We start from the raw sequence: 112,183 nt of genomic DNA, 5'->3' as shown, positions 1-112,183 counted from the left end.
CCCGAGCGCGTTCTTGACGCCGGTGCCGCTGTCGAACTTGTGCACGACCAGCAGCACCTCGCCCTGCGGCGTGATGCGGACCCACGCGTTGGGCGCGAAGACCGTGCCATCGGCGGTGGCGCCCGACGCCGATGTCCCGGCGGCGGCAGCGCCCGCGGCACGCACGCCGCTGGCGCTCAACTCCAGCATCAGGCCACCGGCCAGCGCCGCCCCGCTCTTCAGGAAGTCGCGCCGCTTCATGCCGGCCTCCCGCTGCGCAGTTCGGCCGCGGCGCGATGGATCGCGCGCCGGATCCGGTCATAGGTGCCGCAGCGGCAGATATTGCCCGCCATCGCCGCGTCGATATCGCTGTCGCTGGGCGTTGGCTTCTGCGCCAGCAGCGCGGCGGCCGACATCAGTTGCCCCGACTGGCAGTAGCCGCATTGCGGCACGTCCTCGGCCTGCCACGCGCGCTGCAGCACGTGCAGCGCATCGGGCTTGCCCAGCCCTTCGATCGTCGTCACGCGCTTGCCGGCAACGCTGGACAACGGTGTCTGGCAGGCGCGCACGGCGTGCCCGTCGACATGGACCGTACAGGCGCCGCACAGGCCCATGCCGCAGCCGTACTTGGTGCCGGTCAGATCCAGCTGGTCGCGCAACACCCACAGCAGCGGCGTATCGGCGGGGGCGTCCACCCGTCGGCGGGCGCCATTGACATCGAGCTTGGTGGTCATCGTGGTCTCCTCGGCCGCCCCTCTGGCGTGGACGGATCAGGGAAAGCCTAGGTGCCGCACAACCATATGTGAAATATGATTTCGGAATCCAATCCATACGGATCGCATATGGATCTCCGCCAGCTGCGCTATTTCATCGCGGTTGCCGAGGAAGGCAACTACAGTCGCGCCGCCGAACGGCTGCATATCTCGCAGCCGCCGCTGAGCCAGCAGATCAAGTCGCTCGAGGGCACGCTGCGGGTCACGCTGTTCGAGCGAGGCCGGCACGGCGCGCGGCTGACGCGGGCCGGCGAGGCGCTGCTGACGCGCGCGCGCCGGATCGTCGACGACTGCGATTCGGTGGAGCGGCAGGTGCGGCGCGTGGCCGAAGGGCTCGAGGGCTATCTGCGCATCGGCATCATCAACTCGGTGATGTACGGCCCGTTGCCGCTGACGCTGCGCCAGTTCCAGCTGCGCAATCCGGGCGTCGAATGGACGCTGCACGAACTGCTTCCCGACCAGCAGTACGAGGCGCTGGCGCGCGGCCGCATCGACGTGGGGTTCTCGTGCAGCGCGGCCGCACGCAGCGACCTGCGCTCGATCCTGGTCTATGCGCAGCCGCTGGTGGTGGCGATGGCGTCCGACCATCCGCTGGCGCGCGCGCCGCGCGTGTCGCTGCGGCAGCTGTCCGGCGATGCCTTCGTGCTGCTGAACATGCAAAGCCCGATGATCCGCAACGTGCTGGCTGCCTGCCTGCGCGAGGGCTTCGAGCCGCGCGTGATGCACGAATCGGTCGATCCGGAGACGGTGCTGGGACTGGTCGGCGCGGGCGTCGGTGTCAGCGTGCTGCCTGCCTCGCTGTCGGCCACGCGGCGCGACGACGTCAGCTACGTACCGCTGGCCGCACGCCGGCTCGACGCCGACCTGCACGCCACGGTGCGGCGCGAGCATGCGCTGCCCGCGCTGGAGCGCTTTCTCGCACTGCTGGAGGACGTGACGCGCGCCTGGCACCGCGAGGTGTTCGGCGCCCGCCCGGCGCAGGGCGGCGCGGGCTGGGCGGTGGCGGCGGATCGGGAGGCGGAACGTGAAGCGGCTCGGGAAGCGAAGCGGAAGGGAGGACGCGAGGAGAAGCCGGACGGCCCGCGCAAGCCCGGCCGCAAGCTCAGGCAGGCGTCATCACCACCTTGATGCAGCCGTCGTGCTTGTCGCGGAAGGTCTCGTACATCGACGGGCCATCCGCCAGCTTGACGCGATGCGAGATCACGAAGGTCGGGTCGATCTGCCTGTCGATGATGCGCTGGAGCAGATCGTCGGTCCAGCGGTTGACGTGGGTCTGGCCGGTACGGATGGTCAGCCCCTTGTTCATCAGCGCGCCCATCGGGATCTTGTCGACCAGCCCGCCATAGACGCCGGGAATCGACAGGATGCCGCCGGGCCGGCAGACGTAGATCATCTCGCGCAGCACATGCGGGCGATCGGTCTCGAGCATCACGGCCTGCTTGACGCGGTCGTAGATCGAATCGAGCGAACGGGTCGCATGCGCTTCGAGGCCGACCGCGTCGAGGCACTTGTCGGGCCCCTTGCCATGCGTGATCTCGTTGAGCGCTTCCAGCACGCTCTGGTTCTCGAAATCGATCAACGTCACGCGGTCGGGGCCGAGCTGCTGCGCCATCTGCAGGCGCTCGGGCACGCGGTCGATCACCACCACCTGCTTCGCGCCCATCAGCAGCGCCGACAGGATGCAGAACTGGCCGACCGGTCCCGCGCCCCAGATCGCGACGATATCGTCGGGCTGGATGTCGCATTGCGCAGCGGCCTGCCAGCCGGTCGGCAGGATGTCGCCGAGAAACAGCACCTGTTCGTCGCTGAGTTCGGCGGGCACCTTGACCGGCGCCACGTCGGCATAGGGCACGCGCACGTATTCGGCCTGCCCGCCCGCATAGCCACCGGTCAGATGGGTGTAGCCGAACAGCCCGGCGGTGGTATGGCCGAACATCTTGTCGGCCGCTTCCTTGTTGCGGTTGGTGCGCTCGCACACCGAGAAGTTGCCGCGCCGGCATTGGTCGCATTCGCCGCAGACGATGGTAAACGGCACCACCACGCGGTCGCCGACGCGCAGCCGGCGGTTCTCCGCGCCGACCTCGACCACCTCGCCCATGAACTCGTGGCCCATGATGTCGCCGTGTTCCATGCCGGGGACGAAGCCGTCGTACAGATGCAGGTCCGAGCCGCAGATCGCGCAGCTGCTGACGCGGATGATGGCGTCGCGCGGGTGTTCGATCACCGGGTCGGGAACGGTGTCATAGCGGATATCGTGCTTGCCGTGCCAGCAAAGGGCTTTCATCGCGCGCTCCCTGGGAAGAGCGGCACGCCAGTCGTGCCGCATGAGGCGGGAATGCAAGCGCTGTTCCACCGCGATGGCGAGGCGCCGCGCGTCAATGAAGTCTCCCTTGCGTGGCACGGGCCGGCGCGAAACTTACATGTGGGGGTAGAAGTTTCAAGCCGGGCGGTACGGCACGCCCGCGCAGCGGGTTCTTCCTCTCCCGCTCGCGGGAGAGGGGTCGGGGCAGAGGCCAGCGGCATTTGCCGATGCCATCGCGGTTTGCGCGACCCGTTCCCTCTCCCGCCAGAGCAGAGCGTGTCGCGGCCGGGGCTTCAACCCGGCAACGTGATCACGAACGTCGTGCCGCGCCCGGGCGCGCTGTCGACGCCGACATGGCCGCCGTGCCGCTCGACCACGGTCTTGACGAACAGCAGCCCGAGACCGCTGCCCTCGCGCACCGGACGGCCCTCTTCCTGCAGCCGGCTGAACGGCTGGAACAGGCGCGCCTGTTCCTCGGGCGCGATGCCCGGCCCCTGGTCGGAGACCGACACCATCAGGCCGCCATCGCTGCCGTCGTCGTGCCGCACGCGGCCGGCGCGTACGGTCACGGTGCCGCCCGGCGGGCTGTACTTGACCGCGTTGTCGACCAGGTTCGAGATGGCGCGCATCAGCAGTGCTGCTTCGCCGTACAGCATCATCTCCTCGTTGCCAGCCTGCACCGCGACGGTCACGCGGCGGGTCTGCGCCAGCGCCCACAGCGAATCGGCGGCGTCCATCAATACCGTGGTCAGGTCGATCTCCGCAAAGCGCAGATGCTGCGATTCGGCGCGCGCCAGCTGGATGAAGTCGTCGGCCAGCGCCAGCGTGCGGCCGGCATGATGGCGGATCCGGTCGAGCAGCACCGGCGGCTCCAGCGCGCGCGCCGGGTCGGCCTGCAGTTCGACCAGCGCGAGGATCGACGCCTGCGGCGAGCGCATGTCGTGCGAGATGAAGCGCAGCGTTTCCTCGCGCTGGCGCTCGGCGAGCCGCACCTGCGTGATGTCGATGAAGCTGATGCTGAAGCCCGCGATCTCACCCGCGTTGCCGCGCAGCGGCGCACCGCGCAGCAGCATCGCGCGCTGGTCGTGGGTCTGCAGCTCGACCCCGGCCCGCTCGCCGCGCGTCGACGCCGCGCCATTGCCGGCCGAGCGCCGGAGCCGATCCCAGTAGTCGAGCCCGCCCTGCGGCGGCGCGAAGATGTCGGCGATCAGCGTATCGAGCAGCGGACGCGCGCCGCCTTCGGCATTGAGCGAGGACAGCAGCCGCGGCGACAACGCAACCGCGCCGGCATTGGCCAGCAGGATGCTGCCGTCCGCGTCGCAGATCACCGTCGCATCGGGCAGGTTCTCGAGCCCGTCGGACAGCAGCCGGCGCAGGTCGCGCTGCCGCCTGATCATCCGGTACAGCGCACTCATTCGTGTGTCCAGCGTGCCGCCGGCCAGCGGCGGCGCGCTCTTGCCGCCGGGCAGCGCCGGCTCGCGTTCGAGCCGCGCGACCTCGGCCGACAGGAAGGTCAGTGCCGATTCCTGCCGGCGCCAGCTCCACAGCGGATAGAACAGCAGGCAGGCGAGGATCGCCGGCACCGGCGAGAACCACAGCCGATCGAAATGCATCAGCGCGACGCTGGCGCCGAACAGCCCGACGATCACCGCCGCGCTGACCAGCAGCGCGTCCCGCGGCGACATCAGCAGCGCGGCCAGGCAGGCCAGCAGCACCGGCAGCAGCGTCAGCGACCAGTACCAGGCGCGCTGCACCGGCACGATGCCGTTGTTGTCGAGCAGCGCCTGCGCGGCATTGGCCAGCAGCTCGACGCCGCTGATGCCGGCGCCGTTCTTCGACAGCGGCGCGGAGAACATGTCGCCCAGACCGGTCGCGCCGGCGCCGACCAGCACCAGCTTGCCGCGGAACAGCTCGGGCGGAATGGCGCCGCTCAGCACGTCGATCGCCGACACCGTGCGGAAGGTGCCGATCGGCCCGGCGAACGGAATGCCGAGCCGATAGCGGCGATGCCACTCGCCGGACAGCGTCTCGTCGACCGGCACCTGCCGGTAGCTTGCCAGCGGCCGCTGCGGCTGCCCGAACTGCACCAGGCGCACGACGAAATGGTCCAGCATCTGGCCGGGCAGGCCTTCCTGCAGATAGATATGGCGGGCCAGCCCGTCGACATCGGTCGCGATATTGATATGCCCGACGTCGGCCCCGAGCGCCGGCAGCGGATAGCTGAGCCGGTAGCCATCGCGCACCGGCTCCGCCAGCGCGGGAATGATCACGTTGCCGGCGCGGGCCATGCTGACCGCCAGCGCCTCGTCGTCCTCGGGATGGCGCCAGTCCGGCTCGACCAGCAGCACGTCGAGCCCGATCGCGCGCGCGCCGCCGTCGGCCAGCCGATCGACCAGCCCGGCCAGCAGCGAACGGCGCCATGGCCAGCGGCCCACCGCGGACAGCGATTCATCGTCGATCGAGACGATCAGGATGTCGTCGCGCGGCGCGTGCTGCTGCGCGGCGATGCCGATGTCGTAGACCGCGAGGTCCAGGCGCTGGCTCGCGCCGAAGTCCGCGCGCACCGCGGCCAGCACCATCACCAGCATGGTCAGTGCCAGCCATTCGATCAGCGTGCGCCGATGAAAGCCGGCGATCAGGCCGCTGCCCGCGGCCGTGCGCAACTGGGGCAGGCGAAAACGGCTATCCGCCACGGCGCACACTGCCGCTGGCAGTACCGATCGGAGCCCCCGTGCCGTCGCGCAGATGCTCGTGGATCTCGATGCGCTGCGCCGCCGAGAACGGCGACTCGCTGCCATCGCGCTCGATGCGTGCGACCCGCACGTAGTAGACGCCGGCCGGCGGACGCGGCAGCGCCGCGGCGTCCGCCTCGATGCGCTGGTCCTGCAGCGGGCGGGCAAAACCCGGCTCCTCGGCCAGCTGCAGCCGATAGGCCTGCGGCGCGAATGCCTCCGGCTGTCCGGCCGCGCCCCAGCGCACGCGCAACGCGCCGCCGTTGTCCTCGACCACGGCGACGCCCGGCGCCGGCGGCAGGATACGGAACGGCACCGGCGCGCTCCACGGCCCGGGCTGCCCCTTGGCATCGATCGAACGCACGCGCCACCACCAGTCGCCCGGCGCCAGCGTCTGCTGCGTGCCCGCCTCGCGGGTGCTGCCCTGCGCGGCCGGCGTGCCGAATTTCTCGTCCGAGGCGATTTCGAAGCGGTACTCGGCGGCGTTGTCGACCGCCGCCCATTGCAGATGCACCGCTGCGCCATGCACCGTGCTGCGCGGCGCCGGCTCGACCGTATAGGGCGCCGGCGGGTTGAGCCGCACGGTCAGCGGCGCGATCGCGGCGTTGCCCGGAATGCGGTTGCGATCGATCGCGCGCACCTCGAGATAGGCGGCCCCATCGGGCAATCCGGTCAGCGCCGCGGCCGGCGGCGTGACGGTGCTGGCGAATACCGCTTCGGTACGCTCGGCATCGCGCGTGACACGGACCAGGTAGCCGATTGCGCCCTTGACCGGCTGCCAGCCCACTTCGGCGTGGCTGGCGTAGATCGGCTCGGCCGGCACCGCGCTCAACGTCGGCGCCGCCAGCAGCGTGTGCACCGCCGCGTCGCCCGTGCTGCCGATGGCGATGCCGTGGCCGGCGGTCACGGTCCGCTTGGCGCGCTGCGCCCGCACCGCCACGGTTCCCTCGAGCACCGCGCTGCTGTTGGCACGCCGGCCGGGTTCGGCGGGCTGGCCCGCATCGACCGCGTAGCGGGTGCCGCGCACGCCGGTGACCATCATCGGCGTGCGGATCTCGAAGCGGCCCACGCCGGTCCCACCCGGTGCGACGCGCGAGTCGATACCGCCTCGCTCGACTTCCATCACGGTGTCGCCCAGCCCCGTGCCCGCGAACACCCGCAGACGCTTGACCTGCAGCCGCGTGGCCGGCGGCATCGCGACGCGGGTGCCGTCGGTCAGCTCGAAGGTCACCAGGCCATCGGCGCCCGTCTGCAGCCAGGCCGCTCGTCGACGCGCATGCCCGGCCGCAGCGCCGCGCCGTTGGCATCGGCCTGTCCGACCACGGACACCACGCGCGCGCTGGTGACGGTCACCGGAATGCGCGCGAGCGGAATGCGGACCTGGGTACCGATCGGCAGCCGATACGGATCGGCGACGCGGTTCAGCGCCTGCAGCTCGCGCCAGACGTCGGCGCGGCCGGTATAGCGCTGCGCGACCCAGAACAGCGTATCGCCCGGTTCCACCTGATGCACGAAATATTCGCCGTCGGCGCCGGCCGGGCCCGCCTGCGCCGGCGCGAAGGCCAGCAGCGTGCACGCGGCAACGACCGCCCTGCCCGCAGCCGCTACAGCGGCGGCCGCGGCCCTGCCACCCTTACGCGCCATCGGCCTGCTCCGCGCAGCGCTCGAAACGATAGCCGTAGGAGTACACGGACGCGAGCCGCACGCCGTTCTCCGGCCGCAGGCCGAGCTTGATGCGCAGCCGCGACAGATGGGTATCGAGCGTGCGCGAACTCGCGCCGAGCGAACGCCCCCAGACCGCCTGCTCGACGACGTCGCGCGCCAGCAGCCGATCCATGTTGCGGAACAGATAGAGCGCGAGATCGAATTCGCGCGGCGCGATATCGACCTCGACGCCGTTCAGGCTGGCGGTGCGCGCCACCGGGTCGAGCCGGTAGGCGCCCACCACGATGGCCTCGTTGGCCTGGGCCGAAGGATAGGTCCGGCGCAGCAGCGCGCCCACGCGCGCCAGCAATTCGCCCCTGCGCACCGGCTTGATCATGTAGTCGTCGGCGCCGCCGGCCAGTCCCATCACGATGTCCTCTTCCAGCGACCGGCTGGTCAGGAACAGGATCGGCGGGTATTGCCCCGAATGCAGCCGGACGTGCGTCACCACGTCATAGCCGCTGATGTCGGGCAGCTGCCAGTCCATGACCAGAAGATCGTACGAGCGCTCGCGCATCGCGCGCAGAAACGCCTTGCCGCCCGAATAGCTGTCGCAGGTATGCCCGGCGCTGATCAGGATCTGCTGGATCAGCTCGGCCTGGCTCGGATCGTCTTCGACCGATGCGATGTTCATGTTCTTCCCGGTTACAGGTCCGTTCGCGTCCGGCCGCACGGCAACTCCGGCAAGCGCGACTTGATGGACTTCTCAATAGAATGTGTCGAATTGTAAAGGGTCGGTCACCATACTCGTCGGCGATCGCGCACTGGAAACCGCCCGATTCGCATTACTGCAACATAAAGGTTTCGTATTCCAGGCGCTCGAGCCGGCGGTCCAGCAGCACCAGCGCGATCGCCACCACGATCAGCACCGCGAATGCGAAACCGTAGCCGTACCAGGCCGGCCCGAGCGTCAGCGTCAGATGCGTCAGGCCCGCGTTCAACGCCAGCAGCGCCGCGCCCAGCAGCAACACCTCGCGGCGCCGGTCCAGATAGAAGTACAGGCTCAGCGTGGCAAGCAGCACCACCTGCAGGCCCGCGGCGACCATGTCGACATGCAGCAGCGGCAGGTACAGCTGCGTCATGCCGAACAGCGCCAGCAGCGGCCGGCCGAGCGCGAACAGCAGCAGCGCCGCGATCGCCAGCGCCTTGACGATCTCGTACAGCCCCATCCGCACGGCCCGCACCATCGCATTGCGCGACTCCTCGATACGCTGCAGCGAGCCGCCGCCGCGCACCGCCTCGGCGAAGGCATCGTAATGGGCGACGAAATCCCGCTCGATCCGCAGCAGGAACACGGACATGGCCGGCACCACGGCGAGGTGGGCCAGAAACACCGGAATGTCGTAGATCGCGGACGCATGCAGCGGACCGACGACGGGCTGGCCCGTGCCCGCGTGGTACCAGAACTGCAGCTTGTCGATCCAGACGGCGAGCGGATACAGCAGCCCGATCGCGATCAGGCTCGGATAGCGATGACGGCGCGCGAACACCGCGAAGGACAGCAGGCGCCGGCTGCGATGGTGCCGATGGATCGGCATCGCGGTGCCGGCCCACAGCACCAGCACGCCGATCGCGAAGCCGCCCAGCAATCCTTCCACGCCGAAGCCGCGCAACGCGAGCGCCGCGACGGACGCCGCCGCAATGCCGGCGACGAAGGCGCAGGCGATCGTGCCGTACTGTTTCATGCCCGCCAGGAAGGCCACCGCGATCCAGGCATGGCACATCAGCACGAAGCCGGCCAGCATCAGCGCGCGGTACAGCGCCGACTGTTGCGGAAAGGCCCACAGCAGGCACGCGAGGCCAGATATTCCCGCGAGCACGGTGACGACCAGCCCCACCGCACGCACGCCGGGGAGCACCAGTTCGCCGCGCCCTTCGGCCAGGCGCTCGGCGGCGAAGCGCACCAGATGAAGCTGCAGCGGTCCGGTCAGGATCAGGCTCGCGGCGATCAGGCAGGTCGCCGATACCTCGAACTGCACCGCCAGCGCGGACGGCAACGCTGCCGGCAGTCCGGCCGCCATTGCGCGCATGGCGATCTGCAACAGGCCGGCGATCGCCAGCGCCACGGCGCCGCAGGCCAGCACGCCGGCGAAGCCGTAGGCCTGCAGCGTGCCGCCGACACGGTTGCGGTCGCGAATGCCGCGGACGAAGAAGGACAGGTCCACCATCATGGCGCTCCGGCAAACGGGCAACGACCGGCCGGCTGCCGTTCGGCCGCCGGCGGCGTGGCCGGCAGCACCGGACGGCCGACGCCGCCTCGTGCGCCGGCATCGGCGTGCGGCTTCGCGGCCAGGTGCTGGTACAGCTGGCGGTAGCTGGCCAGCGTCGCATGCTGCGTGTAATAGCGCTCCGCGCGCACGATGGCCGCGCGCTGCGCGGCGCGCCAGCGCTGGCCATCGCCGAGCAGCGCGACCGCTTCGCGCGCCAGCGCGGCCGCGTCGCCGATCCGCACGACAGCGCCCGCGACGCCCAGCGCCATGTCCTCGTCGCCGACGCCGTCGATCAGTTCGCGGCACGCGCCGACGTCGGTGACCACGCACGGCACGCCGGCGGCGAAGGCTTCCAGCACCGGCAGCGGCAGCGCCTCGCTGATCGAGCTCAGCACCAGCACGCCAACCTGCGGCAGCAGTTCGCCGACGGGCCGAGCGCCGAAAAAATGCACGTTGCCGGCCAGCCCCAGGCTTTGCACGAGGGCGCGGCATTCGCGCGCATAGTCGGCGTCCTCGTCCTCGGGCCCGACGATCCAGCCCTGCGCATCGGGACAGTGCCTGACCACGGTCAGCATCGCGCGGATGAAGGTCTTGACGTCCTTGCGCGGCACCAGCCCGCCGGCCAGACACAGGACCTGCGGCACTTGCGGTGGACGCCGCGCGCGCAACGGCGCCAGCGCGGGCAGATCGATGCCGTCCGGGATCGTGCGCGTGCGGCTGGCCGGCGCGCCGTCCTGCACCTGGCGGCGGCGATTGCCCTCGTACAGCGCGACGATCTCGTCAGCGGCGTCGTAGCAGACGCGGCCCAGCGATGCGAAGAAGCGCAGCGACAGGTCGCGGCAATAACCGGAATCGATGCCATGTTCCCGCGTCCGCGCGGCATGCTGCGACACCAGCAGCGGACGGTCGTGCCGGTAGCGCAGCATCGCCCCGAGGAAGCCCGCGTAGCCGGTCGACGCCGCGTGGTAGACGCGCGCCGGCATCAGCGTGGCCGCGATCCGCGCCAGCCGCCACAGCGGCCGGTGGATCGAGCGCACGGTCCCGATGTAGTCGGAGAACGAGACGTCGGTACAGTAGCGGCGGTACTGCTCGACGATGGTGTCCCAGGCGGCTCGGCTGTGCAGGAAGGCGTGCTCCGACAGCCGGCCATCGTCGCCGAGCTCTTCGATCAGCGCACGCATCGCGGCACCGGCCTGCGCGTGGCCGCCCGCGTGGCCATGGCCTGCGCCGCCTCGGTTGCCGCCGTAGCCGCGCTGGCGCAGCAGATCGTGCCACCGCGCCACCTCGGCAAAGGCCTGTTCGTCGGCCCGATGCCGTGGCATCGCGTCGGCCGGATCCTCATCGTGCAGCAAATGCATCTGCAGATGACGCACGTTGTCCGGCAACGCATCCACCATCTCGCCGCTGCCCGCCGGACGGTCGGCGAGCAGCACGATGGCAAAGGTGGTCTGCGGAAACGCCCGGATCATCCGCTCGGCCCAGCCCGGTGCGCCGGTTCTCGCGAACGGATGGCCGCCCTCGAGCAGCAGCGCGACATCGACTGCCGCTGGCCGCGAGGTGTCGCGGGGGGCCGAGATGGAAGCCGGCAAGGCCGCGTTCGGCATGTGGGGCATGGTCGCGATCATGATGTCCAGTAGCGCAGCAAGGGCTGAAGCTGCGGCGCCGCGGGCAGCGCCGCGGCCTGGCGCAGGCTGCGCATCGCCGTTGCCACCGCGGCGAAATCGCCATCGAGGTAAGCGGCCTCGGCCAGCAGCGGCAGCGCACGCTGGCGCGGGAACCCCAGCGCGGTGGCGCGCTGCAGCGCCGCGCGCGCGGCGGCTGGATCGCGGCGCGCCAGCGCCAGCCGGCCGCGCAACTGCCACAGGCCGGCCGCGGGGCTTGCCACCCCGGAACCGTCGGCGGCCGGGACGTACAGGGCCGTCGCGCCCGGCGCCTCGGACAGCGCCTGCAGCGCGGCCTGCGCGTGAAGGTCGGCCTGCGCCAGCGTGTGGCTGCGCACGTCGCCCTGGACGAGGTCCTGATAGACCAGTTCCCAGTGCAGCTGCGCCAGCTGTTCGTGCGCGGCGGCGCGACCGGCCGCATCGCCGTCGCCGAGCGCGTTCAGGCGCTCGCGCGCCTGCAGGATCCGGCGCGTCAGCCGCTGCTCGGCCGCATCGAGCATGCCGTAGGCGAGCAGCCTGACGTCCTCGACGTCGTCGTCGAGCAATGCGCGCAGCAGCGGACTGACGTGGCGGGCCGGCATGTCCTGCAGCGCGGCCAGCGCGGTCAGCCGATGCACGTGCGCGGCGTCGGCGGTTCCGGGTCCGCGCCCGAGCGCGGCATCGGCGGATCGGTCGCTGTCGGTCCCCGGCGCAACGCGGGACATCGGGCCGGAGGCAAAGTCGGGCAGCGCCACCAGCGCCATGCCTTGCGCGGCGCGGGCACGAGACCGCCATGCGGACGGCGCCATGTCGGCCAGCATCGCCGGCAGCACGACATACAGGGCAACGAGCGCACCGCCGAACGGAACGAAGGCACCGGCTGCGAACAGATACGGCAGCGTCGCGCCCAGCGGCACGCGGACGCGACGCGACAGCAGACGCCGCAGCGGCAAGGCCATCAGCGCGGCGGCCAGCGTCTGCAAGGCCAGATACGCCAGCAGCGCGGCGCTGGCGCCGTCGCCTTGCAGCAGCGCCGCCAGCGCACCCAGCTGGACCGCGACGCCGGCCAGAACGAGCAGGCCCTCAAGCATCGCGGCCGTTCCCCGAGCGGCCGCCCGCGGGGCCGCCGCCGCAGCGTCCCAGCAGGCGCCGCAGCGCTTCGGGATCGCCATCGGCGGGCACCGGCAGCGTATGGACGCCGATCCGCCCCTGTTCGAAATCGATGCCGAACTGGGCCTGCAGCATCCGTTCGATCCGCAGCAGATAGCCGGAAGCCGCGTCGGTATCGGCCAGCGGCATCAGCGTCATCAGCGCGCGCTGCGTACCGCCGTCGCACGCCCACGCCAGGTCCAGCGCGCGATGGCTGCGTACGGCTTGCTCGAACCAGTCGGCGCTGTGCTCGTCGGTGCCGAAGGCCAGCGCGATCACGGTGCTCGGAATGCCGGCGTCGCGCCGCAGCCGTGCCAGCCGCGCATAGTCGAGCGCGAAATCGTGCGGGCAGCCGGGCAGCGCATCTTCGACCGCTCGGGCCGCCGCGGCATGCTCGACCCCGTCGGCGTAGTAGCCGAGCAGCGCCAGCAGCAGCGCGAGATTGTCGTGATGCAGCGCGAGGAACGGCATCCGTTCGACCACCAGCACGCCGAGCAGCCGGTCGGGGCCCGACAATACCGGCGCCACCGCCAGATAGCGGCTCGACATGCCGTCGCCCCCGTCGGTGCGGCGATGCACCAGCTGCCGGCTTTGCAGGCAGCGACGCAGCAGCGGATCGCGGTCATCGAGCCCGCAGCCGGGCCCGACGGTCGCCACGGCTTCCGACAGCACCCGCTCGCCGTCGCAGCGATACAGCGCGGCGGCCTCGAGCTGGCAGGCCTGCGCGGCCAGTTGCAGCATCGGCGCAGCGGCGGTCAGAGACCCCGCCGGCGAGCGCTCGCCGCGATGCGCCGATCCGTGCTGCGGCTCGGCACGCTCCGCTACCGCGGCCGCCTGTTCCGCGGTCGCCGCGCGCAGCTGGGCCAGCGTATCGCGCAATGTCGCCGGCTTTGCCAGCAGATCGTTTTCGAGACGGGCATGCGAGATCCGCAGCAGGTAGTGCTGCCTGGTCAGCGCGGTCAGCCGCTCGTCGAGATAGCGGTGAATCGAGCGCTGGCGCGCCAGCCGGCTCGCGCAGACATCGCCGAACTGGCCGGCCAGCAGCACCAGCAGCGTGCCGCCGATGAAGAACGGCCGCGGAAACGCGCCGGGCTGAGCGCCAATCTGGTGGAACAGCAACCAGCCGGCAAGCAGCATCAGCGCCGCGCCGATGCCTGCCAGCGTGCCGTAGCGCAGCGCCAGTACCAGCGGCAGCAGCCAAGCCCAGGGGAACCCCAGGTCGAGCAGCAGCGGGTTGCCGGGCATCGCCGCATAGCCGAGCGCCATCGCCGCGGTCATCAGCACGATCAGTTCCAGCATCGCGGTGCGGGTACCGGCCTTCCCCATCGCGGGCGCCAGCCATGCCGCACGGACGTCGTCCGCCCGGCGGGCCGCGGCGATGCTGCCCGCAGCCGCGCGCCGGTCGCCCATCGCCGTTGCAGTCATTCACTTCTCCAGATACAGCCCGGCCGGGCTGTCAGATTCGGCCGCATCAACCGCGCACCCGCGGCGGCGGCCGTGTATCCTCGCGCCACTCGGACCGCAGCGGAACCGCCCGCGCGCGATATCGGGCAATCGCGGCATGATCGGGCTGCGGGCACGCCAGCGCGCGGTAGAAGGCCAGTTCCAGGTCGTCGGCGCCGAGCGCGCGGGCTTGCGCGGCGAAAGCGATCAGGTCCGACGCAGGCGCCGGCATTCGCGCGGCCTGCCGCAGCAGCGTGCGCAGCTCGGACCGATAGCGCTCGCGCGCCGGCGGATCGGACGCGGCGGCATTGGCCCGCTGCCGCGCGATATCGAGCCGCGCGCGCAGCATCGGCAGCGCGGCCTCGCCGCTGGCGCCATGCATCCGTGCCAGCAGCGTCTGCGCGTCGTCCAGCCTGCCGTCGTGCGCAAACTGCTCCGCCAGCTCCGCGATCAGCGCGGCATCCGGCGGCGACACGCGCAGCCACGCTTCCATATAGGCGAGCGCCGGGCCATCCAGGGCACGGCCGCCTTGCCCGCCTTCGCCAAGCAGTCGTTCGCGCAGCGGCTCGCGCGGAAACATCAGCGCAAGGCAGAGCCCCATCGCGGCGGCAATGCCGATGGCGAACGCCGGAGGCAGCAGACGTTCGCGCGCGGGAGCGATTGCCCCTGACTTCAGCGGCGTGACGCGCGCCGCCTGTTGCTTCCCCATGACTTCCCCGTTTTCATTGCCTCGACGACGCGGCGTCGTCGCTCCTCCCGGCCCGGATATCAATTTGTAACTACGAGCCGAATCCTAGCGAACGGTACGAAAAGGGAATGTCAACAATTGTCAAACGTGGCATGCCGCACACGCGCCATTCGACGCAATCAGTAGAATCACCATCATGAAAAAAATCACAGGCCGTGCCTCGATGCGCGGCCCCGCTGCGCGATTGGAATCGGGATCGGGATCGGGATCGGGATCGGGATTGCGGTTGCAATCGCGGTCGCCACTGCAACTGGGATCAGGCTGCGCCTGCCGGCGTACCGGCAACACAGAGCCATACCAGGGACCGCAGCTTCGGGAATGTCGACGGCGTCATCCGGGTCAAGCTCTCTGACAAGTATTCGCGCCGCACCGGCCATGGCCGGGCGCGCATTGCCTTACACCAACGGTGTCGCGGTGCCGCCGCGCGCCCACAGGGAGACGATTGCATGTCGCCGGATTTACCCACTGCCTATCTGACCTTGCTGGTGCTGTTCGCCAGCACGCTGGGCATCTCGATCGGCCTTCGCTACGGCGCCGCGCAGGCCGGCCACCGTGCACGCTGGACCGACGCCCATGCCTTCGCCTCGCTGGGCGGCATGGCGCTCGCACTCGGCGCGATCGCCCCTGCCCCGCTGTGGGCGGTGCTGGCGCAGGCGCTGTGCCTGGGCGCGCAATTGATGCTGGTGCGCGGCCTGTCCGCGAGCGGCATGGCGATGGCCCCGCATCATCTGCGCGCGATGGTCGCCGGCGGCGTCGCTTCGGTGGCGCTGCTGGCGCTGATCGCCACGGTGCAGGATGCCGTGATGGCCGAGCGCGCAATCCGCACGCTCGGCCATGCGATCACCGCGCTGGTTGTCTGGCAGGCGCTGCGCCTGCTCAACCGCGAACGCCGCTCGCACACGATCGGCCATGTGCTGGTGTGGGTGGCCTGCTGCGCGCAACTGATCGCGCAGGGCCTGTGCCTTGCGCTGGCGCTGGCCGCCGGCGGCGCCGGCGCCTGGAGCCCGGTCGGGCCCGAAGAACCCGGCATGCTGGCGCAGGCGCCGCTGCTGCTGATGCTGATCGCGGTGCTGTCCGGCGTGGTCGGTTTCACGCTGCTGAGCGCGGAGCGCCAGCTGGCCGAACAGCGCGCGCGCGCTCGCCTCGATTCGCTGACCGGGCTGTTCCATCGGGGCGCGCTCGACGACGCCGCGATGACGCTGGCGGCGGAGGCCGGTCGTACCGGCAAGCCGCTATCCTGCCTGGTGATCGACGTCGATCGCTTCAAGCAGGTCAATGACCGCGCGGGCCACCAGGCGGGCGACCAGGTGCTCAAGCACATCGCCGAGACGCTGCGCCGCGCCTGCCGCTCCAGCGACGTCGCGGCACGCTTCGGCGGCGAGGAGTTCTGCCTGCTGTGCCCGAACACCGGCGAAGAGGAAGCGGTGCTGCTGGCCGAACGGATTCGGGCCCGGATCGCCGGCATCGCGCTGCCGGAGGAAATCGGCGGACATGCCAGCGTCAGCATCGGCATCGCGCAGGCCGAGGACGCCGGCGATGCGCGCCGCAGCTGGGAGCAGCTGTTCGACGCGGCCGACCGTGCGCTTTATCGCGCCAAGCGCGAAGGGCGCAACCGGGTGATTCGGGCGGGTGCAGGCGCGGGGGTTGGTGCGAATGCCGCAGCGAATGCCGCAGCGAATGGTTTGGCGAATGGTTCGGCGAATGGTTCGGCGAATGCACCGGCGAATGCCGCAACCCAGGCCGTCCATGCCGGCGGCGTGCCCGCGTCCGCCGCGGCAAAGGCCGCCAACGAGATCACCGAACCGGCGGCGTGGCGTGTGGCCTGCGGCGTGTCGGTCGGCGGCTGAGCGCGCCGCCCTGCTCGACGCCGGCGCATCGCCGCCGCATCGTTAGCGCGCCCCACCCTGCGCGTAGAAGCTCGCCAGCGCGCGCGCATCCGCCTCGCCCAGCCGCTGTGCGATGCCGCGCATCGCGCCATCGTCGTCGTTGTGGCGGCTGCCGGTGCGGAAGGCATCGAGCTGCCTGGCCAGATAGTCGGCCGGCTGCCCGGTCAGCCGCGGCAACAGGAATCCCTGCCCCTCGCCCTCGACGCCATGGCAGTTGGCGCAGGCCGGCAGGGCCCGGCCGTTGTCGCCGGCCGCGTGCAACGTCAGCGCGGCCGACTGGCCGGATTTGCCATCGCCGGCCAGCGTCGACGACGGCGCCGGCTGGCTCGCGTAGTAGCGGGCCACCGCGGCAACCTCGTCGTCCTTGAGCGCCTTGGCGATCGGCGCCATCACCGGATCGACCCGACGGCCGTCGCGATAATCGAACAGCTGCTTGGCCAGATATTCGGCGGGCATGCCGACCAGCGACGGAAAGGCGCCGGCGGGCACCGCGGCCCCCGCGGCTCCGGGCGTTCCGCCCGCCGCGTGGCACGACACGCAGGCCACCGCTCCCGCGCCATTGCCGCTGGCGGCGATCGTCGCGCCGCGCTTGTCGGCTTCCTGTCCGGACGCCCGCAACGCCTGCGACCACGCCGGTTCCTTCGGCAGGAAATCCGTCGCGCGCCGCACCACCGCCTCGCTGGCTGCGGCCACGGGTGCCGACGCCGCAGCGGGTGCCGGGGCCTGCCCCGCTCCACCGGCCGAGGCGGCCTGGCGCGGCCCAGGCTCCGGCGCGAACAGGTCGGGCCAGACCTGGAACAGCAGCGCATACAGCGGAAAGGCGCCGATGCCGAGCACCAGGGCACCGACCCACCAGGTCGCGCGATTGCGCCCGGCTTCCACTTCGTTCGGCGTGTTCATGCGATCAGCTTCCCTGGCGCCTTGACATAGTCGCGCTTGACCGCGTCGACGATCCAGTACGCGGTGGCGCCGACCGTGCCGGTCGGATTGAAGTTCGAGTTCTGCGGAAACAGGCAGGCCCCGGTGACGAACACATTGGGCACGTCCCAGCATTGGCCGAAGCGGTTGACCACGCTGTTGGAGGGATCGCTGCCCATCGCCGCGCCGCCGTTCAGGTGCGTCGACTGATAGCTGGTCGCGGTAAACGGCCGCTTGCGCGGGCCAGGCTCGGTGGCGACCACCCCGCGCATCGCCTTGCCGATCCGGTCGCCCTTCTCGGTCAGGAAGGCCGACAGCTTGATGTCGTTGTCCGGCAGATCGTAGGTGATGCGCAGCAGCGGTTGGCCCCAGGCATCGCGATAGGTCGGATCGAGCGACAGGTAGCCGCCGCGCGTCGGCATCGCCGAGCCGGTGATCGTGATCGACGCCGAATGGTTGTAGTAGCGGCGCACCGCCTTCTTCCATTCGCTGCCCCAGGCCGGCGTGCCCCTGGGCGTCGGGTGGTAGCCGATCGGCGCGCCGCTGACCACCTGGATCTGGATATAGCCGCCGCCGACGAAGCCCAGGGGTCCGTGATCGAAGTTGTCGGCGCTGAAATCGTCGATCGTCACCGCCGCCGCGCCCGCGCCCATGAACGGGTTGATGTGGGTCTTCTCGTCGAAGAACAGATTGACGCCGGACGTGGTCTGGTGCGTGTAGTTGCGCCCGACCACGCCCTGGCCGGTGGCCGGGTCGTAAGGCTTGCCGATGCCCGACAGCAACAGCAGCCGCACGTTGTGCACGCTGAACGCGCACAGGAACACCATGTCGGCCGGCTGGAAGAACTGCTGCCCGCTGCCATCGACATAGGTGACGCCGCGCGCGAGCTTGCGGTCCTTGTCGAGCTCGACGCGCAGCACCTGCGCACCGGTGCGCAGCGCGAAGGTATCGAGCTTCATCGCCGCCGGCAGGATGCAGACCTGCGGCGAAGCCTTGGCGAAATGCTCGCAGCCGAAGTTCGAGCAGAAGCCGCAGTAGACGCAGGCGCTCATCGGCAGCCCTTCGGTATTGGTATAGGGCCGCGTCGACAGCGCCGACGGCTGGATGTAGGGGTGATAGCCGAGCCTGGCGGCGGCCTCGCCGAACAGCGCCGAGGCGTGCGCGACCTTCATCGGCGGATTCGGATACGGCCGCGAGCGCCACGGCTCGAACGGATTGCCGCCGGGCTGGATCTTGCCCTTCAGATTGCCGGCGAAGCCCGAGGCCCCGATCAGATAGTCGAAGCGGTCGTAGTAGGGCTCGAGCTCGTCGTAGGTCAGCGGCCAGTCCTGCGCGGTCAGGTCGGCCGCGAAGATGCCCTTGCCGTAGCGGCGCTCGTAGTGGCTGCGCAGCTTGAAGTCGGTCGGATCGAAGCGATAGTAGGCGCCCGACCAGTGATTGCCCGAGCCGCCCAGATGTGTGCCGGGGTAGGCGAACTGCCAGCGCCGCATCGGCAAGGCGGTCTGGCTGGTGTCGTTGCGGAAGGTGAAGGTCTCCGTCGCGGTGTTCTGATGCAGCGCGTGCCGCCGCGTATAGCGCAGCTCGTCATGGACCGTCGGGGCCTGGAAGTCGGGCGAGGGCCAGCGCGGCTCGCCGCGTTCGAGCATCACCACGCGCTGCCCCGCCGCGGCCAGTTCCTTGCCGATGATCGAGCCGGTCCAGCCGCCGCCGACGATCACCGCATCGACACGTTCGAGGGTCTTGCTCATGGCCGCCCTCCCTTCGGTGCCGGTGCGGCCTTGGCAGGCGAGGCGCCGTGCGGGCTTGCATGGCCAGCCCCGTGCATGTTGCCGTGCCCCGAGGCGCGCGCCATCGCGATCGACATCGGCGGCCGGATATAGGCCACGCCATGGCGCTCGATATCGTTCGAATAGCTGGCGTAGACGCCGGGAAAGCCGACGAGCTTCCACCCTGCCATGTTCCGATTGCCGCCGTGGATCGGATCGCCGAAGAATCCCTCCATGGTGCCGTCGAGCAGCATCTGGAAGAAGACCTTGCCGGGCAGCGCGCCCAGGTCGATCTCGCCCTTCTCCAGCGCCGTCAGCAACGCGTCCTGTTCGCGCGGCTGCAATTGCGCGAACGATTTGCCGCCATGCTGCTTCGCGCTGACCTCGTCGATCGCGGCCAAACCCGCGCGAAATGCCTGCGCCGGCGTCAGCGCGAGCTGGTAGCCCTGCTCGGGTGTGCCGGCCTGAAAGGGCCCATGCCGATAGAAATGATCCCCGCTGCCCCAGGCCCCGCCCAGTTGCCGGTCCAGGAAATCGGTCACGCCCGCCTCGCGTGCGCCCGGTCCCAATTCGTCGTTCGGGATCAGCCGCGCAACGATGGCATCCACGGTAATTCTTTCGCGCGCATTGAAAAAATGGGACACACCACCGGCTTTGTTCGCCGCGGCGCTGGCCGGGCCCGGCGGCGCCGCCAGCGCGCTGTCGGCGACCAGTCCCGTTGCGGCGGCTCCAGCCGGCAATCCGGCCCCGAGGGCTTTCAGAAGCGTGCGCCGCATGGGCGTGAAGGGTTTGGTCATCGGTGCGCTCCTCGAAAAACCGCACCCGATGCAAGAAGCGTGGCAAGGCCACGCCGGGATCACGCGAGGTGGCGCTTCGGCGGCCCTGGTACGGCCGTTGCCTTCCTCCGATGGGGGACGACTATAGGAGCCATACCATGACGAAGCGAAACTGGATTTCCGTTGCAACCTTGAGCGTCGCCATGCTGGGCGGCCTGGTGGCCGGCTGTAACCGCGGCGGCGACGATGCCGCCACCACCGACAGCAGCGCGGCTAGCGCGCCGATGGGCCCGGTCCCGAGCGACACCACCGGCAGCGCGGGCACCGGCACGGGCACCGGCGGCACCACCGGTTCGACCGGCACCGGCACGAGCGGCACCACGGGCACCACGGGCTCGGCCGACACGACGACCGGCACCACCGGATCGGGCACCACCGGCGCGACCGGCACCACCGGCACCGGCACCGCCGGCTCGACCGGCACGGGCACGGGCACCGGCGCAGCCGCGGGCTCGGGCGGCAGCACCGATACGCGCACCGGCGCGAGCGCACCGCAGTAAGTTCCGCAGCAAGCCTCGAACGCTGGCGGTCCCGCCGGCACCCCTTCCCCCCTCTCCTCGGCCCCTCTCCTGCTCGCGGGAGAGGGGCGTTCGTTCGTGCCCGGCGCCCGGGGCCGCACGGCCGCGGGCGGTGCGTTGGCGATGGCGCGTCAACGACGCGGCAGAGCCACGTCACCAAACAGGGCTACGCCGCCTGGGCCGCATGGTCGGTCGAAGCCGACAGCGCCTTCCATTGCTCGAGTTCGGCGCGCGCCGCGTCCAGTTTGCCGCCGATATAGCCCAATGCATCGGTACCGGCCGCAAAGCGCAACGGCGCCTGCGGCACGCCGGCCAGTTCGACGATGGCCCGCGCCAGCTTGTCGGGGTCGCCCGGCTGCCGGTGGCTGTAGTCGTCGTAGCCGCCGCGCAGCGCCGCCGATGCCGACGCATAGTCGGGAATCGCCTCGGCGCCATAACGTACCGACGAGCCATCGAGGAAATCGGTGCGGAAAAATCCCGGTTGCACGATGGTGACCTGGATGCCGAAACGCGCCACCTCCAGCGCCAGCGACTCGGAGAAGCCCTCCACCGCGAACTTGGCTGCGCAATAGATCGACGCGCCTTCGAAGCCGACCATGCCGCCGATCGACGACAGATTGAAGATGCGGCCGGCGCGCTGGCGCCGCATTACCGGCAGCACCGCGCGCGTGACGTGCAGCGTGCCATGGACATTGGTATCGAACTGCCGCACGACCTCGTCGGCACTGTTCTCCTCGAACATGCCGAGCTGGCCATAACCGGCGTTATTGACGAGCACGTCGATGCGCCCGAATGTCGCCACGGCGCGGTCGACCGCATCGCGCGCCTGCGCGGGTTCGGTGACATCGAGCCGCAATGCCAGCAGGCGCTCGCCATGCTCCGGCAGCGCCTGCTCGATGCGCCGCGGATCGCGTCCCGTCGCGACGACATGGTCGCCGGCGGCCAGCGCCGCCTTGGCGATGCAGGCGCCGATGCCACGCGCCGCGCCGGTGATCAGCCAGGTCTTGCTCATGCGGAACTCCTTCAGGTTGGGGTGAATGGCTGCCATGGTAGGCAGCGGGCCCCGGCGCCCGTTAGATCAAAACTCGGGAGCGCTTGCCTGATTCTCCAAAGCGGCCCGGCCCTGCGGCCCCGCACGGCCGCCGCCGGGCGAGCGCGCGCTACACTGGCGCGCATCCCGGTGTCCCCTGTACGCCTCCATGCCATCGTCCCCGCCGACCATGACCGTCACCGCCGCTTCGATGCCAACGCCGCCACAACCATCCGGGCCCGAGCAGTCCCGCCGCCAGCGCGAAGAACGGATGGCGGCACTGATCGGCCGCCTCGCGCCGGCCGAGGGATACACGATGTCCGCGCTCGACGCGGTCAAGTTCCTGCGCGCCAACGGCCCGCTGCCGCGCACACCGGTGCTGTACGACCCCTGCATCATCGTGCTGTGCAGCGGGCGCAAGCGCGGTTTCTTCGCGGGACGCGAGTTCGTCTACGACGCCCAGCATTTCCTGGTGCTGTCGCTGCCGATCCCGTTCGAGTCGCAGACCGAGGCCTCGCCCGACGAGCCGATGCTGGCGATCTCGATCCGCGTGGACCTCGGCGTGCTGGCCGAGCTGGCGCTGTCGGTGCCGCCGCCGGCATCGGCATCGGCCTCCGGGGACGCGGACGCGAGGCCCGCCGAGGTATCGGGCATCCAGTCGACCCCGCTCGACGACAGGCTGGGCGACGCCGTGGTACGCCTGCTCGACGCGCTGACCTCCGACATGGAGGCGGCGGTGCTGGGCCCGGCCATCCTGCGCGAGATCTATTTCCGCGTGCTGTGCGGCCCGCAGGGCCAGGCCCTGCGCGCGTCGCTCGCCTACCAGAGCAACTTCGGCCGCATCGGCAAGGCGCTGCGCATGATCCACGCCGGCTACGATCAGCCGCTGTCGGTCGACACGCTGGCCAGCGCGTCGGCGATGAGCGTGGCGGCCTTCCACGCGGCGTTCAAGTCGGTCACCGGCACCTCGCCGCTGCAGTACATCAAGGCCACGCGGTTGCACAAGGCCCGCATGCTGATGATCCAGCAGGGCATCAATGCGTCGGTCGCGGCCAGCCAGGTCGGCTATGAAAGTCCGTCGCAGTTCAGCCGGGAATTCAAGCGGTTTTTCGGCCGCAGCCCGATCGACGAGGCACGCATGATGAAGGAAGCGATGGCGCTGCGCACACGGGTGGATTGGGCACGCGCCGCTTGAGCGCGGCGCGGGTCCTGCGCCGGTCCTGCGCCGGGGAAGTCGACCACGGAAGTCCTGCAGAGAATCGGGCAAGCCCGCCATAGGATCCGGCATGGGCTTGCGCGCCCGCACTTCGTACAGTGATGGCAAGCGATGGCATCGACGGTCAAACGTCGCCATCGCGGCCCTTCCTCTTTTACTGTACGGAGTTCAGATCAATGAATGCACAGCAAAGCCAGCGCGACCTCGAAGGCCGGGTCGCCATCGTGACCGGCGCGGCCGGCGGGGTCGGACGCGCGACCGTGGAACTGCTCCATCGCCGCGGCGCCCGCGTGGTGGCCGAGGACATCAAGGACACCGTTGCGGAACTGGAGATCGACGGCGAGATCGTCGCCATCACCGGCGACGTGTCGCAGGAAGCCACCGCCCGCGCCGCCGTCGATACGGCAATCGCGCGCTTCGGCCGGCTCGACATCCTGGTCAACAACGCGGCCCGGATCATCAACCGCACGGTCGCCGAGATGACCGTCGACGAATGGGACCAGATCCTTGCGATCAACGCGCGCGGCATGTTCCTGCACGCCCGCGAAGCGCTGCGCGCGATGGTGCCCGCCAGGCGCGGCGCCATCGTCAACGTCGGCTCCTACGCCTGCGTGGTCGCGCTGCCGACCATCGGCGCCTATGCCGCCTCCAAGGGCGCGGTGGCGCAGCTGACGCGTGTGCTGGCGGCCGAAAACGGCCAGCACGGCATCCGCGTCAACGCGGTGGGGCCGGGCGACATCGTGACCGGCATTCTCGATGACCAGATGCCGAACGGCCGCGAGTTCCTCGCCGAACACGGCAAGAACAACCTGCTGGGCCGCGCCGCACAACCGGAGGAGATTGCCGAGGTGATCGCCTTCCTGGCGTCCGACAAGGCGAGCTTCGTGACCGGCGCGCTGGTGATGGCCGATGGGGGGCATACCGCGGTTTGAGTCCAAGGCATGCCGGCGGCGGCAGGCTCGGGCAGTCAAATCTCCGATCGCTCGTGCCGCCGCATCAGGGATTGGACCAGCGGGTGGTCCTGGAAATGTTCCAGTAGCCTTGCCTTCTGCGGCTCCGTCAGCAGCGAATCGCGGATCATGGCCGGCCAGCGAGCCACTGCGACTGCAACGGTATGACGAATCACCGCCGCAGCGGGCTTCTCGGGGATGCCAAGCTCCGCGCAGAAGCGCCGGAGAACGCTCGGGCCAATGCCTAGCTTGGCCGCCTTGCCTTGCCGCGCGTCGGTGACCGACATGCGGGGTTTCTCGTTCAGCGCGGGAGGCAGGATGTGCAGCGCATGCCCGGTACGGCGGTTGTACGCGGAGTAGGCGACGATGTCATAGGCTGGCGGCAGTTCGGGCGTGCGGCCATCCGGATAGTAGATCCCGATGTTCTTCAGGTGCATGTCAGGGTTGCCCAGCATCTCGTTGACGACGATGCGGCGAAGCAGTTCATGCACGGCTGGCTCTCCTAGCGACGGGAATTCCATCATCACGCCGGCGACATCGAGATAGCTTGCGCCGAGGTACTTCTGCTCGGGCATGACTTCGAGAATCTGCGCGAAGTCTTCGCAATGGATTCGCCCCTGCGGCGTTCGGTCATAGCGGATCACGGCAAGGAAGTTGGTGCGGCCGTCGGCATCGCCCAGATCATATCCATGCTCGACGGCCAACTCCTCCAGCGGGGCAAGGTGGGCTTCGGTAACGTTGACCCCGGCTGCGCCGGCAAGACGCAGCGACAGTTCCTCCAGCTCGGGCAATAGCGGCTGCCCCACGACCGGCAGCTTGGCAATGATGTGGGTGTCCTGCATCTTGGTGCGGCCCACATATCGCCCACCCTGCCGGATCACGCCGACCTTGGGCTGGACGCCAGACAGCGACACGCCGTCGTCCATGGGCTCGGCGGTCACCGACATCTCCAGCGAGTCGGCGTCCTGCGTGACATAGTGCGCAAGCTCGTCGCGCGTCAACTCCAGCGGGCTCGCATTGACGTTGCCTGGCAGGTCTTTGCCGCAGGCGGCCAGCATTTCGAAGTGATCCTTCGGATCGCAGCCGCGTTGCGCGGCAACGTGATCACGGAAGACGCCTTCGGGCAGCATGTTCTGGAAGAAGGCCGGCAGCAGCCAGCCATTGGCAGGGCTGAAGCGTCCGTTGAACAACGTCGAGCCGACGTCCGCCCACAGCGCTCGCTGGGCTTCGCGGTTGGGAGCCAGCATCGACAGGGATACGACTGGCGCATCCCGCATGGTGGCAAAGGCGTCGTCTGCCACGAAGCGATTGACGACCTGAGAATCGCGCAGCGCGTACTGGAACAGCACTCCAGCCCGGACCTTGCCGATGAAGATGCCAACTGCTTTGACGTTCATGAATTGCCTGCCTAGGACTTGTCAGCCTCCGTCTTGCGCGCCGCAAGACGCTCCCGGGCCGCCTGTACACGGGTCTTGACCACTGGCGCGGTTGGCGTAAAGGAACCCTCTTGCCCCAGGCCGGCCGCCGCCCCCTTAGGAACGATGGCCAGTTCATAGCCGAGGCGATCCAGAACCGCCAGTAGCGTGGTGACTTTATAGTCGCCCTGGCCACTGAGCATCGAGTTCACGGTTTTGCGCGCCAAGCCGGTCTTCGCACCCAGGTCGCTCTGCGTCAGCGAAAGCGCCTTCATGCGGTTGCGGAGCAGTGCGGCGATGTCAGGCAATGATCGCATGATACTAAAGTAGTATTTTTCGGAAAAATTATACTTTGCTACTCACTTGGCGTCAAAAAAATGAGTAGTAAAGTAGTCCAATGTGTATTTAGACTACTTTACTACTCACGTTGACCGCCGCCAGTGCCGCCGAACAGTGGGTGTACCGTCGTGCGAGCAGAGCGAGTTCAACCGCCGATATGCGGCCGGTCCGACTGCATCCGGTCGCCCTGCTCGTCCGGTGGCGATACCTGCTCGTTCATCACCTCGTTTGGCGTGGGACCCGGTTTCTTGCCGGACTGTTCTCCGGACCTTTCTCCGGTCTTTTCGCCTGGCTTCCCGCCCTGCTGCTGGCTCTGGCCCTGGCCCTGCTGCCCCTGCGCGCCGCCGCCCGCCGGGTTGCTTTCCGACGGCAGCGTATCGGCTTCGGCGGCCGGGTTCTGCCCGCGTTCCTGCGACAACGAACCCTTTTCCGGCTTCAGCGACTCGACGGACTGCGGGGCCACGGGATTCGGGATCCCTGAAGATTTGTCCTTCATGCGCATCTCCGTTTGCAATGGGTGGAGGGTGCAGCCTGCGGCTTGCCGCGACAGCGCGGCGCCGCAGCCCTTCCCATTGCCGACGCAAGACACATACCCGCGGGCGCCGGGCGGCCTTCAGTCGACCGTCACCCCGTTGGCCCGGATGATCTCGCCCCATACCTTGATGTCGTCGCGGATCGTCGCCGCGAAGGCCTCGCTGCTCTTGGCGGGCGGATTGGCCATGTTCATCAGCGCGAAGCGCTCGCGGATCTGCGGGTCGCCCAGCATGCCGTTGATTTCGGCGTTGAGCCGCTTGACGATCGGCGCCGGCGTGCCGGCGGGCGCGAACAGGCCGTACCAGCTGTTGGTATCGAACGGATAGCCCTGCTCCCGCATGGTGGGGACCTCGGGCGAAACCGAGCCGCGGCGGCTGCCGCTGATCGCCAGCGCGCGAATCTTGCCGGAGCGGATCAGCGGCAGCGACGACGAGGTATCGACGAAGGCCACCTTGATCATGCCGCCCTGCAGATCGTTCAGTACCTGCCCCACCGCCTTGTACGGGACGTGGCGCATGCGCAGGCCGGCCTGCATCTTCAGCGCCTCCATCGTCAGGTGTCCGCCCGAGCCGATGCCCCACGAGCCGTAGTCGTAGGCATCGGGTCTGGCCTTGACCGCGGCGACGAACTCGCGCAGGTTGCGGGCGGGGAAATCCGGCGTGACCACCAGGAAGTTGCCGCCCTCGCCCACCTGCGCCACCGGCGCCAGGTCGCGCAGCGCGTCGTAGGGCAGCTTGGGCTGCAGCGTATGGTTGATGACGATCGACGCCGCATAGGTGAACAGCAGCGTATAGCCATCGGGCGCGGCCTTGGCGACGGCATCGACGCCGATGATGCCGGTGGCGCCGGGCTTGTTGTCCACCACCACCGTCTGTCCCAGCCGCTTGCCGAGCCGTTCGGCGATGACGCGGGCGAACAGGTCGGTGCCGCTGCCCGCCGAGGACGCCACCACCAGCCGGATCGGCCGCGACGGCCACGTGTCGGCGGCCCATGCAGGCCCCGCCGCCAGCGGCGCGGCGACCAGGGCCATCAGCGCCAGCAGCGTTTGCCGCCGGCTACCTTGCGGCGCGCCGCTGTCCACGTCCTTGCCGTGCGCTCCCTTGCTGTCGATCAACATCGTTCTGTCCCTCCCTATCGTTGGCTGAGCGGTTGGCTGAACGGGTGGCGCTCACCGCGTTCGATGCTGTCGGCGCAGGCCGCGTACAGGCTGCGCGATACATAGCTGGTGACCTGCCCCGCGCGCTGCCGCAGCCAGCCGGCCTTCAGTTCGCGCGCAAGCCGCAGCGTGGGCGTGTCGCCCGGCGCGCCGGCGAGCACGTCGATCACATGGAGCGCGAGCTGAATCTCGCCCTTGTCGGCGAGCGCCTGGGCATGGCGGATCAGCGCGTCGTGATCGCTGACCGCTTCGGCGATCTGCGCGGCCGCCTGCTCGGGCGGGGCCGGATGCAGCGACGTCGCGTTGCGGTCCCACCAGCCGTTTTCGGCGCGGTAGATGTCGCGCGCGATATAGCTGGGATCGCCATAGCTCGGCCGCATCCATGGCTTGCCGAACAGTTCCTCCGGATAGCGCAGCGCCGCCAGCATCTCGCGCTCGTCCATGCCCTGATTGATCAGCCGGATCACCTCGTCGTGCAGCCAGTGCAGCGCGCTGGCGGTATGGCGCAGCACCTCGACCGCCTGCGCGCCGCAAAGATCGGCGCCAAACTCGCGCACCACGCGCTCCGGTTCGAGCGCGGCCAGGTTTTCCAGCGTGCGCGCCCAGCGCGGTGCGTCCCGCAGCGTGCGCAGCGGGGTGCCGATGTTCGGGATCGAATCGATGACGGCCGGGCCGCCGTACAGGATTCGCGATTCGGGGAGCCAGACCGCGACCGCGTCGTCGGTCTCCGACGGCGCCCACAGCAGCTCGGCGCGGCGCGGACCGGTGCCGACGGTCAGCCCCTGCGCGAAGGTCTCGCTCGGTGCGTGCTGGCTCAGCTTGCCGGCCAGGCGTCCGCGCGGCTGGCGGAACTGCACCTCGGCCAGCGCCTCCTGCAGCGGCATGGTGGCGCGGTAGCGCGCCTGCCTTGGCAGCACGTTGGCATGGGCGATCACACGTGGCGCGGGGTCGCCGCGTTCGGCGCAATGCGCGAGCCACAGCGGCAAGCCGCTGTTGTAGCCGAGATGGCCGTGGCTGAAGACGATGGCCGCCAGCGGCAGCGAGGTCACGCTGCGCAGCGCGTCGATCATGCCGCGCGTGATGGCGCCGCCGGGACCGGCATCGACCAGCAGCAGCGCATCGCCATCGGCGGCACCGGCCTGCGTGGTGGTCTGCGTGGCGATCCGCGCGACGAAGGACTGGCCCTGGCCGTGCAGCTTCCACACGCCCGGAGCGACGGCCTCGACCCCGTCGCCGGTGGCCAGCGCGGCGGGGCGCGCTTCGAAATCCTGCATGCGAACGACTCCTGTGACAGAACGAAGGACGAGCGCCGCCCCGCTCCGTCAGGGAGCGTCATCGTGGGCAACGCCAGGGAAAGAAGGCTAGCGCCGGCCGACGCTGGAACTGACCGGCGCGCTCAGGCTCGCGGCGCAGAAGTCGATCAGCTCGGCCAACGGCGGCTCGCCGCCGCGTCGGCCCTGGTCGCGATACCAGTGCGCCAGCGAATAGACCACGGTGTCGTTGAACCAGGTCAGCCGCAGATTCATGACCTCGCGCGGCACCTGCGGACACAGCGCGAATACCAGCTTGCGCACGCGGATCAGCGCCGACACCGCGTCGCGTTCGACCAGTCCCTTCTTCAGCAGGTTCGGGCTGAACGTGGTCTGCGCCAGCACCTGAAGGTAGTGCCGGCCCCAGTCGGTATCGCGCACCGCATCGGCCAGCGGCAGGATGGTGGACTCGACCACGGCGTGCAGATCGGTGTCGCGGCCCTCGGCGACGAGCCGGTCCAGATAGCGATGGCGAATCACGTTGATCTGATGCAGCCGCCGGTTCAGCAGATGGCTGACCAGCGCCTCGCGCGAGCCGAAGTGGTAGTGCAGCGCCGAGCGATTGCGCTGCCCGCTCTCGATCACGATCTGCCGCAGCGGCACCTGCTCGACGCCATGCTCGGCAAAGAGCCGCTCGGCAATCTCCAGCATCCTGGCCGCGGTGCCAGGCACCTGGGCCTCGTCCTCGGCGGCCGGCACCGGCGCCTTGCGCCGGCCCGCGGTCTCGGTGTCCTCGCCGATCACCGAGCGAATCTGTTTCAGCTTCATTGCGTGCAACCCGCGTGTTCCCCGCGACCATCGCGAGGTTCGCTGTCAGCATAGTCGCGTCGCGCCGTTCTAATACTAGGGATTAACCCGAGAAACCGGGCGCGAGGCAAGCCATACCGCGCGCATCGGGGTAATCCCCAGATTTTCGAATCGCGATGCGGCGCTATGGTGTTCCGGACCCGCGTAATACGACGTATTAAACGCGAGCGGGCAACGAAACACCGCAAGACGCGGAGGAGACACGGCATGAAGGGATGGTGGATCACGGCGGCGGCCGCCGGCATGATGGCGCAGGGCGCGCATGCGCAATCGTCGGTGACCTTGTATGGCGTGGTCACCGCCAGCGTGCAGTACGTCAACAACTCGCAGAACGTCAGCGGCGGCGTGCTGGCCCCGGGCAGCGGCTCCCGCACGATGCTCAACTCGTCGGGCATCGCGCAGTCTCGCTTCGGCCTGCGCGGCACCGAGGAGCTCGGTGGCGGCACGCAGGCGCTGTTCGTGCTGGAGAACCAGTTCAACACCGACGATGGACGGATGGGGCAGAACGCGATCTTCGGCCGGCAGGCATTCGTCGGCCTGAAGAACGACAAGCTCGGCCGCATCACCTTCGGCCGCCAGTACACCTCGTCGTTCCTGGCGCTGGGCAGCTTCACGCCGGTCGCCTACGCGCCCGAGTTCGAGCCGGTGGTCGGCATGGCCGGGCCGAACTTCCGCGAGAACAACATGGTGCAGTACCACGGCAAGTTCGGACCGCTGTCGCTGCACACACACTGGTCGTTCGGCGAGCGCGCCGGCAGCCTCGCGGCCGGCTCGGCCTACGGCATCGGCGTGTCGTACTACACCAACGGTTTCGGCGTGGCGGCCGCCTACGACGAAGTCAAGACGCTGAACGCCGCGCAGGCTGCGGGCGCCTCGTCCTCCGGCGACTACGGCCGCGACATGCGGGCCTTCCTGGCCGGCAGCTACGAGGTCGGCGCGTTCAAGTTCGTCGCCGGCTACCGCTGGGGCAATTCGGTGGCGCCCGGCGACGGCACGCCGACGCTGCTGCCGCACCGCGACGACATGTATTGGGCCGGCGTGCACTGGCAGACCACGCCCGCGCTGCGGCTGAGCCTGGCCTGGTACTACGACGACGTCAAGCGCGCCGATATCGGCGGCGCCAGCGTCAACCCGGCCAATCCGCAGCAATATCTGGCGCTGGCGGACTATCGACTGACAAAACGGACCGACCTGTTTGCCGGCATGATGTACGCGCGCAATGCCTCGCTGAACTGGGACAACATCGGCTACCTGCCCAACGGGCAATCGGTCGGCTACGCGCCGGCGACCTCGCAGGTCTACTACAAGCGCCCCGACGCCAAGGGGCAGCTCGGCATCTCGCTGGGCATCCGCACCATCTTCTAGACGCCACGACGCAAGCCATGGAAAACTCCACGACCGATCCCGCCCTCGCCGCGCGCCTGCGCGAGGCCTTCATCTATACCTTCCCGGTGCACGACCTCGCTCAGGTCCGCTGGCAGATCACGCAGAACCCGCAGAACCGCAACCGCGTGCCCGTCAATGGATTGCTGCACTATCGCCGGCTGCTCGACCATCGCGCCCGCACCGTGACGCAGCCCAACAACGACACGCTCTATTCGCTGTCGTACCTGGCGCTGCACGACGGACCGATGCTGCTGCGGCTGCCCGACATGGGCGAGCGCTACTACAGCGTCGCGCTGCTGGACATCTTCACCAACAACTTCGCCTGCATCGGCAACCGCACCACGGGCACACGGGCGGCCGAATTTCTGCTGGCTGGGCCGGACTGGGCCGGCGACGCGCCGGCCGGTGCGCGGCTGGTACGCTGCCCCAGCAACGACGTCTGGCTGCTGGGCCGGTTGCTGGTCGATGGCGAGCACGACCTGCCGGCGGTGCATGCGCTGCAGGACGCGATCGGCCTCGAGCCGGTGGCGCGGCGGAATGGCGGAAATGGCGCCGATGGCGGCGATGGCGGCCTGCTGAAGACCGTGCCCGACGAGGCCGATCCGGCGCGCTATCTCGATCTGGTCAATGAGGTGCTGGGCCGCAATCCGGTCCCTGCCGACGAGCGAGACCTGGTGGCGGGCTTTGCCGAAGTCGGCGTCCGCCCGGGCCATCGCGACGTCTTCGCGCAGTTGCCGGCGCCGGTCCAGCAAGCGTGGCGCACGATGCTGCCGGCGCTGCGCAAGGAGCTGGCGCGCACGCCGGGCTTCGGCAATGGCAGCGAGTCGGGTCCGTGGCAATCGGGCCCGGACCATCTGGGCAATTTCGGCAAGGACTACACCTACCGCGCTCATGTGTCGCTGATCGGTCTCGGTGCGCTGGAACGCGCCGAGGCGATCTACGCGACCTGCGTCAACGATGCCGCCGGCGAACGGCTGGACGGAGCCCGTGCCTACCGGCTGCATATCCCGCCGGCGATGCCGGTCGACGCGTTCTGGTCGCTGTCGATGTACGAGTTCGCGCCCGATGGCCGGCGTTTCTTCACCGAGAACCCGATCGGCCGCTATACGATCGGCGACCGTACGCCGGGGCTGCAGGTCAACGCCGACGGCAGCATCGACCTGTGGCTGCAGCATGCGCGCCCGGAGCCGGCACGCGAAACCAACTGGCTTCCCGCGCCGGCGGGCCGCTTCTCGCTGACCTTGCGCTACTACCATCCGCGCGAGGCGCTGCTGTCGCGGCGCTTCGTGCAGCCGGCGCCGGAGCCGATCGGCAGCTAGCGCGTGCCGCGCAGCGGTTCGGCCTGGCCGGCGTGCCCGGCATGGCAATGCGCCACGGCCGGCGCGGCCAGGCTGGCCAACTGGCGCAGCGTCTCGACCTCGTCGGCCTGCCACGCCGACCTCGGGCTGAGGTAGTTGAACGTGCCGATGCAGCGACCCCGCTCGCCGATCGGCACATTGACCACTGCCCTCAGCCCGAGCGCGCGGATCGTCGAAATATCGTCGAACACCTCGGCCAGCGCCGCGTCGCCCTCGCCGACGAAGACCTCGCAGCGCTCCAGCAGCTGGCGCGCCCACGGCGTATCGCCCTTGCGCTTGCTGCCGCCGACCGGATAGGCGGCGGGATCGCTGGACCATTGCCGCACCACCTGGCGGCTGTCCGGGCGCCACAGATTGATCGTCAGCAGCCCGGGACCGAGCAGCGCCAGCGTGGCGGCGCCGACCGCGTCGAACAGCACGGCGGTGTGTTCGGATCCGGCAACTGCCGCCTCCAGCGCGGACGTCTGCTGCGCGGACAAGCGCGGCCGCAGCGCGGCCAATGCCGCTGCCGCGGCGCCGCGCGGATTCGATGCTTCGCCCACGCTCATTCCGCGCTGATCTTCAGGTCGCGGATCAGCTTGCCGTAGCGATCGGCATCGCGGCGCAGCACCTGGGCGAACTGCTGCGGCGTCGACGTGGTCGTCTCCACGCCGATCGCGTCCATCTTGGCCTTGACCTCGGGCAGCTGCATCACCTTGTTGATCTCGGCATTCAGGCGCGTCACCAGTGCCGGCGGCATGCCGGCGGGACCGAAGGCGCCATACCAGACCGCCAGTTCGTAGCCCGGCACGGTCTCGGCGACCGTCGGCACATTGGGCAGCAACGGCGAGCGCTTCGCCTCGGTCACCGCCAGCAGCTTCAGCTTGTTGGCCTTGACGTGCGGCAGCGTCTGCGTGCCGGCCGAGAACAGCAGCTGGGTCTGGCCGGCCACCGTGTCGACCACGGCCGGCGCCCCGCCCTTGTACGGCACGTGCAGCATCTCGACGCCGGCCATCTTCTCGAACAGCACCGCGCTCAGATGATTGGTCGAACCCGGGCCGGCGCTGGCGTAGGCCAGCTTGCCGGGATTGGCGCGCGCGTAGGCGATCAGTTCCTTGACGTTATTGGCCGGCACCGACGGATGGACCACCATCGTGTTGGTGACATAGGCCAGCAGGCCCAGCGGCGTGAAATCCTCGACGCCGCGGAACGGCATGTTCGGCATCATCGCCGGGTTCATCGCATGCGTGCTCATCGAGCCGATCAGCAACGTATAGCCGTCGGGCTTGGCGCGCGCGACCATCGCCGAGCCGATATTGCCGGAGGCGCCCGGCTTGTTGTCGACGATCACCGGCTGGCCCAGCGAGCGCGTCAGGCGCTCGGACAGCACCCGCGCCAGGATGTCGGTCGAACCGCCGGGCGCCCACGGCACCACCAGCGTGATGGGCTTGGTCGGATAGTCCTGCGCGGCTGCGGCGCCTGCGGCGCAGCACAGCGCCAGCGCCGCCACACCGCGCAGCCAGCTTCGAATCGTCGTCTTCATGGTCGCTTTCATCCTCGCTTTCATCCTCGTTTCTCCCCGTTTGCCATGCCGGACGCACCGCGCGCCCGGTCTGTCGTTCTATCGGTCTGTGGTTCCATCGGTCTGCGCCGTGCCGTTCCATCGCGCCATGACATATCGGCGCCTGAACGAGCCGTGCCGCGGCATCCCACGCTGTCAACGTCCCACCGCATAGCCCTGCATGCCGCGCGGATTCGCGCCGGCGCGCAGCACCAGCCGGCCCTTGCCGTCGCGCTCGCGCGAACAGGCCGACATCCGTCCTTCCGACCACGGCTCGCCGATCCGCAAGTCGTGGCCCGCATCGCGCAGCGCGTCCAGCGTGGCCTGCGGGAAGCGCGATTCGATGCTGAGCCGGTTCAGCACGGTCTGGCGCGGCCAGAACGAGCCCGGGAAGTGGTCGATGTGCCAGGCCGGCGCGTCGATCGCTTCCTGCAGGTTCATGCCGTGCACCGCGTGGCGCAGGAAGAAGGCCAGCGACCATTGATCCTGCTGATCGCCGCCGGGCGTGCCGAACACCATGTAAGGCTCGCCGTCGCGCAAGGCCAGCGACGGCGACAGCGTCGTACAGGGCCGCTTGCCCGGCGCCAGCGAATTGGGCAGGCCCGGCTCGAGCCAGGTCATCTGCAGCCGCGTATTGAGCGCGAAGCCCAGCGCCGGAATGGCCGGGCTCGACGACAGCCAGCCGCCGGACGGCGTGGCGGCGACCATGTTGCCGTCGCGGTCGATCACGTCGAGATGGCAGGTGTCGCCGACGAAGATCTCCTGCTCGGCCCATTGCTGTACCGGCGGCAGCGCGGCAAAGGTCGGCTCGCCGACGCCGAAGCGCGTATCGGCGCTGGCCAGCGTGCGCTCGGCCGCGGCGAGATCGGGCAGCCGCGGCGCGCGGCCGTCGATGCTGCCGGCCCGCATCTCGCGCGATGCCTGCGCACCGATCAGTTGCGCGCGTCCCCGCAGATAGTCCGCATCGAGCAGTCCGCGTGCCGGCACGTCGGCAAAGCGCGGGTCGCCATACCAGGCGAGGCGGTCGGCCATCGCCAGTTTGGCCGCCTCGGCGATCCGGTGGACGAAGCCCGGCGACGTCGGCTCGTGCGCCTCCAGCCCGGCATGGCGCAGCATGCCGAGCTGCTGCAGGAAGGCCGGGCCCTGGCTCCAGACGCCGCACTTGGCGACCGTATGGCGGCCGAAATCCAGCGTCAGCGGCGCTTCGACCTCGGGCTGCCAACTTGCCATGTCCTCGTAGCGCAGCAGGCCGCGATGGCGCTCGCCGGTGGTGTCGCGCACCTGCTGCGTGCGGCAATAGGTATCGATCTCGCGCGCGACGAAGCCGCGGTACCAGCAATCGAGCGCGGCGTCGATCTGCTTCTCGCGCGTGCCGCCGGCCGCCTGCGATTCTTCGACGATGCGCCGGTAGGTGCGCGCCAGCGCTGGCGTCGCATGCAGGCTGCCCGGCGACGGCACGCGGCCGTCGACGAGCCAGACGTCGGCCGAATCGCGCCATTCGCGCTGGAACAGTTCGCGCACCGCCAGGATCGCCTGCGAAATACGCGGCACCAGTGGAAAGCCGTCGCGCGCATAGGCGATCGCCGGCGCCAGTACGTCGGCCAGCGACCACGTGCCGTAGTCGCGCAGCATCGTCAGCCAGGCGCCGAACGCGCCGGGTACGGTGGCGGGCATCAGGCCGATGCCGGGCATCAGGTCCAGCCCCATCGCGCGCAGCGCGGCCGGATCGGCCAGCGCCGGTGCCGGCCCCTGGCCGCAGATCGAGCGAACCGCACGCTCGCGTTCGCTCCACAGCAGGATCGGCACCTCGCCGCCGGGACCATTCAGGTGAGGCTCGACCACCTGCAGCACGAAGCCGCCCGCCACCGCCGCATCGAACGCGTTGCCACCGCGCTCGAGCACGCCCATCGCGGTCTGCGAGGCGAGCCAGTGCGTCGACGAGACGACGCCGAAGGTACCGACGATTTCGGGGCGGGTGGTGAACATGCTGGTTTCCGAGTGCAGCCTGACTGGGCAGGAATGGGGCAAGTATAGAAAGATCGAATAACCAGAACGGACGATTGCATTATTCTTCCATTCCTGAATGGTTATACGACCCGCTGATACCCCCTCCGGATCCGCCCTTTCGCCCTTGATGACTTCCGTCGCCATGCCCGCCTTCGCCGACCGCCTGCAGCACAACCTGATCTCCCGCCTGCGCCTGAAGCAACTGTCGCTGCTGCTGGTATTGGAGCGGCATCGCTCGCTGTCGCGCGCGGCGGCCGAACTGAACCTGAGCCAGCCGGCGGTCACCAAGGCGCTGCGCGAGATCGAGGAGATCTTCCTGACGCCGCTGTTTCACCGATCGCGCGCGGGACTGGAGGCCACCGAGACCGGTGCCTCGGTGCTGGCGTATGCGAGGCTCGCATTGGCCGACGCGCGGGCGCTCGGCGATGAGCTGGCGGTGCTCGATGCAGGGCTCGGCGGGCGGCTGCGCATCGGCGTGATCCCATTTATCGCGCCGGCGATCCTGGACGCGGCATGCTCGCATGCGCTGAGCCAGCAGCCGCGCATTGCGGTGCTGGTGCGCGAGGGCACCACCGATGAGCTGGTCGGCGCGTTGCGCGCGCATGAGGTCGATTGCGTGATCGCGCGCTCCTTCTATGCCGCCGGCGAGGACATCGTGCAGATGCCGCTGTACCGCGAGGAGCCGACGCTGGTGGTGCCGTCGCGCGCGGCGGCGCGGCTGTCGCGCGGCCCGCTCGACTGGGCCAGGCTGGCGACGCTCGACTGGATCATGCCGCCGCCGCAGACGCCGACACGCCGCACGATCAACACGATGTTCGCGACCGCGGGCGTGGCGCCGCCGCTGCCGCTGGTCGAGACCTATTCGATCAAGACGATCGCCACGCTATTGCGGACGCAGCCCCGCACGATCACGATCGTGCCGCGCGCGGTCGCGGTGGAGCTGGCCCATGGCGGCGGCGCCGCACTGCTGCCCCATGCATTGCGTTGGGACCTGCCGCCGGTCGAGGCGATGTGGCTGCGCCGCGCGCAGCACAGCGGGCCGCTGATGGCGCTGGTGACAGCGCTGCAGCGCGCCAGCGGCTGAGGCGGTGACGACGGAGTGGCCAGCGCCCCCGACAGGCGGCGCACCCAGTCCGTCAGGACTGCTGCGCGGCGTCCGGCTGCATGTAGAACACCTCCCACAGATGGCCGTCGAGGTCTTCGTAGCCGTGCTGATACATGAAGCCATAGTCCTTCGGCTCGTTCGGCGTGCGCGCGCCGGCCGCGACCGCCTTCGACACCATGTCGTCGACCGCGGCACGGCTGTCCATCGACAACGCGAGTATCACTTCGTTGCTGCTGCCGGTATCGCAGATCGCCTTGCCGGTGAAGGTCTTGAAGAACGCCTCGACCAGCAGCATCACGTAGATCTGGTCCGATACGATCATGCAGGTGGCATTGCGGTCCGTGAATTTCGGATCGAAGCGATAGCCGAGCCGCGTAAAAAAATCGACCGAGCGGTCGAGGTCCTTGACGGGCAGGTTGACGAAGATCTGGCTTGCCATCGAGGTGTCTCCTGTTTTTCGAAACGGTTTTCGGAATCGGATTGGCCGTTACGACGTGCTGACCCACGGATCATAGCTGCCGATGGTCCACAGATGGCCTTCCAGATCGAAGCAGCTGAAATCGCGGCCGCCATAATCCTGATCCTTCAGATCGAGCACGATCTGCGCACCGGCGGCCTTGGCACGCGCGAATACCGCATCGGGATCCGGCACGACCAGATAAATGCTCTGGGTCTGCCCGCCGCCGACTTCATCGGGCTGGCGCATCAGCTTGCCATATGGGGAATCCAGTACCGAGCCCAGCATCACCATGCCCTTGCCGTAATGCAATTGCGCGTGGGCGATGGTGCCGTCATCGTTTTCCACGACCAGATGCCGGGTAAAACCAAAGGTGTCGCATAACCATGCGATTGCCGACGGCGCATCGCGATAGCGCAGACAGGGGATCGCCGTACTGCCCTGGCTGGTGGAAGCGCCGGAATTCAAATCGGTCATGTCTGTCGCTCCTTGCGCGGCGTGGTGGCCGCGTTGTCGGTCCGGAATCGAATCGGAATTCGATTCGCGGCCGGGAATAAATCCACTGCAAGACTCGCCGGAGGACTGCCTGTCGCGCGCGGCAAATCCAGTAGGCAGCATAGACGATGGTTTTCCCGTGCAAAGACCGCCCACGATGCGACGAGAACGTTTCTTCCAACACGGGGGACCGGTTATACTCCGCGCTCCATAAACCACATTTCGGGTATATCGAACAATGGCCGTTGCCAACAAGAAAAGCGCACCGCGCGCAGTGAAGTCCGCCAAGCCGGCGGCGCCGACCAAGAAGGCCAGCGTGCTGGCACGCGAAGCGGAAGCCGCCAAGAAGCGCCTGCTGAAGCTGCGCGCCGACACCAAGAAGGCGATCGACGCCGCCAAGCGCGAAGTGGCCCAGGCGGTCGCCGCCGCCAAGCTGGCACTGCAGGCCGAGAAGCAGGCCGCCAAGGACAAGCTGGCCGCGCAGAAGGAAAAGGCCAAGGCAGCGAAGGCCGCCAAGTCGGCGAAGAAGCCGGCCGGTGCCAAGGCCGCCGCGCCGAAGAAGGCTGCACCGAAGGCAGCGAAGCCGGCCGCCAAGGTCGTCAAGGCGCCGAAGAAGGCTGCACCGAAGGCAGCCGCAAAGGCCAAGCCGGCCGCCGGCGCCGTCGTCGCCAAGGCTGCCTGAGCGCTGCCCGCCCCTGCCGCCAGGCCCTCGTTCGAGGGCGGCATCACGGCACCGCGGCGATCGTCCGATCGCGCGGTGCCGCCCCTCCCGCAGTGGGGCTACCGATTTGGGGGTAGCCAAGCCCTGCACTCTGTGCCGATAATCTGCTTTCTCCCGGCATCACTTTCTTGCGTTAAATCACTTTGCGTAAATCGCTTGCGCTCATTGCAGTGAGCCTTGGCGGCGCTTTTGTCCACGCTCGCTGGCCCGACGCGCAAACGACACCGAATGGGAATGGCAATGAAGGAAGCCTTGCAACGTTGTCCGCTGTGCACAACCATGACCGAAGCATCGGCACGCCCGCGGTCCTATGGGCAATGGATGCGCTATCAATGCCGCAATGACGATTGCGGCCCCACCGAAATCAGCACCAAGGCCCGCTCGCATCTGCGGCGCGGCGAACGCCAGGCGGAACTGCGCAGCGTTGCGAAATCGTGCCGCCATAACGGCGCGCGCCTGCGAATCGGCTACGACGGCCCGACCGGGGAATTCCAGGTCGAAGTGGTCGAATAAGCACGGGGCGGACGGCGACAGGCAACGGCGCCGCGCCGCCCGCCGCGTCACGGTTCGACCGACGGCTCGCGCTTCATGCAGCGCAGCACGAAGGTCGAGCGGCTGTGCCGCAGCCCGGGCAGCTTGTACAGCTTGTGGCGCAGGAATTCCTCGTAGCCTTCGGTGCCCGCCACCGCCACCTTGATCAGATAGTCATACTCGCCGGTCAGCAGGTACGCCTCCATGACCTCGGGCAGTTGCGCCAGTGCGCGGCCGAAGCGGTCAAGCATGTCGTCGTCGTGCCGCTCCAGCGTGACCTCGATCAGCACGGTGTCGGGCAGGCCGAGCGCCTTCTGGTTCAGCAACGCGGTATAGCCCTGGATCACGCCGGCCTCTTCGAGCGCGCGCACGCGGTTCCAGCATGGCGTCGGGGATAGCCCCACCTGTTCGGCCAGCTTCAGATTGGACAGACGGCCGTCCCGGCGCAGCGCGCGCAGGATGCGGCGGTCCGTTTCATCGAGCCTGGGCGCGGGCTTGCCCGGCGGACGGGCGGTGGGAGGAGTCGTGACGGTGCTGGTGGGATCGGCCATGGGAATCGGTTTGCGTCGGTTAATTCGCCAGGAAAGAAGATTTCTCTCCAGAGGAGCGAAATACTAGCCGATTCATTCTGATTCAGCATGAGAAATCAGAATATTAAGAAGCACATTCTGCCGGTCGGCTGGTAGATTCACTACATCGTCACTACCACCGGTTGCCGTCATGTCCGCCCAAGCCTCCACCCCCGCCCTGCAACTTGCGCTGCTGCTCGACCAGCACGACCTGATCGGCACGATCGAGTGGACGCTGGCGACGGCGCGCCGCACCGGACTGGGACTGGCCGCGATGACGCTGGTGCCGGGCACGTTGCCCGGCACCGGTCAGTGGCTGCGGGTGACGGTGACGGCGGAGGAACCGGCGCTGTTCTCGCTGCTGGTCAAGCGCCTGGAAAATGGTGTCGACGTGCGCGAAGTCGCAGTCGTCGAAGACCCCGCCGCGCAGCCCGAAGCCACGACCGCCCGGCGCCGCGATACCGCAACCGCGGCTGCGCCGGCCGCCGCGCCGGTCCACTGATCGGCTCACAGCCCCCGCCTTCCGCCCCAGGCGATCAGGCCGGCTCGGCCAGCAGGCCGTGGCCGAGCCGCTGCGACAGTTCGGCCGCGGCCGCCTTGATGGCCGCCGCAACGGGACCGCCCACACCGCCATCGAAGGTCGCCGCGTTGCCGAGCGCCGTGATCGCCAGCACGATGCGGCCGTCCCGGTCGAATACCGGTGTGCTGACCGAATCGACGCCGGCCAGCAGGTCGCCATGGACGCTGCCGATGCCGCTTGCCCGCACCTGTTCGCGCAGCTGCGCGAGTTCGGCGGCGTCATGGGGAAAGCGCGGCGGCGGCTGCGCGGCGCGCGCCTTCAGCTCGGCCTCGATCAGCGGCGCGGTCACCGCAGGATCGAGAAAGGCGGTGAACACGCGGCCGGTCGCCGACGACAGCAGCGGCATCACGGAACCCGGGCGCACATTGACCGTGACCGGCCGCAGCGAATCGCGCCACTGGACCACGGTCGGCCCATGGTTGCCCCATACGGCCGCCAGCACCGTTTCGCCGGTCGACGCGCACAGATCGTCGAGCACCGGCGTCACCAGCCGCAGCGGATCGAGCTGGGCCAGGCACGCCAGCCCCATTCGCAGCGCATTGCGGCCCAGGCTGTAGCGGCCCGCGTCGTCCTGCTCGACATAGCCGCACTTGACGAAGCTGGCCAGGTAGCGGTGCGCCTTGGCCGGGTGCATGCCGGCCGCCAGCGCCACCGCTTTCAGCGGCATCGGATGGAGCGAGCCCAGCAGCGCGTCCAGCACCGACAGTCCGGTTTCGAGCGCCTGCACGCCGGCGCCGCCCCGCTCGCCGCTGCCGTCGCCTGTCTCCGATTCGCTTCGCTGATTGGCCATTTCCCGTGCTCCGCCTGAACGTCTCGCATGTCTGTCATTACGTATGACGTAATGCTAGCACGCACAGCGTAATTTTCCCTTGACAGCGGACGGACCGCCCATTACTTTTGGCATAACCGCATTACGCTTGACGTAATTCCATCGATCATGTCGGCGAGCGCGGCAACAAGAAGACGGGCCACCGTCCTGCCACCCACCCGAGAGGAGACCAACAATGAGAAAGATCTCGTCGATGCTGGCGCTCGCCGGCACGATGCTGACCGCGTTGGCGCTGGCGCCGCACGCCGCCGCGCAGAGCTTCCCGAGCAAGCCGATCCGCTGGATCGTGCCCTATGCCGCCGGCGGCGGCTCGGACTTCCTGGCCCGCACCATCGGCCAGCAGCTGTCCGCCAATATCGGCCAGCCGATCGTGGTCGAGAACAAACCCGGCGCCAACACCGCGATCGCCGCAGCCGAGACCGCGCGCTCGCCGCACGACGGCTATACGGTGATGTCGGCCGACAACGGCACGCTGGTGTTCAACCCCGCGCTGTACAAGACGCTGAGCTACAACCCGACGCGTGACCTGGCGCCGGTCTCGCTGCTCGGCAAGTTTCCGATGATCCTGGTGGTCGGCGCCAATGCCGAATTCAAGGACGCGCGCGACTTCCTCGCCAAGGTCAAGGCCGCCCCGGGCAAGGTCAGCTACGCCTCGGCCGGCGCCGGCAGCCCGCACCATCTGGCAATGGAGCTGCTGAAGGAACGCGCCGGCCTGCGCATGGTGCATATCGGTTATCGCGGCGCGGCGCCCGCGCTGCTCGACGTGGTCGGCGGCCAGGTGCCCGCGATGATGACCGACCTGGCCGCGGGCGCCGCCTTCCTGAAGGCCGGCAAGCTGCGTCCGCTGGCGGTGGCCAACGCCACCCGGCTGCCGCAGTTGCCCAATGTGCCGACCTTTGCCGAGGTCGGCCTGCAGGGGGTCGAGGCGGCCGCACTGGTCGGCATGGTGGCGCCGGCCGGCACGCCGCCCGACGTGATCGCCAAGCTGCAGACCAGCGTCGCCGCGGCGATCAAGCAGCCCGAGGTCAACCGCAAGCTGGTCGACTTCGGCGTCGAGCCGGTCGGCAGCACGCCGGAGCAATTCGCCGCGCTGCTGCGCAGCGAGACCGCGCTATGGCACAAGCTGATCCGCGACCTGAATATCACGCTCGAATGAGCCCGGCGGGCGCGGTCATCGTCGGCCCTGCCCGCTGCGCCTATCTGTTGTAGAGGATCACCATGAGCGAACGCACCGAACCTGCCCGTGCGCAGGGATGCCCTTTTCATGTCCAGCCGCACGGCCAGGCGAACGCCAGCGCGGATGCCGTTGCAACGCCCTTGAGCCCGACCGGCTGCCCCGTCAGCGCGCGCGCCGCGGACTTCGACCCGTTCGAGGACGGCTACCAGCAGGACCCGCCCGATTACGTGCGCTGGGCGCGCGAGCAGGAGCCGGTGTTCTACAGCCCCAGGCTCGGCTATTGGGTTGTCACGCGCTACGACGACATCAAGGCGATCTTCCGCGACAACCTGACCTTCAGCCCGTCGATCGCGCTGGAGAAGATCACGCCGACCGGCGACGAGGCCAACGCGGTGCTGGCCTCCTACGGCTACGCGATGAACCGCACGCTGGTCAACGAGGACGAGCCCGCGCACATGCCGCGCCGGCGCGTGCTGATGGAGCCGTTCACGCCAGAACAGCTGCAGCATCACGAGCCGATGGTGCGCCGGCTGACGCGCGAATACGTCGATCGCTTCATCGACGACGGCAAGGCCGACCTGGTCGACCAGATCCTGTGGGAAGTCCCGCTGACCGTCGCGTTGCATTTCCTCGGCGTGCCCGAGGAGGACATGGACCTGCTGCGCAAGTATTCGATCGCCCATACCGTCAACACCTGGGGCCGCCCAAAACCGGAGGAGCAGGTCGAGGTCGCGCACGCGGTCGGCAACTTCTGGCAGCTCGCCGGACGGATCCTCGACAAGATGCGGCAGGATCCGTCGGGCCCCGGCTGGATGCAGTACGGCATCCGCAAGCAGAAGGAATATCCGGACGTCGTCACCGATTCCTATCTGCATTCGATGATGATGGCCGGCATCGTCGCCGCGCACGAGACCACCGCCAACGCCAGCGCCAATGCGATCAAGCTGCTGCTGCAGCATCCCGACGCCTGGCGCGAGCTGTGCGAGGACCCCAGCCTGATTCCGAACGCGGTCGAGGAATGCCTGCGGCACAACGGCTCGGTCGCGGCATGGCGGCGCCTGGCCACACGCGACGTGCAGATCGGCGGCGTCGACATCCCGGCCGGCGCCAAGCTGCTGATCGTCACGTCGTCGGCCAACCACGACGAGCGCCATTTCGCCGACGCCGACCTGTTCGACATCCGCCGCGCCAACGCCAGCGACCAGCTGACCTTCGGCTACGGCGCGCATCAATGCATGGGCAAGAACCTGGCGCGGATGGAGATGCAGATCTTCCTGGAGGAATTCACGCGCCGGCTGCCGCATATGAGGCTGTCGGAACAGAAGTTCACCTACGTGCCGAACACCTCGTTCCGCGGTCCCGAGCATCTGTGGGTCGAGTGGGACCCGAGCCAGAACCCCGAACGGCGCAACCCCGCGCTGCTGCAGGTGCGCACGCCGGTGCGGATCGGCGAGCCGTCCAGCCATGCGATCAACCGCACCGTGGTGGTAGAGAGCGTGACGCGCGTGGCCGACGACATCGTGCGGCTGCGGCTGGTGTCGCCCGATGGCAAGCCGCTGCCGCGCTGGTCGCCCGGCTCGCATATCGATGTCGAATGCGGCGATACCGGGATGTCGCGCCAGTATTCGCTGTGCGGCGATCCGGCCGACAGCCGCGCGTTCGAGATCGCGGTGCTGCGCGAGGCCGACAGCCGCGGCGGCTCCGCGTGGATCCATCGCGAACTGAAGGCCGGCGACCGGCTGCGCATCCGCGGGCCGCGCAACCACTTCCGGCTCGACGAAAGCGCGCGCCGGCTGATCCTGATCGCCGGCGGCATCGGCATCACGCCGATCAGCGCGATGGCGCGGCGCGCGAAGGAGCTCGGCATCGACTACCAGCTGCACTACTGCGGCCGCGGCCGCGCCTCGATGGCGCTGCTCGACGAGCTCGCGGCGCTGCATGGCGACAGGCTGCACGTCTACGCCAAGGACGAAGGTGCGCGCGCCGACCTGGGCGCGCTGCTCGGCCAGCCCGATGCCGAGACGCAGATCTATGCCTGCGGCCCGGCACGGATGCTCGACGCGCTGGCCGCCTGCTGCGCAAGCTGGCCCCAGGACGCGTTGCGCGTCGAGCATTTCACCTCGACCCTCGGCGCGCTCGATCCGAGCAAGGAACAGGCGTTCGAGGCGGAGCTCAAGGACTCGGGCATCATCGTCACGGTGCGCGCCGACCAGACGCTGCTGGCCGCGCTGCGCGCCGCCAATATCGACGTGCAGAGCGATTGCGAGGAAGGACTGTGCGGCTCCTGCGAAGTGCGCGTGCTGGCCGGCGAGATCGACCATCGCGACGTGGTGCTGACGCGCGCCGAGCGCGAGGCGAACGGCAAGATGATGAGCTGCTGTTCGCGCGCCAGATGCGGGCGGATCGTGCTCGAGCTGTGAGGTTTCGCGGCGGGGCGGCCGCGTTCAGTTCCCGGTTCAGTCGCCTCGCTTGACTTCCTTCGCGCCTTCCCTGCCCCCTGCCCGCTGCGCCGCGTCGTCGGGCAGCAGCTCGATGCCGTCGAGATCGCGCGCGCAAGTCTCGCGCACGATCGCGACAAAGTCCCGCGCGAACGGCCGCTCCGCCAGCGCGGCCGGCATCGCCGCATACAGCTCGCTCCACAGCCCGCGCGCGCCGATACGCTTGGCCAGCACGTAGTCGTGGTCGACGTAGTTCTTGACGCCCCAGTTCGGCAGCGCCGCGACGCCGCGCCGGCTGGCGACCAGCTGCAGGATCGCCACCGTCAGCTCGGCGGTGCGGCGCTGCAGCCGGATGCCGGCCGGCTCCAGCACCTCGCGGATCAGATCGATGCGCGCCTCCGGCACCGGATAGGTGATCAGCGTCTCGCCCTCGAGGTCGGCCGCCTCGAGCCGCCGCCGGTTGCGCAGCCGATGCTCGTTGGCGATCACCGCCAGGATCTCGAAGCGGAACAGCGGCACCACGGCCAGCCCCCGCCGCGTCGGCGGCAGCGAGCCGATCACCATGTCGGCCCGGCCCTCGGCCAGCAGCGCCAGCGGGTCCGCATGAAAACCCGCCACCAGGTCGACCTCGACCTCGGGCCAGCGCGTGCGGAATTCGTCCATCACCGGCATCAGCCAATCGAAGCAGGTGTGGCACTCCAGCACGATGCGCAGCTCGCCGCGCGTATCGCCCTTCAGGCGCTCCAGATCGCGCTCGGCCGCGCTGACCGACGCCAGCACCTCGCGCGACAGCGCCAGCAGCCGCTCCCCGGCCGGGGTAAAGCGCAGCCCGCCGCGGGTGCGGTCGAACAGCGACAGCCCGTAGTGCGATTCGATCGCCTTGATCTGGTGCGACAGCGCCGACTGGCTGACATGGACGCGCTCGGCCGCCGCGGCGAGCTTGCCGGATTCGGCGATGGCGACCAGCGAGCGGAAATGGCGGACCTCGATCATGGTGTCGTCCGAAGCCGAAAGGAGCAGGTCAGGAAAATCGTCGCGAGGCCGTTGCGGCGGGGAGCCGCATACCAGCCCCTGATATGAAATGAATTCATATTTTGTTTAAAACATATCACTTGATTCATTCTAACCGGGACCGGACACTCTGCGCCAACTTGTTTGAAGCGAGATTGGAGCGAAGAAATGGCACGCACCCATATTCCGGGGTTCCCGCGCATCGGCGCGAAACGCGAACTGAAGTTTGCCCAGGAGGCGTTCTGGCGCGGCGAGTCGAGCGAGGCGGCGCTGCGCGAATGCGCCGCCGGCCTGCGCAAGACGCACTGGCGCCTGCAGGCCGACGCCGGCCTCGACCTGGTCGCGGCCGGGGACTTCGCCTACTACGACCAGATGCTGGGCACCAGCGCCCTGCTTGGCGCGCTGCCCGCGCGCTTCGGCTTCGATCCTCGCACGCTGACGCTGGCGCAGTACTTCGAGCTGGCCCGCGGCAATGCGGCGCAGCCTGCGATGGAAATGACCAAGTGGTTCGATACCAACTACCACTATCTCGTGCCGGAGCTCGGCCCCGACACGCGCTTCGACGGCGGAGTCGACTGGCTGTTCGACGAGATCGACGAAGCGCTGGCCCTGGGCCATCGCGTCAAGCCGGTGCTGGTCGGACCCGTCACCTGGCTGTGGCTGTCGAAGACCCATGTCGCGGGGTTCGATCGACTGACGCTGCTGCCGCGGCTGGCCGCCGCCTATCGCGACATCCTGCAGCGGCTGCACGCGCGCGGCATCGAATGGGTGCAGCTCGACGAGCCGGCGCTGTGCCTCGAGCTGGACGGTGTCTGGCTAGACGCGTATGACACCGCCTACGCCGCCCTCGCGGACTGCGGCGTCAAGCTGCTGCTGGCGACCTACTTCGACTCCGCGGGCGACCACGCGGCCCGCGCCGCCGCGCTGCCGGTACACGGTTTCCACCTGGACCTGGTGCGCGCGCCGCAGCAGTTGCAGGCCTGGCGCAAGGTGCTGCCGGCCGATGCCGTGCTGTCGGCTGGCGTCATCGACGGCCGCAATATCTGGCGCGCCGACCTGCGCGCGATCCTCGAGCGGCTGGCGCCGCTGCACGCCGAGCTCGGCGACCGCCTGTGGCTGGCGCCGTCCTGCTCGCTGCTGCATGTGCCGGTGTCGCTGGCGCCGGAAACGCGCCTCGATCCCGAAATCCGCGGATGGCTGGCATTCGCGACCGAGAAACTGGACGAACTGAAGGTACTGGCGACCGCGTTGAACGACGGCGAGGCCGCGGTGGCCGACGCGCTGACCGCCTCCGATGCCGCCCAGACCGGCCGCCGTGCGTCCCGCCGCGTGGTCAACGCCCAGGTGCGCCAGCGCGTCGCCGCGGTGACGCCCGACATGGCCGATCGCCGCAGCCCCTTCGCGCAACGCATCGCCGATCAGCGCGCCGCGCTGCAGCTGCCGCCGCTGCCGACCACCACCATCGGCTCGTTCCCGCAGACCGCCGAGATCCGCCAGACCCGCGCGGCCTTCAAGCGCGGCGAACTGGGCGCGCTGGCCTACCTGCAGCGGATCCGCGCCGAGATCGAGGACGCCGTGCGCCGGCAGGAGGCGCTGGGGCTTGACGTGCTGGTGCACGGCGAGGCCGAGCGCAACGACATGGTCGAATACTTCGGCGAGCAGCTGTGCGGCTATGCCTTTACCGAGTTCGGCTGGGTGCAGAGCTACGGCTCGCGTTGCGTCAAGCCGCCGCTGATCTATGGCGACGTCTACCGGCCCGAGCCGATCACCGTGGATACGGCCCGCTATGCGCAGTCACTGACCGACCGGCCGATGAAGGGCATGCTGACCGGCCCGATCACGATGCTGCAATGGTCGTTCGTGCGCGACGACCAGCCGCGCGCCGATACGGCACTGCAGCTTGCGCTGGCGATCCGCGACGAGGTCGCCGATCTCGAACAGGCCGGCATCCGCGTGATCCAGATCGACGAGCCGGCGCTGCGCGAGGGCCTGCCGCTGCGGCGCGCCGATTGGGACAACTATCTGCAGTGGGCGGTGCGCGCCTTCCGCATCGCCGCGGCCGTGGTCCGCGACGATACGCAGATCCATACCCATATGTGCTACGCGGAGTTCAACGACATCCTGCCGGCGATCGCCGCGCTCGATGCTGACGTCATCACGATCGAAACCTCGCGCTCGGCGATGGAGCTGCTCGACGGCTTTGCCGCGTTCGACTATCCGAACGAGATCGGCCCGGGCGTCTACGACATCCACTCGCCGCGCGTGCCCAGCGTCGAGGCGATCGGCCAGTTGCTGACGCGCGCCTGTCAGGTGATTCCGCCCGAGCGGCTGTGGGTCAATCCCGATTGCGGGCTGAAGACGCGCGGCTGGCCAGAGACCGAGGCGGCGCTGCGCAATATGGTGGCCGCGGCTAGACAGTTGCGCGAGCGGCTGGCGACGGAGGGTCCGGCGGGTCTGCGGGGCCAGCCGGTGGCACTCGAGCGTGCGGCCCATCCGGCGGGCCAATGCGATTGCGCGGCGCATTGATGGCGCATTGATGGCGCACTGATGGGCACATTGATGAGCGCATCGATGGCGCATCAGTGGATGCATCCATCCACGCTGCGGCGCGGGCAATGACAAAGGGGCGGTTCCAGGCCGCCCCTTTTTTTCGCGTTGGCGCCGGGAGTCGGCGCCCGCTGTAGCGCTCAGTCCGCGCCGATCTTCCGCACCGGCGGCGCGCTCCAGCTGCCGTCCAGTGCCGTCGGCTGCGGCCAGTAGAGCCGCAACATCAGGTTGAACGGACCGTCGGGAGCCGGCAGCCAGTTGGCCGCCTGTGCCCGCGGCGGCCGCTTGTGCTGGACCACGATCTCGACCGAGCCGTCGCGATTGCGCCGCAGCCGGTCGCGGCTGCCGATCGCATGGCGGTTCAACGGGTTGGCGACGATGTCCTGCGCCTGGTCGTACAGCGACAGCGACCAGAACGCCCTGGCCGGCGGCAGCGCGTTCCTGTCGAAGCGGATCACGTAGCGATGGGCGCCGTGCAGCGGCTGGCCGGTGGCGTCCGCATTGGCGCGCAACACCAGGGTGTCCTCGCCGAGGCTGGTCCCCAGTGCCAACCAGGCCGTGGCGGCGCGGCGGTCGTAGTCGGTGCCATAGCGCCCCGCGTCCTTGCGCGACAGCCAGGCCCCCGAGGCCGCGCCCTCTCCGCCGCGCGCCAGCGCGACGATGCGGGCCAGCGCCCGCGTCGCGCCGTCCTGCAGCGCGCGCGCTGTTTCCGGTTCCAGCACGGTGGTCGAATACGGGGCGCCCGGTACGATGCCCAGTCCTCGCACCTTCTGCATCATCGCCTCGTCCGCCGCCGTCGGCGGGTTGGCCGGCAGCAGCGAGGCAAAGCGGTTGAAGAACGCCTGCGCGTCCATCGCCGCGACCTGCTCGACCGGGGGCGTCTCCAGGTCGACCGCCGCCGGCGGGATCGTCGGCACCGCCGGCAAGGCGCGGCGGCCGTTCGGCCAGGCGGCCAGCGGCGTCAGCCGGTAGCCGATCTGCAGCCGCTGCGCGGCCGCCAGATCGTGCCTGCCGTCGACCTGGATATGGAGCGCTGCCCATGCCATCGCGGTCGGGGAGCGGATCTCGCGCACGCCGGCCGGCAAGGCGCCGGTCCAGTCCGGGCCGACGATCGCATAGTTGCCGCGCTGGGTGCCGGTGGTCCGCTTGCCCAGCGCCGAGAAGACGTTGGACCAGGCGTCCAGCAACTGCATCGTGTAGTAGCGGCCCTGGGTGTCCGGCACGCTCAGCACCACCGGCCCGCGCGACAGGTCCAGCCAGGCGATCGAGGTCAGCGTGTCGGCGTCCGGGCTGGCGATGTCGGAGGCTCCGGGGCGCAGCGCGCCGCGCTGGTGGACAAAGGTGTTGACGGCTGGCTGACCGGCGGCGCCGGCCGAGGCCCGCGCCGCCATGACCTCGCGCGTGACATCGGTCAGCACGAGGGGGTAGGCGTAGGTATAGACTTCGACGGCCAGAGCGCGGGCGTCGTCCCGCGTCGGTTGTACTGCCACCCGCATCGGCGACTCGTCGGCCGGCACCGCCGCGCACCCCGCCAACAGCGCGGCGACTCCCGCCGCGCCCGCCACCAGGCGTATCCACTGCATCATTTCCCGTTCCTTCTTGTGTGGCTGCCCACGGCGGCAAATGCCGATCCGGAGCGCCTTCTTTTCCGACCAGAATGATGGATAGCCTGGGCCGGGGTTGTCAACGACAGTGTGGCGTCCGGACGCCGCGCCCGGTCGATCTTCGCACCGTGGGACCACGGCGGCCGCCCGGCGGCGCGAACCCGGCGGCGGACCAACGGTCAGCCCCCAGTAACCCAGTAACCCAGTAACCCAGTAACCCAGTAACCCAGTAACCCAGTAACCCAGTAACCCACTGACCCACTGACCCACTGACCCCAATGGCCCCACTGGCCCCACTGGCCCAGCGATCAGCGGTGATGCAGATGCGGGTGATAGCGCGGCTCCGTCGCGGCCGGCTTGGCCGGGGCCTTGGGGCCGGACTGGCCGGCGCCCGGCGCGCCGGACTTCGCGCCAGGCGCACCGGGCGCGCCCGCGGCACCGCCGGGTGCGGGCGGCCGGCCTGCCGACGGGCCGGGTGGCAGTGCATGGCCTGCTCGGGTTCCGGCCTGTCCGGCCGGGTCCGCGTCGGGGCCGTCGGCATCCGCACCGGCGATCCGCGCCGACCAGTCCTTCTGCATCAGGATGAAGTTGCCCAGCAACGTCTCCAGCACCGTGCGGTCGATCTTCGCCAGCGGCATGGTCTGATGCAGGATCAGCGTGCCGGACTGCGGCTCCAGCCCGAGCGCCGCGCCGTGGTCGCGCAGCGGCTCGACCCCGGTGGCCAGCATCTCGCCGACCAGTTCGCGGCCGAGCCGCTGCGGCAGTTCTTCGGCGATCAGTCCGACCAACACCAGATTGTGGTTGTCGTCATCGCGGCGGAAGGTGATCGGGTACTCCTCGTCGACGCGGATATGGCACAAGCCATCCTCGTCGAACGCCATTTCGGGAATCCCGATCGATTCGCCGAACTCCGCCAGCAGGCGGTCAAATCCATCCAGTCTGTTCATGTCGCGCTCCAGTGGCGTCGTTCACACGCCGATCGATGGCATCGATCGAACTCGATACCGGGTGTCGATGCTGCCGATCGGCGGCCCTCATTTCCATCTCATCGTTCCATCATTTATTGCTCATTGTCGCTACCTAGACTGGCGCCATCCTGAACCGAGGGCCATCGAGCCAACACCTGGCATCGGACGCAACTCGGCTTCCGGCATAGTCTTCGGAGCAACACATGACTATCCAAACGCAAACGTTGAACGGCCTCGCCGTACTGCCTCGGCTGGTGCAGTCGGCGCGCCGCCCCATTGCCCCGCATCTCCCCGCCACGCGGGTGGTCCTCGTCGACGATCACGCCGTGATGCGCGAGGGCCTGAAGTCCCTGCTGACCAAGGCCGATCCGACCGTCGACATCGTCGGCGAAGCCTCGGACGGCCACGGCGCCGTCCATGCCTGCCTGCAGCTCCATCCCGATCTGATCCTGATGGACCTCCAGCTGCGCTCGCTCGACGGCGTCGATGCCATTGCGACGATTCGCCGCAGATGGCCAGGCATCCGGGTCGTGGTACTGGCCGGCATGCATTCCGAGAACCGCGCGGCGGCCGCGCTGCGCGCCGGCGCGCACGCCTACGTGCTCAAACGCAGCAGCCTGGAAAAGCTGATGGCGGCACTGCACGCGGTTCGGCAGGACATGGCCTATCTGGACCCCGACATCGACCTCGAACAGGTCGACGCGATGCGCCGCGCCGAGGGAAGCGACGGCAGCCACGTGGCCGCCGCGGGCCTGACGCCGCGCGAGCGGCAGATACTGAAGCTGGTCGCCGAGGGACACACCAACCGCCGTGTCGCCGAGCGACTGTCGATCAGCCTGAAGACCGTCGAGACGCATCGGATGAACCTGATGCGCAAGCTCGACGCCCACAACGTCGCGGACCTGTCCACATGGGCGCGGCGGCTGGGACTGATCGACATCTGATGGCGCTGGCACGATCCCATCTCCGCTCCGGGCGATGCGGCCCGCACCGTTCGGGGTCGTAGCGTCATCCGGCATCACGGCGGTGCCGGCCGCCCCTGCCGTGTGCCGCCTCGCATCCGATATCGAACCCGAACCATGCCCGCATCGTCATCCGGTCCGCATTGCGCGCCGAGCTTGCGATAGAGCGACAGCAAGCGCCGGCCAAGCTGCTGCTCGTCGATTTCGCCCCCGTCGCCCTCGTCAACTGCATTGGCCGCTTTGGCTACCTTGCCGCCCATCAACGGCACCCGCCCTTCGACTGTTTCGACCTCGGGCACCGATCGCTCGATCGCATGGATCAGCGATACCAGCGTGCGCATCGCGCCGCCGACGTCGCCTGGAGCGCGCGGCCGAGCCGGGGAATCCGGCGAATACGGCGAACCCGGCGAATTCGGCGGAGATACGCCGGACTCCTCGTACGCCGCGATATCGCAGATCAGCAAGGTGCCCTGCTCGAAGCGGTAGATCAGATCCAGCCCGGCAAAGCGGACGCGGCGCCCCAGCTCGAAGGCCGATTCGCCGAGATAGGCAATGTCCGTCTGCAGGCCGCGGGACAGCAGAAAGCCGGTGACCGGATCCGCCGGCACGACGGCCGCGGCGTGCGGCGAATCACAGCCGGAATGGTTCGGCGCCGCCACGATCGATTACCGCGGAGCGACCGTGGCCTTGATGGCCGCGATCATTTCCTGCGTCAGCTGGCCAGCTTCACGCAGATACTGATCGTGATGCTGGTCGGCGTTGTCGCGTGCCTTGCCTGCGTCGCGTGCCGCCGAGTCCGAGACGTTGCGGGCCAGATCGGCATGAATCTGCGCCTCCTCCGCCTTGCCGCGCGTGCCGGCGGTGACGATCTGCCCGACCATATTGCCGATATTGCCGGCCGGAGTCCCCAGATGGGAGCCCATGTCCGCGCCCATGCCGAAACCCATTTGCGGATTCTTGATGCCGTACACGCCGCCGCCGATGCCGCACAGCAGGCTGAACCCGCCGGTGACGATCCCGGTGATGCCGCTGCCCACCTCGGCGTTCTTGCGCTGGTCCTTCGCCTCGATGGCCCGTTGGTAGGCGAGCTTCTGCAGGTCCGCCACGTTCTTCTCGAGCGCCGCATGGCACTCCACGTAGGTGTTGTACAGCTTCCTCATCAACGCCTGGAATTCGAGGATCATGGCCTGGGCTGACTTTGTCTCGCTGTCGGGCGCCGAGGCGCCCGGCACGGTGATCGGCTGCTGCGTCGCGACGCCAGCCGGATTGGTGATGGTGTTCATCGTTGCTGCTCCTGTGAAATCAATGAAATCGCTTGCGCGATATCGGCGGCGGCGACCCGCCGATGCCGCGTCACCGCCCGCTTCTTCAAAAAGGAACGACTGTTGGCAATCAAACGCCGGCGGTCACCGCCTGCAGTGCCACGTCGCGAACCTCGCCGATTGCGTTGGTGATGTTCTCGGTATTGTCGATATGGTCCTGGGTGATCCGTTCGAGCGCGTTCTTGTTCTCCTTGATCTGCCGGCCGATCAAGTCGATCAGGAACTGCAGCATCATCGCGTGGATCATCACGCGTTCGATCTCTTCCTTGTTGTTGGCGCCCTCGATGCGCAGCGCATTGACGGTGATCTGCTGCGCCGCCGGTGCGACCACCCGCGCCGTCGTCGACGCCGCCTCCAGCGCGGCCGTGAAATTGACCGCCGCACGCATCGACGCCAGCGTCAGCTGCTTCTTGACCTGGTCGATGAAGGTCGACTGGATGACCTCGGTGGTCAGTCCGCGCATCTGCCGGGCAGCCTGCCACAGCGACTGCTCGACCAATTTCTGCACCGCCTCGTTGGTGAACGACCTGGCGAACGCCTCCGCCAGCTTCTGGCTGCCGCCGGCAACCCGCAGCGAACTGCGCAGCTGCACGGCGACATCGTCGACCAGGGTCTGGGCGATGTTCTTGACCAGCTGCGAAGCGGCCTCGGCGGCGTCACCGCCCTTCTCCATCGCATTGACCAGCGTCACGCCGACCGAACTGATTCGCTTGCCACCCTGCTCCACGCCGGTGGTCAGCAGCTCGCCGGCTGCCGTGCCGAGGATCGCGTTGGCCGCCTTGGCGATCCTCGCCACCGAGACCACGCTGGCGAGGCCGGCCACCACGCTCAAGCCCATTTCCCATTTCGCCAGTTCGTCGATATGGTGGCGAAGCTTGCCGGCGAGTTCGGGGTGAGCCATCTCGATGGTCTGCAGCGTGCATTTCGCCAATCCCACCAGGCCGGCCGCGAGGTCGATGGCGCCCTGGGGCTGCCCGGTGGCGATCTTCAACGCGCCGGTCACGACCTGCGCGGCGGCCATGGCCCAGTTCAGCACCAGGCCGAGGACCTGCCCCTTGCCCGCCTTCTGCTGCATCTGCTTCTGCTTCTCGGCGGCCTCCTGCTCCTTGCGTTGCTTCTCTTCGATCGCCGCCATTTCTTCCTTGCGCAGCGCCAGCGTGTGGTCGAGGTTGGCCTTCATCATTTCGGCCGTGAAGATGCCGCTCTCGACCTGCAGTTCCATCAGCACCGCCTCGGGATTCAGCGCGCGCCGATAGAACGCGTGCATCGATTCGGTCGCGCTACCGAGCTCGTTCAGCGCCAGTTGCACTCCCTGTTCGTCCTGCTTCGAAGCCGCCTTCGCGGCACGGAACGCGCCGGACAACACATCCATGACGCTGTCCCAGGCGCGCTCGGCGGTTCGCCGGTCAACCTCCCGCAGCGCCGGCGGCGGTGGCTTCAACAGCGAAGCGGCAAGGGCCGCGGCTCGAGCGACCTCGTCGGCCTGATCGGCCTCCCCGACCGCCGGCCCCGAAGCCACCGGCATGGTGACGCGCGTGGCCGTACTGCCGCCGACCGGGCCGGTCCGGCCGGGTCCGCTCGCCTCCCACTGCGTATCGAGGCGTTCCCGCCTCTCCCCGCCGGGAACCAGCCCGATGGGCTGTAGTGCATTGGCACCGATCATTGCTTTCCTCCCTCCATGCGTGCGTCCTCGGCCGTCAGGGCCGTTGCAGGCTGCAATGCCTGCAGCGACCGCAACGATTGTTCGGCGAGACCGCGCAGTTCCTGGTATGGCTTTTGTTCCCCGCACCAACCGATCGCGGCCGAATAGGCTTGCGCCGCTCTTTGGTACTCGCCGCATAGCTGCAGGCTGATGCCGGCCAGATAGGGCGGCTTCGGCTCCCACATGCGCAGTTGTGCGCAGCGCGTGAAGCAGTAGATCGCCTCGTCGTGCCGATGCAGCTTCTGCAGGCTCAGCCCCAGCGACAGCCAGTAGTCGTAGCCATGCGGGTCGATCGCCGCCAGCGCAAGGAAGAGCTGCCGCGCGCCCTCGTGATCGTTCGCCTCGTACCGCTGGCAGGCGTACGTGTACAGGACCTCGAGCGCGGCGGCATCGAGCCCGAACAATGCGCGCAGGCTTCCGCCCTCGGCGAAATAGCGCTCGACGCCCTGCCGGGCCGCGATCTGGTCGTCCGGCTCGTCCGGCTCGTCCGGCTCGTCCGGCTCGTCCGGCTCGTTCGGCTCGTTCGGCTCGCTTGGCTCGATCGCTGCGATCGGCTCGTCAGGCGCCGGATCGCGATCGCCGTCGACGAGGCCGGTCTTGGCAACCGACGCCGCTGCGGATGGGCTTGTCTGCTTCAGCACGCTTTGCACGGTGCTCTCCCCTGGCTTGCGCGATCAGACCTTCGACGTGATCTGTTCCTTGATGCGCTTGACCATGTCGATCAGCGACGTCAGCAGTTGCTGGACCACCTGCAGCAGGCTCAGCGCAATATTGGTCTGCTGCATGTACTGGCTGTTCATGTCGGTGTACTCGGTCTTCTTGATATCCAGGCTGCCGATGGCAGTGCGCAACTGGGCGGCCGAGTATTTCTGACTCGCGAATTCCTCGAAACTTGCGTATTTGCGGGGAAAGACGCCGTCGATCTGCAGGTTGTTGTCCCACATGTAGCGGGCGACATCGCTCGGCAGCGTGGTGGTCTTGTTCGGATCGGAACCGATGTCCTTGTCGATCGCGATCTGGGTCGCATTCTTCAGCCTCTCGATCGCGCGCGCCATTTCGTTGTTCCACTTGTACTCGTCCATGCGCGAGCCGACTTCGAGTCGCTGGTTCTCGATCGCCTGGAACATCATCGCGAAGCACGCGGAATCGGTGACCGGCTTGGTGTCGTAGTTGCGCGGCACCAGCAGGCCGCCGGCAAACGGCGCGGGATCGGCGGTCGTCAGGGGCACTTCCTTGGCAGGCGCGTCGGTTTGCAGCAGCAGCTCCGGATTGGGCCGCGTTTGTATTTGTCCAGGCATTTTTCTACTCCAATTCAATATTCAGGATTCAAGACAGGACTGCCTCGTCATGCAAAACGGCGCACGCGCTTCTTGGGCTTTTCCGCCGTGCTCTCGGCGCGAGGCGGCACCGGAGCGGTTTGTTGTTCATCACCCCCCGCACCGAACACCTTTTGCTTGTAGCGTTCGATTTCGCGGCGGTCCTGCGCGGCGCGCAGGTTCATTTCCTTGATCATGGCCTGCAGCTGCTCCATCCGGCCCTGGATGTCGTCGCCGTTGTTGCGGCTCGCTTCCAGGAAGGCGGCCAGCGCGGCCAGCTCTTGCGCGGCCTTCGGATCCCTGGTCGCCCGCAGCTGCAGATCGTCGATGCGCCGTTCGATTTCGGCCCAGTCGTTCATTTCCTTTTGCAGCGTCGCGCGCAGACGTTCGAGGGTTTCCACGGCCTGCTTCCACAATTGCTCTTCTTCCATCTTGCTTCTCCATTCGAAGCCCGTTGTGGTGACTCTACGGATCAAGGCTTCATGAATCTATTGAAAAATCCGGGGTGCTAAAGCATTTGGTTTGCGTTCGGGTATTGCGCCAAATCGTCGCCGACTGCGTTGCCGAATTGGCCGCCGAATTGGCCGCGAAATTGGCCGCGAAATTGGCCGCCAAGCGCGCCAGCCCGACGCGCCGCCTACGCTTGCGTTTCCGCGAGGCGGCGCCAGATCTTGTCGATCGTGCGTGTCCCTGCCGCACATAGCTCGCGCAGCGCGGTCAGCCTGGCGAAGGCCTCCGGCGTCTGCGGCTCAAGCAGCTGCGCGTCGATGGCCCGGCGTGCGCGCGCCAGTTCGGCGCGCAGCCGCTTGCGCAGCGCGCCGTCGCGGTCCTCGGCAAGACGGCCTTCGATGCTGGTGCCGTAGACGGCGGGGGTGGCGGTCTGGGTGGGTTCCATCAAAGCTCCAGCGGTAGATGCATCAGCTCGCCCTCGCGCTCGAGGTCGATGCCGTTGCGGTCCAGATGCACGATCACGTGGCCGGCCGGCAGCCGGCTGCCGGTCTTCAGCCGCGTGCCGTTGGCCAGATCAAGAAAGGCCAGCTCGCCGCTGCCGCCGAAGCTGACCACCGGCGCGGGGAAGATGCCGGTCTGGATCGACCGGGTCGGGATGTTCTGGAAGATGACCTTGGGCGCGTCGGGGTAGGAGCCGGCGAACGTGTGCGTGACCGCGGACAGGCTGCGCTGTCCGCCCTCGTCGAGCACGCCGGTGATCAGGATCAGGTCCTTCTCCCGCGCGACGCTGAGCCGGCCGATCAGCCCCGCATCGCGCAGCATGCCGATCAGCGTCTTGACGCTGGTGCCGACCGGGTCCTCGACCGACCACCGCTGCAGGCCCTGCATCGACGACAGCATCGACACCGCCCGGCGCCAGCGCGCGTCGGCGTGGATCGTGCCCTGGATGACCACCGTGCCGCCCGCCGGGCCGGGACGCGCGCGGGCCTCGCCGAAGCCATGCAGGTTCAGCACTGCCTGCACGTTGCGCACCAGTTCGTCCTGGCACAAGGTGTTGTCGCGATACGGCTTGCCGTGCTCGCGCAGCTTGTCGACCAGCGCGTTGCGCGCATTCGAATCCAGGCAACTGCCGCCGAGCACCGTCAGCCCGTCCTGCTGGGTGGCGACGTCAATGCCCTGCTGCCGCGCGCGCTTGCGCCATTCGGCCAGCCACTCGTCGCGATCGACCACGGCGCTGTCCGGCTGCAGCATCCCGTAGGCCCAGATCGCCGCGCCTGCGCTGCCGGACATCAGCAGCACCAGACCGGCATAGGCCAGCACGGTCGACACCATGCCGCGGCGCCCATCCCGCCGTGGCGGCACCTTGCGATCGGGCAGCGTCCGCTCGGCATCGCCGAGCAGCAGCGCAAGGCCGCCGATGTCGACGACCTTTTCCAGCGGCAACGGCGACTCTTCCGGCCGGGTGGGCACGCCTTCTATCCATACGGGTACCTCGGTGCGCAGCAGCACGCCCTGTTCGGTGCAGTCGAGCACCGCACGGCCACCGCCCTCGAGCATCGCGTCGAGGTCGGGGTCGGCGCCGCCGATCGTGAATTCGCCCTCGGGCAAGCGCAGCCGCCGTCCGGCCAGCGGTCCGCTGAGGATCTTGATCTGGTATCGGTATTTCATGACCACTTCAGTTGAGGGCGTGCGGTTCCGCCTTGATCAGGAACAGCCGCACGACGCTCAGGTTCTCCCGGGTCTCGTTGCGGAACAGGCCGCCGACCAGCGGCAGGTCGCCCAGCAACGGAATCTTGCGTTGGCCCTGGCGCTGCTTTTCCTCGACGAAGCCGCCCAGCAGCAGGCTCTGGCCCGGCCGCAGGATCGCCTGCGTGGCAATGCCGGAATTGCGCACCTGCGGCAGCTGCTCGATGTTGTTGGCCGGCGGCTCCTGCCGGCCGTCCTGGATATCGAGCGTCAGCATTACCTCCTGCTCGCCTTGCATGTCGATCAGACGTGGGGTCACGCGCAGCAGCGAGCCGGCCGCGACCGAGGCCAGCTCGGCGACCTTGTTGCCCTGCAGCTTGGTGTAGAAGGTGATGTTGCGGTCTAGCACCGCCTGCACGTTGTTCAGCGTGACCACCGACGGCCGCGACAGCACCTTGGCCTTGGAGTTCTGCTCCAGCGCATTGATGCGGACGAAGAAGTCGGCGGTGTTGCTCAGCACCGTCGAGAAGGTGCCATCGGCGGCCGCGGCATTGCCGGCATTGAAGCTGATGCGCGACTTGCCCAGGCCGACGCTGCCGCCGATATCGAGGCCAAGCTCCCGCATGTCCGCCGCGTCCACGTCGATGATCGCCACCGAAATCTCGATCTGCCGCGGCCGCTGATCGAGCTGCCGGATCAGCTCGGCGTACAGCGGGATATTGGCCTTGCGGTCGCGCACGATCACCGCGTTGTTGCGCGCGTCGGCCGAGAAGGTCGGCTGCGTGCCGGCCGGCGGCACCACCTGCCCACTTTCGGTCGGTGCCGGGATCGCACGGCTGCGGACCATTTCGCGCAGCTCGGTGACCACGCCCGGAATCACGACCTGCTGGTCGCGGTAGGTGTAGGCGCCGTCGACGGCCGAGGCATAGCGCAGCGGAAAGACCTGCACGACCTCCTTGTTCTGCGTCTGATTCAGCGTCTTCTCGTCGAGGTCCTTGGCCAGCTTGCCGATCCGCTGCACGCAGACCGGCACGCCGAACACCTCGACCGCATTGAAATTGCTGACCGGCCGCACCGAGCAGGTACCGCCCTTGAACACGCCGGCCTCGCGCAGATACTGCGCCAGCTCGTTCGCATCGAGATAGGACGGCGTGACGACTTCGGTTCGAACCTCGCCGGCCTTGTAGGCATAGAGCACGCGGCCGTCGAAATACCAGGCGAGGTTGTACAGCTGCGCCAGCTGGTCGAGCAGCCGCTCCGGCTGGCGGCCTTCGAGCGTGCCGACGAAGGTATCGTTGACGTCCGGGCTGACGATCACCGGCACGCCATAGTTGGCGCCGAGATCGCGCAACAGCGCGGCGACCTTCATGCCGCGCGAAGACACCGAGAACTCCGGGCCAGACAGCCCCAGCGGGCCCGATGCCGCCTGCGCCTTCAGCGCGAGGACCAGGGCCGCGGCAACAAGCGACAGCTTGCCAAGCTGCATTGCGTTCATATCAATCTTCCAATCTCCGAACCCGGTCCGGCCGCTGCGGACTGCGCGCTCTCCGAAAGCCGGCGCGCCAGCGCCAGTTGCAGCGCAAGCCGTTCTTCCAGTTGCCTGGCTTCGATGTCGTGGTCGTAGCGATGCCACAGCAGCCACGCCTGGCCATCGATCGCCAGCGCGTCATCAATTGCGGCCGGTGTCGCCGCCAGCGACAGCGTCGCGTCATCGAGCCAGCCCTCGGCAGGTGCGGCGCCGAGCTGAAGCCGCAGGCCGACGCACAGTCCCGCCTCGAGCCACCACGCGCGGGCCGGCACACCGCCGACCTCGATCTGCGCGGTGGGCCCATTGGCGGCGATCACCGCGACGCTGGGACAATCCATCAGCTTGCGCAGCCAGCCGGTGGCGCCGCGCTGGCCGGGAAGGGACGGCGGGTTCATCGATGCATCATCGGGTAGGGGCCGCGACGGCGTGATCCGGTCATGACCTGAAAGCCGCGCGCCGGCGCAGCGCGATGGTGGCGGTGGCAGTGGTGGCGGCATGGTTTGCAGCAGCGACATCAGGCCGGTCCCCTGCGTACTGGCTCCGGAAGCGGCAAGCGCGTCCAGGTCGACCCGTCGACGAACGCATCCGCCGCCATGGCCGGTACCGTGGCCGCCCTGTCGGTCGCCGTCCTGTCCGTCGCCGTCGTGTCGGTCGCCGCCTCCTCCGTCGCCGCGCGGCTCGGCGGCCGCGCGCTCGACGTCAGCACCGCGCCGAGCCAGTTCGACACGGTGCGCAGCGCCGCATCGGCCTGCTGGCGTGCCACGGTGCCGTTGGTTCCGGCCCTTGCCGTGCGGGCCGCCTTTGCCCCGCCGCCATCGTCGGCACGGCTCGCGATCGTGCCGGCGGCTCGCACGTCGGCAATACCACCGTTGCCACGGACCTCTCCGCCGGCCGCCGGGATGGCCCGCAACGACGCTGCCTCGGTCCCCGCCGCCGGGCCGAGATGCGCCAGCACCTTGCTGACGTAGCCCTGCGTTTCGGCAAACGGCGGAATGCGGCGGCCGTACTTTTCGACCGCGCCCTCGCCGGCGTTGTAGGCCGCCAGCGCGAGGGTCAGGTCCTCGTCGAAGCGGTTCAGCAGCCAGCGCAGATACTGCGTGCCGGCGCTCAGATTGCTGCGCGGATCGCGCAGATCGGCGGCGCCGAAGCGTCGCCCGGTCGCGGGCATCACCTGCATCAGGCCGACCGCGCCCTTTGGCGAGCGCGCGTTCGGCTGGAAATTGGATTCGACCTTGATCACCGCCCGGACCAGATGCGGCGCGACATCGTGCCGGCGCGCGACTTCGTCGATCAGCTCGTCGTAGGCCGATGCCAGCCGCGTATTCGGCGGCGCCTGCGCCAGTTGCGCATGGCGCGGCCGCGTCGAGGCGCGCGCGCCGGGCAGGTCCCGGCTCGATACGCTGCCCTCTCCAGCCGAACCTGGCTGGAAGGCGACGGTGCGCGCGTGCGCCGCCGCGGGCGCCGGCGGTGGCGCATCGGCGCGGGCCATCGGCGCTTCGACGGTCGGCGCGATGGCATCGAGACCCAGCACGCGCGCGTTGTCCTGCCCCATGGCGCGCGCAGCGTGCCGCGCCAGCGTGCTGAGCGCCAGCCGGCCGACATCGACGCCCCCTCCGCCACGAGGTTGGCGGAGCGCAGGCGCGGCAGGTGCCGTCGGCATTGGCGATGTCGCGGCAGGCGATGCATCGCGCTCGCTATCGGCGATGGCCCTCGCCTCCCGCTCCGCGGCGCTCTGCACGGCCCAGACATTGCCGAACGCGCCGGCGGGCCGGCCACCGCCCTGGTCGTCGCCCGGCTCCGCTCGCGGCTCGATTGCGGTCCACGCCGCCGACGGCGCCGGATCGTCGGCGTGAGCAACGCCTGCCGTCAGGCCGCCGAGCAAGGCGATCACCGGGACCGCCGTTATCGTCCTCATCACGAATACGCTCTCCAGTTTGGGAAACCGTCCCCGGTGTCGGCCTAGCGATCGGCCGGGCGACGGGGATCGGAACGTGGGCCGCGGCCGCCATCGCCGCGAGGATCGGCGCCACCGTCCGGGCCCGGCTTCGGGCTGGCGGCGTCGGTATCGGAATCGGCTTCGGTGCCGGCTTCGGCGCCGCATTCCGAATCGGCGTCCGGTTCCTCGTCCGGTTCGTCGTCCAGATCGCCATCCAGATCGCCGTCCAGCGCCTCCTCCGCCTGCCTCATCTCGCTGACCAGGCTCAGGATCTCGGCCACCGGCTCGAACAGCTCGGCGGGGATGTAGTCGCCGACGTCGGTCCGCGCATACAGCCGGCGCGCGACATGGACCTGCTCGACCATCGGCACGCCTGCCTCTTCGGCGATCGCAATCATTCGTCTCGCGCGCGCATCGGCGCCCTTCTCGATGACCTGCGGCAGCGGCGTCTCCCCGGGCACGAAATACAGGCAGACCGCGACATGGGTGGGGTTGCGCACCAGCGCGGTCGACCGCTTGACATTGGCCGCCATGCTGCCGCTCTGGATATCGCGATGGATCTCCTTGCGCTTGTGCTTGATGTGCGGGTCGCCCTCGGTGTTCTTGAATTCCTTCTGGATCTCGTCGCGGCTCATCATCAGCTGCCTGGTCAGGCTGCGCTTCTGGAACGCCAGATCGGCGATGGCGAACACCACGTAGAACAACACCAGGATGGCCCACAGCCAGCCGATCAGCACGCCGGTGACCCGCAGCCCGCATTCGGTACCGCACAGCGGCAGGAACTGGAAGGAATAGAGGTAGCGCTTGATCAGCAGATAGAAGGCAATGCCGAGAATCGACACCTTGAGCAGCGACTTGCCGAACTCGAACAGCGAGCGCAGCGAGAACAGCTGCTTCGCGTTCTTCAGCGGGCTGACGCGCTCGCCCTTCGGCTTGATGAACTTCGGCGCGAACAGCGGACCGATCTGCGCCATCACCACGCCGACGGTGGCCAGAACGAGCACAATGCCGACCGGCGCCAGCAGATGCAGCATCAGCATGCCGGTAACCGTCGCCACGCGCCCCATGGCGACCCGCAGCGGCTCGCCGATGCTGGCAATCGCCACCTCGATGATGTTCTGGAAGGCGTCGACGATGTCCTCGCCGCGCACCCAGAAATAGCCGAGCAGCACCGCCAGCTGGATGCCGGTGGCAATCTCCACGCTCTTGGCGATCTGGCCTTCCTGGCGCGCGTCGCGGATCTTCTTCGGCGTCGGCTGTTCGGTCTTCTCGGTCATCGCATGGTCCCGAGCAGATTGGCGACCACGCCGCCGAAGGCATCGAAGCGCTGCTGGAAGGCGCCGAGCGCGTAGCTCATGCCGATCGCCAGCACGAACAGCGCCAGCGCGCTCTTGATCGGCATCGCGACAAAGAACACGTTCAATTGCTGCGCCGAGCGGTTGACCAGGCCCAGCGCGGCGTCGATCAGCACCATCACCACCAGCGCGGGCAGCGCGAAGCCGATGCACAGCTCCATCATCATCTGCCACTGGTGCGCGATAAAGCCGGGGAAGCTCGCCGACAGATGCCAGCCGCCGAGCATCGGCATGCTCTGATACGACGCGTACAGCGCGGTCAGCATCGCGTTGAAGCCGCCGCCTACCAGGAACAGCACGGCAAGGACTTGCGTAAACAGCACGCCGAACACCGACGACTGTTCTTCCAGCATCGGGTTCAGCACCGACGCCATCGAGGTCCCCCGCACGGTATCGATCACGGTGCTGGCCATGTCGATCGCCCAGAACGGAATGGTCGCGCAGAAGCCCATCACCAGTCCGATCACGAACTCCTGCATCACCAGCACGGCGAGGGACGACACCGACAGCTCGCCGAGGCGGCCCGCGAGTTCGGCGGCATGCCCCAGCTGCATCGGCAGCGCGGGCAGCGCCATCACCAGCACCAGCGCATTGCGGATCAGGCCGCCGCCAAGCGCGCGTGCCGAGAACATCGGCATCAGCGCCAACATGCCGAGCGGACGCAGCATCGTCAGGGCGAGCGTCGGAACGATATGCTGCCAGCCGTCCACCTATTTCCCCATCACGGAAATCTGCTCGAACGCCATGTTCGTATAGCCGATCAGCGTCGCACCCATCCAGTGATAGGTCATCACCAGCGTGACGCAGACCGCGATCAGCTTCAGCAGGAACTGGATGGTCTGGTCCTGGACCTGGGTCAGCGCCTGCACGAGGCTGACCAGCACGCCGACCACCGAGGCCACGACGACCACCGGCAGCGACAGCATCAGCACCAGCCACAGCAGGTTGGATGCCAGCTGCGCAATGATTTCGTTGCTCATAGATAGGACTGGATCAGCTGGCCAAGCAACTTTTCCCAACCGCCGATCAGCACGAAGACCAGCAGCTTGATCGGCAGCGAGATCGTCACGGGGGACACCATCATCATCCCCATCGCCAGCAGCACGTTGGAGACGATCAGGTCGATGGCGACGAAGGGCAGGTACAGCAGCAGGCCGATCTTGAAGGCCTCGACCAGTTCGCTGACGGTGAACGCCGGAATCAGCACCACCAGCGAGTCGTCCGGGATCCGGTTGCGATAGGGCTCGGGCCACATCTTTTCGCCGATGTCCATGAAGAAGCGGACCTGCTGCGGGCTCGCCTTGCCCTTGATGAACTCGCGGTAGGGTTCGAGCACACGGGTTTCGACCTGGCCGAACAGGTCCGGCGCTTCCATCCTGAGCGGATTGGCCTTCAGGTTGTCGCCGATCGCGATGCCCACCGGCGCCATGATGAACAGCGTCAGCACCAGAGACAGCCCGTAGATCGCCATGTTCGGCGGAATCTGCTGGATGCCCAGCGCATTGCGCAGGGTGGCCAGCACGATCGAGATCTTCAGGAAGGCCGTGCCCATCACGATGAACAGCGGCAGCAACGACAGCGCGAACAGCAGCAGGATCAGCTGCAGAGGATGATCGGCAAGCGACATGATCTGGTCCGTGGGTGAGCGATCATTCTCGGCATGCACGGCGAACGCCGGCATCGGGCCCATGCCTGAAATCACCGGCCTTCACTCGATCCGCATCACCAGCTTGTCGCCGACGCGCAGCAGCGTGCCGCTGGCGACCGCATGCCCCGAGACCGTCAGCGTGACCCGGCCGTGGCTGGCATGGCCAGCTCCAGCGTCTGCCCCGTCTGCAGCTCCCGCAGCGTATCGAGCGACAACGACAGGCGCCCCACTTCCGCCACCGCTGTCAGAACGATGTTGCCGTCGTCGAGCTGGCTGCCGCGCAGCGTGGCCTCGATCCCTTGTTCCATGCTGATTTCCTCGTTGCATGCGTGTTCGATATGCCAGGCGCCGTGCGCAAGGTACGCCAGCGCCAGCGGGCGTTCCGCGACCAGCCAGGCGTGGCCGTGCTCGATCGCGGCGGGCCGCTCCAGCACGACGCCGTCGCCCGGACTCAGCCTCGCGAGCTGCGCGCGGGTCAGGCGCACCCACCCCGCGGCCAGCGCGACGGGGATCGGCGGGATCGTCAGCGGCGGCCGGCGGTCCTCCATGGTTTGCGCCAGCGCGGCGATCCAGGTCTCGGGCCAGTCGAGCAGGCGCAGGTCCAGTTCGGCATCGGCGCGGCACAGCGTCAGCGTCGGCGCAATCGCGCGCACGCAGCTGCCTGGCTCGGCAGAGCAAAAACGCGGCAAGCCCAGACCGGCCCGCCTGGCACGGTGCTGAAGCGGCAACAGCGTCCAATCGCCGAGCAATCCCAGCAGATCCGGCGGGATCTGCGGAAAGCGCTGGACCGCCAGGCGCGGCGCCAGCCATTCGCACCAGGCTTCGGCGTCGACCCAGGCGCGGGCACGCTGCCCGTCGATCGATATCGACAGCACCACGCCGTCGCCGCCGCTGGACTTCAGGTCCAGCACGATCGCGGCGCCTTCGGTGTGCGCGTCGGCGTCGTCGATGCCGCCAATACCGCCGATGCCATGGTCCCGCGCGCCGTCGCAGCGATCGGCATGAGGGTCAGGCAGGGGGTCAGCGTCGAATCCGTCGTCGAACGGATCGAGCCCACGGATCGGACCCCGCCGTGGTTCCATCAGCGGATCCGCCATCGAATCAGCGAGCGGGTCGGGGGCGTCGAGCCGCCGAAGCGCCTGCAGCGCGCCAGGTCCATCGCCGTCGGCACTGCCGCCGGCACCGGCGCGCCGGCCTCCGGCCGCGGCGTCGGACCGACCCGGGCCGATCGCCCGCGCCAGTTCCAGGTCCTGGTCGCTCCATTCATCGAGCAGCATCGGCTACCTCCAATCGGATCACTTCACCGGTCTGCCTGGCCACCTCGTCGCTCAGCGACGCCTTCGCTTCGACCAGGCGCTTGTGCTGCTGGCGGTTCAGCGGCCGCAGCGTGACGACGACCTGCCCCGCGTGCAGCGATGCCTGCAGTTCCATGCCGGCCCAGGCGCCCCGCGTAAAGCGGACATGCAACGCGTTGCCGCTCAGCCGGGCCTGCGCGCCCGGTGCAAGGCGATCGGCCTCGAGCTCGCCGGACGCCGCCGTCGCGGTGCGGCCATCGCCCGGTCCACCGCAGGCCGCCGTCGCTGCCGGCTCGGCACGCACAGCGCCGAGCATCGGCCACCATGTCGGTGGCACGGACGAGGGCACGGACGGGGGCACAGCGGCCTCGTCCGCTTCCGCGCCCCGTCCCCGGGCTCGCCTGCGCCGGCGCATCGCCGCATCGAACTGCGCCGTCTGCTGGGGTTCCACGTTGCGTCGCTCGTCGCGATCGCGGCCGCCCTTGGGCAGCGCGGTACCTACGGAAGCCACACTCATCGCTGCTCCTCGATCAGCGCGGCCAGCTTCTCCTGGCCGCGCAGGTTCTGCTTCAGCGCCTGGGCAAGACGTGCCGCCTGCGCCTGGCAATCGGCGAGCTGATCGGCGAGCTTGCGCAGCGCAGACTGCAGCTGCTGTTCGCGCTGATAGAAATCGGCGAACCGTTGCTTGAGCTTGTGGAAGTCGCGCGGGCCGACCGCCTGCTCGGTCTGGTTGGCGGCGCGCCACTGCGCGCGCAGTTCGGCCTGCTCGGCCTTGCGGGTATCGGACTGCTGCCGGCATTCGCGCATGTCCGCCTCGATACGGCGGGCGCGATGACGCAGCACGCCTTCGCGGCACGTCTTGATGGTGCGCAACTGCTCGAGCATCTGCGCGGTGCTGGGCCTGGCCATCATCCCTCCACGACCTGCCGCAGCTGGCGCAGCGTGCCCTGGTAGTCGGCGCGCTCGCCGGTCGCCTGGCAAAGGAAGGCGTCGAGCCCGGCGCGACGGTCCAGCGCGTCGTCCGCCTCGGCGTCGTGACCACGTTCGTATTCGCCGACCCGCACCAGCAGCTCGATTTCCTTGTACTGGGCCAGCAGCCGGCGTGCCTTTCCCGCCCACTGCCGATGCGGTTCGCTGGTGACCTGGTGCATCACGCGGCTGATGCTGGCCGGGATATCGATGGCCGGATAGTGGTTCTTCTCCGCGAGCTCGCGCGACAGCACGATATGGCCGTCCAGGATCGAGCGGACCTCGTCGGCGATCGGCTCGGTCATGTCGTCGCCTTCGACCAGCACGGTATAGATGCCGGTGATGCTGCCGTGGGCCGCGCAGCCGGCCCGCTCCAGCAGGCGCGGCAGGCGCGCGAACACGCTGGGCGGGAAGCTGCCGGCGGCCGGCAGCTCGCCGGCGGCCAGGCCGATCTCGCGGCCGGCGCGGGCAAAGCGCGTCAGCGAATCGACCATCAGCAGCACGTTCAGGCCCTGATCGCGGAAGTACTCGGCGATGGTGGTCGCGGTATAGACCGCCTTCAGGCGTTCCAGCGCCGGACGGTCCGAAGTGGAGACCACAACCACCGACCGCTCCCTGGCCTCGGCGGTCAGCGTCTGGTCGAGAAACTCCCGCACCTCCCTGCCGCGCTCGCCTACCAGCCCGAGTACCACCACATCGGCCAGGCTGCCGTCGCAGATCATGCCGAGCAGCGTGCTCTTGCCCCCGCCCGCGGCGGCAAAGATGCCGATCCGCTGGCCGCGGCCGCAGGTCAGCATGCCGTCGATCGCGCGCACGCCCAGCGGCAGCACCTGGTCGATCAGCGTGCGCGTCAGCGGATCGGGCACCGCGGCCTCCAGCGCGCGCGTCTCGCATGCGGGCGGCACCGGCGGACCACTCATCCGGCGGCCCAGTCCGTCGACCACCGAGCCGATCAGGTGCGGTCCGACCGGAATGCGATGCTCGGTGCCGAGCGGACGCACCAGCGCGCCGCAGCTCATGCCGATCGGCTCGGAGAATGGCGACAGCAGCGCGATCTCCCGCTGCAGGCCGACCACCTCCGCCTGCACGTCGGCGCCGATCAGGCAAAGCTCGGCCAGCGCCGCGTCGGGCAGGCTGGCCTTGATCAGCGTGGGTCCGACTTCGACCACCCGGCCGAAACGCTCCACGCCATCGTCCAGCGTCGGCAGCGTCAGGCGGCCGGCCACCAGGGAGACGATCGCATCGACGTCAGGCATACGCATCGTCGTACTCTCCGATCATGTCGATATTGCCGAGCACGTGCAGCTGCACGTCGTCGCCCAATTCCTGGTACGACAACACCGGCACGCTGAACAGCTCCCGCTCGAGGAACTTGCGCAGGAAGCGGCGCACATCGATCGCGGTGACCAGCGCGCCCTCCATGTCCTCGCGGCCGGCAATGCCGGCCTTGATGCGCGCGACGATCGCTTCGATCTGGTCGCCCTGCAACGTCGAATAGGCGCCGGCGGCGGTCTGGCGCACCGAGTCGCGGATCACGTTCTCGATGCCGTCGCCGATCAGCCAGACGTTGATGCGCCCTTCGCCGCGCGCATGGCGCCCGACGATCTGGCGTCGCAGCGCGACGCGGACGTACTCGGTCAGCATCACGGTCTCCTTCTCCTTCGGCGACCACTCGATCAAGGCCTCGAAGATGGTGCGCAGGTCGCGGATCGAGATGCCTTCCGCCACCAGCCGCTGCAGCACCTCGGAGACCTTGCTGATCGGCAGCTGGCGCTGCAGCTCCTTGACCAGCTCGCCGTAGCGGGCCTCCATCGCGTCCATCAGATGGCGGGTTTCCTGCACCCCGATGAATTCGTCGGCAAAGCGGTCGACGGCGAGCGCGGCGGCGTACGACACGGCCTGCGCGCCGGCAAGCAGCGACAATCCTGACTGCGCCAGCGAGGCCTGGTGCTCGGGGGCGATCCATTGCAGCGTCAGTCCGCCGAACGGCAGGTTGTCGACGCGCTCGGCGATCGGCATGGCGCTGGACTGGCGAGCCAGCAGCAGCCGGCCTGCCGGCATGGCGACCTTCAGCACCGGCTCGCTGTACAGCAGCACGCTGAAGCTGCCTGAGGGCAAGCCTGCGTCGACGGCCATGTCGACCTTCGGCAGCGCGACACCGAGCCGCTCGAACTTCTGCCAGCGCAGGACCTCCATCGCGTCGGCCAGGCCCGGCAGCGCCGCCACATCCTTGGCCAGCTTCAGCGACAGCGGCTCCGCACCGGGCGTCATGCGGGCATCGCCGTCTCCGTCGGTGGCCGCCCCGCCCTGGTCGGCGCTGTTGGCGGCGGCCACCCGAGCGCGGCGGCGCGCATGGAACGCGATCAGCCCCAGCAGCACGCCCAGCGGCATGAAGATCGCCGCGGGAAAGCCCGGCACCAGCGCGAACAGCAGCAGCACGCCGGCGGCGATCATCAGCGCGTTGGGCTGGCGCGAGAACTGGTTGACCAGGTCCTGCGCCAGGTTTTCGCGCTTCTCGCCGGGCACGCGCGTCACGACGATACCGGCGGCGATCGAGATGATCAGCGCCGGGATCTGCGCGATCAGGCCGTCGCCGATCGACAGCACCGAATAGACCTCGAGCGCCTTGCCGACGCCCATATCGTGTTGCATCGTGCCGACCGCGATGCCGCCGACGATGTTGACGAGGATCACGATGATGCCGGCGATCGCGTCCCCCTTGACGAACTTCATCGAGCCATCCATCGCGCCATACAGCTGGCTCTCCTTCTGCACCAGCTGCCGCTGGCGCTTGGCTTCGCTGGCGTCGATCGTACCGGCACGCAGATCGCCGTCGATGCTCATCTGCTTGCCGGGCATCGCGTCGAGCGAGAAGCGCGCCCCCACTTCCGCCACGCGCTCCGCACCCTTGGTGATCACGATGAACTGCACCACCGTGATGATCGAGAACACGATGATGCCGACCGCGAGATTGCCGCCGACGACGAAATTGCCGAAAGCGGTGACGATTTCACCCGCGTCGTGCTGCAGCAGGATCAGACGGCTGGTGCTGACGGTCAGCGCGAGGCGGAACAGCGTCGTGATCAGCAGCAGCGACGGCAGCGCGGACAGGTCCAGGGGATCGCGCACATAGATCGCCGTCATCAGCAACAGCAGCACAAGTCCCAGGTTGATGGCGATCAGCAGGTCGACCAGGATGGTCGGCAGCGGCAGGATCATCATGAAGACCGCCACCATCAGCATCACGGCCAGCACCACGTCCTGCCGGCCGCCGACGGTGGCGAGCCAAGTACTGAGGCGCTTGATCACGGCCGTTCCCCGCCTCGTGCCACGCGTCGTGCCCGCGCGACGCGACGGAATACGTCGCCCAGCACAGCGGCGGCCCGGCAGCCGAGGCCGAAGCCCACCGCGCCGAGCACCAGCGCCAGTGCCAGCGCGACGATCGCGGTGCTCCAGAGCAGCGCCAGCGGCAACAACAACGCCGCGAAGACGAACCTCATGCTTCCTCCTTCGTGCAGGCTTCCAGCAGCCTGCGTTGTGCCCGGACGGTCCGGTACCACAGCTCCGCGCCGCTGCCAGCCGGCATCGCACCCGACACGAACAGGCAGTCGTCGACGCGGAACACCCGCAGCGGCACGCCCGCCATGCAGGCCGGCGACCAACGCGTCAGCAGCGAGCGCAGCGCGGCGTCGGCCACATAGGGATCGACCGTCCGCATCGTCGACAGCAGCACGCGGCGGTCGCGAACTTCCATGAACACCTGGATCTCGCCGTCGCGTATTTCGACCCGCGGCTCGATCGTGACGGGCTTGACGTCCATCAGCCGAAACAACTTCTCCAGATTGCGCAGCGTTCCAATATCCATCGGTGATCCAGGCACGACCCCGGCGGCGCGAGCCACCGTACGCGCTTGCTGTCCTCATTGCTTGCTGTGTCGCCATCGTGCGCGGCAGGCGCGGCACGCGGCATCGGGCGGATACCTGAAGGCGCGTCAGCCCGTGGCGTCGCCCTCGGCAGGGTCCGCGTTCTCGGCGCGGTCATTGAACTCGTTCAGTGCGGCCAGCACCTGCTGCCGGTGATCGTCGTCGCGGAAGCACGGCTCGGGCAGCAGCTTGGTCAGGCGGGTGATGTCCCGCGCCAGCTTGAAGCCGCGCTCGCGGCCCAGCTGCATGCCCTCGATCTCGCCGCGGATCCAGTCGTGGTAAAGCCACGGCTGGTCGACCATGCGAATCAGCAGCCGCAACACCGTATCGGGCTCGACCGGCGGTTCGCCAAGGGCACGCGCGATCCGGCCGCATTGCTCCTCGCATCCGAGGAAGACCAGCAGGCGTTTCAGGTCGCGCACTACCGCGACGAGCTTGATGCCCTCGGCCGCATCGTCCTCGATACCGCTCAGTTCGGCGCCCAGCGCGCGGATCAGCACCTTGACCTTGCGCCGACGCTCGCCGATGCCGGCCAGCTGGTCCAGGAACGCCGCCATGCCCTGCTGCACCACACCGGCGCGCTGATACAGCGACTTCAGCTGCGACATCAGTTCCGGCGTCATCGCGCCGAACTCGAGCCAGCCAAGCATGGCCAGTTCCCAATCGCCGCTGGCGCCGAGCCGCCGCTCCAGCGCCTCCTCCAGCCGGCTGCGCTTGCGTCCCGGCCGGTGCTGCTGCGCCATTGCGGCGAGCAGCAATGCCATCGCCGCTGGATGCAGCTCGCTGCGTTCGATCGCGGCGAACAGGCTGTCGACGTCGTCGATGTCGCCGAACTGCTGCAGCAGCTGCTCGATGCGGGGGTCCTTGTTGGCCAGCAGCGACTTGGCCAGCTTGCCGACGAAGGCGCGCGCCAACAGCGCATCGTTGCGGCGGTCGCCGCGCAGCAGTGCATGCAGCTTGGACGAGTGCACGTTGTTGAGACCGGCTTCGTGCAGGCGGCGGGAAGCATTGAGCGCGCGCGCCGCGAGATCCATCGCGGAACGGGCCGGACTGACCTGCTGCGGCCCGCGGCTCGCCGTATCGCCGCCCTGTCCTGGAAGAATCGCCGGCGCGGGGCCGGTTGGAATGACGGGCTTGGCGCCCTGTACCTTCGGGCTCATGCGAGCCATCCCGTCGAATCGGCATCCGGCACGCCGGGATCGCGTTGCGGTGGCGACAGCCGGCGTCTTGCCATCTGGTTCAGATCGTCCACGAGGCCGTCGAGATGGTTCGCGAGGGCATCCGGATCGTTTTCGTTGTGGCTCTCGCCGACCCCGTCAGGCTCCCGTCCACTCAGGCTCGCTGGGCTTGGCTCGACGCCGATCGCCGCCAACAGGACGGACAGATGGCGGTCCAGATCGATGCGCAGCTGGACGTAGGGGCTGTCGATCAGTGCCTGGCCGGAGGCCAGCGCGGGCTCGGCGCTGATGGTGAATCCCGGCTCCGCCGGCAGTCGCGCCGCCACCGTGGCGACGTCGTCGGGACACAGCCGCAAGGTAAAGGCGCCGTGCGAGGACAGCTCCCGCCAGCGTGCCGCCACGCGCCATGCGATCAACGCCGCGCGCTCTGCCTCGCCGGCGAAGCTGGCGACCGCATCGGCGATTACCCTCCGGCATCGCGACTCGAGCCGCTGCGCGATGACCGCCTCCAGTTCGTCTTCGCGCACCAGCCAGCGCAGCACGTCCTCGCAGATCGCGTCGTGGGCCGCCCGCGCCGCCGCCTCCGCGCGTCGCTCGCCCTCGTCCATGGCTTCGGCCAGGATCTGCTCGGCCTGAAGGCGAGCCCGCGCTCGATGGCGCCGGCTGGCCAGCAGCACCGCGGCGGCCCGCGACCGGTTGCGGCGCAGCACCGCGGCCGCGTCGATGTATTGCGCGAGCATTGCCGCCGGCACGATGCCGCTCACGGGCAACTCGCCGCGCACCGCGGCGATCGTCAGTCCAAAGGGATTCATAGCAGACGTTCCAGACGAAACAGCATCGGCAAGGCAAGGCCGGCCGGGGATGTCGCCAGCAATGGGCCCGGCGGCGGCAGGCAGACCGACAAGGCCTGCCAGACGGTGCTGCCGGGCAATGTCTGGTCCAGCCACAACCTGCCGAGTTCACGCAACCATTCGACGATTTGCTCGGGGGGCCGGCTCAGCGCGGCACCCTTGCCGTCGGGCACCAGTGCGGCCAGCTGATCGCAGCCGTCGTCGCCCAGTACCGCCAGCAATTGCCGGCGGTAATCGCCGAGCAGCAACAGTTCGGGCGCCCGCGCGGCCACCGCTCCGAGCGCGACAAGCAGCATCGGCAAACGCAGCTCGATGGCCAGCAGGCGCCGCTGCTGGTCCGACAGCGTCGCGGGGAGCGGGCCGGCGGGAAACCCGCGGCGCTGCACGATCAGCGCATCGAGCGCGCGCCTGCTGCCCGGATGCCGCTGGTAGTCGTCTTGCCAGGCGTCCAGCCCGAGATAGCCCCACCACCCCTGGTGCATCACGGCGCCTGGCCGCCACGCCAGCGCGTGCAGCCGCTGCACGGCGGGGCACAGGCTCTGTTGCGCGCACGCGCCGGCGTTGGCGGCATCAGACATCGGCACTCCCCTTCCGACGGGCGATCCACAGCGACAGTCCCGCCATGGCGCACAGGGCCAGCACGCCGCCGGCCACCGCGGCCGCTGCCTGTGCCGGCTGCGCCTGCAGCCACTGGCGCCAGCGCGGCGCGGGCGCCTCGACCACTGGCGGTTGATAGCGGTAGTCGGCGGCCTGCATCACCACGCTGATCTGATCGGACGCGATATCGGGGATGCCATCGCGGATCAGACTGCGGATCTGCACCTCGTAGTTGCCGAGGTTGAACTGCGGCGAATACTTGATGAAGACCGCCGCCGACGGCGTGCCGGTCGGCTTGCCGTTTTCATCGACTTTCTGCGCGATCGAGACCTTGGCGCCGATCACGCCGTCCATCGCCGAGATCATTCCCTCGAGCTGCTGCTCCTTGAGCAACTGCATCTTGGCGCGCTCCTGTGCGGGCGATGTCACCAGCTGGTTCGACGGAAACAGGTCTTCCATGCCAAGCCGCTTGTGATGTGGATAACCGTTTTGCCGCAGCACCTCGACGGCATTGATGAATTCGCCCTTGTCGACGCGCAGCGTCACCGTGCCGCCTTTCTCAACCACCTTGTCGGCCGGGATATGGCGCAGCATCAGCAGGGCCAGCATCTGGTTCGCCTCGGCCTCGCCGACGTTCGAGTACAGCGTCATCTTGCAGCCGGCCATGCTGAACGTGGCCAGCACGGCCAGGGCGATCGTGCGGAAGCGCTTCATTGCATCGTCGTCAGCTTGTTGATCGATTGCGACAGCGTTCCCGCTATCTTCGCGATCAGGTCGACGCCGTTGCGCATCTCGAGCAGCGCCTGCTGCGCCCGCTTCATCGCGGCAGGATCGAGCGCGGTGCCAGCGCCGATCGCCTCGACCTTGGCGGAAACCGCGGCATCGGCCTTGCGCATCGCGTCGGCGACGATGGCCTCGGGCTTTGGCACGCGGGCCGACATCGCCTCCATGAACGCCTGGATGTCGGCTGCCGCCGGTTCCTTGCCGGTCGCCTTGCCGGCCGTGCTGGCCAGCATCTGGCCGGCGATGGTGATGGGGTCCATATTCATGATGAAAGCCTTCGATACTCGGTGAGCGCGCCCGCTCAGCGCCTCGTGCGGGGCGACGGCGCGATGACGCGGGGCGCGGTGGCGTCATCGCGCCGGGCCGCGATCAGCATCGCCAGCAGCAGCGCCGGCGGATCGCCGCGGTCGCCCAGGCAGGCACGCGCCTCGACGAGCCGGCCGCTGTGCATGTACAGATGCGCGCGGCAGATCGCGCGATCCTGCTCGTCGTCGACCAGCAGGTGCAACGTATCGAGAAAGACGTCGATCTCGCCGTGCAGGCGCTGGTTGCCGGCGGCGAACGCCAGCTCGACCAGCAGGCGCCTGACCTCGGCTGGCAAGCGCTGCATCGCTAGATCTTCTGGATGATGCCGGCGATGGTGTCGTGCATCGCCTTGATGATCGAGCTTTGCAGCGCGGTCATGTTGGTAAAGGCGGCCGTCATCTTCTGGGCCAGGATGAAGTCGGTGGTCTCGCCGGTGCTCACCGCGCGCTGCACCGCTTCGGCCATGTTGAAACCGGCGGACGCGACCGGACCGTCCATGCCATCGATCATTGTGTTCAGACTCATCGCCTTCTATTCCTCGTTTGCCGCGTCGTTGATACTTTGGTGGTGTTGCCGCAGCAGACGAGGGCTGGCCTCGTAGCGGCGGCGGAAGCTGACGCTGAAATGCGCATGGCTGTTGAAGCCGCACTCCTGCGCGATATCGGTGACCTTCATCGACGTCAGCAACAGCAGCTCCCTCGCCCGCTGCAGCCGGCGCTCCAGCAGCCAGTTCTTGGCCGATACGCCGAACTTCTCGTAGAACATCACGTTCAGCTTGCGTACCGGGATGCCGAGCGCCTTGGCGTACTGTGTGACCGGCCACGCGCTCATGCTGTTCTCCTCGATGAACTCGAAGAAGTCGCGGCTGCTGTCGATCAGATGGTGCAGAAGCCGGGAGAAGTATTCCGGCTCCGTTCCCATGCAGTAGACATAAGCGAAGCGCAGCATCGCGCGCGGCTCGACGGCACCGAGATGCCGGATCACGTTGATCGTTTCCTCGGGCACCGTGATCCGTTTGACCGGTTCTCGCCAGAACTGCGTGCCTCGTCGGTAGCGGCTCGCCAGTTCATGCAGCTCGCGGTAGATGTCCTGGAAGTCCCCTGAATGGAAGACGTAGGTATCGATGCCATCGCGCGCCGGAATCGCCGTCGCATTGCCGTTGGTGAAAACCAGGCTGCATGCCGGCACCTCGTGCGTCTCGCCGTTGCACTCGATCCGGCCGGACCGGCTGAAGATCATTAGCTTGACTGCCCCCATCTTTCCCTCGAACACTCGTGCTCAGTGGCTGCATCATTCCATCGCCGAACCTGGAGACCGATCCGGTGATGACCTGAAAGACGTCGCTGTCCGGCGTCGTTCCGCGTCGTTTCGATGCCTTCGATTCGATGCGTTGAGCGGCGCCGGACAGCGCATCGATATCAAACCATTCATCGAATGAACTTTGAGAATTTGAGGGTCTACTCGAATCGTTTAGAGAAAGTCTTGATCGATTTCTTATAACTTCTTTCTCGCAACCCGACGTGTGCGACGCCTACGGCGGTTTGCGTGCGGGAACGCACGGTTCAAGATGTCGCGATCGCGGGTGCGGATGGCCGAATCTTGCGATCACGCGCTTTGCGTTGCGACTTCCCGTCGGCAACGACACAGCCAAAAAAAATCCGCCTGTGACAGGCGGACAAAGCAGAGGCGGGGAGGCCGGAAACGGGTCCGACCGGCGCGAAGTGTCGTCTTCCATCGCTGCCGGCACATCAGAAAATCGCACGCGATTTTCGATTCAGGACAGCGACCGCCACGCCGAGATCCGGTCACTCCACGGCCGACAGCATCGAGGACGCACCGATGGGGACAAGCGCCACTTCCCTGCCGAATTCGGCGGCGGTATAAGTGAGGCCGCAGCGCGCGCCAGGCCGTCCGCGCGTTCACGGAGCGGCACCGTGCCGAAGTCTCTCCCGCTTATCTTTCGGCGGCATATCGAGCGGAAATCATGCGCATCCTTCTGATCGAGGACGATCTGCAGATCGGCACCAGCCTGATGCGCGCGCTGAAGGAAAACCTGCAGTGCAGCGTCGACTGGGTGCGCGACGGCGTCGCCGGCCAGCAGGCGGTCGAGCACGGGTCCTACACGATCATCCTGCTGGACCTGGGCCTGCCGCGCATCGGCGGCCTCGATCTGCTGCGGCGACTGCGGGTACAAGGCAATCAGACGCCGTTGCTGATCCTGACCGCCCATGATGACCTGGACACACGGGTGCAGGGGCTCGACGCCGGCGCCGACGATTTCGTGCTGAAACCCTTCGAGGTTCCGGAGCTGCTGGCGCGCATGCGCGCGGTGCTCCGGCGCAAGGCCGGCTATGCGACCTCGAGCCTGGGCGACGACACCATCCGGCTCAACCTCGATACGCGCAGCCTGACGGTCGATGGCCATACCGAAACGCTGTCCGCGCGCGAATTCGCGCTGATGCTGGCGCTGCTCGAACGGCCGGGCACGATCCTGTCGCGCAATCAACTCGAACAGAAGATCTATGGCTGGGGACAGGAAGTCGAAAGCAATGCCGTCGACGTGCTGATCTACTCGGTGCGCAAGAAATTCGGTGCGTCGGCCATCCGCAATGTGCGCGGCCTCGGCTGGACCGTTCTGCTGGGCGGCGACAAGCCCAGGCGCGATACGCCGGCCACGATGCCCGAATCGGGCAAGCAGGATGGCAGCGCACCAGGCAACCTCCCCGACGATCCCTCGAGCGTCCCACCCAACGATCTTCCGAACTGAACGTCGCGGCCGTCCGGCGCGCACCAGGCCAGATCCCCATGCCCGCCCGCTCCGAACCGCACCAGGCATCGCACCTTGCGCCGCAGACCGCGACGCATGCCGCGCCATCGCGCAACCGCTCGTTGAGCCTGATGCTCAGCGTGACGCTCAGCACCGTGATCGCGATCTTCGCCTTGCTGCATACGGCGTGGACCTATGTGCTGGCCACCTCCGAGATCCATGAATTGCTGGACCGCCGCCTGCAGGAGGTCGCGGCTCGCGTCAGCGACGACATGACGCGGGCGACAACGCCGCTCTACCTCTATCGCGACGCATCCGACGGCATCGTGATCCAGATCTGGCTTGGCGCGCCGGAACCGACGCTGCATCCGGACAGCGACCGGATCACGATCGGCCGCGAGGCGCCGCCGGGCTTCTCGACACAGACGGTCGACGAGGAACGGTGGCGCGTATATTCCGAGCACGGGCCGAAGTGGACCATCAACGTCGCGCAGCGCGAGGCCTCCCGCAAGCGCATTGCCGAAGACGCCGCGATCGCCAGCGCCACGCCCGCGCTGGCAATGATTCCGCTGGCATGGCTGGCGATCTTCGTGACGGTCAAGCGCGCGCTGCGGCGCGTCGGGGCCTTGGGCGAGCGCGCGGCGCGGCTCGACATCGGCCATCTGGAGCCGCTGCCGACCGACAAGGTGCCGCGCGAATTGCTGCCGCTGGTGCAGTCGATCAATCTGATGATCACGCGGCTGTCGCAATCGCTGCGGGTCGAGAAGAAGTTCATCGCCGATGCGGCCCACGAACTGCGCAGCCCGCTGACTTCGCTGCAGATCCAGGCCGACAACCTCGGGCGCACGTTGGCGGAGCCGGACAGCCTGCGCGAATACCACGCGCTGCAGCATGTGATCGCGCGCAGCACGCGCATGGTCTCGCAGCTGCTGCGGCTGGCGCGGGCCGACGCTCCGCCCGAGCGGGCCTCGTCGCAGCCGGTGGCGATTCGCGATGTGGTGCCCGATGTCATCGAGATGCATCTGCCGCGTGCGGCGGCGCACGGCATCGACCTGGGCGTCGAGCAGCTGGACGACCTGGAGGTGCGCGCCAACCTGGCGGACGTGCGCACGGCGCTGAGCAATCTGGTCGACAACGCCATCAAGTACACCCCCGACGGCGGCACCATCGACCTGCGCGCCTATCGCGACGAGTGGCTCGCTTGCATCGAAGTGCGCGACACCGGCAACGGCGTCGCGCCCGAGGCGCTGCCGCGCGTGTTCGACCGCTTTTTCCGTGCCGACGTCCACGGTACCGAGGGCAGCGGTCTCGGACTGGCGATCGTCAAGGCGATCGCCGAACGATACGGCGGCGATGCCAGCATCGCCAACCGCCGCGATGTGCCATCGGGTGTGGTGGCGCGGGTGCGGTTTCCGCTGGTGCCCCGATGACGGTGCCAGCGTGAAGCCGGCACGCTACGGCTTGACGGGCCCGGCGAGGCGGGACAGCACCTCGTAGCCGATTGTCACCCGCTGATCGACCGGATACGCCTTGTTGGCCAACAGCACGATGCCGATCCGCTTGTCCGGCACAAAGGCGACATAGGCCGAGTAGCCGTTGGTCGAGCCTGTCTTGTGCAGATACGCCGGCTGCCCCGATGGCGCGGCGTCGACCGCAGTCGCGGCCTCGGCGCGAAGGATCGCCGCATTGCCGGCCAGCAGCTGCTGCAGGGGCGCCGGGTAGCGATACTGCTCCCAGACCAGATCCTGCGTGATCGGTCCCGCGCGAAAGCGCGGCAGCTGGGTGCGCGCGATGGCCTGCCGCAGCGTATCGTCGATACGGGCGCCGGGCATGTTGGCTTCGACAAAGGCGACCAGATCGCCCGACGATGAGCGGATGCCATAGGCCGGCTCCCATAGATAGCCCTCCTTCATCCGGATCGGCGTATCGCCGGCGGTATATCCCTGCGCGTGGTCGGCCTGCCGTTCGATGGGCACCTTGAAATAGCTGTGCTTCATGCCGAGCGGCTCGAACACGATCGTGCGTACCAGCTCGCTGTACGCGCCGCCAAGGCAGTTGGCCGCAATCGCACCGAGCAGGCCGATGCCGTTGTTCGAGTAGACCCGGTGTGTGCCCACCGGATATGGCGGCCGCCATGCCGACAGGTATTCGACCATGTCGCGCTCGCTCCGGATTCCCTCCGGCACCGCAAGCGGCAGGCCGGAGGTATGCGTGCCAAGCTGGAGCAGCGTGACCTTGTCGAAGGTGCCACCGCGCAGCGCGGGCATATGGCGGCTGACCGGATCCTGCAACGACAGCTTGCCGCTCGCTTCGGCGTAGGCGGCCAGCGTGGCCGCAAAGGTCTTGCTGACCGAGCCGATCTCGAACAGCGTTTCCTTGGTCACCGGCCGGCCGCCCCGCATTGCGGTCTGCCCGTAGTTGTAGAAGTAGCGCTTGCCGCCGACGGTCACGCCGACCGCCATGCCTGGAAGACGATGTTGCGCGATCGCGGGCTTGACGGCGGCGTCGACGATCGCGGCGATCCTGGCCGCTTCGCCGTCATCGGCAGCGTACGTGTTGGCGCTGACGCTGACGCTGCAGACGCAGACGCAGACGCAGAAGCGCAGCCAGGCCCGCGGCGACAACGGTCCGGAGAACGACAGCTTCGATGGTTTCATGGCGGGGAATGCCGGCCGAGCGGCATCGCGGGAATCGGGATGGCGGCAGTGTAGGGAATGCCGGCAGCACCGTGTCGAGCCGCGCTGTAACGGGTGTCACGCGCAGCGCGATGGCGTTGCCACCGCACCGGATCCACAGCGCGGCGCGTCGATGCCTGCGCCGCAGGCACGTGGACCGGGCGCGTAGAAGCACGCAAACCGGCGCGCAAAGAAAAAGGGCTTCCATCACTGGAAGCCCTTCGTATAGGTGGCGCGGCTGGCAGGATTCGAACCCACGACCCCTTGGTTCGTAGCCAAGTACTCTATCCAACTGAGCTACAGCCGCACGCGAGGGCGCAATTGTATCGCAGTGGCGTGGGAACGCAAGCGTTTTTTGCGCGCCGATGCTCCGCCCCTTCCTCACCAGCGGTAGCGGGCCCCGATGATGCCGCCCGCATTGCGCCCGGTCTTGACCTTGACCCAGATTTTGACGCCGCCGCGCGTGCTGCCGTGCGCGCCGATATTGAACGAGAACAGGCCGCGCAGCAGATCGGTGTCGATGCGAGTGCCGTTGATGTTGATGGTCTTGCGGCTGCTGTCCTGCCACAGGTCGGCCTCGACAAAGGGATAGACGCCGGCCAGCCGTGTCGGCTGCGCACCGTAGAGCCGCACCGCCAGTCCGGTCGCGCGGTCGTCGGCCGGCATCGCGGCCAGCGCGGGGTTGGGCAGCCCATCGTCGCGCGGCTGGTAGGCGAGCTGCACGCGCGGCTGGATCGTGACCCCGCTGCGCGGCAGCACCGCGTCGAGCGCCAGCGACAGCGTGCGTACGCGCGTATCGACGAAACCGCTGCCGGAGGCGGCATCGTCGGCGTGCAGCAGCCAGCTGGGCCGACGCCCGCCATCGCGGGGATCGGCGGCCAGGGCGGCGCGAATCGCGCTGTCCGACTCCGCAGCCATCTGCGCCAGCGCGGATCGTGACGCGGCGGAAGATGGCGATGCGGAGGCAGGAGTGGACGGCAACGAGGCCAGCAATACCGGCGGCGACGATGGCGCTGGCGGCTCGGCAGAGGATGGCTGGGGAACGGATGGGTCCGCGGTGGAAGAGGCGGACTCGAAGGAGTCAGGCGACGACAAGGTTGGAGCGGGTCGCAGCATCGGAGCCGGATCCAGCGCTGCCAGCAACGCGGCGGCGTCTTCCTCGCCCAGCGGCTGCCAGCCGGGCACGGCCCCGCTGCCGGGGGGCCCGCTTTCGGCCTGAGCGATCGCGCTCAGCAGCACGGCGACGCAGGAGCCGTAGCGCCATCGGCGACAGCGGCAGCTTCTTCGATGGTTGGTGCCCACGCAAGCCCGGCCAGCGGCAACGCCGGTCTTCCTCTCTCTCGACAACAAGACCATGTCCATGGCGACCACCTTCGGGCTGATGTCGTCGCGCCCGATTTGTTCTGAGCATAGGTCAAAGGCAACGCAACCGTTAGGGTCGTCAACCCGATGCATGCCGGCGCGCGCGCTGCGGCTGCGGCCATGCGCACCTGCTGAAACGGCGCGCCGCGATACGGAACCGGCGGGAACAGGCAGCGGGGAATGGCGGCGAGGAATGGCGGCGCGGAATGGCCGCGGAGAACGGCCGAGAGAACGCGTGGACCGCGCGACAGCGCGCGAAGGATAGAGCGACGGAGGGAAGAGGTCGCGAAGGAAAATCGCGGACGAAAAAAAGAAGGCCGTTGCGATTTGCAACGGCCTTCTCTTCAGGATTTTGGTGCCCAGGAGAGGACTCGAACCTCCACAGTGTTGCCACCGCTAGGACCTGAACCTAGTGCGTCTACCAATTCCGCCACCTGGGCTTCGATTCGCCGCTTCCGTGTCTTGCGTCACGTTTGCTGCGATGCGAAGACCGCAATTATGCAGATCGAACCGAAGGTCGTCAACACCCTTTCGCAAAAAATATTTACTTCGCTGCCAAGCGCTGCGCTGCCGCCCCGGCGACGCGGAAATCGACCCGCTCCGGTCTGCCGGGCAGACGCAGCGAGGCCGTGGCCGGCGGCGTGGTGGCGACGACCTTGCCCGCGCGCATCACCAGCAGCCGGGTCGCGCGCAGCCGCAGCGCCTCGACCGGATCGGCGGCCTGCAGCAGCACCAGGTCGGCGCGGCAACCGGGCGCGATGCCGTAGTCCGGCAAACCCAGGATTCTTGCCGGGGTCTGCGTGACCGCATCGAAGCAGGCGCGCATCGCCTGCTGCCCGGTCATCTGCGCGACATGCAGGCCCATGTGCGCGACCTCGAGCATGTCGGCCGAGCCGAGCCCATACCAGGGGTCCATCACGCAGTCATGGCCGAATGCCACCGGTACGCCGGCGGCCAGCAGTTCGGGCACGCGCGTCATGCCGCGCCGCTTCGGATAGCTGTCGTGCCGGCCCTGCAGCGTGATGTTGATCAGCGGGTTGGCGATCGCCGCCATGCCCGCTTCGCGCATCAGCGGCAGCAGCTTGGACACGTAGTAGTTGTCCATCGAGTGCATCGAGGTCAGGTGCGAGCCGGCCACCCTGCCCTGCAGGCCGAGCCGCACCGTTTCCGCGGCCAGCGTCTCGACGTGGCGCGACATCGGATCGTCGGTCTCGTCGCAGTGCATGTCGACGGGCAGGCCGCGCTCGGCCGCCAGCTCGCACAGCAGCCGCACCGACGCCGCGCCGTCCGCCATGGTGCGCTCGAAATGCGGAATGCCGCCGACCACCTGGACGCCCATGTCGAGCGCGCGCTTCAGGTTGTCCAGCGCACCGGGGCTGCGCAGCACGCCGTCCTGCGGAAAGGCCACCAGCTGCAGATCGAGGTAAGGCCGCACTTGCTCGCGCACGTGCAGCAGCGCCTCGACCGCCAGCAGCCGCGGATCGCAGACGTCGACATGCGAGCGGATCGCCAGCAGGCCGCGCGCCACCGCCCAATCGCAATACGCCAGCGCGCGCTCGACCAGCGCCTGCTGCGTCAGCTGCGGCTTGAGCTCGCCCCACAGCGCGATGCCCTCCAGCAAGGTGCCCGACTGGTTCACGCGCGGCAGTCCGTGCGACAGCGTCGAGTCCAGATGGAAATGCGCGTCGACGAACGGCGGCGACACCAGCTGGCCCGCCGCGTCGATCTGCTCGGCCGCCTGCGCCGGCAGCGCCGGCTCGACGGCGACGATGCGGCCGTCGGCGATGCCGATGTCGATGCCAGTGCGGCCGTCGGGCAGATTGCAGTCGCGAACGATCAGATCGAGCATGTTGGGGGCTCCGGGAGCATTCGGGAGTTGGCCTGCGCGCTCAAGGCAAGGGATCGGCATCGCCCTGGAAGGCGCCGCGCCGCCGCGCGCCTCGTTCGCGGGCCGCCGTCGGCCTGACGGACTGGGGCACAGACGGGGACGCAGACGGGGCCACAGACGGCGAGACAGGCGAGACAGGCGAGACGGACGGCGCAGCGGCCGACGCACCGGCTGCGGCCGCGCGCTCCCGACTAGTCCGACGCGACGGTGCGGCCGGCGCGGGCGGCGTCAGACCGCAGCCGCGCAGCACCAATGCGACCAGATGCTCGGTGGCGCGTTCGTAATCGCGCCGCTCCAGCCGCTGCACGCCGAGCACGGCGCAGATCTGAGCCTCGAAGTCGGCATAGGTTTGCGTCGCGGCCCAGATCGTGAAGAACAGATGGCTCGGATCGATCTGCGCCATCCGGCCCGCGGCGATCCAGCCGTGTATCACCACGGACTTGCGGCCCACCAGGCTGCGCAGCGCGTCGCGCAACACGTCGCCGATTTCCGGCGCGCCATGCAGCAGCTCGTTGGCAAACACGCGCGACGCGTCGGGATAGCGTGCCGAGAGCCGCATCTTGGCACGGATATATTGCTCGAGCGCGGCCTCGGGCGAGCGCTCGGCGCTGATGATGTCCGCCTGCGACAGCCACAGCCGCAGCGTGTTGGCCAGCACCGCGCGGTAGAGCGCCTGCTTGGTGCGGAAGTAGTAGTGCAGATTGGACTTGGGCACGCCGGCGCGCGCGGCGATTTCCGCCATGGTCGCGCCGGCGAACCCGGCCCGCGCGAACACGCCTTCGGCCGCGCGCAAGATGCGCGCCTCGTTGCGCTGGCGGATGCGGCCGGCGTTGCCGTCGCGGCCGGCCAGCGCCTGCAGGCGGGCGGCGGGAGCTAGTGCGTCCATGGCGCGGTCCGGCGTGGCGGTGGCAACGGCAGCGCCTTCACAGGCGGGGCCGGGACGGGCGCCGCGGCGTCAGCGCGTGCCGTACAGCCGGTCGCCCGCATCGCCGAGTCCGGGCACGATATAGCCGTGCTCGTTCAACTGTTCGTCGATCGCGGCGGTGACGATGGCCACGTCGGGATGCGCGGCCTGCAAGGCCCGCAAGCCCGGGCGCGAGGCGATCAGGCACACGTACTTGAGCGCGGTGACGCCGGCCTCCTTGAGCCGGTTCAGCGCGGCGATCGCGGAATTGCCGGTCGCCAGCATCGGGTCGACCACGATCACCAGCCGCTCCTGGATGTCGTCGGGCATCTTGAAGTAGTACTCGATCGGCTCCAGCGTTTCGGGGTCGCGGTACAGGCCGATGTGGCCGACCCGCGCGGCCGGCAGCAGGTCGAGCATGCCATCGAGGAAGCCGTTGCCCGCGCGCAGGATCGACACCAGGCACAGCTTCTTGCCGGACAGCATCGGCGACTGCATCGGCGCAATCGGCGTCTTGATCGCCACGGTCTCCATCGCGAGATCCCGCGTCGCCTCGTAGGTCAGCAGCTGCGCGATCTCGCGCACCAGGCGGCGGAAGTTGTCGGTGGTGGTGTCCTCGCTGCGCACCAGCGTGACCTTGTGCTGGACCAGCGGGTGGTCGACCACCATCACCGGCGCGGCGGCCGGCGCGATGGGCGGCATGACGGCGGGGAGTCCGGTGGACAGCGCCACGGACGGATCGACGGACAGATCGGCAGACAGGGCGGTCATGTTGGCACTCCTCGATGCGGCCGTGGCGGCATGCGGCCAGGGCGAAACGACGGCGTGCAGGCGCGCGGCATCTGGCGGCCGCGCTCCGCACGGACTGGAACTCAGAACACCGTGCCGTCGCTGTCGATCGCGAACGGCGGCGGGCCGCCCGGGCGGCGCTTGGCCGCGATGCGCCGGCCCGCCGCCCAGGTACCGCCCTCCAGCACGCGCGCCAGCGGGAAGGCGTCGGCCGACAGGCCCAGCGCCTGCCGCGTTGCGTCGGCGACGAGATCCAGGCCGGTCACCGTCAGCGCGCGCCATTCGACGATGGCGGGCTCGTCGACCCGATGCACCGCCTCGGCAAAGCCGGCATCGCGCGGCACCATCAGCTCGAAGTCGTACAGCAGGCCGCCGTTGCGGTATTCGGGCAGGCCGGTCAGCGCATCGAGCCCGGTCACCGTCAGGCCGCCGTCCTCGAGCGGCTCGAGCAGCGAATAGGTCAGCCACTGCGTCAGCTTGTGGAACGGCACCAGGCCGTCCGGGCTGGCCGGATGGCGCCAGCAGTCGCCGAGCGAGACGCCCTCCAGCTGCAGCCGTCCCGGCCAGACGGGCCCGAGCGCGACCAGCAGCGTGCGCAGCACGAACGCCGCGTCGATGCGCCCTTCGCTGGCATGCGCCTTCAGATAGTCGAACAGATTGCCGAGCCTGGCCGGTTCGCCGAACACGGCCGGCGTCGCCTGCGCGACCTTGCCGAGCCGGCGCACCAGGCCGGCGCGGCCCTCGAGCCCGACCAGCGGATTGTGCTGGGCGACCTGGAAGGCGGTGGCCAGCGTCGACGGATCGATCTGCGCCAGCCGCTCGGCATCCGAGCGCAGCGGCTCGTCCGGCGTCGCCGAAAAGCCGCCGCGCGCGAACAGGTCGAAGCTGGCCACGCCAAGCCCCTCGGAGCGGCTCAGGCTCAGGTCGCTGGCCGGATCGCGGTAGCGCCAGTCCGGGCCCGCGCCCGCGTCGAGCAGCACGCTCGGAATCACCAGGTCGATGCCGATGCGCGCGCGCTCTTCGCGATGATCGTCGCCGGTCAGCGCCGCGCGTTCGCACAGGATGCCCCAGCGGTCGCGCAGCTCGCCCGGACCGCCGCTTTCGAAATGGCGCCAGCGGCTGTGGTAAGGCACCTGCAGATCGCGGTAGCGCGAGCGGATGGTGGTCGCCACATAGTCGGCGATCGCAGCGACCCGCTCGGGATGCCAGCTGAACCACTGCGAATCGCCGGCCGCCACCGCGGCCGTCACCGCGGCGCAGCGCGCCCGCACCGCCTGCGCGGTCAACAACGCCGAAGCCGGATGATCGGGTTCGACCCAGCTTTGCCAGCCTTCGCGCGAAGCACGGGCTTGCCCGGCCGCGCCCATCGATGCTGCATCGTCTCGTTCTGTCATTCGTCCAGTCCCCTGCCCTTGGCCACCGTCAGGTCGGCGGCGTCCGGAGGCGTGTAACGGGTGAAGTAGCCCGCCGCCACCTTGGCGTCGATCTCCACCCTCGCGTCGGCCGGAATCAGCGCATCGGGGATCGGCACCTGCTCGACCACTTCGATTCCCTGCGCGACCAGCGCACCGTGTTTCATATTGCTCATCGAGGCCCAGCGGTCGATGCGGCGGATGCCCAGCCAATGGAAGACATCGGGCATCAGTTCCTGGAAGCGCATGTCCTGCACGCCGGCCACGCATTCGGTCCGCGCGAAATAGGTTTCGGCGCGGTCGCCGCCGGCCTGCCGCTTGCGCGCGTTGTAGACCAGGAATTTGGTGACCTCGCCCAGCGCGCGGCCTTCCTTGCGGTTGTAGACCACCAGGCCGACGCCGCCCTGCTGGGCCATCTCGATGCACACCTCGATACCGTGCGCCAGATACGGACGGCACGTACAGATGTCAGACCCGAATACGTCCGAGCCGTTGCATTCGTCGTGCACGCGGCAGGCGACCGGCGTCTGCGGCTTGCCCAGCAGGCTGACGTCGCCGAAGAAATACAGCGTCATGCCGCCGATCGGCGGCAGGAAGACCTTCAGATCGGGCCGCGTCACCAGCTCGGGGAACATGCCGCTGGTCTGCTCGAACAGGCCGCGGCGCAGCGCGCTTTCCTTGATGCCGAAGCGGCGCGCCATGCCGGGCAGATACCAGACCGGATCGACGGCGGCCTTGGTGACCCGCACATCGCCGTTGGCGAACAGGATCCGCCCATCGGGGATCAGCCGCCCGGCGGCGATCGCCGCCACCAGTTCCGGCATGTTGATATGGGCACGCGTGATGGCGATGGTGGGCCGGATATCGACGCCGGCGGCGATGCGGTCGGCGAAGACCGTCGACACCAGATGGCCCCACGGGTCCAGCGACACGATCTTGTCCGGATCGCCCCATTGCGGATGCGGACCGATCGCCTCGGCCGGCGCCGTGTCGGTCAGGTCGGGGCGATGGTCGCGCTGCAGCTTGCCCGAAGCCACTGCCAGCGCGCGATAGACCGCGTAGGCACCGGCATGCGTCCCGATCACGTTGCGGTGCGCCGGATTGGTCAGCGTCGCGATCACGGGCCCGCGCTCGGCCGCGGTCGGCGCGCCCCAGTGGATCGGCTCGGCCGGCTTGTCGCGGCGTGCGTGCGAGGTCAGGACGATGTGATCGGACATGGCAGCCTCGAGGCGTGAATCCTGACCAAACGGTCAGGTTTACCTTGATGGTAGGCAATCGCCATGCCAAGCGCGTATGGGCGTTTTCCCCTTTTCGGTACGCCCCCTCACCAAAGACGGCACAACAACGGTTCATGCGGCGCCCACGTATCGTGCGGCGCCGCCGGATGTTGCCAACGGGCAACGCTGGCTAGCGGGCGAGCCCCTCGCGGTTGCGCAACAACAACTTGCCGAGCGATGCGAACGGGTCGCGCGATTCGACATATCGGTAAAAAAGCGCACCGGCCGCGTTGCTCGCCAGCCACGCCAGCACCATGCCGAGGGCGTTCAGCCAGGGCATGCCAGGCGCGAGCCGGGACAACAGGCTGTTGACCAGCAGGCAGATCGGAAAGTGCACCAGGAACACCGAGTACGAGATCGCGCCGAACGTGGCGAAGACACGGCCGCGCGGCCATGCCGCCAGCCAGCCGCCGCGCCGTGCCAGCGTCAGCAGCAGCGCGACGGCCAGCGCGAGCGCGATGCGCGAACGCATGTCGACCGTCAGCGCGGCGATGCCTGCCGCGGCAAGCGCCGCCAGCCACCACCCCGATCGTCCCGGATTCGACGCCCAGTAGCCGAGCACGCCCAGGCCGTAGGCGCCGAAGAAATAGATCGCCCACATGTCCCAGTCCGCGTCCCTGTTGAACCAGAACAGCGAAGCCAGCGCGAGCGTCACCACCAGTGCCGTGCCCACGCCGACCTGCCAGCCGGCGGGCGAACGCCGCGCCAGCCATAGCGTCAGCAACAGCAGCGCGAACAGCTGGAAGTCGATCGCGACATACCAGACGCCCGCCGACAGCGCGTCGATATCGAGCACGTCGTGCAGCAGCAGCAGATGCGCCAGCAGCTGCCCCCACTGCGGCGGCGCCGGAATCGACGGATGGTCCATGCCTTGCCGCGCGAGCGCTGCCGCGACGATGGCCAGACCGATCGCGGCGGCGAACGGCACCGCCAGCTTGCGATAGCGCCGCAGCAGCGCCGCCAGCGGCCGCGGCGTGCGCAGCCGGCCGTCGGGCGCCAGGCTGCGTGCCGCCAGGAAGCCGCCGATCACCAGGAACAGCTGGACCGCGATGCGTGCGTAGTCGGCGAGCCAATCGATCAGGACCGGGGCGAGGGAATGGGCCGCATCGGACATCGGCCCGTAGAAGGCCAGGTGGTGCAGCACGATCAGTTGCGAGCCGACGGCCTTGAGCGCATCGATGCCGGCCAGGCGCGCGGGTTGGGAAGAGATGGAGGACAAGACGGAAACCAGGCAGGAAAATCGCCGCCCGGCCCCGACGCGCCCGTGCGCGGCGCGGCACCGGACCGCGTGGCCCGCGATTGTACCCGGGGCCACGTGCAGGCATCGGCATGTCGTACCCTGCCGTTGCGTCTGGCTCGGCACATTGACCTAGGGTATTTACTTATGACGAAGTTGTCGTTCCCCCGGGACAAACCTATCGATACCCTTGGGTCTTTGCTGTTTTCTATCGCCCCGCCATGTTGTCTTCCTTCCGCTCTTTCCGTCGCTCTCTTGGTTCGCTCCGCCCGGCGCTGCTCGCGGCCGCTCTGCTCGGCACCGGCGTCGCGCATGCCGCCGGCGCCGAGGCGCTGCACGGCCCGGTCCTCGACAAGATCCGCTCCAGCGGCACCATCGTGCTCGGCTACCGCGAGTCGGCGCTGCCGTTCTCGTTCGCCGACGACAAGGGCCAGCCGGCCGGCTACGCGGTCGACCTGTGCCTGCGCGCGGCCGAGGGCGCGCGCCAGGCGCTGGGCCTGAAGGACCTGAAGGTCCGCTGGATGCCGCTGACCCCGCAGAACCGCATCCCGGGCATTGTCAATGGCCTGGTCGACCTCGACTGCGCGCCGAACACCAATACGCTGGAGCGCCAGAAGCAGGTCGCGTTCAGCGTCTCGCACTATGTGTCGACGGTGCGGTTGCTGGTGCGCGCCGATTCCGGCATCGATTCGCTCGACGATCTGCGCGGCAAGACCGTGGTGACCAGCGCGGGTTCGACCGGCGACCGCCATGTGCGCCGGCTCAAGGGCCAGTACGGCTACCGCGACATCTACGCCAAGGATCATGGCGAATCGTTCCTGCTGCTCGAGTCCGGCCGCGCCCAGGCCTTCGTGATGGACGACGTGCTGCTGGCCGGCCTGCGTGCCCGCGCCAAGGATCCATCGCAATATGTGATCGTCGGCCCCGCGCTGTCGGTCGAGCAGAACGCGCTGATGCTGTCGAAGGCTGACCCGGCATGGAAGCGCCTGGTCGACCAGACGCTGGCCGGCGTCTATGGCAGTCCGCAGATCGAGACGCTGCAGCAGCGCTGGTTCCAGAAGCCGATCGGGGCACGCCAGATCAATCTGGCGCTGACCCCGTCGGCCGAGGTTCGCGAGGCGTGGAAGCATCCGTCCGACGCCGTGACCGAATAGCCTCATGCCGAAGCGGCGACCGCCGGCAATGCTCGCTTTCCATGAGCGCCGCGCGCTGCCGACAGCCGATGTGACTCGCTTGACAGCCGCGAGACAGGTTGGAGACACTGGCGCGGGCGGCGTGTCGACGCCCGCCCATCGTCAGCCGCCCATCCGATGGACGGCAACTTTCGAGGAGACACCATGAGCAAGTTCGTCGCGACGGCCATCGCGCTGTGCATCGGCACCGCCTCGCTGGCGGTGCACGCCCAGAACACCGGCGGCAAGAAGCAGTTCGACCCGTACTCGCAAGGCGCCAAGGCGGGCGAGAAATTCGACCCGTACAGCCAGGGGGCGAAAGCCGGCGACAAGTTCGATCCCTACAGCCAGGGGGCCAACCAGAGCACCCGCGCCGACCTCGCGCCGGGCCAGGACGAAGGCAAGAAGAACGGCCACAACAAGGCGAAGAAGGCCAAGCCCGCCAAGCCGGCCAACTGACACCGGATCACGGGCCAGCCCCGGGGGCGGCCCGATCCGATGCGAATCCAGAACCCGCTGCGCGCGGGTTTTTTTGCGTCCGCGCGTTTTGACACGCCTCTGGCACGTCAATAAGTTACCTAAAAAGCACAGGACATATGTCCCGGGCCGCCCGCCGCGCGCCTGCCGGGCCCGTGTAGGACATTTTTCGGTATCAGGCGTCATAGCTTTCGCACAAAATGCGAACTTCGCCGTTGACATAGGCGACGTATGCACCACACGGAGCGCAGCGCTCCGTCGCGGGTTGTCAGCAAGCGGCCGAGGCCGCGCCGCACCGTTTCAGGAGTTTCATGCGCCGTTCCCCGACCACGCACGCCAGCGGCTTGTCCGCGGCGGTGATCGCCCTGGTCGTCCTCTATGTCGTCCTGCTCTGGTTCGGGACGCTGGACGCCCGCCATCTGTTGCGCTCCGACGAAGGCCGCTATGCCGAGATCGCGCGCGAGATGTTCGCCAGCGGCGACTGGGTCACGATCCGCTACAACGGCGTCAAGTATTTCGAGAAGCCGCCGTTTCACCTGTGGGTCACGGCGCTGGCCTATACCGCCTTCGGTCTCGGCGAATGGCAGGCGCGGCTGTGCGTGGCGCTGTCCGGCTTCGTCGGCCTGCTGGCGTCGATGTGGGCGGCCGGCCGCTGGTTCGGCACCCGCGCCGGCTGGCTGACCGGGCTGGCGCTGGCGGCCGCGCCGATGTGGAGCGTCGCCGCCCACTTCAATTCGCTGGACATGACGTTGGCCGGCGCCCTCGCCTGCGTGCTGGCCTGCATGCTGCTGGCCCAGCATCCCGACACCACGCCGGCCGCACGGCGCGGCTGGATGCTGGGCTGCTGGGCCGCGATGGGCGTCGCCATCCTGACCAAGGGCCTGATCGGACTCGCCTTGCCCGGGCTGGTGCTGGTCGTCTACACCGCGATCGCGCGCGACTTCGCGCTGTGGCGGCGGCTGCATCTGTTCTCGGGCTTCGCGCTGCTGCTGGCGATCACCGTGCCGTGGTTCTGGCTGATCGCCGAGCGCAATCCGGAATTCCTGCGCTTCTTCTTCATCCACGAGCACTGGCAGCGCTATACCACCAGCGTCCACCATCGGCAGGGTCCGCTGTGGTACTTCGTGCCCCTGCTGCTGGCCGGCTTCCTGCCATGGCTCGCGCTGGCGCCCGGCATCTGGCGCGCGGTGCGCCGCGAGCGGGCCGAGGCCGCGCAGGCGGCAAGCGCCGTCCCGCTGCGTCCCGCGCTGCTGATGCTGGTCTGGGCCGGCGCCATCTTCGTGTTCTTCAGCCTGTCGAACTCCAAGCTGCCCGGCTATATCGTGCCGATCTTCCCGGCGCTGGGCATGCTGGCCGGGGTCGCGCTGGACCGCATCGGCGACACCGGCTGGCGGCGCTATACGAACAGCTCGACCGCGCCCGCCTGCCGCATTTGCCGCTGGCCTGGGGCACGGTGCCCGGGCGCAGCGGCGAACTGATCGTGCAGCGCTGAAGCGCCGGTTTTTCGCGGCCGACGCGCCGAGACGCGGGTTCTCGGGCCGGACGCGCTGAGGCGGCGGTTTCTCGGCTGGCAGCATCGGCCGGTGCGGACCATCAGCGCAGCCGCCCCGCCAGCCGCAGCCCGTTGAACACGACCAGCAGGCTCGCGCCCATGTCGGCGAACACCGCCATCCACATCGTGCCCAGCCCCGCCACGGTCAGCGCGAGGAATACCGCCTTGATGCCCAGCGCCAGTGCGATGTTCTGCGTCAGCACCGTGCCGGTGCGGCGCGACAGCCGGATAAAGGCCGGGATCTTGCGCAGGTCGTCGTCCATCAGCGCGACGTCGGCGGTCTCGATCGCGGTGTCGGTGCCGGCCACCCCCATCGCAAAGCCGATGTCCGCGCGCGCCAGCGCCGGCGCATCGTTGATGCCGTCGCCGACCATGCCGACGCGGCCATGCTTTTGTCCCTTCGTCTTCGGGCCCTGCGAAACCTGCGCCGTCAGCGCCGCGACGGCCTCGGCCTTGTCCTGCGGCAGCTGGTTGCCGCGCGCCTCGTCGATGCCCACCTCCGCCGCGATCGCCTGCGCCGTATGCGGGTTGTCGCCGGACAGCATCATCGTGCCGACCCCCAGCGCGTGCAACTCGGCGACGGCGTCGCGGCTCGTCTGCTTGACGGTATCGGCGACGGAGAACAACGCATGCACGCCCGGACCACCCGCTCGCTTCTCGCCGCCCGCCAGCAGCACCACCGTCCGGCCCTGGCGCTCGATCGCCTCCAGCCGCGCCTCCAGCGCCTCCGAGCACAGCCCCATCTCGTGGATCAGCCGATGGTTGCCGAGCCAATACGAATGGCCGTCGACCTTGCCCGCGACGCCGCGTCCGGGCAGTGCCTCGAAGTGCTGGACCTCCAGCGTCTCGACGCCATCGCGCCGCGCCGCCGCGGCGACCGCGCCCGACACCGGATGGTCCGAACGCGCCGCCAGGCTCGCCGCGATCGCGCGGGCGCGCGCCGGCGCGCCGGGCAGCAGCGCGTAGTCGATCTGCTGCGGCCGGCCGTGCGTGATGGTGCCGGTCTTGTCCAGCGCCAGCCAGCGCAGCGATTTGCCCTGCTCCAGATAGACGCCGCCCTTGATCAGGATGCCGTGACGCGCTGCCGCGGCCAGCGCGCTGACGATGGTGACCGGCGTCGAAATGACCAGCGCACAGGGGCAGGCGATCACCAGCAGCACCAGCGCCTTGTAGATCCAGTCGAGCCAGGCGCCACCGGTCAGCAACGGCGGCAGCACGGCGACCAGCAGCGCGATGACGAAGATCGTCGGCGTGTAGACGCGCGCGAAGCGGTCGACGAAGCGCTGCGTCGGCGCGCGGCTGGCCTGCGCCGCCTCGACCGCATGGATGATGCGCGCCAGCGTCGAATCGGAGGCCGGCGCGGTCACTTCGTATTCGAGCTCGCCGGTCTGGTTGATCGAGCCGGCGAACAGCAGATCGCCGGCCTGCTTGTCGACCGGCACGCTCTCGCCGGTGATCGGCGCCTGGTCCAGCGCCGACTGGCCGCGCAGCACCCGGCCATCGAGCGCGACCCGTTCGCCGGGCCGCAGCCTTGCGACGGCGCCGGGCGGCACGCTGCCCGCGGGCACCGCCAGCCAGGCGCCGTCGGGCTGCAGCACGGTGGCCTGCTCCGGCGCCATCGCCATCAGACCCCGGATGGCGTTGCGGGCGCGGTCCAGCGAGGCAGCCTCGATCCGCTCGGCCAGCGCGAACAGCACCATCACCATCGCCGCTTCGGGCCAATGGCCGATCAGCAGCGCGCCGGTCACGGCAATGCTCATCAGCGCGTTGATATTCAGGTTGCGGTTGCGCAGCGCGATCCAGCCCTTGCGATAGGTGCCCAAGCCGGCCACGGCGATCGCCACCAGCGCCAACGCCGCCGGCAGCCATGGCGTGGCCACCGAGAACCATTCGGCCAGCTCGGCGCCCAGCGCCGCGACGCCGCCCAGCGCCAGCGGCCACCACGGCGTGGCCGGTGCCGGGGCGGCCTGTGCGCTCGACGGCGACATGCCGCCTTCGGCCGCCAGCGTTTCGGCCTGCATGCCGACGCTGGCGATCGCCGCCATCAGCGGCTGCTCCGAATCGAGCGTGTGATGCACGGTGAGAATCCGCTGCATCAGATTGAACTGCAGTCCCGCCACACCCGCCATGCCGCCCAGCTTGCCGCGCAGCAGCGCCTCCTCGGTCGGGCAGTCCATCGCCTCGATGCGAAAGCGCGCGGTCCGCGTGCCGGCCGGCGCCTCGGCTTCGGTTGCCGGCGATGACATCGCGACGGCGCCGCAGGCGCTGCCGCAGCAGGAGGAAGTCAGCGAGGAAGAGGCGGCAGGGGCGGCAGGGGCGGCGTGGCGAGGATCGCCGCCGCCGCGATGCTGGTGTCCGTGATCGCCGTGGTCATGATCGTGGCCGTGGCGATGCTCGTGACCGTGGGCGTGATCGTGGGCGTGCCCGTCGGGCTGCCCGGGCCCGCCGCAGGGGCCTGCTTTCGCGTCGCAGCACGAGGCCGGCCTGGAGGCGGGACCGGTGGCGGGGCTGGAGGGGGAACTGGTGGAGGATGGGTCTTCCGGCGAGAGTCTGGCCATCGAAGGTTCCGTGGGCTGTGGCATCGGTGCCATTGAACAGCCTGTAGCCGCTACAGGGTCAAGCCACCCTGTCCGCGGCACGGTCAATTTCTCAAGTTCGAGCGCGATGCCGCGCGTTCCGGCCTCCCGCCGCCTCTTGCCGCCTCTCGCCCCTGTCGCTGCCTGTCGCCGCCTCTCGCCCCTGTCGCTGCCTCTCGCCGCCTCTCGCCCCTGTCGCTGCCTCTCGCCGCCTCTCGCCCCTCAGTGCGTCACATTGACCATCCAGTTCAGCCCGAAGCGGTCCTGCAGCATGCCGAAGCCCTCGGACCAGAAGGTCTTCTGCATCGGCATCATCACGCGGCCGCCCTCGGACAGCGCGTCGAACCACTGGCGCGCCTGGTCCAGCGACGGCGCGACGATCGACAGGCTGAAGCCCGCGAAGGCCTCGGGCGGCGCGCCCGGCATGCCGTCGGACGCGAGGATCTCGCTCTGTCCGACCGTCACGCTCGCATGCATGATCTTGTCGTCCCAGCCTGCTGGCAGCGGCGGCTGGGCGTCGCCGTCGCCGCCTTCCTCGGCCGGCATTTCGCTGAACCGCATCATCATGTTGACCCTGGCGCCGAGCGCCTTGCCGTAGAACGCCAGCGCCTCCTCGCAGCGCCCGCCGAAATAGAGATAAGGCTGTATCTGCATGTCCGTCTCCTGCGTCGATCGTGCCGATCGTGTCGATCCATGGATGGCGGCGCCGTGGCCGTCGCGCCGACGCCGCGGGCCTTGCGGCGGTACCGCAAGGGCGCCGTCATTATGCGCCGCGGAGCGCGCCCTGCGGTCGCGCAAACCGCCGCCGTTCCCGCGCAGTCGAGGATCGGGCGACGTTGCTCGAAGCGGGCGCCGTGGGGCTGCCGGGTCCCGCTTTCGCGGGGACGGCGCCATGGCTCTGCCAGCCTTGCAGCATTGTCATCTTCGTGTCAGGGCCGTGTCGGCGGGCCTGCAGTTACAATGCCGCCTGACCGTGACAAGGCCCCGGCAACCGCCCGCAACGCGCCTTTGGCACGGACCTTTCCTCCGCTCGATCCGCCCGTGAACCGTATGCCGTACCGTCTCCTGCTGTCTGTCGCCCTGGCCATGCTGGCCCTGCCCCTGCCGGGGCTTGCCGGCACGGCAAAGCCCGCTTGCGGCGCGGCGCAGACCACCGCGGCCACGCCGATGATGAGCCGGCATGCGGCGCTGAAGCTGCAGGCCGAGGCGGAATTGCTAGGGCGCGAACCGGCCGGTTGCACCGGTGCGGACAAGGAACGGGACGCCGACGACGATGCCGCCGAGGGCGAAGAACGCCACGCCCGGCACCCCGGCGCGGCCATGTGCGCCATCGCGGCCGTGCTGCCGGGGCTGGAACTGAGCCAGTATCGCCATATGCCGCCGCGTTCGCCGCTGGGCACGCTGGCGGGCGCGACGCCGGACTCGCTGTTTCCGTCCAGTCCGGCACGCTGCTGAGCGCAAGCCCGAGCGCGCGGCCCGGGCGGCCGCGGCATCGATTCAGCTGACGCGATAGAACTCGGGCGTCTGGCCCGCATTGACGGCCCGCTGCAGCCAGTCCGGCATTTCGCCGGTGCCATCCCAGCATTGGCCCAGTGCATTGCGATAGAGCACGCCGGCGGGCTCGGGCGGTGCGGATTCGTTCGCGGCTGGGGCGGCAGCCGAAGGAGCTGCCGATGATGGGGCGGGGGTTGCCGATGTTGGCGTATCGGCGGCGCGGCCGCGTTCGGTCCGGGCGCTGCCGGAGAAACATCCGGCCGCCACCAGATCGTCCAGCGACAGGCCATAACGATCCATCTGCGCGCGCACCCAGGCGGCCGCGGCTAGTCGGGCTTCATCGAACTCGGACATGGCGTTTTCGTGCACGCTGCCGACCCGAGGCGGCCGACAGGCTAGGAGGACAACAGAAGGACCCGGCGGTGCCGGTCGAACATCGCGATTCTACAGGCTCGGCGCCGATACGCCGTGCCGGCGCGGCAAAACCTTGAATTGCGCCACGCCTTCGCGCTAAGGTCGAGCCTCTCTTCCGCCGCAAGCCAGGACTCCCTCCGTGTTTTCGCCGTTCCCCTTCCCGCCTCTGCGCCGATGCCATGCCACGCGCGCCAGGAGCGCGCGCCCGTGAACATCATCGTCGACGTATTGATCCTGCTCGGCGCGCTGCTGGCGATCGTGGCGGTAGTGCAGGTCGCCGCGGCCAGGCTGCGGTTTCCGGAATCGACGCTGCTGTCGGCGATCGGCATCGCCATCGGCGCCGGCTATGTGGCGATCGACGCCACGCTGCCCGAGTTCGCCGAGCACTTCCTGCATCCGCTGATCGATCCGTCGCTGCCGCCCGAAGCCTATCTGTGGATCTTCCTGCCGCCGCTGCTGTTCCATGCGGCGCTGACCGCCGATGTGCGCAGCATGTTGCCGGACGCCGCGCCGATCCTGCTGCTGGCGGTGGTGGCGGTGGTCGTTGCCACCGGCGTGATCGGCGTCGTCACCGCCGCGGCCAGCGGCATGAACCTGGTGGTCTGCCTGCTGCTCGGCGCGGTGGTGGCGACCACCGACCCGGCCGCGGTGATCGCGATCTTTCGCGATGTCGGCGCGCCGGCCCGGCTGATCCGGCTGGTCGAGGGCGAGAGCCTGCTCAACGACGCCGCCGCGATCGCGCTGGTCGGCGTGCTGATCGCGATGCTGACCGGCCACGGCGCCGAAGCGACGCTCGCCGCGGGCCTGACCGAACTGGCCTGGGCCTTTGGCGGCGGCATGGTGTGCGGCCTGATCGCCGGCCGCCTGCTGGCCGAGCTGCTGCCGGCGCTGGCCGGCCTTGCGGTCGCCGAAGCGGCGCTGACGCTGGCGCTGCCCTATCCGCTCTATCTGCTGGCCGAGCAGCTGCTGCATGTGTCCGGCGTGGTCGCCGTGGTCTGCGCCGGCCTGACCCTCGGCGCGCTCGGTCCGACGCGGCTGAACCCGCCCAATTGGCGGCACCTGCGGATGATCTGGGAGCAGTTCGCCGGCATCGCGGGCGCGGTGGTGTTCCTGCTGGCCGCGGTGCGGGTGCCTGCGCTGCTGCAGGGCGTCACCCCGCATCACGGTTGGCTGTTGCTGGCGCTGGTCGCCGCGGCGTTGCTGGCGCGTCTGGCGACGCTGTTCGGCCTGCTGCCCCTGCTGACCTGGCTGCGGCTGTCCGCGCCGATCGATTCGGCGTACAAGCTGGCGATCGCCTGGGGCGGACTGCGCGGCGCGGTCACGCTGGTACTCGCGCTGGGCATCGCAGAGAACCGTGCGCTGCCGCAGGAGACGCGCCATTTCGTCGCGATCCTGGCGACGGGCTTCGTGCTGGTCAGTCTGCTGGTCAATGGCACCACGCTGCGCTGGCTGATCCGCCGGCTCGAACTGGACACGCTGTCGCCGCAGGAACTGGCGCTGCAGCGCCAGGCGATCCGGCTGTCGACCGAAGAGGTCGAAAGCGCGCTGGACCGGCTGGCCGACAGCTTCGTTCTGCCGCCGTCGGCGGCGCGCGAGGTTGCCGCGCATTACCGGCGCGACATCGAACTGGGCTCGGCCGACTTCGATTTCGACAGCGCGCTGTCCGAGCGCGCGCGGCTGTCGATCGGGCTGGTCACGCTGGCCACACGCGAGAGCGAGCTGATTCCCGAGTACGGCAACGGCGTGGTGTCGGTCGCCAATCTGGACGCGATGATGCGCAACACCGCGCAGATGATCGACGCCGCGCGCGAACAGGGCCGCATCGGCTACAACCGCGCGGCGCGCCACATCCTCGACTACCAGAAGAGCTTTCGCATCGCGCTGTTCCTGCACCGGCGGCTGTCGATCGACCGGCCGCTGGCGCGTGTGCTGGCCGACCGCTTCGAGCTGATGATCGTGCGCCAGACCGTGCTGCAGCGGCTGCGGCAATACAACCGCGCGATGCTGTCGCCGGTGTTCGGCGCACGCATGGCCACCGTGCTCGACGGCGTGCTCGAGGACCGCTTCCACGCCGCCGAACAGGCGCTGCAGGAAATGCGCGAGCAATTCGGCAGCTATACCGTCGCGCTGGAGAAACGGATGCTGATGCTGTTCGCGCTGCGCAAGGGCCAGCACGAGCTGCAGGCGATGCGCGAGGAGAACGTGATCTCGCGCGAGGCCTACAACCAGATCGCGCGCGCGATCCGGCAGGCGTGGGAGGCGAATCTGGCGCGGCCGCCGCTGCGCGGCAGCTTCGGCGACGGCGCACGCACGCGTCCGCCGCCCGCCAAGGTGCCGACACCGCGCGCGCCGGGCGAGATCGCGCCGGCCAACCTCGATGGGGGCGATGCGGGAATCGATGGACGGTAGTCATGCTGGGCAGGAGGACAAACAGCGCCCGTATACTGATGCCCCTGGCGCGCCGCGCATCCCTGGTACGGCGCCCCACCCCAACGCGCGGCACAGCGCGTGTCACCGATCTTTCCCTTCCACATTCGACAACAACACGGAGCAGCAGTCATGCGTGTCGCATTCCTCGGCCTCGGCGTCATGGGCTTTCATATGGCCGGTCATCTGGCCGCCAAGGGGCATCAGGTCACGGTCTATAACCGCACCGCCAGCAAGGCCCAGGCATGGGTCGAGCGCTTCGGCGGGCAGTCGGCGGCCACGCCGGCGCTGGCGGCGCGCGATGCCGAGCTGGTCTGCAGCTGCGTCGGCAACGACGACGACCTGCGCGCGGTGCTGACCGGCCCCGACGGCGCCTTCGACGCCGCGCCGGCCGGCTGCATCTTCGTCGACCACACGACGGCCAGCGCCAACGTCGCGCGCGAACTGTACGAGCAGGCCAACGCGCGCGGCCTGCATTTCGTCGATGCGCCGGTGTCCGGCGGCGAGTCCGGCGCGCAGAACGGCGTGCTGACCGTGATGTGCGGCGGCGACGAGGCGGTGTTCGCGCGCGCCGAGCCGGTGATCTCGGCCTTCGCCCGCGCGGTCACGCGCATCGGTGGTCCCGGCGCCGGGCAGCTGGCCAAGATGGTCAACCAGATCGCGATCGCTGGCCTGCTCGAAGGGCTGTCCGAGGCGATCGCCTTCGGCCAGCGCGCCGGGCTCGACATGCCGCTGGTGCTGTCGGTGATCAGCAAGGGCGCCGCCGGTTCATGGCAGCTCGAGAACCGCGGCCCGACCATGGTCGAAGGCAAGTTCGACTTCGGTTTCGCGGTCGACTGGATGCGCAAGGACCTGGGCCTGTGCCTGGACGAGGCGCGCCGCAACGGCGCCACGCTGCCGGTCACCGCGCTGGTCGACCAGTTCTACGCCGAACTGCAGCGCGACGGCGGCGGCCGCGACGATACCTCGTCGCTGATCCGGCGCCTGCGCCGATAAGCCTCGGCACGGAATCGGCACGCGCAACGGGATTGCCAGGCGCGCACGCGTCGCCCGCGTCGTCCGATTCCTACATGGCTTTCAGCGCCGGACCGGGTGGGAGCCCGTGGGCGCGGGTCTATCGTTGAAGCAACCGGGAGCGGACCCCGAGGCGGCCGAACGGCGCCAAAGGGTGGCACGGTACTGAAGACCAACGAACAAACCCGCCAGGCTAGCCCTCGGCAAAGGAGCCTCCCATGACTCTAGGCACCATTCTTCTGATCGTGCTGATCATCCTGCTGATCGGCGCGCTGCCTTCGTGGCCCTACAGCAGCGGCTGGGGCTACTGGCCCAGCGGCGGGCTCGGCCTCATCCTGCTGATCGTGATTGCGCTGGTCGTCATGGGCAGGTTGTAGCGCGTTGCGGCGCCAGCCGCAGCGGTACCGGTAGGCCTGCCCGCCGCCTTGTTTGGGGACAGGGGGCGACGGGCAGGTGAAAAGGCGGTCGAGAGACCGCCTTTTCTTTTTGGTGTGCCGGAATTGCCGCGATGGACCGCGAGTGCCGTTGTCCCTCTCCCCCGGCCCCTCTCCCGCTCGGCGCGAGAAGGGAGGCGACCACCCCGAATGGGATGGATCAGGCCGCGGGCTTCGTTCCTGCGCTGCCGCGCTCACCGAGCCGGCGCAGCGCCAGCATCGGCAGCCGCAGCAGGAAGCCGAACACCAGCCGGACATGCATCGAGGTCAGCAGGATGTTGTCGCGCACATAGTGGAAGTGCGACACGCCGCCCTCGTCCTCGCGGAAATAGCGCACCGGGGTATCGATGTTGATCGGCCGCACGCCGCGCCAGCACAAGCGGATCGCGACCTCGGGGTCGAAGTCCATGCGCCGCATCCAGCGGTTGCCCCGCATCACCGCGCACAGCGGCGCGATTGGATAGACGCGGAAGCCGTACAGCGAATCGCCGATGCCGGCCCACAGCGTCTCCAGGTCGGCGAACACATTGCTCAGGCGCCGTCCGTAGACCCGTGCGCGCGGGGCGCTGTCGTCGAACACCGGCTTGCCGAGCACCATCGCGTCCGGGTTGCGGCGCGACAGCTCCAGCATCTTGCCGATCATCGCGGCAGGATGCTGCCCATCGGAATCCATCGTCAGCGCGTGCGTAAAGCCCTCGGCGGCGGCCTGTTCCAGCCCGTGCAGCACCGCGGCGCCCTTGCCGCGGTTCTTCGGCAGCACCAGCACGCGCAGGCCGGGATCGGCCTCGGCCTGCTGCTGCAGCCATTCGGTGCTGCCGTCGGTACTGCGGTCGACGACGACCCAGACCGGGTTCCATTGGGCTCGCGCCTCGCGCACGACCTCGCGCACCTTGGGGCCGGGGTTGTAGCTCGGGATGATCACCAGATGCGTGGTCGAACGTTCGGTCATGCGGCCGTGCTCCATCAATGTGTTGTCCCTGGCCGGCGTGGCGCGCTGCGCGTCCGCCGGCCCCTGCCTGCGCACTGCTCCTTTCTCCTCGACGTTTGTGCCGTACCGTTGGTTCCTCGTTTCGTTCCGCTTCGTCCCTTTGGCCTAGCCGGCCGCCATGCCGCCGTTGATCGACAGCACCTGCCCGGTGACATAGGCGGCGGCGTCGGACACCAGATAGGCGACCATTGTCGCGACCTCTTCCGGCTGGCCGGCGCGGCCCATCGGCACCAGCTCGCGGATCCGCTCGGGCGGAAAGGCCTGCTGCGCCATCGGCGAATCGACGATCCCGGGCGCCACCGCGTTGACCGTGACGCCGCGCGAAGCCATCTCGATCGCCAGCGAGCGCGTAGCCGCAATCACGCCCGCCTTGGCTGCAGCATAGTTCACCTGACCGCGATTGCCGATCAGGCCTGCCACCGAGGCGATATTGACGATGCGCCCCCAGCGGGTCCGCATCATCGGCATCAGCAGGGGTTGCGTCACGTTGAAGAAGCCGTGCAGCGAGACGTCGATGACCCGGCGCCATTGCTCGCGCGTCATGCCGACCATCGGCGCGTCGTCGTGGATGCCGGCGTTGTTGACCAGCACCTGCACCGGGCCCTCGGCGAGGATGCGCTGCAGCGCCTGCTCGGTGGCATCGGCATCGGTCACGTCGAAGGCGATCGCCTCGGCCTCGCCGCCGGCGGCACGGATGCGCTCGGCGACCTGCTGCGCCTCGTCCAGGCGCCGGTTGGCATGGACCCAGACGCGGCAGCCACCGGCGGCCAGGGTCTGGCAGATCGCCTGTCCGAGCGCGCCGCTGCCGCCGGTGACGAGAGCCAGCTTGCGGACGGGCGCGGGCACAAGCCGGGGCGTGCGGGGCATCAACGGGTACGGTTGGCGGCGGTGTAGGCCGCCAGGCTGCCCAGCGTGGCGAAGATCGTCTTGTTGTCCGGATTGTCGGAGCGAAGCTCGAATCCGTACTTCCTGGAGATCAGGAGTGCAATTTCCAGCACGTCGATCGAATCGAGGCCGAAGCCCTCGCCATACAGCGGCGTATCGGCCGTCACCTGGTCCAGCGTCAGCTCGGTAATGTCCAGTTCGCCGAGAATCATCCGGGCCAGTTCGATTTCGAGATCGGTCATTGTCGCTAAATGTAAGTTATGTCGTCGCGGCGGCGGCCGGAGTCCGGCCCGGGGCCGCGCAAAGCCGTGGGGTATACTGCGGCACCGCCTTCGGGCGCAATGCTACCAAGCCCTCCGGGTTCGCTCCATATGGGTGAAATTTGGTAACAACCTCGCCGCCACGACGAGAAACGGAACCCCCACACTTCGGGTCTTCCAGCCATAGTCCCCTGAAAGATCGATGACCGGACCGCTTCGCCGCCGGCGCGGGAGCGCAAGACCGCCCTCCCCGATGCCGGCCGAAGCCCCGACCGCGCCGCCATGCCAGTGTCCCGCATCCCGCGCCGATCGCGCCAACAGAATTTCGCCGCCCGTGCCGCCGGCGCGGCCGCGGCGAACCCGTCCGCCGGGACCCTGCCGCTGATCGCGCATACCCGTGACGACCAGATCGTCGCCTACCGGGAGGGCGCGCCGGTCACCGTGGCGCGCTTTCTGGCCGACGTCCGCGACCTGGCATCGCGTCTGCCTGCCGGCCGCCACGTCTTCAATATGTGCGCGGACCGCTACCTGTTCACCGTCGGCCTGTGCGCCAGCCTGCTCGCCGACAAGATCAGCCTGCTGCCGCCGGCGCATACCCCCGAGATGGTCCGCGAACTGGCCACGTTCGCGCCCGACACCTTCTGCCTGTACGACGGCGCCGGCTGCCATTGCAACGCCGGCTGCCATGCCGAGGACGTTGCGGGCGGCGCCAGCGGCGCGGGACTGCCCAGCATGCGCGTGACGCTGCCCGCCCGGTACGAGGCGCCAGGCGACGACACGGTCGCCGTGACGATCCCGCGGATCCCCGCCGATCGCACCCTCGCCTATCTGTTCACCTCGGGCTCGACCGGACTGCCGATGCCGCATCGCAAGAGCTGGGGGGCGATGGTGCGCAATGCGCGCGCCGCGGCGACGCGGCTCGGCATCGATGCGCTGGCCGGCGCGACGCTGGTCGGCACCGTGCCGGCGCAGCACATGTACGGGCTCGAATGCACGGTGATGCTGGCGCTGCACGGCGGCGTCGCCTTGAGCGCGGCCCATCCCTTCTATCCCTACGATGTCGCCGCCGCGCTGGCCGCGGTGCCGGCGCCGCGCGTGCTGGTGGCCTCGCCGGTCCATCTGCGCACGCTGCAGCTGTCGCCGGTCCAGTTGCCGGCGCTGGCGCGGCTGCTGTCGGCGACCGCGCCGCTGGCGCCGCGGCTGGCCCGCGACATCGAGGCGCGTACCGGCGCGCCGCTGCTGGAAATCTACGGCAGCACCGAGACCGGCCACATCGCCACGCGCCGCACCGCGCACGATGCCGCCTGGCAGCTGCTTCCGGGCGTGGCGCTGCGCCTGGAGCGCGCACCCGGTGCGCAAGCCGCGGCCGACAGTGACGATGCCGACGACGGCCCGGTCTGGCTGGCCGGCGGTGCCCATCTGGCCCAGCCGGTGGCGCTGAACGACGCGATCGAGCCGCTCGACGCCCACCGCTTCCTGCTGCACGGCCGCAAGGCCGACCTGATCAAGATCGCCGGCAAGCGCACCTCGCTGGCCTATCTGAACCATCATCTGAACGCGATTCCGGGCGTCGTCGACGGCGTCTTCCATCTGCCGCGCAGCGAACCGCCGGGCGGACTGGGCAAGGAGGCACGCCTGACGGCGCTGGTCGTCGCGCCGGGCCTGAACGCCGCCGATATCGTGCAGGCGCTGCGCGCGCGCATCGATCCGGTGTTCCTGCCGCGGCGCGTGTTCTTCGTCGACAGCCTGCCGCGCAATGCCACCGGCAAGCTGCCGCGCGACCTGCTGGAGCCGCTGGTAGCGCGGCTGCAAGGCGGCCAGGCGGCGCGCCGCGACGATCGCGCGCCCACCACCGTGCTCGGGCCGGCATGAACAGCGCCGGCGTCTTCACCATCGAAGCCGGCCACCCGGCGTTGCCGGGACACTTTCCCGGCCAGCCGATCGTGCCCGGCGTGGTGCTGCTGGACCACGCGGTGCTGCGCATCGCCGCCGCACTGGGGTGTGCGCCCCAGCCCTGCCGCCTTGCCTCGGTCAAGTTCCTGGCCACGGTGGCGCCGAACGAGCCGGTGATGGTCCGCTATGCCAGCGTCGATGATGACCAACCCGACCATCAGGCCGGCCACCAGACCGAGCGCACGGTCCGCTTCGAGCTCGAAGGCCCGGGCCGTACCGTCGCCAGCGGCACGCTGACGCTGCCGGGCCTGGCCGGGCCGACCGACGCGGCGGTATGACGGCACCGGACAATAGCCACGCGGCGCCCGCCGACGACTGGAGCAGCCAGCCCGAGCGCAGCCATCTGCGGCTGCTGCGCGTGATGCGCTGGCTGTCGCTGCGGCTGGGCCGCCGCGCCAGCCGCACGCTGCTGTGGCCCGTGGTGGCGGTCTACCTGCTGATCTCGCCGGGCGCGCGCCGCACCTCGCGCCTGTACCTGTCGCGCGCGCTCGGACGCCCGGCCGGCCTGATCGACCTGCTCCGCCAGGGCTTCGCCTTCGCGTCGACGATCCATGACCGTGTCTATTTGCTGAACGGCCGCCTGGACCTGTTCGATATCCGGGTCCATGGCGAGCCGGTCATCCAGCAGGCGATCGCGCGCGGCGACGGCGCCTTCCTGTTCGGCGCCCATCTGGGCAGCTTCGAGGCGGTGCGCGCGGTCGGCCTGCGTTATCCGGCGCTGCGGCTGGCGGTGATGATGTACCAGGACAATGCCAGCCGCCTCAACGACGTGCTGGCGGCGATCAACCCCGCGGTGCGGCAGGACGTGATCGCGCTGGGCCGGCTCGACGCGATGCTGCAGGCGCGCGACTACCTGGAGCGCGGCTACCTGCTCGGCCTGCTGGCCGACCGCACGCTGACCCGGCTCGCCACCGATCCGCCGCGGCACTGCGAATTCCTCGGCACGCCGGCGCCCTTCGCCACCGGGCCGCTGCGGATGGCCGCGATGCTGCGCCGGCCGGTGCTGTTCATGACCGGCCTGTACCGCGGCGGCAACCGCTACGACATCCACTTCGACACGATCGCCGACTTCTCGGCGACGCCGGCCGCCGAGCGCGAGACGGCGATCGAGGCCGCGCTGCGACGCTATGTCGAGCTGCTCGAGCGGCATTGCCGCGCGGCGCCCTACAACTGGTTCAACTTCTACGATTTCTGGCAGGCGCCGACGCGCACGACTGCAAACGGATGATGCCGATCACCAGCCAATTCGAAAGCCCTCGCTTGCCTGTCCTCGGTGTTGCCCTTCGTCTGGGCGCGGCGTGCTGGCTGGCGCTGGCCTGCCTGCTGCCCGCGGCCGGCGCGGCCGCCCCGGCGGTGACATCGACCGCGACGGCCCGGGCCAGCGCCGATGCCGCCTGGAGCGTGGACCGCCTGATGGCGACGCTGGCGCGGCAGCCCTCGGGCAGCGCGCGCTTCGTCGAGAAGAAGTACATCGCGATGCTCGAGCGCCCGCTGGAATCGAGCGGCGAACTGCGCTTCGTCGCGCCCGACCGGCTGGAAAAGCGCACGCTGGCGCCCAAACCCGAGACGCTGCTGGTGCAGGGCGACATGCTGACGGTCGAGCGGGCCGGCCGCAAGACCACCATTCCGCTCGGCAACCACCCCGAACTGGCCGGCTTCATCGAGAGCCTGCGCGGCACGCTGGCCGGCAACCGGCAGGCGCTGGAGCAGTACTACCGGCTCGCGCTGGAGGGCAGCGCCAGGCGGTGGACGCTGACGCTGACGCCATCAGACAGCCGGATGGCGGCCGCGATCGCGGCGATCCGCATCGACGGCGCCGGCGAGCGGCTCGAGCGCGTCGAGATCCGCCAGGCCGACGGCGACCGTTCGGTGATGACCATCGTGCCGACCGGCGGCCAATGAGCGCGGCGGGCCAGCGTTGGTACCGAAGGACGCTGCCGGCGCGGGTGGCGGTCGCGATCTGGCTGGCCTTCGTGCTGGCCTGCGCCGTCGTCGCGGCGCGCACCACCTTCACCGCGGACCTGTCGGCCTTCCTGCCGCGCGCGCCGACCGCCGAGCAGCAGCTGCTGGTCGATCAGCTGCGCGATGGGCTGGTCTCGCGGCTGCTGCTGATCGGCATCGAGGGCGGCGCCGGACAGGATCAGGACGGCGCCCGGCGTGCGGCGCTGTCGAAGGCGCTGGCCGGCAAGCTGCGCGGCGATCCGCGCTTCGCCGCGATCGACAACGGCGAGCCGGTCAACCGCGAGCGCGACCAGCGCTATCTGTTCGCCAATCGCTATCTGCTCAGTCCCGCCGTCACGCCCGAGCGCTTCACCGAGGCGGGCCTGCGCGCGGCCGTCGGCGACACCATCGATCTGCTCGGCTCGTCCGCCGGGCTGATGATCAAGCCGCTGTTGCCGCGCGATCCGACCGGCGAGGTGGCGACGCTGCTGGCCGATCTCGATCCGGGCCACGGCGCGGCGACGCGGGACGGGGTGTGGGCCTCGCGCGACGGCCGCCGCGCGGTGCTGCTGGCGCAGACCGCGGCGCCCGGCTCGGACCTGGACGCGCAGGCGCAGGCGATGGCGGCGATCCGTTCGGCCTTTGCCGCCGCGGTGTCGGAGTCCGGCGCCAAGGCGGGCGAATTCCGCCTCGTGATGTCCGGGCCCGGCGCGATCGGCGTGCAGACGCGCGACACCATCCGCGCCGAGGTCGAGCGGCTGTCGACGATCGGCGTGGCCGTGATCGTGGCGCTGCTGTGGTTCGTCTACCGCTCGCCGACCGCGCTGGCACTCGGGCTGGTGCCGGTGCTGTCCGGCGTGCTGGCGGGCGTCGCCGCGGTCAGCCTCGGCTTCGGCATGGTCCACGGCCTGACGCTCGGCTTCGGCACCACGCTGATCGGCGAGTCGGTCGACTATGCGATCTATCTGTTCGCGCAGACCGCGCAGGATCGGGATGACGATGCGCCGGCTGAATCCGGCACCGCTGCCGCGGCCGCCGGCGCTGGGGCAGGCGCTGCGGCTATCAGTGCAGCCGGGTTTGGGGTTGGCGTTGGCTCCAGTGCTTCCACGACCGCCGCGGCCGCGCGCGAACGCTGGACACGCGCCTTCTGGCCCACGGTGCGGCTCGGCGTGCTGACCTCGATCTGCGGCTTCGCCTCGCTGCTGCTGTCGGGCTTTCCGGGGCTGGCGCAGCTCGGGCTGTTCTCCATCGCCGGACTGGCCACCGCCGCACTGGTCACGCGCTTCGTGCTGCCGCAGCTGATTCCGGCGCGCTGGCGCATGCGCGATCTGCGCCCGCTCGGCAACCGGCTGGCCCGCATCGCGGCCCATGCGCCGCGGCTGCGTTGGCCGGCGCTCGCCGTGGTGCTTGCCGCCGTGCTCGTGCTGGTGTGGCTGGTCGCCGTACAGCGCACGCCGTTGTGGAGCCAGGAGCTGACGTCGCTAAGCCCGGTGCCGGCCGACACCCAGGCACTCGATACCGGCTTGCGGGCCGATCTCGGCGCCCCGGACGTGCGCTATCTGGTCACCGTGTCGGCGGCCACCGAACAGGGCGCGCTGCAAGGCGCCGAGCAGGTCGGCGCGCAACTGGCGCCGCTGGTCGCGCAGGGCGTGATCGGGGGCTTCGACAGCCCGGCGCGCTTCCTGCCGAGCGAGGCCACGCAACGCGCGCGGCAGGCCGCCCTGCCCTCGCGCGACGAACTGGCCGGACGGCTGGAGGCCGCGGTGGCGGAACTGCCTGTCAAGCCGGCGCTGTTCGCGCCCTTCCTTGACGAGGTTGCGCGCGTGCGGGAGATGCCGCCGCTGACGCGGGCCGATCTGCGCGGCACGTCGATGGCGCTGGCGGTCGATGCGCTGCTGACCGAGCACGGCGGCCGCTGGACCGCGACGCTGCCGCTGCGCGCCCCGGCTCAGGCCATTGCCGCCCCCGGGGCCGACCCCGATGCAGCAGCCGATGCCGCGCCCAATGCCGACGCAGATGCCCCGGCAGGCGGCCAGGCCAAAGCCGGCGCCAAGGCCGACGCCAGTGCCCACGCACAGTCAGCGGCGAGCCGGGCACCGGCCGCAGTACCGGTGCCCAAGGCGATCCGCGCCGCGATCGCCCGGGCGGGCGTTGCCAATGCGCTGTTCGTCGACCTGAAGGGCGAATCGGACCGGCTCTACGCGGGCTATCTGCGCGAAGCGCTGCGGCTGTCGCTGGGCGGGGCCGCCGCCATCGCGATGCTGCTGCTGGTGGCGCTGCGTTCGCCGCGCCGCGTGCTGGCCACGCTGCTGCCGCTGGCCGCCGCCGCGCTGGTCGTGATCGCCGGGCTGGCGCTGGCCGGCAAGACGCTGTCGCTGCTGCATCTGGTCGGCATGCTGCTGCTGGTCGCGGTGGGCTCGAACTACGCCCTGTTCTTCAACGGCGCGGCACGGACGCCGGATGCGAGCGAGCGCGGAGCGAACGAATCCGGAGCGCACGAGCCCAGGGCAAACCAGCCCGCGGCGATCGCACCGCGCACGCTGGTGTCGCTGCTGCTGGCCAACCTGACCACGGTGGCGGCCTTCGGTCTGCTAGGCTTATCACATCTGCCGCTGTTGCAGGCCTTCGGCCAAACGGTCGGTCCGGGCGCGGTGCTGGCGCTGCTGTTCTCCGCGGTGTTCGCGCCGGCGGCCATGCTGGGTGCCTCGCCCCGTCCGACCGCGGCCGGTCACGATCAGGAGGCAAAACCATGACGCGCATGCGCAATTCCTGTCCCGGGCCACAGTCGACCGCCTCGACCGCCGCGCCGGGCACGATCCGCAGCTGGCGGCCATCGGCGCTGATCGGCGGCGCGGCCGCCGTCCACCTGGGCGCGGTGGCCGCGGTGCTGGCGCAACCGGCAACGCTGCCGTGGGCGGCCGGCACGGTGGTGGCGGCCAATCTGCTGCTGGCCGGCGCCGGGCTGTGGCCGCGCAGCACGCTGCTGGGGCCGAACCTGCTGCGGCTGCCGCCCAGCGCTGGCCACAGCATCGCGCTGACGTTCGACGACGGCCCCAATCCCGAGGTCACGCCCGCCGTGCTCGACCTGCTCGACGCGCACGGTGCCCGCGCCACCTTCTTCTGCATCGGCGAGCGCGCGCTGCGCCATCCCGACCTGGTGGCCGACATCGTGCGCCGCGGCCATGCGATCGAAAACCATACCCAGCACCACTGGCTGCACTTCTCGACGTTCGGGCCCGGCCGCATCACGAAAGAGGTCGGCGAAGCGCAGCGTTTGCTGACCGAACTGACCGGGCAGGTGCCGCGCTTCTTCCGCGCGCCCGCGGGCCTGCGCAATCCGCTGCTGGAGCCGGCGCTGTGCCGGCATGGACTGCGGCTCGCCAGCTGGACGCGGCGCGGCTTCGATACCTTCCGCGGCGGCGATCCGGACAAGGTCGAGGCGCGGCTGCTGAAGGACCTGGCCGCGCGCGACATCCTGCTGATGCATGACGGCAACCCGGGCACCGACCGTGCCGGCACGCCGATGATCCTGGTAGTGCTGCCGCGCGTGCTGCGCGCCATCGACCGGGCGGCCTTGCGCTACGTGACGCTGCGCGAGGCGGTGCCAGCATGACGCGCTGGACCGATGCCGCCGGCCAGGCTGGCGAGGCGTTGATCGCGCGGGCCAGCGCGCGCTACCGGGCGGCCGATCCCTTTGCCGTGCATTTCGCCCGCTTCAAGCTGCGCAACGATCCGGTCTTCGCGATCGCGCTGGCGCAGGGGCTGATCCCCGACGGCGCCCGCATTCTCGATATCGGCTGCGGCCAGGGCCTGCTGGCCAGCTGGCTGCTGGCGGCGCAGCAGTGCCATCCCGACAGCTGGCCGCCGGGCTGGCCGGCGCCGCCGGTGCCGCGCTCCTATCTGGGTATCGAACTGACGCCGGCCGACGCCAACCGCGCCCGCGCCGCGCTGGCCGAGCCGGGCCCGTGGCCGGCGGAAATCCGCCAGGCCGATGCCCGCGCCGCGGTGGCCGAGGTCGCCGCGGCCTGCGACCTGGTGGTGCTGCTCGATGTGCTGCATTACATCGACCGCCCCGCGCAGGAAGCGCTGCTGCGCGACGCGCTGCGCTGCCTGGCGCCGGGCGGGCGGCTGCTGATGCGGGTCGGCGACGCCAGCGCGGGCTGGCGCGCCCGCTACAGCCGCGCGGTCGACCGCGTGGTGCAGTGGCTGCGCGCCGGCCGCACCAGCCCGCTGACCTGCCGGCCCGCCGACGAATGGCGCGCGCTGCTGCGCGGCATGGGCATGACGCTGCGCGAGGTGCCGCTGCCACGCGATGCGCATGGCGCCAATGTGCTGATGGTCGGCACGATGGACGTGCGGGAGGACAAGTCCGTGCAGACGGCACAGGTCCGGCACGGCACCGTGGCTTCCGCCGGCGAGCTGGAGCCGCTTTGATACAATCGCGCCGCCCGCCGGTGCCGGCCACCGACCGCAACGCCGGCCGCCCCGGCGGCCCTGGCAATGTCGGCACCGCACCGCACGGCGCCGCCTCGCATCCCGATCGTCCGCTGTCCCCACCCGTGTCCGCGCTGCACCTCTCCCATTTCACCGTCACCAGTTGCCTGGGCCATGGCCTCGCGGCGACATCCGCGGCCTTGCGCGCGCAGCGCAGCGGACTCGCGCCCTGCCGCTTCGGCGAGGTCAGGCTGCGCACCCATGTCGGCGAGGTCGCCGGCGTCGACGACGCCCCGCTGCCGTCCGCATTCGCCAGCTTCGACTGCCGCAACAACCGGCTCGCGCGGCTGGCGCTCGAACAGGACGGTTTCGCCGGACGCGTGCGCGAGGCCATCGCGCGTTATGGCGCGCACCGGATCGGCGTATTCCTCGGCACCAGCACCGGCGGGATTCTCGAAACCGAACAGGCCTACCGGCGGCGCGATCCGGCGACGGGCGCGCTGCCGCCCGACTTCGACTATGCGCACCGGCACAGCCCGTTCTCGCTGCCGGCCTTCGTGCGCGCCTACCTTGGCCTGACCGGTCCCGCGGCGGCGATTTCGTCGGCGTGCTCGTCGGGTGCCAAGGTGTTCGCCTCGGCGCGCCGGATGATCGAGACGGGGCTGATCGACGCGGCGCTGGTGGGCGGCGTCGATTCGCTGTGCCATACCACGCTGTATGGCTTCCACTCGCTGGAACTGGTGTCGGCCGAACCTTGCCGGCCCTACGATGCGCGGCGCAACGGCATCTCGATCGGCGAAGGCGGTGCATTCGGGCTGCTCGAACGGTTGCCCGAGCCCGTGCCCGATTCCGGGGCGGCGCTGCCGGACGATGCGGTGCTGCTGTGCGGCGTCGGCGAATCCAGCGACGCGCACCACATGTCGAGCCCGCATCCGGAAGGACTGGGCGCACGGCTGGCGATGGAGCAGGCACTGGCCGATGCCGGGCTGACGCCAGCCGACATCGACTACATCAACCTGCACGGCACCGCCACGCCGAGCAACGACGCCGCCGAGGGCAAGGCCGTGCTGGCGCTGTTCGGCACGACGCCCTGCAGCTCGACCAAGGGCGCGACTGGCCATACGCTGGGCGCGGCCGGCGCGATCGAGGCGGTGATCAGCGCGCTGGCGCTGCGCGAGGGCTGGCTGCCGGCCGGCATTGCCGGTACCGAACTGGACCCGGCGCTGCCGGTCCGCTATCTGCTGCATACGGACACGCCGGATGCCGGCCATCGTCCCCGCTACGCGCTGAGCAACGCATTCGGCTTCGGTGGCTCCAATTGCAGCCTGCTGTTCGGCCGCGCCGACGCGCATCTGCGAGG

104 protein-coding genes, 2 tRNA genes and 3 pseudogenes (2 of these 109 cut by a window edge) are annotated in these 112,183 nt (G+C 69.1%); 31 read left to right on the top strand and 78 right to left on the bottom strand.

All coding sequences use genetic code 11. The features are described from left to right. A protein-coding gene (locus F7Q96_RS01465) for a xanthine dehydrogenase family protein molybdopterin-binding subunit (RefSeq protein ID WP_151021934.1) crosses the window boundary here: on the bottom strand, window positions 1-240 show its 5' end (the start). The gene continues 1,989 nt to the left of window position 1, outside the view; only the first 240 of its 2,229 coding nucleotides appear in the window; its start codon is at window positions 238-240; the stop codon falls past the left edge of the window. Continuing rightward, window positions 237-713, bottom strand: a complete 477-nt coding sequence (locus tag F7Q96_RS01460; protein WP_151021933.1) for a (2Fe-2S)-binding protein — start codon at window positions 711-713, stop codon at window positions 237-239. Before F7Q96_RS01460 ends, F7Q96_RS01465 begins: the two co-directional genes overlap by 4 nt. 108 nt (window positions 714-821) lie before the next feature. Here F7Q96_RS01460 and F7Q96_RS01455 point away from each other — a divergent pair, with 108 nt between their 5' ends. Further along, window positions 822-1,880: a LysR substrate-binding domain-containing protein gene (locus F7Q96_RS01455; RefSeq protein ID WP_053824082.1), complete on the top strand. Its 1,059-nt coding sequence runs from the start codon at window positions 822-824 to the stop codon at window positions 1,878-1,880. Here F7Q96_RS01455 and F7Q96_RS01450 read toward each other — a convergent pair. The 10 genes from F7Q96_RS01450 to F7Q96_RS01410 all read right to left on the bottom strand — a co-directional run bounded on the left by F7Q96_RS01450 (window position 1,855) and on the right by F7Q96_RS01410 (window position 14,641). Continuing rightward, the gene (locus F7Q96_RS01450; RefSeq protein WP_053824083.1) at window positions 1,855-3,036 is read right to left on the bottom strand and encodes a zinc-dependent alcohol dehydrogenase; all 1,182 of its coding nucleotides are present in this window, start codon (window positions 3,034-3,036) and stop codon (window positions 1,855-1,857) included. The genes F7Q96_RS01455 and F7Q96_RS01450 overlap by 26 nt on opposite strands. Before the next feature lie 311 nt (window positions 3,037-3,347). Next, on the bottom strand, window positions 3,348-5,747 hold the full coding sequence (locus F7Q96_RS01445; protein WP_226994953.1) for a CHASE2 domain-containing protein: 2,400 nt from the start codon (window positions 5,745-5,747) through the stop codon (window positions 3,348-3,350). Continuing rightward, on the bottom strand, window positions 5,737-7,017 hold the full coding sequence (locus F7Q96_RS01440; RefSeq protein ID WP_170265866.1) for a FecR family protein: 1,281 nt from the start codon (window positions 7,015-7,017) through the stop codon (window positions 5,737-5,739). Before F7Q96_RS01440 ends, F7Q96_RS01445 begins: the two co-directional genes overlap by 11 nt. Beyond that, complete coding sequence (locus tag F7Q96_RS26750) at window positions 7,014-7,430, bottom strand: LysM peptidoglycan-binding domain-containing protein (protein WP_170265865.1); 417 nt, start codon at window positions 7,428-7,430, stop codon at window positions 7,014-7,016. The genes F7Q96_RS01440 and F7Q96_RS26750 overlap by 4 nt, the downstream gene beginning before the upstream one ends. Then, window positions 7,420-8,124: a response regulator transcription factor gene (locus F7Q96_RS01435; protein ID WP_053824085.1), complete on the bottom strand. Its 705-nt coding sequence runs from the start codon at window positions 8,122-8,124 to the stop codon at window positions 7,420-7,422. The genes F7Q96_RS26750 and F7Q96_RS01435 overlap by 11 nt, the downstream gene beginning before the upstream one ends. A gap of 151 nt (window positions 8,125-8,275) precedes the next feature. Then, window positions 8,276-9,658: an exopolysaccharide Pel transporter PelG gene (pelG, locus tag F7Q96_RS01430; RefSeq protein ID WP_053824655.1), complete on the bottom strand. Its 1,383-nt coding sequence runs from the start codon at window positions 9,656-9,658 to the stop codon at window positions 8,276-8,278. Beyond that, on the bottom strand, window positions 9,658-11,313 hold the full coding sequence (pelF, locus tag F7Q96_RS01425; protein WP_390885707.1) for a GT4 family glycosyltransferase PelF: 1,656 nt from the start codon (window positions 11,311-11,313) through the stop codon (window positions 9,658-9,660). Before pelF ends, pelG begins: the two co-directional genes overlap by 1 nt. Before the next feature lie 8 nt (window positions 11,314-11,321). Further along, entirely contained in the window at window positions 11,322-12,431 is a 1,110-nt protein-coding gene (locus F7Q96_RS01420) for a hypothetical protein (RefSeq protein WP_082371876.1), read from the bottom strand. Beyond that, window positions 12,424-13,914, bottom strand: coding sequence for a PelD GGDEF domain-containing protein (locus tag F7Q96_RS01415; RefSeq protein WP_082371771.1), 1,491 nt, complete (start codon window positions 13,912-13,914; stop codon window positions 12,424-12,426). Before F7Q96_RS01415 ends, F7Q96_RS01420 begins: the two co-directional genes overlap by 8 nt. Window positions 13,915-13,960: 46 nt before the next feature. Then, complete coding sequence (locus F7Q96_RS01410) at window positions 13,961-14,641, bottom strand: hypothetical protein (RefSeq protein ID WP_053824087.1); 681 nt, start codon at window positions 14,639-14,641, stop codon at window positions 13,961-13,963. A 485-nt stretch (window positions 14,642-15,126) separates the two neighbouring features. Here F7Q96_RS01410 and F7Q96_RS01405 point away from each other — a divergent pair, with 485 nt between their 5' ends. Then, complete coding sequence (locus F7Q96_RS01405) at window positions 15,127-16,527, top strand: GGDEF domain-containing protein (protein WP_082371772.1); 1,401 nt, start codon at window positions 15,127-15,129, stop codon at window positions 16,525-16,527. Window positions 16,528-16,569: 42 nt separating this feature from the next. Here F7Q96_RS01405 and F7Q96_RS01400 read toward each other — a convergent pair whose 3' ends face one another. From F7Q96_RS01400 to F7Q96_RS01390, 3 genes are read right to left on the bottom strand one after another with little or no spacing between them, the layout of a single operon-like run. After that, the gene (locus tag F7Q96_RS01400) at window positions 16,570-17,466 is read right to left on the bottom strand and encodes a c-type cytochrome (protein ID WP_053824089.1); all 897 of its coding nucleotides are present in this window, start codon (window positions 17,464-17,466) and stop codon (window positions 16,570-16,572) included. Further along, complete coding sequence (locus tag F7Q96_RS01395; protein ID WP_053824090.1) at window positions 17,463-19,232, bottom strand: GMC family oxidoreductase; 1,770 nt, start codon at window positions 19,230-19,232, stop codon at window positions 17,463-17,465. The genes F7Q96_RS01400 and F7Q96_RS01395 overlap by 4 nt, the downstream gene beginning before the upstream one ends. Continuing rightward, on the bottom strand, window positions 19,229-20,047 hold the full coding sequence (locus tag F7Q96_RS01390) for a gluconate 2-dehydrogenase subunit 3 family protein (RefSeq protein WP_082371773.1): 819 nt from the start codon (window positions 20,045-20,047) through the stop codon (window positions 19,229-19,231). Before F7Q96_RS01390 ends, F7Q96_RS01395 begins: the two co-directional genes overlap by 4 nt. 137 nt (window positions 20,048-20,184) lie before the next feature. Between F7Q96_RS01390 and F7Q96_RS27010 the strand changes: the two genes are divergently transcribed. Further along, a complete protein-coding gene (locus F7Q96_RS27010) occupies window positions 20,185-20,586 on the top strand; it encodes a hypothetical protein (protein ID WP_053824091.1) in 402 nt (133 codons plus the stop codon). A gap of 184 nt (window positions 20,587-20,770) precedes the next feature. Here F7Q96_RS27010 and F7Q96_RS01380 read toward each other — a convergent pair whose 3' ends face one another. Further along, window positions 20,771-21,652 carry an oxidoreductase gene (locus tag F7Q96_RS01380; protein WP_249041635.1) on the bottom strand — a complete coding sequence of 294 codons (882 nt, stop codon included), beginning with the start codon at window positions 21,650-21,652 and terminating at the stop codon, window positions 20,771-20,773. 193 nt (window positions 21,653-21,845) lie between these two features. Here F7Q96_RS01380 and F7Q96_RS01375 point away from each other — a divergent pair, with 193 nt between their 5' ends. Then, the gene (locus F7Q96_RS01375) at window positions 21,846-22,829 is read left to right on the top strand and encodes an AraC family transcriptional regulator (RefSeq protein WP_053824658.1); all 984 of its coding nucleotides are present in this window, start codon (window positions 21,846-21,848) and stop codon (window positions 22,827-22,829) included. Window positions 22,830-23,026: 197 nt separating this feature from the next. Continuing rightward, window positions 23,027-23,782, top strand: a complete 756-nt coding sequence (locus F7Q96_RS01370; RefSeq protein ID WP_053824092.1) for an SDR family NAD(P)-dependent oxidoreductase — start codon at window positions 23,027-23,029, stop codon at window positions 23,780-23,782. Window positions 23,783-23,817: 35 nt separating this feature from the next. Here the strand turns inward: F7Q96_RS01370 and F7Q96_RS01365 are convergent, their stop codons facing one another. From F7Q96_RS01365 to F7Q96_RS01340, 6 genes are all read right to left on the bottom strand, one after another. After that, a complete protein-coding gene (locus tag F7Q96_RS01365; RefSeq protein ID WP_151021929.1) occupies window positions 23,818-25,197 on the bottom strand; it encodes a type II toxin-antitoxin system HipA family toxin in 1,380 nt (459 codons plus the stop codon). Window positions 25,198-25,208: 11 nt separating this feature from the next. After that, window positions 25,209-25,523 (bottom strand): helix-turn-helix domain-containing protein, encoded by a 315-nt coding sequence (locus tag F7Q96_RS01360; RefSeq protein ID WP_170265961.1) that lies wholly within the window; start codon window positions 25,521-25,523, stop codon window positions 25,209-25,211. A 176-nt stretch (window positions 25,524-25,699) separates the two neighbouring features. Continuing rightward, complete coding sequence (locus F7Q96_RS01355) at window positions 25,700-26,056, bottom strand: hypothetical protein (RefSeq protein ID WP_053824094.1); 357 nt, start codon at window positions 26,054-26,056, stop codon at window positions 25,700-25,702. A gap of 111 nt (window positions 26,057-26,167) precedes the next feature. Then, the gene (locus F7Q96_RS01350) at window positions 26,168-27,205 is read right to left on the bottom strand and encodes a Bug family tripartite tricarboxylate transporter substrate binding protein (protein WP_144425959.1); all 1,038 of its coding nucleotides are present in this window, start codon (window positions 27,203-27,205) and stop codon (window positions 26,168-26,170) included. A gap of 14 nt (window positions 27,206-27,219) precedes the next feature. After that, window positions 27,220-28,518 carry an alkyl sulfatase dimerization domain-containing protein gene (locus tag F7Q96_RS01345; protein ID WP_053824095.1) on the bottom strand — a complete coding sequence of 433 codons (1,299 nt, stop codon included), beginning with the start codon at window positions 28,516-28,518 and terminating at the stop codon, window positions 27,220-27,222. An 87-nt stretch (window positions 28,519-28,605) separates the two neighbouring features. Next, window positions 28,606-29,322, bottom strand: a complete 717-nt coding sequence (locus tag F7Q96_RS01340; protein ID WP_053824096.1) for a TetR family transcriptional regulator — start codon at window positions 29,320-29,322, stop codon at window positions 28,606-28,608. 246 nt (window positions 29,323-29,568) lie between these two features. On the opposite strand from F7Q96_RS01340, the gene F7Q96_RS01335 reads away from it, so the two are divergent. Together F7Q96_RS01335 and F7Q96_RS01330 are read left to right on the top strand one after the other, a co-directional pair. Next, a complete protein-coding gene (locus tag F7Q96_RS01335; RefSeq protein WP_053824097.1) occupies window positions 29,569-30,726 on the top strand; it encodes a porin in 1,158 nt (385 codons plus the stop codon). Window positions 30,727-30,743: 17 nt separating this feature from the next. After that, window positions 30,744-32,066 carry a DUF1254 domain-containing protein gene (locus F7Q96_RS01330; protein ID WP_053824098.1) on the top strand — a complete coding sequence of 441 codons (1,323 nt, stop codon included), beginning with the start codon at window positions 30,744-30,746 and terminating at the stop codon, window positions 32,064-32,066. Here F7Q96_RS01330 and F7Q96_RS01325 read toward each other — a convergent pair. The 3 genes from F7Q96_RS01325 to F7Q96_RS01315 all read right to left on the bottom strand — a co-directional run bounded on the left by F7Q96_RS01325 (window position 32,063) and on the right by F7Q96_RS01315 (window position 35,631). Further along, window positions 32,063-32,647, bottom strand: a complete 585-nt coding sequence (locus F7Q96_RS01325; protein ID WP_390885708.1) for a GAF domain-containing protein — start codon at window positions 32,645-32,647, stop codon at window positions 32,063-32,065. The two genes, F7Q96_RS01330 and F7Q96_RS01325, sit on opposite strands and share 4 nt — an antisense overlap. Before the next feature lie 2 nt (window positions 32,648-32,649). Further along, the gene (locus F7Q96_RS01320; RefSeq protein WP_053824661.1) at window positions 32,650-33,627 is read right to left on the bottom strand and encodes a Bug family tripartite tricarboxylate transporter substrate binding protein; all 978 of its coding nucleotides are present in this window, start codon (window positions 33,625-33,627) and stop codon (window positions 32,650-32,652) included. Window positions 33,628-33,801: 174 nt separating this feature from the next. Next, entirely contained in the window at window positions 33,802-35,631 is a 1,830-nt protein-coding gene (locus F7Q96_RS01315; RefSeq protein WP_053824099.1) for a gamma-glutamyltransferase family protein, read from the bottom strand. 163 nt (window positions 35,632-35,794) lie between these two features. On the opposite strand from F7Q96_RS01315, the gene F7Q96_RS01310 reads away from it, so the two are divergent. Further along, window positions 35,795-36,736 carry a LysR family transcriptional regulator gene (locus F7Q96_RS01310; protein ID WP_053824100.1) on the top strand — a complete coding sequence of 314 codons (942 nt, stop codon included), beginning with the start codon at window positions 35,795-35,797 and terminating at the stop codon, window positions 36,734-36,736. Window positions 36,737-36,788: 52 nt separating this feature from the next. On the opposite strand, the gene F7Q96_RS01305 is transcribed toward F7Q96_RS01310, so the two are convergent. Together F7Q96_RS01305 and F7Q96_RS01300 are read right to left on the bottom strand one after the other, a co-directional pair. Next, window positions 36,789-37,196 carry a VOC family protein gene (locus tag F7Q96_RS01305; protein ID WP_053824101.1) on the bottom strand — a complete coding sequence of 136 codons (408 nt, stop codon included), beginning with the start codon at window positions 37,194-37,196 and terminating at the stop codon, window positions 36,789-36,791. Window positions 37,197-37,244: 48 nt separating this feature from the next. After that, a complete protein-coding gene (locus tag F7Q96_RS01300) occupies window positions 37,245-37,691 on the bottom strand; it encodes a VOC family protein (RefSeq protein WP_053824102.1) in 447 nt (148 codons plus the stop codon). A gap of 256 nt (window positions 37,692-37,947) precedes the next feature. Here F7Q96_RS01300 and F7Q96_RS01295 point away from each other — a divergent pair, with 256 nt between their 5' ends. Together F7Q96_RS01295 and F7Q96_RS01290 are read left to right on the top strand one after the other, a co-directional pair. Further along, window positions 37,948-38,391 carry a hypothetical protein gene (locus tag F7Q96_RS01295; protein ID WP_053824103.1) on the top strand — a complete coding sequence of 148 codons (444 nt, stop codon included), beginning with the start codon at window positions 37,948-37,950 and terminating at the stop codon, window positions 38,389-38,391. A gap of 216 nt (window positions 38,392-38,607) precedes the next feature. Continuing rightward, entirely contained in the window at window positions 38,608-38,943 is a 336-nt protein-coding gene (locus tag F7Q96_RS01290) for a hypothetical protein (RefSeq protein WP_226994958.1), read from the top strand. 47 nt (window positions 38,944-38,990) lie between these two features. Here F7Q96_RS01290 and F7Q96_RS01285 read toward each other — a convergent pair whose 3' ends face one another. Continuing rightward, window positions 38,991-39,512 (bottom strand): Lrp/AsnC family transcriptional regulator, encoded by a 522-nt coding sequence (locus F7Q96_RS01285; RefSeq protein WP_053824105.1) that lies wholly within the window; start codon window positions 39,510-39,512, stop codon window positions 38,991-38,993. 169 nt (window positions 39,513-39,681) lie between these two features. On the opposite strand from F7Q96_RS01285, the gene F7Q96_RS01280 reads away from it, so the two are divergent. Continuing rightward, entirely contained in the window at window positions 39,682-40,032 is a 351-nt protein-coding gene (locus F7Q96_RS01280) for a hypothetical protein (protein ID WP_053824106.1), read from the top strand. A 34-nt stretch (window positions 40,033-40,066) separates the two neighbouring features. Here F7Q96_RS01280 and F7Q96_RS01275 read toward each other — a convergent pair whose 3' ends face one another. After that, window positions 40,067-40,900, bottom strand: coding sequence for an IclR family transcriptional regulator (locus tag F7Q96_RS01275; protein ID WP_053824107.1), 834 nt, complete (start codon window positions 40,898-40,900; stop codon window positions 40,067-40,069). A 214-nt stretch (window positions 40,901-41,114) separates the two neighbouring features. On the opposite strand from F7Q96_RS01275, the gene F7Q96_RS01270 reads away from it, so the two are divergent. Both F7Q96_RS01270 and F7Q96_RS01265 read left to right on the top strand, forming a co-directional pair. Continuing rightward, complete coding sequence (locus tag F7Q96_RS01270; RefSeq protein ID WP_053824108.1) at window positions 41,115-42,095, top strand: Bug family tripartite tricarboxylate transporter substrate binding protein; 981 nt, start codon at window positions 41,115-41,117, stop codon at window positions 42,093-42,095. 62 nt (window positions 42,096-42,157) lie between these two features. Beyond that, window positions 42,158-44,536 (top strand): cytochrome P450/oxidoreductase, encoded by a 2,379-nt coding sequence (locus tag F7Q96_RS01265; RefSeq protein WP_144425960.1) that lies wholly within the window; start codon window positions 42,158-42,160, stop codon window positions 44,534-44,536. Between the two features lie 36 nt (window positions 44,537-44,572). On the opposite strand, the gene F7Q96_RS01260 is transcribed toward F7Q96_RS01265, so the two are convergent. Next, window positions 44,573-45,547 (bottom strand): LysR family transcriptional regulator, encoded by a 975-nt coding sequence (locus tag F7Q96_RS01260; protein WP_053824110.1) that lies wholly within the window; start codon window positions 45,545-45,547, stop codon window positions 44,573-44,575. Between the two features lie 186 nt (window positions 45,548-45,733). Between F7Q96_RS01260 and metE the strand changes: the two genes are divergently transcribed. Further along, window positions 45,734-48,091 carry a 5-methyltetrahydropteroyltriglutamate--homocysteine S-methyltransferase gene (gene metE, locus F7Q96_RS01255; RefSeq protein WP_053824111.1) on the top strand — a complete coding sequence of 786 codons (2,358 nt, stop codon included), beginning with the start codon at window positions 45,734-45,736 and terminating at the stop codon, window positions 48,089-48,091. A gap of 161 nt (window positions 48,092-48,252) precedes the next feature. Here metE and F7Q96_RS01250 read toward each other — a convergent pair whose 3' ends face one another. Further along, window positions 48,253-49,698 (bottom strand): DUF1254 domain-containing protein, encoded by a 1,446-nt coding sequence (locus tag F7Q96_RS01250; protein WP_053824112.1) that lies wholly within the window; start codon window positions 49,696-49,698, stop codon window positions 48,253-48,255. 326 nt (window positions 49,699-50,024) lie between these two features. Then, entirely contained in the window at window positions 50,025-50,663 is a 639-nt protein-coding gene (locus F7Q96_RS01245) for a type III secretion system chaperone (RefSeq protein ID WP_053824113.1), read from the bottom strand. A 224-nt stretch (window positions 50,664-50,887) separates the two neighbouring features. On the opposite strand from F7Q96_RS01245, the gene F7Q96_RS01240 reads away from it, so the two are divergent. Further along, a complete protein-coding gene (locus tag F7Q96_RS01240) occupies window positions 50,888-51,628 on the top strand; it encodes a response regulator (protein WP_226994959.1) in 741 nt (246 codons plus the stop codon). Window positions 51,629-51,702: 74 nt separating this feature from the next. On the opposite strand, the gene F7Q96_RS01235 is transcribed toward F7Q96_RS01240, so the two are convergent. The 30 genes from F7Q96_RS01235 to F7Q96_RS01090 form a co-directional block, all read right to left on the bottom strand. After that, window positions 51,703-52,305 (bottom strand): hypothetical protein, encoded by a 603-nt coding sequence (locus F7Q96_RS01235; RefSeq protein ID WP_053824115.1) that lies wholly within the window; start codon window positions 52,303-52,305, stop codon window positions 51,703-51,705. 6 nt (window positions 52,306-52,311) lie between these two features. Next, complete coding sequence (locus F7Q96_RS01230; RefSeq protein ID WP_053824116.1) at window positions 52,312-52,929, bottom strand: hypothetical protein; 618 nt, start codon at window positions 52,927-52,929, stop codon at window positions 52,312-52,314. Window positions 52,930-53,038: 109 nt separating this feature from the next. After that, window positions 53,039-54,631, bottom strand: a complete 1,593-nt coding sequence (gene sctE, locus F7Q96_RS01225; RefSeq protein WP_053824117.1) for a type III secretion system translocon subunit SctE — start codon at window positions 54,629-54,631, stop codon at window positions 53,039-53,041. Continuing rightward, a complete protein-coding gene (locus tag F7Q96_RS01220; RefSeq protein WP_053824118.1) occupies window positions 54,628-55,320 on the bottom strand; it encodes a SycD/LcrH family type III secretion system chaperone in 693 nt (230 codons plus the stop codon). Before F7Q96_RS01220 ends, sctE begins: the two co-directional genes overlap by 4 nt. A 24-nt stretch (window positions 55,321-55,344) precedes the next feature. Further along, complete coding sequence (locus F7Q96_RS01215) at window positions 55,345-55,968, bottom strand: hypothetical protein (protein WP_053824119.1); 624 nt, start codon at window positions 55,966-55,968, stop codon at window positions 55,345-55,347. Between the two features lie 47 nt (window positions 55,969-56,015). Continuing rightward, on the bottom strand, window positions 56,016-56,417 hold the full coding sequence (locus tag F7Q96_RS01210; protein ID WP_053824120.1) for a hypothetical protein: 402 nt from the start codon (window positions 56,415-56,417) through the stop codon (window positions 56,016-56,018). Window positions 56,418-56,623: 206 nt separating this feature from the next. Continuing rightward, window positions 56,624-56,881, bottom strand: coding sequence for an EscE/YscE/SsaE family type III secretion system needle protein co-chaperone (locus tag F7Q96_RS01205; protein ID WP_053824121.1), 258 nt, complete (start codon window positions 56,879-56,881; stop codon window positions 56,624-56,626). Further along, a complete protein-coding gene (sctD, locus tag F7Q96_RS01200; protein WP_144425962.1) occupies window positions 56,881-58,104 on the bottom strand; it encodes a type III secretion system inner membrane ring subunit SctD in 1,224 nt (407 codons plus the stop codon). Before sctD ends, F7Q96_RS01205 begins: the two co-directional genes overlap by 1 nt. A 7-nt stretch (window positions 58,105-58,111) precedes the next feature. Further along, window positions 58,112-59,617, bottom strand: coding sequence for an EscC/YscC/HrcC family type III secretion system outer membrane ring protein (locus F7Q96_RS01195; protein WP_082371777.1), 1,506 nt, complete (start codon window positions 59,615-59,617; stop codon window positions 58,112-58,114). Further along, complete coding sequence (locus F7Q96_RS01190) at window positions 59,614-60,045, bottom strand: hypothetical protein (RefSeq protein WP_053824123.1); 432 nt, start codon at window positions 60,043-60,045, stop codon at window positions 59,614-59,616. Before F7Q96_RS01190 ends, F7Q96_RS01195 begins: the two co-directional genes overlap by 4 nt. A 119-nt stretch (window positions 60,046-60,164) precedes the next feature. Then, the gene (locus F7Q96_RS27475) at window positions 60,165-61,565 is read right to left on the bottom strand and encodes a lytic transglycosylase domain-containing protein (protein ID WP_390885709.1); all 1,401 of its coding nucleotides are present in this window, start codon (window positions 61,563-61,565) and stop codon (window positions 60,165-60,167) included. Between the two features lie 44 nt (window positions 61,566-61,609). Next, window positions 61,610-62,863, bottom strand: coding sequence for an EscU/YscU/HrcU family type III secretion system export apparatus switch protein (locus tag F7Q96_RS01180; protein ID WP_053824125.1), 1,254 nt, complete (start codon window positions 62,861-62,863; stop codon window positions 61,610-61,612). Then, window positions 62,860-63,651, bottom strand: coding sequence for a type III secretion system export apparatus subunit SctT (gene sctT / locus F7Q96_RS01175; protein WP_151021927.1), 792 nt, complete (start codon window positions 63,649-63,651; stop codon window positions 62,860-62,862). Before sctT ends, F7Q96_RS01180 begins: the two co-directional genes overlap by 4 nt. Beyond that, window positions 63,652-63,921, bottom strand: a complete 270-nt coding sequence (gene sctS, locus F7Q96_RS01170; RefSeq protein WP_006579921.1) for a type III secretion system export apparatus subunit SctS — start codon at window positions 63,919-63,921, stop codon at window positions 63,652-63,654. Continuing rightward, window positions 63,918-64,568 carry a type III secretion system export apparatus subunit SctR gene (gene sctR, locus F7Q96_RS01165; protein WP_053824663.1) on the bottom strand — a complete coding sequence of 217 codons (651 nt, stop codon included), beginning with the start codon at window positions 64,566-64,568 and terminating at the stop codon, window positions 63,918-63,920. Before sctR ends, sctS begins: the two co-directional genes overlap by 4 nt. 155 nt (window positions 64,569-64,723) lie before the next feature. Then, window positions 64,724-65,866, bottom strand: a complete 1,143-nt coding sequence (locus tag F7Q96_RS01160) for a hypothetical protein (protein WP_053824126.1) — start codon at window positions 65,864-65,866, stop codon at window positions 64,724-64,726. Further along, the gene (locus tag F7Q96_RS01155) at window positions 65,853-66,401 is read right to left on the bottom strand and encodes a hypothetical protein (protein ID WP_144425965.1); all 549 of its coding nucleotides are present in this window, start codon (window positions 66,399-66,401) and stop codon (window positions 65,853-65,855) included. Before F7Q96_RS01155 ends, F7Q96_RS01160 begins: the two co-directional genes overlap by 14 nt. Next, the gene (locus F7Q96_RS01150) at window positions 66,398-66,793 is read right to left on the bottom strand and encodes a hypothetical protein (protein ID WP_053824128.1); all 396 of its coding nucleotides are present in this window, start codon (window positions 66,791-66,793) and stop codon (window positions 66,398-66,400) included. The genes F7Q96_RS01155 and F7Q96_RS01150 overlap by 4 nt, the downstream gene beginning before the upstream one ends. Continuing rightward, on the bottom strand, window positions 66,793-68,115 hold the full coding sequence (sctN, locus tag F7Q96_RS01145) for a type III secretion system ATPase SctN (RefSeq protein ID WP_053824129.1): 1,323 nt from the start codon (window positions 68,113-68,115) through the stop codon (window positions 66,793-66,795). Before sctN ends, F7Q96_RS01150 begins: the two co-directional genes overlap by 1 nt. Then, window positions 68,102-70,162: an EscV/YscV/HrcV family type III secretion system export apparatus protein gene (locus tag F7Q96_RS01140; RefSeq protein ID WP_269465300.1), complete on the bottom strand. Its 2,061-nt coding sequence runs from the start codon at window positions 70,160-70,162 to the stop codon at window positions 68,102-68,104. Before F7Q96_RS01140 ends, sctN begins: the two co-directional genes overlap by 14 nt. Beyond that, window positions 70,159-70,353: a hypothetical protein gene (locus F7Q96_RS01135; RefSeq protein WP_053824130.1), complete on the bottom strand. Its 195-nt coding sequence runs from the start codon at window positions 70,351-70,353 to the stop codon at window positions 70,159-70,161. Before F7Q96_RS01135 ends, F7Q96_RS01140 begins: the two co-directional genes overlap by 4 nt. Beyond that, window positions 70,350-70,718, bottom strand: coding sequence for a hypothetical protein (locus F7Q96_RS01130; RefSeq protein WP_053824131.1), 369 nt, complete (start codon window positions 70,716-70,718; stop codon window positions 70,350-70,352). Before F7Q96_RS01130 ends, F7Q96_RS01135 begins: the two co-directional genes overlap by 4 nt. Window positions 70,719-70,844: 126 nt before the next feature. Continuing rightward, entirely contained in the window at window positions 70,845-71,936 is a 1,092-nt protein-coding gene (locus tag F7Q96_RS01125) for a TyeA family type III secretion system gatekeeper subunit (protein WP_170265941.1), read from the bottom strand. Then, window positions 71,933-72,766: a hypothetical protein gene (locus F7Q96_RS01120; protein ID WP_053824133.1), complete on the bottom strand. Its 834-nt coding sequence runs from the start codon at window positions 72,764-72,766 to the stop codon at window positions 71,933-71,935. The genes F7Q96_RS01125 and F7Q96_RS01120 overlap by 4 nt, the downstream gene beginning before the upstream one ends. Then, on the bottom strand, window positions 72,763-73,383 hold the full coding sequence (locus tag F7Q96_RS01115; RefSeq protein WP_053824134.1) for a type III secretion system domain-containing protein: 621 nt from the start codon (window positions 73,381-73,383) through the stop codon (window positions 72,763-72,765). Before F7Q96_RS01115 ends, F7Q96_RS01120 begins: the two co-directional genes overlap by 4 nt. Beyond that, the gene (sctJ, locus tag F7Q96_RS01110; protein ID WP_053824135.1) at window positions 73,376-74,116 is read right to left on the bottom strand and encodes a type III secretion system inner membrane ring lipoprotein SctJ; all 741 of its coding nucleotides are present in this window, start codon (window positions 74,114-74,116) and stop codon (window positions 73,376-73,378) included. Before sctJ ends, F7Q96_RS01115 begins: the two co-directional genes overlap by 8 nt. Next, on the bottom strand, window positions 74,113-74,451 hold the full coding sequence (gene sctI / locus F7Q96_RS01105; RefSeq protein WP_053824136.1) for a type III secretion system inner rod subunit SctI: 339 nt from the start codon (window positions 74,449-74,451) through the stop codon (window positions 74,113-74,115). Before sctI ends, sctJ begins: the two co-directional genes overlap by 4 nt. Before the next feature lie 35 nt (window positions 74,452-74,486). Then, entirely contained in the window at window positions 74,487-74,795 is a 309-nt protein-coding gene (locus F7Q96_RS01100) for a DUF1039 domain-containing protein (protein WP_053824137.1), read from the bottom strand. 2 nt (window positions 74,796-74,797) lie between these two features. Beyond that, window positions 74,798-75,016, bottom strand: a complete 219-nt coding sequence (locus tag F7Q96_RS01095; RefSeq protein ID WP_082371780.1) for an EscF/YscF/HrpA family type III secretion system needle major subunit — start codon at window positions 75,014-75,016, stop codon at window positions 74,798-74,800. Between the two features lie 6 nt (window positions 75,017-75,022). Further along, on the bottom strand, window positions 75,023-75,730 hold the full coding sequence (locus F7Q96_RS01090; protein ID WP_006578322.1) for a helix-turn-helix transcriptional regulator: 708 nt from the start codon (window positions 75,728-75,730) through the stop codon (window positions 75,023-75,025). Between the two features lie 745 nt (window positions 75,731-76,475). On the opposite strand from F7Q96_RS01090, the gene F7Q96_RS01085 reads away from it, so the two are divergent. Both F7Q96_RS01085 and F7Q96_RS01080 read left to right on the top strand, forming a co-directional pair. Continuing rightward, window positions 76,476-77,258, top strand: a complete 783-nt coding sequence (locus tag F7Q96_RS01085; RefSeq protein WP_151021921.1) for a response regulator transcription factor — start codon at window positions 76,476-76,478, stop codon at window positions 77,256-77,258. 38 nt (window positions 77,259-77,296) lie between these two features. Further along, the gene (locus F7Q96_RS01080) at window positions 77,297-78,688 is read left to right on the top strand and encodes a sensor histidine kinase (RefSeq protein ID WP_053824139.1); all 1,392 of its coding nucleotides are present in this window, start codon (window positions 77,297-77,299) and stop codon (window positions 78,686-78,688) included. A 24-nt stretch (window positions 78,689-78,712) separates the two neighbouring features. On the opposite strand, the gene ampC is transcribed toward F7Q96_RS01080, so the two are convergent. From ampC to F7Q96_RS01030, 10 genes and pseudogenes are all read right to left on the bottom strand, one after another. Continuing rightward, complete coding sequence (gene ampC, locus F7Q96_RS01075) at window positions 78,713-79,915, bottom strand: class C beta-lactamase (protein WP_151021919.1); 1,203 nt, start codon at window positions 79,913-79,915, stop codon at window positions 78,713-78,715. A gap of 248 nt (window positions 79,916-80,163) precedes the next feature. Then, window positions 80,164-80,240 (bottom strand) — tRNA-Arg (locus tag F7Q96_RS01070). Between the two features lie 74 nt (window positions 80,241-80,314). Further along, window positions 80,315-80,851: a hypothetical protein gene (locus F7Q96_RS27110; protein WP_053824140.1), complete on the bottom strand. Its 537-nt coding sequence runs from the start codon at window positions 80,849-80,851 to the stop codon at window positions 80,315-80,317. 797 nt (window positions 80,852-81,648) lie between these two features. Then, a tRNA-Leu gene (locus F7Q96_RS01060) sits at window positions 81,649-81,735 on the bottom strand. A 104-nt stretch (window positions 81,736-81,839) separates the two neighbouring features. After that, a complete protein-coding gene (locus F7Q96_RS01055; protein WP_053824141.1) occupies window positions 81,840-83,144 on the bottom strand; it encodes an amidohydrolase family protein in 1,305 nt (434 codons plus the stop codon). Between the two features lie 247 nt (window positions 83,145-83,391). After that, window positions 83,392-84,069, bottom strand: a pseudogene (locus F7Q96_RS01050) (TetR family transcriptional regulator C-terminal domain-containing protein); the annotation flags it as partial. 69 nt (window positions 84,070-84,138) lie between these two features. Then, window positions 84,139-84,789 (bottom strand): uracil phosphoribosyltransferase, encoded by a 651-nt coding sequence (gene upp / locus F7Q96_RS01045; protein WP_053824665.1) that lies wholly within the window; start codon window positions 84,787-84,789, stop codon window positions 84,139-84,141. A 170-nt stretch (window positions 84,790-84,959) separates the two neighbouring features. Further along, a complete protein-coding gene (locus F7Q96_RS01040) occupies window positions 84,960-86,243 on the bottom strand; it encodes a URC4/urg3 family protein (RefSeq protein WP_053824142.1) in 1,284 nt (427 codons plus the stop codon). 23 nt (window positions 86,244-86,266) lie between these two features. Further along, entirely contained in the window at window positions 86,267-87,505 is a 1,239-nt protein-coding gene (locus F7Q96_RS01035; protein WP_053824143.1) for a GTP cyclohydrolase II, read from the bottom strand. 190 nt (window positions 87,506-87,695) lie between these two features. After that, window positions 87,696-88,775: an acyltransferase family protein gene (locus tag F7Q96_RS01030; protein ID WP_053824666.1), complete on the bottom strand. Its 1,080-nt coding sequence runs from the start codon at window positions 88,773-88,775 to the stop codon at window positions 87,696-87,698. Window positions 88,776-89,023: 248 nt separating this feature from the next. On the opposite strand from F7Q96_RS01030, the gene F7Q96_RS01025 reads away from it, so the two are divergent. The 3 genes and pseudogenes from F7Q96_RS01025 to F7Q96_RS01015 all read left to right on the top strand — a co-directional run. Beyond that, a complete protein-coding gene (locus tag F7Q96_RS01025; RefSeq protein ID WP_151021917.1) occupies window positions 89,024-89,956 on the top strand; it encodes an amino acid ABC transporter substrate-binding protein in 933 nt (310 codons plus the stop codon). Between the two features lie 183 nt (window positions 89,957-90,139). After that, a complete protein-coding gene (locus F7Q96_RS01020; protein ID WP_053824145.1) occupies window positions 90,140-90,433 on the top strand; it encodes a hypothetical protein in 294 nt (97 codons plus the stop codon). A gap of 329 nt (window positions 90,434-90,762) precedes the next feature. Further along, window positions 90,763-91,869, top strand: a pseudogene (locus F7Q96_RS01015) (glycosyltransferase family 39 protein); the annotation flags it as partial. 175 nt (window positions 91,870-92,044) lie between these two features. On the opposite strand, the gene F7Q96_RS01010 reads toward F7Q96_RS01015, so the two are convergent. Next, on the bottom strand, window positions 92,045-94,585 hold the full coding sequence (locus F7Q96_RS01010) for a heavy metal translocating P-type ATPase (RefSeq protein WP_390884799.1): 2,541 nt from the start codon (window positions 94,583-94,585) through the stop codon (window positions 92,045-92,047). 216 nt (window positions 94,586-94,801) lie between these two features. Further along, window positions 94,802-95,233, bottom strand: a complete 432-nt coding sequence (locus F7Q96_RS01005) for a VOC family protein (protein ID WP_053824146.1) — start codon at window positions 95,231-95,233, stop codon at window positions 94,802-94,804. Window positions 95,234-95,629: 396 nt separating this feature from the next. Here F7Q96_RS01005 and F7Q96_RS01000 point away from each other — a divergent pair, with 396 nt between their 5' ends. Then, entirely contained in the window at window positions 95,630-96,034 is a 405-nt protein-coding gene (locus tag F7Q96_RS01000) for a hypothetical protein (protein WP_053824147.1), read from the top strand. A gap of 42 nt (window positions 96,035-96,076) precedes the next feature. Here F7Q96_RS01000 and F7Q96_RS00995 read toward each other — a convergent pair whose 3' ends face one another. Next, a complete protein-coding gene (locus F7Q96_RS00995; RefSeq protein ID WP_053824148.1) occupies window positions 96,077-96,427 on the bottom strand; it encodes an H-NS family nucleoid-associated regulatory protein in 351 nt (116 codons plus the stop codon). A gap of 267 nt (window positions 96,428-96,694) precedes the next feature. Between F7Q96_RS00995 and F7Q96_RS00990 the strand changes: the two genes are divergently transcribed. From F7Q96_RS00990 to F7Q96_RS00980, 3 genes are all read left to right on the top strand, one after another. Continuing rightward, on the top strand, window positions 96,695-98,896 hold the full coding sequence (locus F7Q96_RS00990) for a cation:proton antiporter (RefSeq protein ID WP_082371878.1): 2,202 nt from the start codon (window positions 96,695-96,697) through the stop codon (window positions 98,894-98,896). A gap of 150 nt (window positions 98,897-99,046) precedes the next feature. Continuing rightward, window positions 99,047-99,910, top strand: coding sequence for an NAD(P)-dependent oxidoreductase (locus F7Q96_RS00985; RefSeq protein WP_053824149.1), 864 nt, complete (start codon window positions 99,047-99,049; stop codon window positions 99,908-99,910). A 236-nt stretch (window positions 99,911-100,146) separates the two neighbouring features. Beyond that, on the top strand, window positions 100,147-100,305 hold the full coding sequence (locus F7Q96_RS00980; protein ID WP_006577307.1) for a DUF3309 domain-containing protein: 159 nt from the start codon (window positions 100,147-100,149) through the stop codon (window positions 100,303-100,305). Window positions 100,306-100,522: 217 nt separating this feature from the next. Here the strand turns inward: F7Q96_RS00980 and F7Q96_RS00975 are convergent, their stop codons facing one another. The 3 genes from F7Q96_RS00975 to F7Q96_RS00965 form a co-directional block, all read right to left on the bottom strand. Further along, a complete protein-coding gene (locus F7Q96_RS00975) occupies window positions 100,523-101,311 on the bottom strand; it encodes a glycosyltransferase family 2 protein (protein WP_151021915.1) in 789 nt (262 codons plus the stop codon). Between the two features lie 144 nt (window positions 101,312-101,455). Further along, window positions 101,456-102,196 carry a 3-oxoacyl-ACP reductase FabG gene (gene fabG, locus F7Q96_RS00970; protein WP_249041634.1) on the bottom strand — a complete coding sequence of 247 codons (741 nt, stop codon included), beginning with the start codon at window positions 102,194-102,196 and terminating at the stop codon, window positions 101,456-101,458. 20 nt (window positions 102,197-102,216) lie between these two features. Further along, on the bottom strand, window positions 102,217-102,477 hold the full coding sequence (locus tag F7Q96_RS00965) for a phosphopantetheine-binding protein (RefSeq protein ID WP_053824151.1): 261 nt from the start codon (window positions 102,475-102,477) through the stop codon (window positions 102,217-102,219). 300 nt (window positions 102,478-102,777) lie between these two features. On the opposite strand from F7Q96_RS00965, the pseudogene F7Q96_RS00960 reads away from it, so the two are divergent. The 7 genes and pseudogenes from F7Q96_RS00960 to F7Q96_RS00930 form a co-directional block, all read left to right on the top strand. After that, window positions 102,778-104,726: pseudogene (locus tag F7Q96_RS00960) on the top strand (AMP-binding protein). Further along, window positions 104,723-105,676 carry an LpxL/LpxP family acyltransferase gene (locus tag F7Q96_RS00955; RefSeq protein WP_053824152.1) on the top strand — a complete coding sequence of 318 codons (954 nt, stop codon included), beginning with the start codon at window positions 104,723-104,725 and terminating at the stop codon, window positions 105,674-105,676. The pseudogene F7Q96_RS00960 and the gene F7Q96_RS00955 overlap by 4 nt, the downstream one beginning before the upstream one ends. 32 nt (window positions 105,677-105,708) lie before the next feature. Then, the gene (locus F7Q96_RS00950) at window positions 105,709-106,350 is read left to right on the top strand and encodes a LolA-related protein (RefSeq protein ID WP_283242334.1); all 642 of its coding nucleotides are present in this window, start codon (window positions 105,709-105,711) and stop codon (window positions 106,348-106,350) included. Then, entirely contained in the window at window positions 106,347-109,142 is a 2,796-nt protein-coding gene (locus F7Q96_RS00945) for an MMPL family transporter (protein WP_053824153.1), read from the top strand. Before F7Q96_RS00950 ends, F7Q96_RS00945 begins: the two co-directional genes overlap by 4 nt. Window positions 109,143-109,147: 5 nt before the next feature. Continuing rightward, a complete protein-coding gene (locus F7Q96_RS00940) occupies window positions 109,148-110,002 on the top strand; it encodes a polysaccharide deacetylase family protein (RefSeq protein ID WP_053824669.1) in 855 nt (284 codons plus the stop codon). Further along, window positions 109,999-110,823, top strand: a complete 825-nt coding sequence (locus tag F7Q96_RS00935) for a class I SAM-dependent methyltransferase (RefSeq protein WP_082371785.1) — start codon at window positions 109,999-110,001, stop codon at window positions 110,821-110,823. Before F7Q96_RS00940 ends, F7Q96_RS00935 begins: the two co-directional genes overlap by 4 nt. Window positions 110,824-110,948: 125 nt before the next feature. Continuing rightward, on the top strand, window positions 110,949-112,183 hold the 5' portion of the coding sequence (locus F7Q96_RS00930) for a beta-ketoacyl-[acyl-carrier-protein] synthase family protein (RefSeq protein WP_053824670.1). Its footprint extends 13 nt past the window's final position; 1,235 of the gene's 1,248 nt are visible here — the first part of the coding sequence; the start codon lies at window positions 110,949-110,951; its stop codon lies beyond the right edge, outside the window.

Source organism: Cupriavidus gilardii (assembly GCF_008801915.1).
GTDB classification, from domain to species: Bacteria; Pseudomonadota; Gammaproteobacteria; order Burkholderiales; family Burkholderiaceae; genus Cupriavidus; species Cupriavidus gilardii.
This window is presented reverse-complemented; position numbering and strand designations above follow the sequence as displayed.

Bases quoted from the DNA above. Each gene is read 5' to 3' on its own strand.
- F7Q96_RS00935 (WP_082371785.1), top strand. From the start codon at position 109,999: ATGACGCGCTGGACCGATGCCGCCGGCCAGGCTGGCGAGGCGTTGATC.
- sctE (WP_053824117.1), bottom strand. From the start codon at position 54,631: ATGATCGGTGCCAATGCACTACAGCCCATCGGGCTGGTTCCCGGCGGG.
- F7Q96_RS01340 (WP_053824096.1), bottom strand. From the start codon at position 29,322: ATGAAGCTGAAACAGATTCGCTCGGTGATCGGCGAGGACACCGAGACC.
- F7Q96_RS01365 (WP_151021929.1), bottom strand. From the start codon at position 25,197: ATGAACGTCAAAGCAGTTGGCATCTTCATCGGCAAGGTCCGGGCTGGA.
- pelF (WP_390885707.1), bottom strand. From the start codon at position 11,313: ATGCCCCACATGCCGAACGCGGCCTTGCCGGCTTCCATCTCGGCCCCC.
- F7Q96_RS00945 (WP_053824153.1), top strand. From the start codon at position 106,347: ATGAGCGCGGCGGGCCAGCGTTGGTACCGAAGGACGCTGCCGGCGCGG.
- F7Q96_RS01160 (WP_053824126.1), bottom strand. From the start codon at position 65,866: ATGCTGCTCGATGAATGGAGCGACCAGGACCTGGAACTGGCGCGGGCG.
- F7Q96_RS01410 (WP_053824087.1), bottom strand. From the start codon at position 14,641: ATGGGGAAGCAACAGGCGGCGCGCGTCACGCCGCTGAAGTCAGGGGCA.
- F7Q96_RS00940 (WP_053824669.1), top strand. From the start codon at position 109,148: ATGCGCAATTCCTGTCCCGGGCCACAGTCGACCGCCTCGACCGCCGCG.
- F7Q96_RS01155 (WP_144425965.1), bottom strand. From the start codon at position 66,401: ATGAGTGTGGCTTCCGTAGGTACCGCGCTGCCCAAGGGCGGCCGCGAT.
- F7Q96_RS01100 (WP_053824137.1), bottom strand. From the start codon at position 74,795: ATGCAGCGCTTGCCAGCCGAGGTCAGGCGCCTGCTGGTCGAGCTGGCG.
- ampC (WP_151021919.1), bottom strand. From the start codon at position 79,915: ATGAAACCATCGAAGCTGTCGTTCTCCGGACCGTTGTCGCCGCGGGCC.
- F7Q96_RS01450 (WP_053824083.1), bottom strand. From the start codon at position 3,036: ATGAAAGCCCTTTGCTGGCACGGCAAGCACGATATCCGCTATGACACC.
- F7Q96_RS27110 (WP_053824140.1), bottom strand. From the start codon at position 80,851: ATGGCTGCGGAGTCGGACAGCGCGATTCGCGCCGCCCTGGCCGCCGAT.
- F7Q96_RS01195 (WP_082371777.1), bottom strand. From the start codon at position 59,617: ATGAACGCAATGCAGCTTGGCAAGCTGTCGCTTGTTGCCGCGGCCCTG.
- sctN (WP_053824129.1), bottom strand. From the start codon at position 68,115: ATGCGTATGCCTGACGTCGATGCGATCGTCTCCCTGGTGGCCGGCCGC.
- F7Q96_RS01080 (WP_053824139.1), top strand. From the start codon at position 77,297: ATGCCCGCCCGCTCCGAACCGCACCAGGCATCGCACCTTGCGCCGCAG.
- F7Q96_RS26750 (WP_170265865.1), bottom strand. From the start codon at position 7,430: ATGGCGCGTAAGGGTGGCAGGGCCGCGGCCGCCGCTGTAGCGGCTGCG.
- F7Q96_RS01035 (WP_053824143.1), bottom strand. From the start codon at position 87,505: ATGTCCGATCACATCGTCCTGACCTCGCACGCACGCCGCGACAAGCCG.
- F7Q96_RS01370 (WP_053824092.1), top strand. From the start codon at position 23,027: ATGAATGCACAGCAAAGCCAGCGCGACCTCGAAGGCCGGGTCGCCATC.
- F7Q96_RS01180 (WP_053824125.1), bottom strand. From the start codon at position 62,863: ATGACCGAGAAGACCGAACAGCCGACGCCGAAGAAGATCCGCGACGCG.
- F7Q96_RS01270 (WP_053824108.1), top strand. From the start codon at position 41,115: ATGAGAAAGATCTCGTCGATGCTGGCGCTCGCCGGCACGATGCTGACC.
- F7Q96_RS01005 (WP_053824146.1), bottom strand. From the start codon at position 95,233: ATGCAGATACAGCCTTATCTCTATTTCGGCGGGCGCTGCGAGGAGGCG.
- F7Q96_RS01090 (WP_006578322.1), bottom strand. From the start codon at position 75,730: ATGATCTTCAGCCGGTCCGGCCGGATCGAGTGCAACGGCGAGACGCAC.
- F7Q96_RS00980 (WP_006577307.1), top strand. From the start codon at position 100,147: ATGACTCTAGGCACCATTCTTCTGATCGTGCTGATCATCCTGCTGATC.
- F7Q96_RS01395 (WP_053824090.1), bottom strand. From the start codon at position 19,232: ATGAGCAAGACCCTCGAACGTGTCGATGCGGTGATCGTCGGCGGCGGC.
- sctD (WP_144425962.1), bottom strand. From the start codon at position 58,104: ATGAAATACCGATACCAGATCAAGATCCTCAGCGGACCGCTGGCCGGA.
- F7Q96_RS01315 (WP_053824099.1), bottom strand. From the start codon at position 35,631: ATGTTCACCACCCGCCCCGAAATCGTCGGTACCTTCGGCGTCGTCTCG.
- F7Q96_RS01400 (WP_053824089.1), bottom strand. From the start codon at position 17,466: ATGAACACGCCGAACGAAGTGGAAGCCGGGCGCAATCGCGCGACCTGG.
- F7Q96_RS01305 (WP_053824101.1), bottom strand. From the start codon at position 37,196: ATGGCAAGCCAGATCTTCGTCAACCTGCCCGTCAAGGACCTCGACCGC.
- F7Q96_RS01320 (WP_053824661.1), bottom strand. From the start codon at position 33,627: ATGAAGACGACGATTCGAAGCTGGCTGCGCGGTGTGGCGGCGCTGGCG.
- F7Q96_RS01095 (WP_082371780.1), bottom strand. From the start codon at position 75,016: ATGAGTCTGAACACAATGATCGATGGCATGGACGGTCCGGTCGCGTCC.
- F7Q96_RS01190 (WP_053824123.1), bottom strand. From the start codon at position 60,045: ATGAACCCGCCGTCCCTTCCCGGCCAGCGCGGCGCCACCGGCTGGCTG.
- F7Q96_RS01295 (WP_053824103.1), top strand. From the start codon at position 37,948: ATGGCCGTTGCCAACAAGAAAAGCGCACCGCGCGCAGTGAAGTCCGCC.
- F7Q96_RS01205 (WP_053824121.1), bottom strand. From the start codon at position 56,881: ATGGAACCCACCCAGACCGCCACCCCCGCCGTCTACGGCACCAGCATC.
- F7Q96_RS01085 (WP_151021921.1), top strand. From the start codon at position 76,476: ATGCGCATCCTTCTGATCGAGGACGATCTGCAGATCGGCACCAGCCTG.
- F7Q96_RS01020 (WP_053824145.1), top strand. From the start codon at position 90,140: ATGAGCAAGTTCGTCGCGACGGCCATCGCGCTGTGCATCGGCACCGCC.
- metE (WP_053824111.1), top strand. From the start codon at position 45,734: ATGGCACGCACCCATATTCCGGGGTTCCCGCGCATCGGCGCGAAACGC.
- F7Q96_RS01010 (WP_390884799.1), bottom strand. From the start codon at position 94,585: ATGCCACAGCCCACGGAACCTTCGATGGCCAGACTCTCGCCGGAAGAC.
- F7Q96_RS01405 (WP_082371772.1), top strand. From the start codon at position 15,127: ATGTCGCCGGATTTACCCACTGCCTATCTGACCTTGCTGGTGCTGTTC.
- F7Q96_RS00965 (WP_053824151.1), bottom strand. From the start codon at position 102,477: ATGACCGATCTCGAAATCGAACTGGCCCGGATGATTCTCGGCGAACTG.
- F7Q96_RS01350 (WP_144425959.1), bottom strand. From the start codon at position 27,205: ATGTTGATCGACAGCAAGGGAGCGCACGGCAAGGACGTGGACAGCGGC.
- F7Q96_RS01055 (WP_053824141.1), bottom strand. From the start codon at position 83,144: ATGCTCGATCTGATCGTTCGCGACTGCAATCTGCCCGACGGCCGCACT.
- F7Q96_RS01000 (WP_053824147.1), top strand. From the start codon at position 95,630: ATGCCGTACCGTCTCCTGCTGTCTGTCGCCCTGGCCATGCTGGCCCTG.
- F7Q96_RS01460 (WP_151021933.1), bottom strand. From the start codon at position 713: ATGACCACCAAGCTCGATGTCAATGGCGCCCGCCGACGGGTGGACGCC.
- F7Q96_RS01210 (WP_053824120.1), bottom strand. From the start codon at position 56,417: ATGGAAGAAGAGCAATTGTGGAAGCAGGCCGTGGAAACCCTCGAACGT.
- F7Q96_RS00975 (WP_151021915.1), bottom strand. From the start codon at position 101,311: ATGACCGAACGTTCGACCACGCATCTGGTGATCATCCCGAGCTACAAC.
- F7Q96_RS01120 (WP_053824133.1), bottom strand. From the start codon at position 72,766: ATGAATCCCTTTGGACTGACGATCGCCGCGGTGCGCGGCGAGTTGCCC.
- F7Q96_RS01260 (WP_053824110.1), bottom strand. From the start codon at position 45,547: ATGATCGAGGTCCGCCATTTCCGCTCGCTGGTCGCCATCGCCGAATCC.
- F7Q96_RS01420 (WP_082371876.1), bottom strand. From the start codon at position 12,431: ATGCTTGAGGGCCTGCTCGTTCTGGCCGGCGTCGCGGTCCAGCTGGGT.
- F7Q96_RS01455 (WP_053824082.1), top strand. From the start codon at position 822: ATGGATCTCCGCCAGCTGCGCTATTTCATCGCGGTTGCCGAGGAAGGC.
- F7Q96_RS01040 (WP_053824142.1), bottom strand. From the start codon at position 86,243: ATGGGCGCGGCCGGGCAAGCCCGTGCTTCGCGCGAAGGCTGGCAAAGC.
- F7Q96_RS01390 (WP_082371773.1), bottom strand. From the start codon at position 20,047: ATGACCAAACCCTTCACGCCCATGCGGCGCACGCTTCTGAAAGCCCTC.
- F7Q96_RS01150 (WP_053824128.1), bottom strand. From the start codon at position 66,793: ATGGCCAGGCCCAGCACCGCGCAGATGCTCGAGCAGTTGCGCACCATC.
- F7Q96_RS01300 (WP_053824102.1), bottom strand. From the start codon at position 37,691: ATGACCGATTTGAATTCCGGCGCTTCCACCAGCCAGGGCAGTACGGCG.
- F7Q96_RS01250 (WP_053824112.1), bottom strand. From the start codon at position 49,698: ATGATGCAGTGGATACGCCTGGTGGCGGGCGCGGCGGGAGTCGCCGCG.
- sctJ (WP_053824135.1), bottom strand. From the start codon at position 74,116: ATGAAGCGCTTCCGCACGATCGCCCTGGCCGTGCTGGCCACGTTCAGC.
- F7Q96_RS01025 (WP_151021917.1), top strand. From the start codon at position 89,024: ATGTTGTCTTCCTTCCGCTCTTTCCGTCGCTCTCTTGGTTCGCTCCGC.
- F7Q96_RS00985 (WP_053824149.1), top strand. From the start codon at position 99,047: ATGCGTGTCGCATTCCTCGGCCTCGGCGTCATGGGCTTTCATATGGCC.
- F7Q96_RS00995 (WP_053824148.1), bottom strand. From the start codon at position 96,427: ATGTCCGAGTTCGATGAAGCCCGACTAGCCGCGGCCGCCTGGGTGCGC.
- F7Q96_RS01115 (WP_053824134.1), bottom strand. From the start codon at position 73,383: ATGTCTGATGCCGCCAACGCCGGCGCGTGCGCGCAACAGAGCCTGTGC.
- F7Q96_RS01380 (WP_249041635.1), bottom strand. From the start codon at position 21,652: ATGGCAGCCATTCACCCCAACCTGAAGGAGTTCCGCATGAGCAAGACC.
- F7Q96_RS27010 (WP_053824091.1), top strand. From the start codon at position 20,185: ATGACGAAGCGAAACTGGATTTCCGTTGCAACCTTGAGCGTCGCCATG.
- F7Q96_RS01230 (WP_053824116.1), bottom strand. From the start codon at position 52,929: ATGAACACCATCACCAATCCGGCTGGCGTCGCGACGCAGCAGCCGATC.
- F7Q96_RS00955 (WP_053824152.1), top strand. From the start codon at position 104,723: ATGACGGCACCGGACAATAGCCACGCGGCGCCCGCCGACGACTGGAGC.
- F7Q96_RS01415 (WP_082371771.1), bottom strand. From the start codon at position 13,914: ATGACTGCAACGGCGATGGGCGACCGGCGCGCGGCTGCGGGCAGCATC.
- F7Q96_RS01345 (WP_053824095.1), bottom strand. From the start codon at position 28,518: ATGCAGGATTTCGAAGCGCGCCCCGCCGCGCTGGCCACCGGCGACGGG.
- F7Q96_RS01215 (WP_053824119.1), bottom strand. From the start codon at position 55,968: ATGCCTGGACAAATACAAACGCGGCCCAATCCGGAGCTGCTGCTGCAA.
- F7Q96_RS01275 (WP_053824107.1), bottom strand. From the start codon at position 40,900: ATGGCCAATCAGCGAAGCGAATCGGAGACAGGCGACGGCAGCGGCGAG.
- F7Q96_RS27475 (WP_390885709.1), bottom strand. From the start codon at position 61,565: ATGAGGACGATAACGGCGGTCCCGGTGATCGCCTTGCTCGGCGGCCTG.
- F7Q96_RS01265 (WP_144425960.1), top strand. From the start codon at position 42,158: ATGAGCGAACGCACCGAACCTGCCCGTGCGCAGGGATGCCCTTTTCAT.
- F7Q96_RS01240 (WP_226994959.1), top strand. From the start codon at position 50,888: ATGACTATCCAAACGCAAACGTTGAACGGCCTCGCCGTACTGCCTCGG.
- sctR (WP_053824663.1), bottom strand. From the start codon at position 64,568: ATGTCGCTTGCCGATCATCCTCTGCAGCTGATCCTGCTGCTGTTCGCG.
- F7Q96_RS01285 (WP_053824105.1), bottom strand. From the start codon at position 39,512: ATGGCCGATCCCACCAGCACCGTCACGACTCCTCCCACCGCCCGTCCG.
- F7Q96_RS01135 (WP_053824130.1), bottom strand. From the start codon at position 70,353: ATGAGGTTCGTCTTCGCGGCGTTGTTGTTGCCGCTGGCGCTGCTCTGG.
- F7Q96_RS01245 (WP_053824113.1), bottom strand. From the start codon at position 50,663: ATGAACAGACTGGATGGATTTGACCGCCTGCTGGCGGAGTTCGGCGAA.
- F7Q96_RS01335 (WP_053824097.1), top strand. From the start codon at position 29,569: ATGAAGGGATGGTGGATCACGGCGGCGGCCGCCGGCATGATGGCGCAG.
- F7Q96_RS01310 (WP_053824100.1), top strand. From the start codon at position 35,795: ATGCCCGCCTTCGCCGACCGCCTGCAGCACAACCTGATCTCCCGCCTG.
- F7Q96_RS01130 (WP_053824131.1), bottom strand. From the start codon at position 70,718: ATGGATATTGGAACGCTGCGCAATCTGGAGAAGTTGTTTCGGCTGATG.
- F7Q96_RS01355 (WP_053824094.1), bottom strand. From the start codon at position 26,056: ATGCGCATGAAGGACAAATCTTCAGGGATCCCGAATCCCGTGGCCCCG.
- F7Q96_RS01375 (WP_053824658.1), top strand. From the start codon at position 21,846: ATGCCAACGCCGCCACAACCATCCGGGCCCGAGCAGTCCCGCCGCCAG.
- F7Q96_RS01280 (WP_053824106.1), top strand. From the start codon at position 39,682: ATGTCCGCCCAAGCCTCCACCCCCGCCCTGCAACTTGCGCTGCTGCTC.
- F7Q96_RS01125 (WP_170265941.1), bottom strand. From the start codon at position 71,936: ATGAGCCCGAAGGTACAGGGCGCCAAGCCCGTCATTCCAACCGGCCCC.
- F7Q96_RS01435 (WP_053824085.1), bottom strand. From the start codon at position 8,124: ATGAACATCGCATCGGTCGAAGACGATCCGAGCCAGGCCGAGCTGATC.
- sctS (WP_006579921.1), bottom strand. From the start codon at position 63,921: ATGAGCAACGAAATCATTGCGCAGCTGGCATCCAACCTGCTGTGGCTG.
- pelG (WP_053824655.1), bottom strand. From the start codon at position 9,658: ATGGTGGACCTGTCCTTCTTCGTCCGCGGCATTCGCGACCGCAACCGT.
- F7Q96_RS01330 (WP_053824098.1), top strand. From the start codon at position 30,744: ATGGAAAACTCCACGACCGATCCCGCCCTCGCCGCGCGCCTGCGCGAG.
- upp (WP_053824665.1), bottom strand. From the start codon at position 84,789: ATGCCGCCCATCGCGCCGGCCGCCGCGCCGGTGATGGTGGTCGACCAC.
- sctI (WP_053824136.1), bottom strand. From the start codon at position 74,451: ATGAATATGGACCCCATCACCATCGCCGGCCAGATGCTGGCCAGCACG.